The organism is Acidovorax sp. NCPPB 3576 (assembly GCF_028473605.1).
Classification (GTDB): Bacteria; Pseudomonadota; Gammaproteobacteria; order Burkholderiales; family Burkholderiaceae_C; genus Paracidovorax.
Map to the genome: position 1 here is coordinate 1,245,989 of NZ_CP097267.1, position 111,269 is coordinate 1,357,257.

General features: G+C 63.6%; 111 protein-coding genes and 1 tRNA gene (2 of these 112 running past the window's edge). 69 read left to right on the top strand and 43 right to left on the bottom strand.

What is annotated here, in order from left to right; all coding sequences use genetic code 11:
* The 10 genes from plsX to M5C98_RS05830 form a co-directional block, all read left to right on the top strand.
* Window positions 1-96, top strand: partial view of a phosphate acyltransferase PlsX gene (plsX, locus tag M5C98_RS05785; protein ID WP_272551538.1) — the end only. It extends 957 nt beyond the left edge of the window; 96 of the gene's 1,053 nt are visible here — the last part of the coding sequence; the start codon falls outside the window, past its left edge; it ends in the stop codon at window positions 94-96.
* Window positions 96-1,073 carry a beta-ketoacyl-ACP synthase III gene (locus tag M5C98_RS05790; protein ID WP_272551540.1) on the top strand — a complete coding sequence of 326 codons (978 nt, stop codon included), beginning with the start codon at window positions 96-98 and terminating at the stop codon, window positions 1,071-1,073. Before plsX ends, M5C98_RS05790 begins: the two co-directional genes overlap by 1 nt.
* Window positions 1,074-1,123: 50 nt before the next feature.
* Window positions 1,124-2,083 carry an ACP S-malonyltransferase gene (fabD, locus tag M5C98_RS05795; protein ID WP_272553172.1) on the top strand — a complete coding sequence of 320 codons (960 nt, stop codon included), beginning with the start codon at window positions 1,124-1,126 and terminating at the stop codon, window positions 2,081-2,083.
* Window positions 2,080-2,835 carry a 3-oxoacyl-ACP reductase FabG gene (fabG, locus tag M5C98_RS05800; RefSeq protein ID WP_272551541.1) on the top strand — a complete coding sequence of 252 codons (756 nt, stop codon included), beginning with the start codon at window positions 2,080-2,082 and terminating at the stop codon, window positions 2,833-2,835. The genes fabD and fabG overlap by 4 nt, the downstream gene beginning before the upstream one ends.
* 103 nt (window positions 2,836-2,938) lie before the next feature.
* On the top strand, window positions 2,939-3,178 hold the full coding sequence (gene acpP / locus M5C98_RS05805) for an acyl carrier protein (protein ID WP_003058049.1): 240 nt from the start codon (window positions 2,939-2,941) through the stop codon (window positions 3,176-3,178).
* 38 nt (window positions 3,179-3,216) lie between these two features.
* Entirely contained in the window at window positions 3,217-4,461 is a 1,245-nt protein-coding gene (gene fabF, locus M5C98_RS05810; RefSeq protein WP_272551549.1) for a beta-ketoacyl-ACP synthase II, read from the top strand.
* A gap of 63 nt (window positions 4,462-4,524) precedes the next feature.
* Complete coding sequence (locus M5C98_RS05815) at window positions 4,525-5,010, top strand: hypothetical protein (protein WP_272551550.1); 486 nt, start codon at window positions 4,525-4,527, stop codon at window positions 5,008-5,010.
* 18 nt (window positions 5,011-5,028) lie between these two features.
* Window positions 5,029-5,655, top strand: a complete 627-nt coding sequence (gene rpoE / locus M5C98_RS05820) for an RNA polymerase sigma factor RpoE (RefSeq protein WP_272551552.1) — start codon at window positions 5,029-5,031, stop codon at window positions 5,653-5,655.
* Window positions 5,656-5,710: 55 nt separating this feature from the next.
* Window positions 5,711-6,334, top strand: a complete 624-nt coding sequence (locus M5C98_RS05825) for a sigma-E factor negative regulatory protein (protein WP_272551553.1) — start codon at window positions 5,711-5,713, stop codon at window positions 6,332-6,334.
* Between the two features lie 58 nt (window positions 6,335-6,392).
* Window positions 6,393-7,448: a MucB/RseB C-terminal domain-containing protein gene (locus M5C98_RS05830; RefSeq protein WP_272551555.1), complete on the top strand. Its 1,056-nt coding sequence runs from the start codon at window positions 6,393-6,395 to the stop codon at window positions 7,446-7,448.
* A gap of 20 nt (window positions 7,449-7,468) precedes the next feature.
* Here the strand turns inward: M5C98_RS05830 and M5C98_RS05835 are convergent, their stop codons facing one another.
* Window positions 7,469-7,669: a hypothetical protein gene (locus tag M5C98_RS05835; RefSeq protein WP_272553412.1), complete on the bottom strand. Its 201-nt coding sequence runs from the start codon at window positions 7,667-7,669 to the stop codon at window positions 7,469-7,471.
* On the opposite strand from M5C98_RS05835, the gene M5C98_RS05840 reads away from it, so the two are divergent.
* The 11 genes from M5C98_RS05840 to M5C98_RS05890 all read left to right on the top strand — a co-directional run bounded on the left by M5C98_RS05840 (window position 7,584) and on the right by M5C98_RS05890 (window position 20,153).
* Complete coding sequence (locus M5C98_RS05840) at window positions 7,584-9,068, top strand: DegQ family serine endoprotease (protein ID WP_442867238.1); 1,485 nt, start codon at window positions 7,584-7,586, stop codon at window positions 9,066-9,068. The two genes, M5C98_RS05835 and M5C98_RS05840, sit on opposite strands and share 86 nt — an antisense overlap.
* Before the next feature lie 450 nt (window positions 9,069-9,518).
* Window positions 9,519-11,327 carry a translation elongation factor 4 gene (gene lepA / locus M5C98_RS05845; RefSeq protein WP_272551556.1) on the top strand — a complete coding sequence of 603 codons (1,809 nt, stop codon included), beginning with the start codon at window positions 9,519-9,521 and terminating at the stop codon, window positions 11,325-11,327.
* A gap of 1 nt (window position 11,328) precedes the next feature.
* Complete coding sequence (lepB, locus tag M5C98_RS05850; protein WP_272551557.1) at window positions 11,329-12,303, top strand: signal peptidase I; 975 nt, start codon at window positions 11,329-11,331, stop codon at window positions 12,301-12,303.
* A 54-nt stretch (window positions 12,304-12,357) separates the two neighbouring features.
* Window positions 12,358-12,723, top strand: a complete 366-nt coding sequence (locus tag M5C98_RS05855) for a DUF4845 domain-containing protein (RefSeq protein WP_272551559.1) — start codon at window positions 12,358-12,360, stop codon at window positions 12,721-12,723.
* A gap of 8 nt (window positions 12,724-12,731) precedes the next feature.
* Window positions 12,732-13,415 (top strand): ribonuclease III, encoded by a 684-nt coding sequence (rnc, locus tag M5C98_RS05860; protein ID WP_272551560.1) that lies wholly within the window; start codon window positions 12,732-12,734, stop codon window positions 13,413-13,415.
* Window positions 13,412-14,428 (top strand): GTPase Era, encoded by a 1,017-nt coding sequence (era, locus tag M5C98_RS05865; protein WP_272551561.1) that lies wholly within the window; start codon window positions 13,412-13,414, stop codon window positions 14,426-14,428. Before rnc ends, era begins: the two co-directional genes overlap by 4 nt.
* Before the next feature lie 151 nt (window positions 14,429-14,579).
* Window positions 14,580-15,359, top strand: coding sequence for a DNA repair protein RecO (recO, locus tag M5C98_RS05870; protein WP_272551562.1), 780 nt, complete (start codon window positions 14,580-14,582; stop codon window positions 15,357-15,359).
* Window positions 15,356-16,135 (top strand): pyridoxine 5'-phosphate synthase, encoded by a 780-nt coding sequence (locus tag M5C98_RS05875; protein WP_272551563.1) that lies wholly within the window; start codon window positions 15,356-15,358, stop codon window positions 16,133-16,135. The genes recO and M5C98_RS05875 overlap by 4 nt, the downstream gene beginning before the upstream one ends.
* Window positions 16,136-16,192: 57 nt before the next feature.
* The gene (gene acpS, locus M5C98_RS05880; protein ID WP_272551565.1) at window positions 16,193-16,585 is read left to right on the top strand and encodes a holo-ACP synthase; all 393 of its coding nucleotides are present in this window, start codon (window positions 16,193-16,195) and stop codon (window positions 16,583-16,585) included.
* A 60-nt stretch (window positions 16,586-16,645) separates the two neighbouring features.
* Entirely contained in the window at window positions 16,646-17,809 is a 1,164-nt protein-coding gene (gene nagZ, locus M5C98_RS05885; protein ID WP_272551566.1) for a beta-N-acetylhexosaminidase, read from the top strand.
* 367 nt (window positions 17,810-18,176) lie between these two features.
* A complete protein-coding gene (locus tag M5C98_RS05890) occupies window positions 18,177-20,153 on the top strand; it encodes a DUF3300 domain-containing protein (protein WP_272551567.1) in 1,977 nt (658 codons plus the stop codon).
* 127 nt (window positions 20,154-20,280) lie between these two features.
* On the opposite strand, the gene M5C98_RS05895 is transcribed toward M5C98_RS05890, so the two are convergent.
* The 6 genes from M5C98_RS05895 to M5C98_RS05920 all read right to left on the bottom strand — a co-directional run bounded on the left by M5C98_RS05895 (window position 20,281) and on the right by M5C98_RS05920 (window position 26,421).
* On the bottom strand, window positions 20,281-20,910 hold the full coding sequence (locus M5C98_RS05895) for a mechanosensitive ion channel family protein (RefSeq protein ID WP_272553175.1): 630 nt from the start codon (window positions 20,908-20,910) through the stop codon (window positions 20,281-20,283).
* Between the two features lie 187 nt (window positions 20,911-21,097).
* Window positions 21,098-22,636: a lysine--tRNA ligase gene (gene lysS / locus M5C98_RS05900; RefSeq protein WP_272551568.1), complete on the bottom strand. Its 1,539-nt coding sequence runs from the start codon at window positions 22,634-22,636 to the stop codon at window positions 21,098-21,100.
* A gap of 75 nt (window positions 22,637-22,711) precedes the next feature.
* Window positions 22,712-23,503 (bottom strand): glycosyltransferase family 2 protein, encoded by a 792-nt coding sequence (locus M5C98_RS05905; RefSeq protein ID WP_272551569.1) that lies wholly within the window; start codon window positions 23,501-23,503, stop codon window positions 22,712-22,714.
* The gene (locus M5C98_RS05910) at window positions 23,500-24,357 is read right to left on the bottom strand and encodes a hypothetical protein (RefSeq protein WP_272551570.1); all 858 of its coding nucleotides are present in this window, start codon (window positions 24,355-24,357) and stop codon (window positions 23,500-23,502) included. The genes M5C98_RS05905 and M5C98_RS05910 overlap by 4 nt, the downstream gene beginning before the upstream one ends.
* Entirely contained in the window at window positions 24,354-25,154 is an 801-nt protein-coding gene (locus tag M5C98_RS05915; RefSeq protein WP_272551571.1) for a DUF268 domain-containing protein, read from the bottom strand. Before M5C98_RS05915 ends, M5C98_RS05910 begins: the two co-directional genes overlap by 4 nt.
* Window positions 25,144-26,421, bottom strand: a complete 1,278-nt coding sequence (locus M5C98_RS05920; RefSeq protein ID WP_272551572.1) for a lipopolysaccharide biosynthesis protein — start codon at window positions 26,419-26,421, stop codon at window positions 25,144-25,146. The genes M5C98_RS05915 and M5C98_RS05920 overlap by 11 nt, the downstream gene beginning before the upstream one ends.
* Before the next feature lie 47 nt (window positions 26,422-26,468).
* On the opposite strand from M5C98_RS05920, the gene gmd reads away from it, so the two are divergent.
* Window positions 26,469-27,554 (top strand): GDP-mannose 4,6-dehydratase, encoded by a 1,086-nt coding sequence (gene gmd / locus M5C98_RS05925; RefSeq protein WP_272551573.1) that lies wholly within the window; start codon window positions 26,469-26,471, stop codon window positions 27,552-27,554.
* A 23-nt stretch (window positions 27,555-27,577) separates the two neighbouring features.
* Window positions 27,578-28,519, top strand: coding sequence for a GDP-L-fucose synthase family protein (locus tag M5C98_RS05930; protein WP_272551574.1), 942 nt, complete (start codon window positions 27,578-27,580; stop codon window positions 28,517-28,519).
* A 55-nt stretch (window positions 28,520-28,574) separates the two neighbouring features.
* On the opposite strand, the gene M5C98_RS05935 is transcribed toward M5C98_RS05930, so the two are convergent.
* The 3 genes from M5C98_RS05935 to M5C98_RS05945 are packed head-to-tail and all read right to left on the bottom strand — an operon-like array spanning window position 28,575 to window position 31,711.
* Entirely contained in the window at window positions 28,575-29,879 is a 1,305-nt protein-coding gene (locus M5C98_RS05935) for a sugar transferase (protein WP_272551575.1), read from the bottom strand.
* Window positions 29,880-29,886: 7 nt separating this feature from the next.
* Window positions 29,887-31,017, bottom strand: coding sequence for a glycosyltransferase (locus M5C98_RS05940; RefSeq protein ID WP_272551576.1), 1,131 nt, complete (start codon window positions 31,015-31,017; stop codon window positions 29,887-29,889).
* 25 nt (window positions 31,018-31,042) lie between these two features.
* On the bottom strand, window positions 31,043-31,711 hold the full coding sequence (locus M5C98_RS05945; RefSeq protein WP_272551577.1) for an LON peptidase substrate-binding domain-containing protein: 669 nt from the start codon (window positions 31,709-31,711) through the stop codon (window positions 31,043-31,045).
* An 84-nt stretch (window positions 31,712-31,795) separates the two neighbouring features.
* On the opposite strand from M5C98_RS05945, the gene M5C98_RS05950 reads away from it, so the two are divergent.
* On the top strand, window positions 31,796-32,344 hold the full coding sequence (locus tag M5C98_RS05950) for a YggT family protein (protein WP_272551578.1): 549 nt from the start codon (window positions 31,796-31,798) through the stop codon (window positions 32,342-32,344).
* 105 nt (window positions 32,345-32,449) lie between these two features.
* On the opposite strand, the gene accD is transcribed toward M5C98_RS05950, so the two are convergent.
* The 16 genes from accD to grpE form a co-directional block, all read right to left on the bottom strand.
* Complete coding sequence (gene accD, locus M5C98_RS05955; protein ID WP_272551579.1) at window positions 32,450-33,322, bottom strand: acetyl-CoA carboxylase, carboxyltransferase subunit beta; 873 nt, start codon at window positions 33,320-33,322, stop codon at window positions 32,450-32,452.
* Window positions 33,323-33,390: 68 nt separating this feature from the next.
* Window positions 33,391-34,212, bottom strand: coding sequence for a tryptophan synthase subunit alpha (gene trpA, locus M5C98_RS05960; protein ID WP_272551580.1), 822 nt, complete (start codon window positions 34,210-34,212; stop codon window positions 33,391-33,393).
* Window positions 34,209-35,477: a tryptophan synthase subunit beta gene (trpB, locus tag M5C98_RS05965; protein ID WP_272551581.1), complete on the bottom strand. Its 1,269-nt coding sequence runs from the start codon at window positions 35,475-35,477 to the stop codon at window positions 34,209-34,211. The genes trpA and trpB overlap by 4 nt, the downstream gene beginning before the upstream one ends.
* Window positions 35,477-36,223 carry a phosphoribosylanthranilate isomerase gene (locus M5C98_RS05970; RefSeq protein WP_272551582.1) on the bottom strand — a complete coding sequence of 249 codons (747 nt, stop codon included), beginning with the start codon at window positions 36,221-36,223 and terminating at the stop codon, window positions 35,477-35,479. Before M5C98_RS05970 ends, trpB begins: the two co-directional genes overlap by 1 nt.
* Window positions 36,220-37,059, bottom strand: coding sequence for a tRNA pseudouridine(38-40) synthase TruA (gene truA, locus M5C98_RS05975; protein WP_272551584.1), 840 nt, complete (start codon window positions 37,057-37,059; stop codon window positions 36,220-36,222). The genes M5C98_RS05970 and truA overlap by 4 nt, the downstream gene beginning before the upstream one ends.
* A 49-nt stretch (window positions 37,060-37,108) precedes the next feature.
* Window positions 37,109-39,817: a FimV/HubP family polar landmark protein gene (locus M5C98_RS05980; protein ID WP_272551585.1), complete on the bottom strand. Its 2,709-nt coding sequence runs from the start codon at window positions 39,815-39,817 to the stop codon at window positions 37,109-37,111.
* A gap of 262 nt (window positions 39,818-40,079) precedes the next feature.
* Entirely contained in the window at window positions 40,080-41,210 is a 1,131-nt protein-coding gene (gene asd, locus M5C98_RS05985) for an aspartate-semialdehyde dehydrogenase (RefSeq protein ID WP_272551586.1), read from the bottom strand.
* A 520-nt stretch (window positions 41,211-41,730) separates the two neighbouring features.
* A complete protein-coding gene (leuB, locus tag M5C98_RS05990; protein ID WP_272551587.1) occupies window positions 41,731-42,801 on the bottom strand; it encodes a 3-isopropylmalate dehydrogenase in 1,071 nt (356 codons plus the stop codon).
* Between the two features lie 91 nt (window positions 42,802-42,892).
* A complete protein-coding gene (gene leuD / locus M5C98_RS05995) occupies window positions 42,893-43,558 on the bottom strand; it encodes a 3-isopropylmalate dehydratase small subunit (RefSeq protein WP_272551588.1) in 666 nt (221 codons plus the stop codon).
* Between the two features lie 38 nt (window positions 43,559-43,596).
* Window positions 43,597-44,001: a hypothetical protein gene (locus M5C98_RS06000; protein ID WP_272551589.1), complete on the bottom strand. Its 405-nt coding sequence runs from the start codon at window positions 43,999-44,001 to the stop codon at window positions 43,597-43,599.
* Window positions 44,002-44,041: 40 nt separating this feature from the next.
* Window positions 44,042-44,140 carry an entericidin A/B family lipoprotein gene (locus M5C98_RS06005; RefSeq protein WP_442867273.1) on the bottom strand — a complete coding sequence of 33 codons (99 nt, stop codon included), beginning with the start codon at window positions 44,138-44,140 and terminating at the stop codon, window positions 44,042-44,044.
* Between the two features lie 70 nt (window positions 44,141-44,210).
* Window positions 44,211-45,632 carry a 3-isopropylmalate dehydratase large subunit gene (gene leuC / locus M5C98_RS06010; protein ID WP_272551591.1) on the bottom strand — a complete coding sequence of 474 codons (1,422 nt, stop codon included), beginning with the start codon at window positions 45,630-45,632 and terminating at the stop codon, window positions 44,211-44,213.
* Window positions 45,633-45,671: 39 nt separating this feature from the next.
* Entirely contained in the window at window positions 45,672-46,607 is a 936-nt protein-coding gene (locus tag M5C98_RS06015) for a LysR family transcriptional regulator (protein ID WP_272551592.1), read from the bottom strand.
* Window positions 46,608-46,762: 155 nt separating this feature from the next.
* Window positions 46,763-47,908, bottom strand: coding sequence for a molecular chaperone DnaJ (dnaJ, locus tag M5C98_RS06020; protein WP_272551593.1), 1,146 nt, complete (start codon window positions 47,906-47,908; stop codon window positions 46,763-46,765).
* An 88-nt stretch (window positions 47,909-47,996) separates the two neighbouring features.
* Window positions 47,997-49,955, bottom strand: coding sequence for a molecular chaperone DnaK (dnaK, locus tag M5C98_RS06025; RefSeq protein WP_272551594.1), 1,959 nt, complete (start codon window positions 49,953-49,955; stop codon window positions 47,997-47,999).
* 104 nt (window positions 49,956-50,059) lie between these two features.
* Window positions 50,060-50,620 (bottom strand): nucleotide exchange factor GrpE, encoded by a 561-nt coding sequence (grpE, locus tag M5C98_RS06030; RefSeq protein WP_272551596.1) that lies wholly within the window; start codon window positions 50,618-50,620, stop codon window positions 50,060-50,062.
* A gap of 219 nt (window positions 50,621-50,839) precedes the next feature.
* On the opposite strand from grpE, the gene rpsF reads away from it, so the two are divergent.
* The 5 genes from rpsF (at window position 50,840) to dnaB (ending at window position 53,887) form a co-directional block, all read left to right on the top strand.
* Window positions 50,840-51,217 (top strand): 30S ribosomal protein S6, encoded by a 378-nt coding sequence (rpsF, locus tag M5C98_RS06035; protein WP_272551597.1) that lies wholly within the window; start codon window positions 50,840-50,842, stop codon window positions 51,215-51,217.
* 16 nt (window positions 51,218-51,233) lie between these two features.
* Window positions 51,234-51,524, top strand: coding sequence for a primosomal replication protein N (gene priB, locus M5C98_RS06040; RefSeq protein ID WP_272551598.1), 291 nt, complete (start codon window positions 51,234-51,236; stop codon window positions 51,522-51,524).
* 18 nt (window positions 51,525-51,542) lie between these two features.
* Window positions 51,543-51,824 (top strand): 30S ribosomal protein S18, encoded by a 282-nt coding sequence (gene rpsR / locus M5C98_RS06045; protein ID WP_011794373.1) that lies wholly within the window; start codon window positions 51,543-51,545, stop codon window positions 51,822-51,824.
* Window positions 51,825-51,836: 12 nt separating this feature from the next.
* On the top strand, window positions 51,837-52,289 hold the full coding sequence (gene rplI, locus M5C98_RS06050) for a 50S ribosomal protein L9 (protein ID WP_272551600.1): 453 nt from the start codon (window positions 51,837-51,839) through the stop codon (window positions 52,287-52,289).
* Window positions 52,290-52,474: 185 nt separating this feature from the next.
* Window positions 52,475-53,887 (top strand): replicative DNA helicase, encoded by a 1,413-nt coding sequence (gene dnaB / locus M5C98_RS06055; protein WP_272551601.1) that lies wholly within the window; start codon window positions 52,475-52,477, stop codon window positions 53,885-53,887.
* 94 nt (window positions 53,888-53,981) lie between these two features.
* Here dnaB and M5C98_RS06060 read toward each other — a convergent pair whose 3' ends face one another.
* From M5C98_RS06060 to M5C98_RS06075, 4 genes are all read right to left on the bottom strand, one after another.
* Complete coding sequence (locus M5C98_RS06060; protein WP_272551602.1) at window positions 53,982-54,350, bottom strand: hypothetical protein; 369 nt, start codon at window positions 54,348-54,350, stop codon at window positions 53,982-53,984.
* Between the two features lie 16 nt (window positions 54,351-54,366).
* Entirely contained in the window at window positions 54,367-56,184 is a 1,818-nt protein-coding gene (locus M5C98_RS06065; RefSeq protein WP_272551604.1) for a PhoH family protein, read from the bottom strand.
* 153 nt (window positions 56,185-56,337) lie between these two features.
* Window positions 56,338-56,823: a peroxiredoxin gene (locus tag M5C98_RS06070; RefSeq protein WP_272551605.1), complete on the bottom strand. Its 486-nt coding sequence runs from the start codon at window positions 56,821-56,823 to the stop codon at window positions 56,338-56,340.
* Window positions 56,824-56,986: 163 nt separating this feature from the next.
* Complete coding sequence (locus M5C98_RS06075; protein WP_272551606.1) at window positions 56,987-57,361, bottom strand: Mth938-like domain-containing protein; 375 nt, start codon at window positions 57,359-57,361, stop codon at window positions 56,987-56,989.
* A 169-nt stretch (window positions 57,362-57,530) separates the two neighbouring features.
* Here M5C98_RS06075 and M5C98_RS06080 point away from each other — a divergent pair, with 169 nt between their 5' ends.
* From M5C98_RS06080 to M5C98_RS06110, 7 genes are all read left to right on the top strand, one after another.
* Window positions 57,531-58,760: a pyridoxal phosphate-dependent aminotransferase gene (locus M5C98_RS06080; protein ID WP_272551607.1), complete on the top strand. Its 1,230-nt coding sequence runs from the start codon at window positions 57,531-57,533 to the stop codon at window positions 58,758-58,760.
* 76 nt (window positions 58,761-58,836) lie between these two features.
* On the top strand, window positions 58,837-60,195 hold the full coding sequence (locus M5C98_RS06085) for a homoserine dehydrogenase (protein ID WP_272551608.1): 1,359 nt from the start codon (window positions 58,837-58,839) through the stop codon (window positions 60,193-60,195).
* A complete protein-coding gene (gene thrC / locus M5C98_RS06090) occupies window positions 60,195-61,622 on the top strand; it encodes a threonine synthase (protein WP_272551609.1) in 1,428 nt (475 codons plus the stop codon). The genes M5C98_RS06085 and thrC overlap by 1 nt, the downstream gene beginning before the upstream one ends.
* A gap of 96 nt (window positions 61,623-61,718) precedes the next feature.
* The gene (gene mobB / locus M5C98_RS06095) at window positions 61,719-62,276 is read left to right on the top strand and encodes a molybdopterin-guanine dinucleotide biosynthesis protein B (protein WP_272551611.1); all 558 of its coding nucleotides are present in this window, start codon (window positions 61,719-61,721) and stop codon (window positions 62,274-62,276) included.
* The gene (locus M5C98_RS06100) at window positions 62,277-63,521 is read left to right on the top strand and encodes a molybdopterin molybdotransferase MoeA (RefSeq protein WP_272551612.1); all 1,245 of its coding nucleotides are present in this window, start codon (window positions 62,277-62,279) and stop codon (window positions 63,519-63,521) included. It begins immediately after the preceding gene.
* Entirely contained in the window at window positions 63,518-63,775 is a 258-nt protein-coding gene (gene moaD, locus M5C98_RS06105) for a molybdopterin converting factor subunit 1 (RefSeq protein ID WP_272551613.1), read from the top strand. The genes M5C98_RS06100 and moaD overlap by 4 nt, the downstream gene beginning before the upstream one ends.
* A gap of 37 nt (window positions 63,776-63,812) precedes the next feature.
* The gene (locus M5C98_RS06110; protein WP_272551614.1) at window positions 63,813-64,265 is read left to right on the top strand and encodes a nuclear transport factor 2 family protein; all 453 of its coding nucleotides are present in this window, start codon (window positions 63,813-63,815) and stop codon (window positions 64,263-64,265) included.
* 39 nt (window positions 64,266-64,304) lie between these two features.
* Here M5C98_RS06110 and M5C98_RS06115 read toward each other — a convergent pair whose 3' ends face one another.
* From M5C98_RS06115 to M5C98_RS06130, 4 genes are all read right to left on the bottom strand, one after another.
* Window positions 64,305-65,270: a dihydrodipicolinate synthase family protein gene (locus M5C98_RS06115; RefSeq protein WP_442867239.1), complete on the bottom strand. Its 966-nt coding sequence runs from the start codon at window positions 65,268-65,270 to the stop codon at window positions 64,305-64,307.
* 301 nt (window positions 65,271-65,571) lie between these two features.
* A complete protein-coding gene (locus tag M5C98_RS06120) occupies window positions 65,572-66,096 on the bottom strand; it encodes a hypothetical protein (RefSeq protein WP_272551616.1) in 525 nt (174 codons plus the stop codon).
* Window positions 66,097-66,261: 165 nt separating this feature from the next.
* A complete protein-coding gene (locus M5C98_RS06125; RefSeq protein ID WP_272551617.1) occupies window positions 66,262-66,588 on the bottom strand; it encodes a hypothetical protein in 327 nt (108 codons plus the stop codon).
* Window positions 66,589-66,600: 12 nt separating this feature from the next.
* Window positions 66,601-66,855, bottom strand: coding sequence for a hypothetical protein (locus M5C98_RS06130; protein ID WP_272551618.1), 255 nt, complete (start codon window positions 66,853-66,855; stop codon window positions 66,601-66,603).
* A 178-nt stretch (window positions 66,856-67,033) separates the two neighbouring features.
* On the opposite strand from M5C98_RS06130, the gene M5C98_RS06135 reads away from it, so the two are divergent.
* The 7 genes from M5C98_RS06135 (at window position 67,034) to M5C98_RS06165 (ending at window position 74,491) form a co-directional block, all read left to right on the top strand.
* On the top strand, window positions 67,034-67,273 hold the full coding sequence (locus M5C98_RS06135; protein ID WP_272551619.1) for a hypothetical protein: 240 nt from the start codon (window positions 67,034-67,036) through the stop codon (window positions 67,271-67,273).
* A 34-nt stretch (window positions 67,274-67,307) separates the two neighbouring features.
* Entirely contained in the window at window positions 67,308-67,829 is a 522-nt protein-coding gene (gene moaE, locus M5C98_RS06140; protein ID WP_272551620.1) for a molybdopterin synthase catalytic subunit MoaE, read from the top strand.
* Between the two features lie 175 nt (window positions 67,830-68,004).
* Window positions 68,005-70,614, top strand: coding sequence for an ATP-dependent chaperone ClpB (clpB, locus tag M5C98_RS06145; protein WP_272551621.1), 2,610 nt, complete (start codon window positions 68,005-68,007; stop codon window positions 70,612-70,614).
* 28 nt (window positions 70,615-70,642) lie between these two features.
* Complete coding sequence (locus M5C98_RS06150) at window positions 70,643-70,990, top strand: hypothetical protein (RefSeq protein WP_272551623.1); 348 nt, start codon at window positions 70,643-70,645, stop codon at window positions 70,988-70,990.
* A 218-nt stretch (window positions 70,991-71,208) separates the two neighbouring features.
* Window positions 71,209-72,645: a coniferyl aldehyde dehydrogenase gene (locus M5C98_RS06155; RefSeq protein WP_272551624.1), complete on the top strand. Its 1,437-nt coding sequence runs from the start codon at window positions 71,209-71,211 to the stop codon at window positions 72,643-72,645.
* A 119-nt stretch (window positions 72,646-72,764) separates the two neighbouring features.
* Window positions 72,765-73,286 (top strand): GNAT family N-acetyltransferase, encoded by a 522-nt coding sequence (locus M5C98_RS06160; protein ID WP_092744242.1) that lies wholly within the window; start codon window positions 72,765-72,767, stop codon window positions 73,284-73,286.
* Between the two features lie 35 nt (window positions 73,287-73,321).
* Window positions 73,322-74,491 (top strand): class I SAM-dependent methyltransferase, encoded by a 1,170-nt coding sequence (locus M5C98_RS06165; protein WP_272551625.1) that lies wholly within the window; start codon window positions 73,322-73,324, stop codon window positions 74,489-74,491.
* Between the two features lie 32 nt (window positions 74,492-74,523).
* Here the strand turns inward: M5C98_RS06165 and M5C98_RS06170 are convergent, their stop codons facing one another.
* Window positions 74,524-75,009, bottom strand: coding sequence for a hypothetical protein (locus M5C98_RS06170; protein WP_272551627.1), 486 nt, complete (start codon window positions 75,007-75,009; stop codon window positions 74,524-74,526).
* 112 nt (window positions 75,010-75,121) lie between these two features.
* Here M5C98_RS06170 and M5C98_RS06175 point away from each other — a divergent pair, with 112 nt between their 5' ends.
* Both M5C98_RS06175 and M5C98_RS06180 read left to right on the top strand, forming a co-directional pair.
* The gene (locus tag M5C98_RS06175) at window positions 75,122-76,705 is read left to right on the top strand and encodes a YdgA family protein (protein WP_272551629.1); all 1,584 of its coding nucleotides are present in this window, start codon (window positions 75,122-75,124) and stop codon (window positions 76,703-76,705) included.
* Between the two features lie 93 nt (window positions 76,706-76,798).
* On the top strand, window positions 76,799-77,764 hold the full coding sequence (locus tag M5C98_RS06180) for a tRNA dihydrouridine synthase (protein WP_272551631.1): 966 nt from the start codon (window positions 76,799-76,801) through the stop codon (window positions 77,762-77,764).
* A gap of 72 nt (window positions 77,765-77,836) precedes the next feature.
* Here M5C98_RS06180 and M5C98_RS06185 read toward each other — a convergent pair whose 3' ends face one another.
* Genes M5C98_RS06185 through pilV form a run of 7 tightly spaced genes read right to left on the bottom strand, consistent with a single transcriptional unit; the run spans window position 77,837 to window position 87,500 of the window.
* Window positions 77,837-79,669 carry a phospholipase D family protein gene (locus M5C98_RS06185; protein WP_442867240.1) on the bottom strand — a complete coding sequence of 611 codons (1,833 nt, stop codon included), beginning with the start codon at window positions 79,667-79,669 and terminating at the stop codon, window positions 77,837-77,839.
* A 51-nt stretch (window positions 79,670-79,720) separates the two neighbouring features.
* Window positions 79,721-80,299, bottom strand: coding sequence for a GspH/FimT family pseudopilin (locus M5C98_RS06190; RefSeq protein ID WP_272551632.1), 579 nt, complete (start codon window positions 80,297-80,299; stop codon window positions 79,721-79,723).
* A complete protein-coding gene (locus M5C98_RS06195) occupies window positions 80,296-80,805 on the bottom strand; it encodes a type IV pilin protein (RefSeq protein ID WP_272551633.1) in 510 nt (169 codons plus the stop codon). The genes M5C98_RS06190 and M5C98_RS06195 overlap by 4 nt, the downstream gene beginning before the upstream one ends.
* A 10-nt stretch (window positions 80,806-80,815) precedes the next feature.
* Entirely contained in the window at window positions 80,816-85,237 is a 4,422-nt protein-coding gene (locus M5C98_RS06200) for a pilus assembly protein (protein WP_272551634.1), read from the bottom strand.
* A gap of 10 nt (window positions 85,238-85,247) precedes the next feature.
* A complete protein-coding gene (locus M5C98_RS06205) occupies window positions 85,248-85,883 on the bottom strand; it encodes a pilus assembly PilX family protein (protein ID WP_272551635.1) in 636 nt (211 codons plus the stop codon).
* 1 nt (window position 85,884) lies between these two features.
* A complete protein-coding gene (locus tag M5C98_RS06210; RefSeq protein WP_272551636.1) occupies window positions 85,885-86,916 on the bottom strand; it encodes a PilW family protein in 1,032 nt (343 codons plus the stop codon).
* Window positions 86,913-87,500 carry a type IV pilus modification protein PilV gene (gene pilV, locus M5C98_RS06215; RefSeq protein ID WP_272551638.1) on the bottom strand — a complete coding sequence of 196 codons (588 nt, stop codon included), beginning with the start codon at window positions 87,498-87,500 and terminating at the stop codon, window positions 86,913-86,915. The genes M5C98_RS06210 and pilV overlap by 4 nt, the downstream gene beginning before the upstream one ends.
* A gap of 227 nt (window positions 87,501-87,727) precedes the next feature.
* Here pilV and ribD point away from each other — a divergent pair, with 227 nt between their 5' ends.
* The 24 genes from ribD (at window position 87,728) to M5C98_RS06335 (ending at window position 111,166) form a co-directional block, all read left to right on the top strand.
* Entirely contained in the window at window positions 87,728-88,840 is a 1,113-nt protein-coding gene (gene ribD, locus M5C98_RS06220) for a bifunctional diaminohydroxyphosphoribosylaminopyrimidine deaminase/5-amino-6-(5-phosphoribosylamino)uracil reductase RibD (protein WP_272551639.1), read from the top strand.
* Window positions 88,841-89,239: 399 nt separating this feature from the next.
* Window positions 89,240-90,397: a pyridoxal phosphate-dependent aminotransferase gene (locus M5C98_RS06225; protein ID WP_272553181.1), complete on the top strand. Its 1,158-nt coding sequence runs from the start codon at window positions 89,240-89,242 to the stop codon at window positions 90,395-90,397.
* 121 nt (window positions 90,398-90,518) lie between these two features.
* Window positions 90,519-90,785 (top strand): 30S ribosomal protein S15, encoded by a 267-nt coding sequence (rpsO, locus tag M5C98_RS06230; protein WP_272551640.1) that lies wholly within the window; start codon window positions 90,519-90,521, stop codon window positions 90,783-90,785.
* A 206-nt stretch (window positions 90,786-90,991) separates the two neighbouring features.
* Window positions 90,992-93,235, top strand: coding sequence for a polyribonucleotide nucleotidyltransferase (gene pnp / locus M5C98_RS06235; protein WP_272551641.1), 2,244 nt, complete (start codon window positions 90,992-90,994; stop codon window positions 93,233-93,235).
* 91 nt (window positions 93,236-93,326) lie between these two features.
* Window positions 93,327-94,319: an NAD(P)H-quinone oxidoreductase gene (locus tag M5C98_RS06240; RefSeq protein WP_272553182.1), complete on the top strand. Its 993-nt coding sequence runs from the start codon at window positions 93,327-93,329 to the stop codon at window positions 94,317-94,319.
* Window positions 94,316-95,062 carry a triose-phosphate isomerase gene (gene tpiA / locus M5C98_RS06245; protein ID WP_272551642.1) on the top strand — a complete coding sequence of 249 codons (747 nt, stop codon included), beginning with the start codon at window positions 94,316-94,318 and terminating at the stop codon, window positions 95,060-95,062. The genes M5C98_RS06240 and tpiA overlap by 4 nt, the downstream gene beginning before the upstream one ends.
* Before the next feature lie 41 nt (window positions 95,063-95,103).
* Complete coding sequence (gene secG / locus M5C98_RS06250) at window positions 95,104-95,478, top strand: preprotein translocase subunit SecG (protein ID WP_272551643.1); 375 nt, start codon at window positions 95,104-95,106, stop codon at window positions 95,476-95,478.
* Window positions 95,479-95,600: 122 nt separating this feature from the next.
* A tRNA-Leu gene (locus M5C98_RS06255) sits at window positions 95,601-95,685 on the top strand.
* A 72-nt stretch (window positions 95,686-95,757) separates the two neighbouring features.
* A complete protein-coding gene (locus tag M5C98_RS06260; RefSeq protein ID WP_092744429.1) occupies window positions 95,758-96,117 on the top strand; it encodes an NADH-quinone oxidoreductase subunit A in 360 nt (119 codons plus the stop codon).
* Between the two features lie 24 nt (window positions 96,118-96,141).
* A complete protein-coding gene (locus M5C98_RS06265; RefSeq protein WP_007849129.1) occupies window positions 96,142-96,621 on the top strand; it encodes a NuoB/complex I 20 kDa subunit family protein in 480 nt (159 codons plus the stop codon).
* Window positions 96,622-96,631: 10 nt separating this feature from the next.
* Window positions 96,632-97,240, top strand: coding sequence for an NADH-quinone oxidoreductase subunit C (locus M5C98_RS06270; RefSeq protein WP_272551646.1), 609 nt, complete (start codon window positions 96,632-96,634; stop codon window positions 97,238-97,240).
* A gap of 27 nt (window positions 97,241-97,267) precedes the next feature.
* Complete coding sequence (locus M5C98_RS06275) at window positions 97,268-98,521, top strand: NADH-quinone oxidoreductase subunit D (RefSeq protein ID WP_272551647.1); 1,254 nt, start codon at window positions 97,268-97,270, stop codon at window positions 98,519-98,521.
* Window positions 98,518-99,075 carry an NADH-quinone oxidoreductase subunit NuoE gene (nuoE, locus tag M5C98_RS06280; protein ID WP_272551648.1) on the top strand — a complete coding sequence of 186 codons (558 nt, stop codon included), beginning with the start codon at window positions 98,518-98,520 and terminating at the stop codon, window positions 99,073-99,075. The genes M5C98_RS06275 and nuoE overlap by 4 nt, the downstream gene beginning before the upstream one ends.
* On the top strand, window positions 99,072-100,427 hold the full coding sequence (nuoF, locus tag M5C98_RS06285) for an NADH-quinone oxidoreductase subunit NuoF (RefSeq protein ID WP_272551649.1): 1,356 nt from the start codon (window positions 99,072-99,074) through the stop codon (window positions 100,425-100,427). Before nuoE ends, nuoF begins: the two co-directional genes overlap by 4 nt.
* Window positions 100,428-100,442: 15 nt before the next feature.
* Window positions 100,443-102,581, top strand: a complete 2,139-nt coding sequence (gene nuoG, locus M5C98_RS06290; RefSeq protein WP_272551651.1) for an NADH-quinone oxidoreductase subunit NuoG — start codon at window positions 100,443-100,445, stop codon at window positions 102,579-102,581.
* Window positions 102,578-103,654 (top strand): NADH-quinone oxidoreductase subunit NuoH, encoded by a 1,077-nt coding sequence (nuoH, locus tag M5C98_RS06295; RefSeq protein ID WP_272551653.1) that lies wholly within the window; start codon window positions 102,578-102,580, stop codon window positions 103,652-103,654. The genes nuoG and nuoH overlap by 4 nt, the downstream gene beginning before the upstream one ends.
* A gap of 12 nt (window positions 103,655-103,666) precedes the next feature.
* On the top strand, window positions 103,667-104,179 hold the full coding sequence (gene nuoI / locus M5C98_RS06300) for an NADH-quinone oxidoreductase subunit NuoI (RefSeq protein ID WP_272551654.1): 513 nt from the start codon (window positions 103,667-103,669) through the stop codon (window positions 104,177-104,179).
* Between the two features lie 34 nt (window positions 104,180-104,213).
* Window positions 104,214-104,882 (top strand): NADH-quinone oxidoreductase subunit J, encoded by a 669-nt coding sequence (locus M5C98_RS06305; protein WP_272551655.1) that lies wholly within the window; start codon window positions 104,214-104,216, stop codon window positions 104,880-104,882.
* Window positions 104,879-105,187 carry an NADH-quinone oxidoreductase subunit NuoK gene (nuoK, locus tag M5C98_RS06310; protein ID WP_005793248.1) on the top strand — a complete coding sequence of 103 codons (309 nt, stop codon included), beginning with the start codon at window positions 104,879-104,881 and terminating at the stop codon, window positions 105,185-105,187. Before M5C98_RS06305 ends, nuoK begins: the two co-directional genes overlap by 4 nt.
* Before the next feature lie 28 nt (window positions 105,188-105,215).
* Window positions 105,216-107,249: an NADH-quinone oxidoreductase subunit L gene (gene nuoL, locus M5C98_RS06315; protein ID WP_272551657.1), complete on the top strand. Its 2,034-nt coding sequence runs from the start codon at window positions 105,216-105,218 to the stop codon at window positions 107,247-107,249.
* A gap of 13 nt (window positions 107,250-107,262) precedes the next feature.
* Complete coding sequence (locus tag M5C98_RS06320) at window positions 107,263-108,738, top strand: NADH-quinone oxidoreductase subunit M (protein ID WP_272551659.1); 1,476 nt, start codon at window positions 107,263-107,265, stop codon at window positions 108,736-108,738.
* 24 nt (window positions 108,739-108,762) lie between these two features.
* Window positions 108,763-110,256 carry an NADH-quinone oxidoreductase subunit NuoN gene (gene nuoN / locus M5C98_RS06325; protein ID WP_272551660.1) on the top strand — a complete coding sequence of 498 codons (1,494 nt, stop codon included), beginning with the start codon at window positions 108,763-108,765 and terminating at the stop codon, window positions 110,254-110,256.
* A 42-nt stretch (window positions 110,257-110,298) separates the two neighbouring features.
* Window positions 110,299-110,604 (top strand): DUF2818 family protein, encoded by a 306-nt coding sequence (locus M5C98_RS06330; RefSeq protein ID WP_272551662.1) that lies wholly within the window; start codon window positions 110,299-110,301, stop codon window positions 110,602-110,604.
* 73 nt (window positions 110,605-110,677) lie between these two features.
* Window positions 110,678-111,166 (top strand): DUF1178 family protein, encoded by a 489-nt coding sequence (locus M5C98_RS06335; protein ID WP_272551663.1) that lies wholly within the window; start codon window positions 110,678-110,680, stop codon window positions 111,164-111,166.
* Window positions 111,167-111,214: 48 nt separating this feature from the next.
* On the opposite strand, the gene M5C98_RS06340 is transcribed toward M5C98_RS06335, so the two are convergent.
* Window positions 111,215-111,269: the 3' portion of an ABC transporter transmembrane domain-containing protein gene (locus tag M5C98_RS06340; protein ID WP_272551664.1), read on the bottom strand. Its footprint extends 1,745 nt past the window's final position; 55 of the gene's 1,800 nt are visible here — the last part of the coding sequence; its start codon lies off the right edge, out of view; the stop codon is at window positions 111,215-111,217.

Here is a 111,269-nt window from a genome sequence, read left to right on the forward strand (position 1 = left end):
CTCGACCGCGTCCGGACGCGGGTGGCGCATGCTGCGCCCTTGTTGGCGCCACTGGATGCCCAGCCTGTCAGAACCGCCGTCGGGTCCCCATATTGATGAGACGCTACTCCCGCATCACAGGCACTGGCAGCAGCCTTCCTCCTCGTCGTCTGACTAATGCCGACCTCGTGGCCGAACTGGCCCAGCGGGGCGTGGAAACCTCTGACGAGTGGATCGTCGAGCGGACAGGCATTCGGGCACGCCATTTTGCAGAGCGCGATGTTTGCAGCAGTGACCTGGGAGTGGAAGCCTGTCGCAATGCGCTGGAAGCGGCAGGAGTCCAGCCCCAAGACATCGATCTGATCATCGTCGCCACGTCCACGCCGGACATGGTCTTCCCCTCGACGGCCTGCATTTTGCAAAACAAGCTGGGGGCCAATGGCTGTCCGGCTTTTGATGTTCAGGCCGTGTGCAGTGGTTTCGTCTATGCGTTGACCGTGGCAGGCGCCATGATCCAGTCCGGCAGTGCCCGTCGGGCGCTCGTTGTGGGGGCTGAAGTGTTCAGCCGCATTCTCGACTTTAACGATCGGACCACCTGTGTCTTGTTTGGCGACGGTGCCGGTGCAGTGGTGCTGGAGGCGTCGGAAACTCCGGGTATTCTCTCGAGCGATCTGCATGCCGATGGCCGTCATGTAGGCATTCTGTGCGTGCCAGGCAATGTTTATGGCGGGCAGATTCTGGGCGATCCGCTCCTCAAAATGGATGGTCAAGCCGTTTTCAAGCTTGCAGTGGGTGTGTTGGAAAAGGCGGCACGTGCTGCGTTGGAAAAGGCAGGCCTGACCGATGCGGATGTGGACTGGCTGATTCCACACCAGGCCAACATTCGCATCATGCAAAGCACTGCGAAGAAGCTGGGCCTGTCGATGGACAAGGTAGTCGTTACCGTGGACCAGCATGGCAACACCTCTGCGGCTTCCATTCCTCTGGCGCTTGACCATGCAGTACGCACGGGCCAAGCCAAGCCTGGACAGACGCTGCTTCTGGAAGGTGTGGGTGGCGGCTTCACTTGGGGTGCGGTGCTCCTAAAACTATAGCTTCAGACGCTCGATAAATGGGCGGTGACGGCGGTTTTGATTATTCGTTTATGACGACAAAAAAATCTTTTGCATTTGTTTTTCCTGGCCAGGGTTCCCAATCGGTTGGCATGCTGGATGCATGGGGTGACCACCCCGTGGTTGCGCAGACTCTGCGGGAGGCTTCCGACGCTCTGGGCGAAGACATCGCCCGATTGATTCATGAAGGGCCAAAAGAAGCGCTGTCACTGACAACCAATACCCAGCCGGTCATGCTCGTGGCTGGCGTGGCTGCATGGCGTGTGTGGATTTCCGAGGGTCGGAATGCTCCGGTGGCCCTGGCTGGCCACTCGCTGGGTGAATATTCCGCACTGGTTGCTGCAGGCGTTTTGACGCTGGCACAGGCGGCGCCGCTGGTTCGGCTGCGTGCTGCGGCCATGCAAGAGGCGGTTCCCGTCGGCGTAGGGGCGATGGCGGCCATTTTGGGCATGGAGGCCCACAAAGTGATCGAAGGCTGCGCATCCGCAGCGGCGTCTTTCGGTGCGGCCAGTGGTGAGGTAGTGGAAGCCGTGAATTTCAACGACCCCATCCAGACCGTGATTGCTGGCACGAAAGCCGGTGTCGACAAAGCGTGTGAGCTGCTGAAAGCCTCAGGCGCCAAGCGGGCATTGCCGTTGCCCGTGTCCGCCCCTTTCCACTCCAGCTTGATGAAGCCGGCGGCCGAAAAATTGCGTGAGGCCCTATCGGTGCTGACGTTGGCAGCCCCGCAGATTCCCGTTGTCAATAACGTGGACGTCATGGTCCAGCAAGAAGCGGATGGCATCCGTGATGCGCTGTATCGCCAGGCCTTTGGCCCGGTTCGCTGGGTGGAGTGCGTGCAAGCGCTCAAAGCCCAGGGCGTAACGCATCTGGTGGAATGCGGTCCGGGCAAAGTGCTGGCGGGCCTCACGAAACGCATCGACCCCGAGTTGGTTGCGTCTTCTATCTATGACCCGGCCTCGCTGGCCGAAACACGAGCATTGTTGGCATGAGCGATACCCCTGCATTGAATGAGAAGCCCCAGGTGGCGCTGGTCACGGGCGCATCGCGCGGCATTGGCGCAGCCATCGCGGCGGTGTTGTCGGCCCGTGGCTACCTGGTAATCGGAACTGCGACAACAGACGAGGGGGCTCAGCGGATCTCTCAAGCTCTGTCGTCCAATGCCGGTAGCCATGGCGTCAATCTGAACGTCACGGATGTGGCCGCGGTCGATGCGTTGATCGACACCATCGTGAAGCAGCACGGCGGCTTGCATGTGCTGGTGAACAATGCGGGAATCACCCGCGACACCTTGTCCATGCGCATGAAGGACGATGATTGGGACGCCGTCATCGACACCAATCTGAAGGCCGTGTTCCAGGTCAGCCGCGCAGTCATCCGTCCGATGATGAAGCAGCGTTTTGGCCGCATCATCAACATCACTAGCGTGGTGGGTTCCGCTGGCAATCCGGGCCAAGCCAACTATGTGGCTGCGAAGGCTGGCGTTGCCGGCATGGCGCGTGCCCTTGCCCGTGAACTCGCCAGCCGGGGCATCACCGTGAACTGCATCGCCCCTGGCTTTATCGCCACGGACATGACAGCGCAACTTCCGGCGGAGCAGCAGCAATCGCTCCAATCCCAGATCCCGATGGGCCACATGGGCCGTCCGGAGGACATCGCCCATGCAGTAGCCTATCTCGCATCGGCAGAGGCGGGTTATGTCACGGGGCAGGAGTTGCATGTCAATGGCGGCATGTACATGTAATTGAGCAAAGTTAGCGCCGATTCATCGCGACGGCGGGCTGGTGGGGGACTGATCCCGAAGCAGCTAGAATCGCGGATTCATTCACAACCCTCAAAGGGAAACCATGAGCGATATCGAAGCACGTGTCAAAAAGATCATTGCCGAGCAACTCGGCGTTGAAGAGTCGCAAGTCACCAACGAAAAGGCTTTCGTGGCCGATCTCGGTGCAGACTCTCTGGACACGGTGGAGCTGGTGATGGCGCTGGAAGACGAGTTCGGCATCGAGATCCCTGACGAAGACGCAGAGAAGATCACCACGGTGCAAAACGCCATCGACTACGCCAACACCCATCAGAAGGCCTGAGCCTTCAGTTCAGACAGATCCGTAGAAAGTCTTAGCGCATGAGCCGTCGTCGCGTCGTCGTGACCGGCCTGGGTTGCATCACCCCCGTCGGAAACACGGTGGCAGATGCCTGGGCCAACATCCTCGCCGGTAAATCCGGCATTGACCTCATCACCAAGTTCGACGCTTCGAACTTTGCCTGCAAGATTGCGGGTGAGGTCAAGGGATTCGATCTTGGCGCCTATATGAGCGCCAAGGATGCGCGCACGATGGATACCTTCATCCATTACGGCATCGCTGCGGCGGACGAAGCAGTGCGGGATGCGGGGCTTCCGACAGGCGAGGCGTTGGACGAAGAGTTGGCGACGCGCATCGGTTGCATCATCGGATCTGGGATCGGCGGGCTGCCCCTGATCGAAAACACCCACGCGGAACTGGAAAGCCGGGGGCCTCGCAGGATCACGCCTTTTTTCGTTCCGGCGTCCATCATCAACATGGTGGCGGGGCACGTATCGATGCGATTCGGATTCAAAGGCCCCAACCTTTCCGTCGTGACGGCGTGCACGACGGGGTTGCATTGCATCGGAGAGGCTGCGCGAAAGATCGAATACGGCGATGCCGATGTGGTGGTCGCTGGCGGCACGGAGGCCACGGTTTCGCCTTTGGGTGTCGGTGGCTTTGCTGCCATGCGTGCCTTGTCCACGCGCAACGATGATCCTCAGACCGCTTCTCGGCCTTGGGACAAAGGCCGTGATGGCTTCGTATTGGGCGAAGGGGCGGGGGTGCTGGTGCTGGAAGAGTACGAGCATGCCAAGGCCCGTGGCGCCAAGATCTATGCGGAACTGTCTGGCTATGGCATGAGTGCCGATGCGGGGCATATGACAGCGCCCAACATGGATGGGCCTCGTCGCGCCATGCAGGCTGCGTTGCGCAATGCCGGCATCAACCCTGAAGACGTGGATTACCTGAATGCCCATGGCACCTCCACCCCGCTGGGCGACCTGAACGAAACCCACGCGATCAAGGCCGCTTTGGGCGAGCATGCCAAAAAGACGGTGATCAGCTCGACGAAGTCGATGACCGGCCACTTGCTGGGCGGTGCGGGTGGCATCGAGAGCGTGTTCACCGTGATGGCGCTGCGTGACCAGAAAGCGCCCCCCACCATCAACATGTTCGAGCAAGACCCGGAATGCGACCTGGATTACTGCGCCAATGTCGCTCGTGACATGAAGATCGATATTGCGGTAAAGAACAACTTTGGTTTTGGCGGCACCAACGGCACGCTGGTTTTCAAGCGCGTTTGACTGGGTGGATGGACAGCCGCGCTGCCCCACTCGGCCGTCTGTGATTCTCTTGCGGGAGTGGCGATGACCCGCTTGGCCAAATCCCTTCATGCGCCCGCGACCCGTCATGTGGTGTCAAGGAGCCGATGGCTGGGCTGTTTCATTGCAGCCGCCTTGCTTGCTGGACTTTGCGGCTTTGCAGCTTGGGTGATGGGTTCTGCAGGCAGTCCTCTGGTTCGAAGCGTTGTGTTCGTCGCTTTGTGGGGCTCTGCTGCTGGACTGGCTTGGCGCTTTTGGTTCCGTCTGCCGCAAGGCACCCTGGATTGGGATGGTTTGCATTGGTCCTTGATTCAAGGTTCAGGCATGCCTGTCGCGGGCGAGTTGGTCGTCCACACAGACTTTCAATCGTTCCTCTTGGTGCAACTGCATGCGATCGATGGCCGGACCGCCTGGTTGTGCCTTGAGCGCATGGGGCGAGAGGACGGCTGGGCGGCCCTGCGCCGTGCGGTATATTCGCGCCCCAAGCCAGAGCCCAGGGCCGACGGCATGTTTCTCTGTCCGGCGCGGTGACGCGTGAGCCTTTTTTCCATGACTGCTTCCATGCACCCGCCTTCTGCCGACAGTGACCTTCAGCTTGTGGAGCGCACGGTTGCGGGTGACCAGAAGGCCTACGAATTGCTGGTGATCAAATACCAGCGGCGCATCGAACGGCTCATCGGCCGCATGGTCCGTGACTCGGACCTCGTGCAGGACATTGCCCAGGAAACGTTCATCCGGGCCTATCGCGCGCTGCACCAGTTCCGGGGGGAGGCCCAGTTCTACACCTGGCTTTACCGGATTGCGGTCAATACCGCCAAGAAGGCGCTCGTCGACATGAAGCGCAATCCCGTCATCTCGGAAAATGCCTTGCGAGGAAGTGATGACGACGATGAAACTTCCCGACTGGGGCATGAACTAACCACCGACGAAACGCCCGAGACCGTGCTCGCCGCCCAGGAAATCGCTGTGGCTGTGAACGCGGCGATGGATGCGCTGCCTGAAGACCTGCGCCAGGCCGTGACACTGCGTGAGATCGAAGGGTTGACTTATGAAGAGATTGCGGCTGCCATGGATTGCCCTATCGGCACCGTCCGGTCCCGTATTTTTCGGGCGCGGGAAGCCATATCAGCCCGCGTCCGCCCATTGCTGGACAAGCAGTCGGGCAAGCGCTGGTAGCGCGGCGTGAATGGCAGGGCACAGTGAAGCAAAACGTGATGGCTGGGGAACGACCATGAATGACGATCTGAAAATGCGTGAACATTTGTCTGCCCTGGCGGATGGGCAGTTGCGAGGCCGAGAGTTCGACCAAGCTGTGGACTACGCCAGCAGCAACGCGGACGGTGCTGAAACGTGGCAGATGTACCACTTGATCGGCGATGTTCTCCGTTCTTCCGAACTGGCACGTCCTGTGGGCTCCTCTCTGGTGGAGCGACTTCGCAGCCAGATCGAAGAAGAGCGCATTGAGCGTCCTCCACTGGTTGCAACGGTGGCCCAGGGCGCTGTGACCCAGTTGGAGCAGCCCGCTGTGGCCGCCAATGCATCCGTGTTCCGCTGGAAGATGGCTGCGGGCTTCGCTTCGCTGGCCGCCGTCGGGGCAATCGGCTGGACGGCCCTGACCGGAATTCAGGCGGGTGGCGAGGGTGCGCAGATGGCCGTTGCCGCGCCAGTGACCGCAGCCTCTGCGGCGGTGGCGATGGCTGACGGGTCCGAAGGCAGCAACTCGCCGCAGGTCATGATCCGCGACCCGCGGCTTGACGAGTTGTTGGCGGCGCACAAGCAGTTCGGAAACACATCGGCGCTGCAAATGCCGGCTGGTTTCTTGCGCAATGCCACGTTCGAGGCTCCGGCGCGCTGAGATCGTGAAGACAGGCCAGGAAGGCCCTTTGCCAGTGCGGCCTCGTGCGAGCCATGCTGTGGCCGGCTATCTGCAAAGCGCCGCTTCGATGCGCCGTGCCTTGGTGTGGATGCTGATGGCAGCAGGCTCAGGCCAGGCGCTCGCCGGGCCTGAGCCTGCTGTTGCTGCTGTTGCATCCAGCGTGGTCGCTCCCGGCGAGGTGCGCTCCATTTCCGGATGGCTGGAGCGCATCCATCGCGCCTCCCGTGAGCACAGTTACAACGGGACCTTCGTGGTGTTGTCGGCATCGGGTGCCATGGTCAGTTCTCGCATATGGCATGCGGCCAATGGAAATGACCAGATCGAGCGCATCGAAGCATTGAGCGGTGTACCCCGCGTGGTCTATCGTCGTGAGGGACTTGTACGCACTTTCCTGCCCCAGGCGCGGATCGTGCGTGAGGACCGGCGCGACATGCCCAGTTTGTTTCCTCGGCTGCCCGAAACCGCGGATCGCGGACTGGATGCGTACTACACGGTTCAAACCCTGGGACGTGAGCGCATCGCGGGCCATGAAAGCGAAGTGGCTTGGCTTCGGCCCAAGGATGGCCTGCGTTTCGGTTACCGCATGTGGGTGGCCGAAGCCTCGGGCTTGATCTTGAAGCTGCAGACTCTGGACCTGCGGGGGCGCGTGCTTGAGCAGGCCGCGTTTTCTCAATTGGAACTGGACAATGCGGTGCCATTTGCGCGTTTGGCCGGCATGATGGATGACGTGCGTGATTTCCGCCTGGTCACAGTTGCCATGCGAAAGACGACGGCGCAAGCCGAGGGCTGGCGTCTGCGGGCGCCGGTGGGGGGATTCATTCCTGGGGACTGCTATAAGCAAGAGGATCCCGCCTCCCCGCCGCAGTCGGGCCTTCCGCTGCATTGTCTGCTCTCCGATGGGTTGGCGACCGTGTCTCTTTTTCTGGAGCGGTATGACGCCTCCCGCCATCCTGCTGGCCCCAGCGCTGGCAGCATGGGCGCGACACAGACTCTGGCGCAGCGTGTTTCAGGCAACATGTGGCTCACGGCGGTGGGCGAAGTACCGCAAGAAACCTTGCGGCTGGTGGCCGAGCAGCTGGAATACGCCCGTTGAGCGGCGCCGCTGCCGCTGTGTCAGGGGATGGGTGTTCTGGCCACGGCCTGCTGTCTTTCGGGAACCAAATGTGAACCTTGCAATACGAAGTTCCTTTGCTGCTCCCCGATGTCTTCTCTGAATTTAGAAAGAACGATGATGCCGATGACGACGAACTGGAAAAATCTGCAATCGTGCGCCGTGGCCGTCGCGATGGCATTGACCGCTGCCTCTGCAGCCATGCCGGCCAACGTGTTGGCGCAAACGCCTGCGCCCACCGTGCGGGGCCTACCGGATTTCACGGATTTGGTGGATCAGGTGGGGCCGTCGGTGGTCAACATCCGTACGCTGGAGAAGGCAACGGAGCGTGCCGGCCCGAACGCCATGGACGAGGAGATGCTCGAATTCTTCCGCCGTTTTGGCGTGCCTGTGCCGCCCAATGCACAACGCCAGCAGCGCCCTCGGGCGCAGCCCGAAGAAGAGCAGCCGCGCGGCGTGGGCTCTGGCTTCATCCTCACGCAAGACGGCTATGTGATGACCAACGCGCACGTGGTGGAGGGCGCGGACGAAGTCATCGTCACGTTGACCGACAAGCGCGAATTCAAGGCCAAGATCGTGGGCGCCGACAAGCGCACCGACGTGGCAGTGGTCAAGATCGAGGCCACCGGGTTGCCGGCCGTGAAGGTGGGCGACCTCAACCGCCTGCGGGTCGGTGAATGGGTCATGGCGATCGGCTCGCCCTTCGGGCTTGAAAATTCGGTGACCGCAGGCATCGTCAGCGCCAAGCAGCGCGACACGGGCGACTACCTGCCTTTCATTCAGACGGACGTGGCGATCAACCCAGGCAACTCCGGCGGTCCGCTGATCAACATGCGTGGCGAGGTGGTGGGCATCAACAGCCAGATCTATTCGCGCTCGGGCGGCTTCATGGGGATTTCCTTTGCCATCCCGATGGATGAGGCCATCCGTGTCAGCGATCAGTTGCGTGCCACCGGGCGTGTGACGCGCGGGCGCATTGGCGTTCAGATCGGGCCAGTCACCAAGGATGTGGCCGAGTCGATCGGCCTGGGCAAGCCACAGGGCGCGCTCGTGAGCGGGGTGGAGGCAGGATCGCCCGCTGACAAGGCCGGCGTGGAGGCGGGCGACATCATCACGAAATTCGATGGCAAAACCATTGAAAAAACTGCCGACCTGCCGCGTCTGGTGGGCAATACCAAGCCCGGCAACAAGAGCACGGTGACGGTGTTCCGCCGCGGTACTACCAAGGATCTGTCCATCACCGTGGCCGAGATCGAGCCGGATGACAAGCCGGTGGCAAGCAAAGGCGGGGAGCGTGAAAGCGCGAAACCCAAGCCATCGCCTGCGGCCCAGCAACTGGGCCTGTCGGTCGCCGATCTGACCGACGCGCAGAAGAAGGAGCTGAAGCTCAAAGGCGGGATCCGCGTCAATGCAGCCACCGAAGCAGCCGCGCGTGCAGGCCTTCGCGAAGGGGATGTGATTCTTTCCATCGCTAACATCGAGGTGGCCAACCTCAAGGACTTCGAGGCAGCCCTGGCCAAAGCGGACAAGAGCAAGCCCATCAATGTGCTGTTCCGCCGTGGTGAGTGGGCCCAATACGCGTTGATCCGGCCGGCACGCTAGACGGTTCGGGCAAAGCCCCACCCCAAACTGGGGATTGGGGCTTTTGCGCAGTCAATCGGACGTGCGATGAGGTGTTTTTGCGCGCCATTTCCATTGATCGTTTTCGATAGAATGGCAGCTGTTTTTTCAGCTTAAAGGCATATCGAAGGGGGCGGTATTCACCATGTGGGATGGTATTAAGCCATGCACAGGTGATCCACAGTTCGCCCACAAGTTATTCCAGAAGTTGAATGCGTTTTGTGAATAAGCTGTGTATAAAATACCCGTTGCAAGGCGGCAACGACCTTTGAGCCTTGTCGGGCAGACTTTTCCTCTCGGCCTTTTTGCCTACAATGAAGTTCCAACCATCGCAGTTGCCAAATGATTGTTGGTTCAGGGCGCGTCACCATTTGACGCGCCCTTTTTTCTTGTGCGGTCCGTTTTAATTCAATCACTTGTCGCTTTCCCTTGATGAACCACATCAGAAATTTTTCCATCATTGCGCACATCGACCACGGCAAATCGACCTTGGCGGATCGCTTGATTCAGCGCTGCGGCGGGCTTGCCGAGCGTGAAATGGAAGCCCAGGTGCTCGACTCGATGGACATCGAAAAAGAGCGTGGGATAACCATCAAGGCACAGACGGCGGCACTGCAGTACAAGGCGCTCGATGGTCAGATCTACAACCTCAATCTGATCGACACGCCCGGCCACGTGGACTTCTCGTATGAAGTCTCGCGTTCGCTGTCGGCCTGCGAAGGCGCTCTGCTGGTGGTCGATGCATCGCAAGGCGTGGAGGCCCAGACCGTCGCCAACTGCTACACCGCGCTGGACCTCGGCGTGGAAGTGTTGCCTGTGCTGAACAAGATGGATCTGCCAAACGCCGATCCCGATAACGCGAAGGCCGAAGTCGAGGACGTGATCGGCATCGACGCGACCGATGCGATTCCATGTTCCGCCAAGACGGGCCTGGGCATCGACGAGATTCTCGAAGCCATCGTAGCCAAGGTGCCTGCGCCGCGTGGCCAGCCCAGCGGCCCGCTGCGCGCGATGATCATCGACAGCTGGTTCGATTCTTACGTCGGTGTCGTGATGCTGGTGCGCGTGGTCGATGGCCGCCTGCTCAAGGGCGAGCGCTTCAAGATGATGGCCAGCGGCGCCGTGTACAACGCCGACAACTTGGGTGTTTTCACTCCCGCCAACGAATCGCGCAATTCGCTCGATGCCGGCCAGGTGGGCTACATCATTGCCGGCATCAAAGAGCTGCAGGCCGCCAAGGTGGGCGACACCATCACGCTGGAAAAGAAGCTGCCCAACAATGCGGGCCCGGCCACCGAAGCGCTGCCGGGCTTCAAGGAAATCCAGCCTCAGGTGTTCGCGGGCCTGTACCCGACCGAAGCGAGCGAATACGACTCGCTGCGCGATGCGCTGGAAAAGCTCAAGCTCAACGACGCATCGCTGCACTACGAGCCCGAAGTCAGCCAGGCGCTGGGCTTCGGCTTTCGCTGTGGCTTCCTGGGCCTGCTGCACATGGAGATCGTGCAGGAACGCCTGGAGCGCGAGTTCGACCAGGACCTGATCACGACCGCGCCCAGCGTGGTCTATCAGGTGGTCAAGGCCGATGGCGAAGTGGTGATGGTCGAGAACCCTTCCAAGATGCCCGACCAGGGCCGCCTGGAAGAGGTGCGCGAGCCCATCGTGACGGTGCATCTCTACATGCCGCAGGACTACGTCGGCCCGGTGATGACGCTGGCCAACCAGAAGCGCGGCGTGCAGATGAATATGGCCTACCACGGCCGACAGGTCATGCTGACCTATGAGATGCCGCTGGGCGAGATCGTGCTGGACTTCTTCGACAAGCTCAAGTCGGTGTCGCGCGGCTATGCGTCGATGGACTACGAATTCAAAGAGTACCGCGCCTCCGACGTGGTGAAGGTGGACATCCTGCTCAACGGCGAGAAGGTCGATGCGCTGTCCATCATCGTGCACCGTTCGCAGTCCCAGTACCGCGGCCGGGCCGTGGTGGCCAAGATGCGCGAGATCATCAGCCGCCAGATGTACGACGTGGCCATTCAGGCGGCGATCGGCGCGAACATCATCGCGCGCGAAACCATCAAGGCGCTGCGCAAGAACGTGCTGGCAAAATGCTACGGCGGCGACGTCAGCCGCAAGCGCAAGCTTCTCGAAAAACAAAAAGCAGGCAAAAAACGCATGAAGCAGATCGGTTCGGTGGAAGTGCCCCAGGAAGCGTTCCTGGCGATTTTGCAGGTGGAAGACTGACATGCAAGCCATGCAATACGTGACCTCCCTGATCCTTGCCGCTTTCGTGGCCTATGTCGGTGCGTGGTACTTGGGTGCCATCGAAGGCAACTTCGCGTTGCTGCTGTTCCTGGCCACCTTGGTGACGGGCGCCTACTGGCTGGCCGAGCGGCTGGTCTTTTTGCCGCGCCGCCGCAGGGCCGCGCAGGCGATCGAAAACGCCGCGGTACAGCGCCGCGCCGAGCTGGACCGCATGGGCATCCAGAAGGTCGATGGCGACGTGCAAGAGGCCAAGGACCGCATCCTGATGCAGCCGTGGTGGCTGGACTGGACCGCCGGCCTGTTCCCGGTGATCGCCGTGGTGTTCTTTTTGCGCTCCTTCCTGTTCGAGCCGTTCAAGATTCCTTCGGGCTCGATGATTCCCACGCTGCTGGTGGGCGACCTGATCCTGGTGAACAAGTTCACCTATGGCATTCGCCTGCCGGTGGTCAACACCAAGCTCACGCAGGGCAATGCGCCCCAGCGCGGCGACGTGATGGTGTTCCGCTACCCGCCGCAGCCCAGCATGGACTACATCAAGCGCGTGGTGGGCGTGCCCGGCGACGAGATCGCCTACCTGAACAAGCGCCTGACGGTGAACGGCCAGCCGGTGGAAACCACCGCCGTGCCCGACTTCTTCGACGAAGACACGATGCGCTACTTCAAGCAGTTCGAAGAGCAGTTGGGCGACCACCGCCACCGCATCATCAACAACGCCGACGTGCCGGCTTTCGTGCAGGGCGCCAGCGATTTCGCAAACCGCCAGAACTGCCGCTACAGCGTCGAGGGGGTGGTGTGCAAGGTGCCCGAGGGCCACTATTTCATGATGGGCGACAACCGGGACAACTCGCTGGATTCGCGCTACTGGGGTTTTGTGCCGGACGCCAACATCGTGGGCAAGGCCTTCTTCGTCTGGATGAATTTCAGCAGCCCCAAGCGCATCGGCCCGTTCCGTTGAGCCCCCGGCCTCGCACGTTTCACCATCGCCCATACCTAAGAGGGATAGATCACCATGGCATTGCACCGCACCGCGAGCCGCGCACACCAGCGCGGCCTGTCGTTCATCGGACTGATTTTTGTCGGCCTGCTGGCAGTGGCCGCGTTCGCCATCGGTGGGCAGTCGGTGCCGATCTTCCTGGAGTACCAGGCGATCAACAAGGCGGCGAACAAGGCTGCGCGAGAGGGCAGTTCGGTGCCCGAAGTGCGCGCCATCTTCGACCGTGCCGGCGCGATCGACAACATCAGTTCGATCCAGGGCAAGGACCTCGAAGTGACCAAGCGCAACGACAAGATCGTCGTGTCGTTCAGCTACTCGCGCGAGATCGCCCTGGCCGGCCCGGCCTATCTCGTGTACCGATTCCAAGAACAGACCAAGTAATCAAATAGGTGCAGCCCAGTCTTTCCGCACTGCAGGACCGCCTGCAGCATGCCTTCTCCGATCCTTCGCTGCTGCAGCGCGCCATCACGCACCGCAGCTTTTCCGCCGACCACAACGAACGCCTGGAGTTTCTCGGCGATTCCGTCCTCAGCCTGGCGGTGTCCAGCCTGCTGTACCAGCGCCTGCGCGACTTGCCCGAAGGCGATCTGTCCCGCGTGCGGGCCAATCTGGTCCGGCAGGAAACCCTGCACGAACTGGCGTTGCGGCTGAAGCTGCCCGATGTGCTGCGCCTGGGCGAGGGCGAGGCCAAATCGGGCGGAAAGCTGCGGCCGTCCATCCTGGCAGATGCGCTGGAGGCCCTCATCGGTGCGGTGTATCTCGATGCCGGCTACCTGCAGGCCGAGGCCCTGGTGCACCGGCTCTTCCAGAATGTGGAGATCAATCCCCAGATGGAGGCGGCCGCGAAAGACCCCAAAACCGCGTTGCAGGAGTGGCTGCAGGGTCGCAAAATGAAGGTGCCGCAGTACCGGGTCGTCGGTACGGTGGGGGCTGCGCACCGCCAGACCTTCGATGTGGAGTGCGAAATCTCCGAAATGGGACTGACCGAACGCGGTATCGGCGGCTCGCGCCGCGCGGGTGAGCAGGCTGCGGCAGCAGCCATGCTGGCCCTATTGAAAGCAAAGAATCCATGAATGAAGACGCTACAAAAAATGTAGCTGGCGGCGCAGATTTATCCAGCGCTGGCGGCCAAAATGACCTGGAGGCCATGCTGGCTGCCGCCAAGCCGGCGAGTGCGCCGGTGGATGCCACGGGCCAGCGCTGCGGCCTGATCGCGATCGTGGGAAAACCCAACGTGGGCAAGTCCACGCTGCTCAACGCCCTGGTGGGGCAGAAGATCAGCATCACCTCGCGCAAGGCGCAGACCACGCGCCACCGGATCACCGGCATCCGCACGATGGAGCAGACGCAGTTCGTGTTTGTCGACACGCCCGGTTTCCAGACCAAGCACAGCACGGCGCTCAACAAGTCGCTCAACAAGACGGTGATGGGCGCTATCGGCGATGTGGACCTGATTCTGTTCGTGGTCGAGGCCGGCAGCTTCACCTTGGCTGACGCCAAGGTGCTGTCTCTGTTCAAGCCGGGCATCCCCACGCTGCTGATCGCCAACAAGCTCGACACGGTGCATCGCCGCGCTGAAATCGCGCCTTGGCTCAAAAGCATGCAGGAGCGCCATCCCTTCGCCGAGTTCGTGCCCATGTCGGCCAAGAACAAGGGCGACATCGAGCGCCTGTTCGGCATCTGCGCCAAGTACCTGCCCGAGCAGGCGTGGTGGTATGCCCAGGACGAACTCACCGACCGCAGCGAAAAATTCCTGGCCTCGGAGACCGTGCGCGAGAAGCTGTTCCGCTTCACGGGGGACGAGTTGCCCTACACCTCGACCGTCATCATCGACAAGTTCGAGGAAGAAAAGGGCAAGACCAAGAGCCGCATGATCCGCATCGCCGCCACCATCGTGGTGGAACGCGACGGTCACAAGGCCATGGTGATCGGTGAGAAGGGCGAGCGCCTCAAGCGCATCGGCACCGAGGCGCGGCAGGAGCTGGAAAAGCTCATGGACGCCAAGGTGTTCATCGAGATCTGGGTCAAGGTGCGCTCCGGCTGGGCCGACGACGAAGCGCGCGTGCGCTCGTTCGGGTATGAGTGAAAGTGAATTCGCCCTGGGCCGCTCCGGTGGACAAGGCGCAGCTTCCGGGCAATGGGGCCGGCATACGTGTGTTCCGGCGGCCTGATCTGAAGAAACCCCCCTCCAGCGCATATCCATCAAGCGCTGGTTGCTATTGAAAGAATAGCAATTCATGGCTGCCCGCCGCATTGCCGACGAACCCGCCTATGTGCTGCATCGGTACGACTGGAGCGAATCCAGCCTGATCCTGGATGTGTTCACGCGGCACTACGGCCGGGTCGCGCTGGTGGCCAAGGGTGCCAAGAAGCCCACCTCCAACTTCCGTCCCGTGCTGCTGCCGCTGCAGCCTCTGCGGGTCACCTACACCCTGTCGGGCGATGGGCAGGGCGAGATCCATGCGCTCAAGGGTGCGGAGTGGGTGGGCGGGCACGTCATGCCCACGGGCGATGCGCTGCTGTCTGGCCTGTACCTCAACGAACTGCTGATGCGCCTGATGGCCCGCGAGGATGCCCATGCGCCCTTGTTCGATGCCTATGCCGGCGTGGTGCGGGTGCTGGGCAGCGAGCACGGCGATGCGCTCGAGCCCGTGCTGCGCAGCTTCGAGCTGCTGCTGCTGCGCGAGATCGGGCTGCTGCCCACCCTGGGGGCCGAAACGGTCACGCTGGCGCTTCTGCAGCCGACCACCCGATATACGTTGGTGGCCGAGGCCGGGCTGCGTGCCGCCACGGCCACCGACCGCGCCACGCTGGCCGGCACGCAGTGGCTTGCGCTGCAGCACGCGCTGGAAGCAGGCGAGGGCGCCAGCTACACCGCCACGCTGCGCGTGATCGCCCAGGCGGGCACGCCGATGTCGGCCGAACTCAAACCCCAGCTGCGCACGCTGCTGCAATACCATTGCGGCAGCCCGGTGCTGCGCACGCGCCAGCTCATGATGGACCTGCAATCGCTATGACCCGTTCTTTTGCCGATCACACCCGCACCGCCCTGTCGGTCAACGTCAACAAGGTGGCCCTGGTGCGCAATACGCGCCATCTGGGCATTCCCAGCGTCACGCGCGCCGCGCTGCTGTGCCTGGAGGCGGGCGCCCAGGGCATCACAGTGCACCCCCGCCCCGACGAGCGCCACATCCGCGCGGGCGACGTGCACGACCTGGCCGCGCTGCTGAAAGCCTGGCCCGGCCGCGAATTCAACATCGAGGGCAATCCGTCGCAGAACCTGATGGATTTCATCCGCGAGGTGCGCCCCCAGCAGGCCACGTTCGTGCCCGACAGCGAAGACCAGTTCACCAGCGACCACGGCTGGAGCTTTCCGCAGGATGCCGAGCGGCTGGCGCCGCTGATCGCCGAATGCCGGCAGCTGGGCGTGCGCGTGAGCCTGTTCATGGACCCGCTCGCCGGGCAGATGGCCGCCGCCCGCGCGGCAGGCGCCGATCGCGTGGAGCTGTACACCGAGCCCTACGCCGCCGCCTGGGGCACCGACCGGCAGGCGGCGGAACTGGAGCGCTACCGTGCGGCCGCCCAGGCCGCCCTGGATGCCGGCCTGGGCGTGAACGCCGGGCATGACCTGAACCGCGACAACCTGGCCGCCTTCGTGCAGGGTGTGCCGGGGCTGCTGGAGGTGTCCATCGGCCACGCGCTGATCGCCGACTCGCTGGAGCTGGGCTACGCCGCCACGGTGCAGGCCTACCAGCGCTGCATCGACGAAGGCATGGCAGCAAGATGCTCCTGATTTGATAGCAATATGCCGGCGATTTTCATGCCCTGGAGGCAGATTGGACCCTGAACCATGATCTACGGCATCGGCACCGACATCTGCGATATTCGCCGCATCCGCGCCAGCCTGGAGCGCCATGGCGACCGCTTCGCCGAGAAGGTGCTGGCCGAGGGCGAGCTGGCCACCTGGCGCGAGCGCGGGGCGCGCTGGCCCGAACGCGGCGTGCGCTACCTCGCCACCCGGTTCTCGGCCAAGGAGGCCTTCAGCAAGGCCATCGGCATGGGCATGCGCATGCCGATGACCTGGCGGCACTGCGAAGTGGCCAAGCTGCCCAGCGGGCAGCCAGTGATCGTGCTGCACGGCGCGCTCAAGGAATGGTTTGAGGCCCAGGGCCTGCAGTGCCACCTGAGCGTGACCGACGAATCCGACTACGCGGCGAGTTTTTGCGTGGTCGAAAAGAAATAAGGCACCACCGCAATGCGGTATTGCTTTGATTGCTATTAAAAAGTGAGTGAACCCCTGGCCATGACTTTCGAACACGCCCCCCTCATCCTCGACGTTGCCGGCACTGAGCTCACTGCGGCGGACCGCCGCCGCCTGGCGCACCCGCTCACGGGCGGCGTGATCCTGTTCACGCGCAACTGGCAGGATCGGGCGCAGCTACTGGCGCTCACCAGCGCCATCAAGGCCGTGCGGGACGATCTGCTGATCTGCGTGGACCACGAAGGCGGCCGCGTGCAGCGCTTTCGCAGCGATGGCTTCACGCAGTTGCCGCCCATGCGGGCGTTCGGCGATCTGTGGATGCAGGGCGACGGACGGGGGGCCAAGGCCTTGCCGGGCAGCGGCGCGCTGCGCGCCACCAATGCCGCGACAGCGGCCGGCTACGTGCTGGGCAGCGAGCTGCGGTCGTGCGGCGTGGACTTCAGCTTCACGCCGGTGCTGGACCTCGACTGGTCCGATGAGGCGCCCCGAGGCACCGCGGGACGCGTGGAGCGGCCCGGTGCCTCCCGCAGCAGCGTGATCGGCGACCGGGCCTTCCACCGCGATCCGCGCGTGGTGGCCCTGCTGGCCAAGAGCCTCATGCACGGCCTGCTGCAGGCGGGCATGGCCAACTGCGGCAAGCATTTTCCGGGGCATGGCTTCGTGCGGGCCGATTCCCACACCGACATCCCCGTGGACCCCCGTAGCCTGAAAGCCCTGCTGGCCGACGACGCGGCGCCTTACCCCTGGCTGTCGAGCACGCTCACCAGCGTGATGCCCGCCCATGTGATCTATCCCAAGGTGGACAGCCGGCCAGCGGGCTTTTCGCGGCGCTGGCTGCAGGACATCCTGCGCCAGCAACTGCGTTTCGACGGCGCGGTCTTCAGCGACGACCTGAGCATGGAAGGCGCGCGCCGCATCGACGGCCAGACGGTGAGCTATACCGATGCGGCCGTGGCGGCGCTCGATGCCGGCTGCGATCTGGTGCTGCTGTGCAACCAGAGCCTGGTGGGCGAAGGCGCCCGCCAAGGCGAGGCGCTGGATGAGCTGCTGGAGGGATTGCAGCAAGCCCGCACCGATGGCCTCTGGCACGCCAGCCCAGACAGCGAGTCCCGCCGCGTGGCGCTGCTGCCGCAGACGCTGCCCCAGCCGTGGGACGAACTGATGCTGCAGCCCGCGTATCTGCAGGCGCTTGAACTGCTGCCTTGAATTCGCTGGCCTGAATTTGCTGGTTTTCGGTGCGCATTGGTAACCAACCGTTGTGCGGTCGGCATGGCAGGCCGTGGCCATGGATGTCGGCTTCAGGTTGGAAAAAGCGCTTTGCGCGTCGCCGGCCCGGTGAAACACGGCGTTAACGCCGTCGCAACGGGTTTCGACCGGGGCCACTGCCGACAGCGTGCGGCGAACATTGGCCTACAACTGAAGGTCAACGCCAGGACTAACGTGCCGTTCTGAAGAGACCATTTGCCGATGCCGTGCCAAAGCGACACCGGGACGGGTTTTGAGCACCCACCCTGGATCGCAAAGGCACCGGAGGATCGACCTCCCACGGTGGATGGCTCTCAGGAGAAAAACCATGGCGCCCCTTGCAGACCCCCGTGCTTCCGACCCCCGCGTCGCTTTTCCTTTTGTCCCTGCCGCATTCCGGCTTTCCCGCACCCCGAATCTGCTTGCCGCATCGCGGGGCATGGCGCTGTCGCTCATCGCCGCTTGCACGCTGACCGCATGCAATCGCCAGAACTCGTCTCCATCGGTGCCGCCGCCCGCGCCATCCGCAGCCACGGCTCCCGCTGCAGCTCCGGCTCCGGAAGCCGCACCCGTCGCAGTGCGCTACACGCCGCCCAGCGCGGATGCGCTCTATCAGATGGTGGCACCCATCGCGCTGTATCCGGACAAGCTGGTGGCGCAGGTGCTGGCCGGTGCGACCTACCCCGACCAGGTCACGGCCGCGGAAACCTGGCTGGGACAGAACCCGTCGCTGAAAGCCGCCGCGCTGACGGATGCGGTGGACCAGCAGCCGTGGGACCCGAGCATCAAGTCGCTGACGGCCTTTCCGAACGTGCTGGAGCAGATGGCCTCCAACCTGCCCTGGACGGTGGCGCTGGGCAAGGCCTATTACAACGACCCGACCGACGTGATGAACGCCATCCAGGTGATGCGCTCGCGCGCCACCAAGGCGGGCACGCTCAAAAGCTCGCCGCACCTTCGCGTGGCGACTGTCACGGCCGCACCGCCGAGCCCACCGCCGCCGGCGGATCTGCAGCAGCCCGTGGTCATGTACAGCGGGCCCGCGGTCGTAGTGCCCCCACCCGCCTACATTTCCATCGAGCCCGCCGACGTCCAGGCGGTGTACGTGCCGCGCTATGACCCGCAGGTGGTCTATGGCACGCCGGTGCCCCTTTACTCCAGCTATCGCTGGGCCACGCCCGCGCCGGTCTATTCGTCGGGGGGGGTTGTGGGGGCCGATCCCGTGGCCGTGGGCGCGCTGGCCTTCGGTGCGGGCGTGCTGGTGGGCGCGGTCGCATCGCACCACCACCACTGGGGCTGGGATGCGTGGGGCGTCAACTGGGGGCGGCCACCGGAGCGCGCGGCCTGGGTTCAGGGCGCGCCCTTGCCGCCGCCCGTGGTGCGGCCCGCGGTGGTGTACCGGGGCAACACCTACATCTCGCAGTCCCGCACGGTGGTGGAGAACATTCACAACCGCGTGACCGTGAACAACATCTACGAGCGGACGCCGGAGGGCGGTCGCCCTCCAGCCGTAGCCGCTGCGATGCCGGTGGCCCCAGCGGCTGCCATGGCCGCGATGAACCCGATGGCGTCGCCCATTCCGCGGGACCGGGATCCCCGTGCGATGGCGCAGGCGGCCATGCCGCATGGGCCAGGCCAAGACCGCCATGCCGTGTCGCCGGGACAGGCGGGCCAAACGGGCCAGTCGGGCATGCAGCCATCACCGCAGTCGCAGGCCCTGGCCATGCAGCCACAGGCTCTCCATGGGGCGCATGAACCCCAGCCGGCAGCGCGGGCGGACGAGCGCTCGCAGGCCCAGCGAGCCGCCATGCAGCGTGCGCAGCCCAGCCATCCTGGGTTGCCAGCACAGGCTGCAGATCACAAGCCAGCGCCTGGGGCAGCGCCGATGCACCGCTTGGCGGCAGCACCCTCCAACAGGCCGGAAGTGCCAGAACCCCATGCAGTGCAGGCCGCACAGGTTCCGGGTACTTCAGGCCAGGCGCTCCACCATGGGAATCCGCATCCACCCGTGATCGCCGGCCCCGGGGCACAGGCACAGGCACAGGCACAGCGGGCCATGTCGAGGCCCGAGCACGTATCGCACATGGCTCCACAAGGGCCGGCCCAGGGCGCAGCGGAGCATGCCCAGATGCGAACGCCGCCGCCCGCCATGCCGCGGCCCGCGCCGGCCGTGCCGCCCCAGGAGCGGGCGGCGCCCCGTCCTGCAGTGCAGCCGCCGCCCCATGCAGTGCCCGCGCCGGCGCAGCATGGACATGGCGCAGAGCCTGCGCATCGCCCAGAGGGACACCGGCACGGCGAAACCTGAGACCGGTGCGTGCCGTCAGGCTTTCAAGCCGCAGGACCGCAGTGGCTTGTCCGGCATGGCGCCGCTTTGTGCTTCTTGGCGCCATTGACGCCATTGCCGGCTTCGAGCTGGCAGGGGCATGCCGAGGTCAAACGGTTTCCAGGCTGGCAGATGTTTCGTCCGTGGTGGCCTCATCGGGCGCAGCATCCGGCTTTCGCGGCGGGGCACCCTTCCACCGCCGCACCACGCGCTGAAAGATCAGGGTATTGGGAATCTGCAGCAGTGCGCCGTCCGGCCCGCTGTCGAAGTCTTCCAGCGTGGTGTAGAGCAGGTTGATGTCGATCACGCGCCCCTTCGCTCCCGGCTTTTCCGCCGTGTCCAGCACCTCGATGTAGTCCCCCAGGCGGAACGGTCCCACGGTGAAGATGAGCAGCGCGCAGAACAGGTTGGACAGCACGCTCCATGCGGCAAAGAAGGCCACGGCGCCCACGGTGGCAAAGCCGGTGAAGGCGGTCCACAGCACGGTGGCGGAGACGCCCAGGCGCTCCAGTACCAAGAGCAGGGCGCTGCCCATGATGATCCAGCGCAGCAGGCCGTTGATCGGCACCATCATCTCGATGGGCCATTGGTAATGTTGGCCGGCGCGCCCCACCAGTCGGCGCAGCGTGCGCTGCAGCACCACGGCGATGACCAGGATCAGAAGGATCTGCAAGCCCGGCACGATGATGTCGAGCCAGTCCCGAATCCAGTCGGGAAGGTAGGGCTGCAGGCGCAGCATGAAGGTCCAGTCTTTCGGCAAAGGGTCTCCTGTCAGCCGCGCACTGGCGCGGCGGCGTCCATGTGCATCTGGAGGCTAAAAAAGGACGCGGCTCTGGGCCTTGGCGGCAGGGAGCGCCTGGCCCGCGCGCATCGCATGAGGAGGCAGGCGCGGGCCTTTCGGCCCTCGGAGTCGCACCCCCAGCCGATCAATGTTCGCGGCGCAGGGCGGGAAACAGGATCACGTCGCGGATGCTGGGGCTGTCGGTGAGCAGCATCATCAACCGGTCGATGCCGATACCGCAACCCCCCGTGGGCGGCATGCCGTATTCGAGCGCACGCACGAAGTCGTGGTCGAAGAACATGGCTTCGTCGTCGCCGCCGTCCTTGGCTGCGACCTGGGCCTGGAAGCGCGCAGCTTGGTCTTCGGCATCGTTCAGTTCGGAAAACCCGTTGCCGAACTCGCGGCCGGTGATGTACAGCTCGAAGCGCTCGGTCACTTCGGGGCGCGTGTCGTTGGCCCGGGCCAGCGGGCTGATCTCGGTCGGGTGTTCCATGATGAAGGTGGGTTGCCAGAGCTTGTCTTCCACCGTCTCTTCGAAGTACAGCACCTGCAGGCTGGCCAGCGTGCGCTTGGACAGCTGATTCTTCTCCTCGCTCAGGCCCAGCTTCTTGAGGGCGCTGACGAGCCAGGCGGCATCGTCCACGTGGGCGCCGGCTTCGGTGTACTGGAAGATCGCTTCGCGGATGGTCAGCCGCTGGAATGGCTGGGAAAGGTCCACCTCGCGGCCGCCATAGGTCAGCTGCAGCGTGCCAGCCGCCTTCATGGCCGCATCGCGCACCAGTTGTTCGGTGAAGTCCATCAGGTCGCGGTAGTTCCAGTAGGCCGCGTAGAACTCCATCATGGTGAACTCGGGGTTGTGGCGCACCGAGATGCCTTCGTTGCGGAAGTTGCGGTTGATCTCGAACACCCGCTCGAAGCCGCCCACCACCAGGCGCTTCAAGTAAAGCTCGGGCGCGATGCGCAGGTACATCTCCTGCTCCAGCGCGTTGTGGTGCGTGACGAACGGCTTGGCGTTCGCGCCGCCGGGAATCGGGTGCAGCATGGGCGTTTCCACTTCCAGGAAGCCGTGCTGGACCATGAACTCGCGCAGGCCGCTCACCGCCTTGCTGCGGGCGATGAAACGGCTGCGGGCGGTTTCATCGGTCATCAGGTCCACGTAGCGCTGGCGGTATTTCACCTCCTGGTCGGCCACGCCATGGAACTTGTCCGGCATGGGCCGCAGGCTCTTGGTGAGCAGCCGCAGCGTGGTGACCTTGATCGACAGCTCGCCGGTCTTGGTCTTCATGAGCGTGCCCTCGGCACCCACGATGTCTCCCAGGTCCCAGTGCTTGAAGGCGGCATACAGCTCTTCACCCAGCGCATCGCGCGTGACATAGAGCTGCAGACGGCCCCCCGTCGTGCCCAGCGAGCCGTCCTGCACGGTGGCGAAACTGGCCTTGCCCATCACGCGCTTGAGCATCATCCGGCCGGCAACGCTCACGGTGACAGGGGCGGTCTCCAGCGCCTCGGCATCGCTCCCGGCGTATTGCGCCTGCAGGTCTGCCACATGGTGGGCGGGCTTGAAATCGTTGGGAAACGCCACGCCCTTGCCCGCTGCCTGGACCTCCCGCAGGGCCTTGAGTTTTTCGCGGCGCTCGGCGATGAGCTGGTTGTGGTCAATGGCAGGGGTGGGAGTGTCGGACATAGATTGAAATGATGGCGAAGAGAGGCGTCGCGCGACGAAACCGGCCATTTTAAGAGCCAAGTCAAACCAGCGGCCTTAGCGTAGCCAAGTGCGCAACAGCCTGACGCCGAACTTCAAGCACGAGACCGGCAGCGCCAGTGCCAGCGCGCCCCGGTGCCTGCGTTGGCCGACGGCGCCGAGCGCAGCCAGCTCACCGCGCTGCATGCGCCACAGCTGTGCGCTCAGGCCGGAGCTGCCGAAGGCAGGCTTGTACATGAACGACAGCTGCTGGGAGTGGTGTGCACAGCGCCAGCCGGCCGCGATCAGCTGCAGCCAGAGTGCGTAGTCTTCGCTGAGTTGGCCATTGTCGGGAAAACGCACGCGCGCATCGCGCCGCACCAGCACGGAGGACGTGTGAAACGGATTCGACAGCATGGCAGGGAGCAGGCCGACAACGCGGGTATTCAGCGGTTGGGACGCACTGTCCAGCACGAAGTCCGGCATTTTCTGTGCGAGCACCCCGGAGTAGCCCCCGATCAGGTCCAGGCCTTGGTGGCGCATGGCCTCCAACTGGCGCCCGAGTTTGTCGGGCGACCAGATGTCGTCCGCGTCCAGAAAGGCGACCACCTCGCCGGCAGCCAGGTCCAGGCCGCGGTTGCGCGCGGCTGCGGCGCCTGCGTTGCACGGCTGCTTCACCACACGCAGCAAGAAGGCGCCTGCGGCGTCATAGCGCTCCGCCACGGACACGGAGCCATCGCGCGAGCCGTCATCCACGCAGATCACCTCGAATGGCGGCAAGGTCTGGTTGCGGATCGAGTCCAGAGCGCGCTGCAAGGTCGCTTCGGCGTTGTAGACGGGGATGACGACGGAAACGCGCGGCAGGCTCATGGTTCCATGGCGAAGTCAGCGTCGAGTCGATGCCACAGGGGCAATGAAGGGTCGGTCGCGGTGAGTGCGGGGCCGCGGAACCATGGCGTGGGCGCGAACACGGTGTGAGCGTGGCCCACATAGCCAGCCAGCGCACTGAACGAACTGTTGGCACAAGCCAGCACGTCGGCGTTGATCAAGGCCTGCAACGCCTGGTCGGCCGTTTCCTTGCCGCCGAGGTGGGTGTCGAGGAACAGGCAGCGGTCCGGGGCCACCAACGGCGAAAGCATGGCCCGCGCATGGGCATAGTCGTCGGAAATGACGAGCCACTGCAGTTCAGGCCAGTTGCGCTCCAGTGCCTGCAGCACGCCGCGGTAGTAGCCTTCGCCGAGCGGTCCGATTTGTTCGCGGTTGTAACGCGAGGCAGCGTAATCGCCCCCTCGCACGTGCAGGGCTGCATAGCGTGACAGGCCCGGGGGGGCGGCGCGAAACGCCGGGCGTAGCAGTTCGCGTGCCTGTCGCAGCGCGCGTTCGCTGTGGTGGCGCGGATGCTGGTAGTAGCCGTAGTGATAGCGTGCACGCCAATCGCCGTGGGCAGGGGTTGCATCGTTGTGCAGTTGGCCCAGCAGCCGGGCTGCACGCACGAGCACCGGCTCGGCACGCCACAGCCCTTCAGTGCGGCGAGTCGGCAATCGCAGGTCAGTGAACACCTTGGCCAATTCCAGCGCGCCGATGGCCTGGTTGCCTGGTACTTTGCGCAGGAAGCTGGTGTCGAGTGCAACATCGGCTCCCGACTCGGCCAGCGTCAGCGCGTGCAGCCATTCGAAGAACTGATTGCCGAGTCCGCCGCGCAGAAAAACGCGTGTGGTCGTCATATGGGCTCGCCGGTGTGGGGGGGCATGCGCTCGAAGGTGAAGATGCCGAGGGCGTAGTCCTGCTGCTCGATTCGGTCCAGTTCGGCTTCCCACTGCGGATAGTCGATCACGCGCCGTTCGGCACCGACCGCCGCGAACTGGCGCAGCGAAAGGCCTTCCGCTTCGGCCATTCGGACGATGCTGCGCGGCGAGAAAACGCGGTGGGCATTGAACAGCACGCGTTCGATGCCGATGGGCACCGAAAGATATAACCGGCCACCCGGCCGCACGATGTGGGCCATGTTTCGCAGGCCTGTGGCGCTGCCTGCGGGATCGAGCACATCGCCGTAGCGGCCAAGTCCAAAATGCTCTAGGGCATGCAGGCAGGACAGCGAGTCGCAGTAGCTCGCCAGTTCCGGTGCTGGGTTCATCAGATCGGCCTGCTTGAAGCGGATGCTCGGCAGCTCCGTGGTGATGGCGCGGATATCGAAGACTTCGATGTCACGAAAGCTGGCGACATGCGCCACGAAGCCATCGACACGGGACCCGATGTCGACATGGCGCTCCGGCCCATGCCGGTAGATCTGCTGCGCCACGTGCAGATCCTGCAGGAAATACTCGCTTTTGGTCGTACCGCCCTCTTCGTACCAGTCATGGAGGCAGGGCATGAGCTCGAGCCGTCCTTGGTACTGGCGTCGGAAGCGCCAAAGGTCGCGCAGGTAGCGCGGCGTGCCGCGCAGCGAGCGCAACAGTCGCCGCGGGTCGATGCCGAACTGCTCCGAGAGGAGCCAGTAGAACTTCTTCAGCTTAGCGTTCATGGTCGGTCTTGAGGAGCCCGGGCAGGCTGGCGATAAAGCCGATGAAATTGATGATGAGCCAACCCGATGTCGCGCCAACCATGCCGAAACGCGACACCATGGGAGGAATGACCAGCAGACACAGCACCCCGGCCAGCAGGTTGACTTGCAGGATGCGCTGGATTCTTCCACGCACGAGCCAATGGGCGTAGCCCACGTTGTAGAACGCGTTGATGATGGCACCGAACAACAGCCAGCCGAGCAGCGGGTAGACCACGGAAACGGCATGTATGTCCTTCAGCCACCACCCTAATAGTCGTTCGCCTCCGGCGGCATAGACGGCGATGCCGATGGCTGCAGCCAATGCAATCAGTCCGAAGAGCCGTCCGTACAGATGGCGCAGGGCGGTTGGGTCGTCCTTGAGGCGAAGTGCGCGGGGCAGGACTGCCTGCATCAGCGGGTACACCAACTGCAGCACGCCCGCCGCTGCGGAAGAGGCGATCACGTAGTAGCCAAAGTCCGCGATCGGTATCAGGTTGCTGAGCAGCACCTTGTCCAGCTGCATCGTGAGTGCGCCTAGGCCCGAAGCTGCCGCAAGACCGGCGATCGCCGGCCAGGCTTGGCGGACCACATCGCTTTGCCATCGTGCGTCGCCGCGATGCGTTCCGGTTGCAGACCAGGCAACGCGGGCACGCAAAGTGGTTTCGAACAGGCCGGCCGCAACGTGCCAGGCCAGGTAGGTGGTCAGCGATGGCCAGGTTGTCACGGCGAGCACGGCGCCTCCGTGGCGGAGCAGTGTGGCGACGAACAGGATCTTGTTCAGTGCCACCTGATGCTCCATCCCGACAAGGAGGCTGCGGTAAAGCGATCCCGGGAACATCGTTGCGAAGATGGCAGCCGCTCCGATCACCGCGATATGGGCGCTGGCCTGATCGGCTTCATCCAGATGGAGCCAGTGGCTTGCGATGGGCGCTGCGAGCAGAACCAGCCCGAGGCCGATCAGCAGTGCAAGCGCCCAGTAAATGCGCTCGAAGCCGTACAACAGTGCGGCTGTGCGCGGCTTGGCCGCACCTTCGCCAGCGGCACGCAACGAGATCTCGCGTACCAAGGCTTGGCTCATGCCTGCGTCGAGCAGGTTGAGTACGGCCTGCAGCGTTGTGACCAAGCCCACGAAGCCGAACTGCAGGGGGCCGAGGGCAGCGAGATACCAGGGCAGGGCGAAGATGGGCGCGAGCGCGACCGCTCCCGAACCGACGTAGTTCGCCAGAATGTTGCGCTTAAGGGACATGAAGGAGCGTAGCGCCTATGATTGGGTCGTCTTCCTGACCTCTATACATGCAAAAAGTCGCGCTTATCACCGGCATCACAGGCCAGGATGGGGCCTATTTGGCCGAGTTCCTGCTGGGCAAGGGTTACATCGTGCACGGCATAAAACGCCGGGCATCGTTGTTCAATACCGACCGCATCGACCATCTCTATCAAGATCCCCACATTACTGACCGCCATTTGATCCTGCATTATGGTGATCTGGCCGATAGCACGAACCTGATTCGCATCATCCAGCAATCCCAGCCCGATGAAATCTACAACCTCGCGGCCATGAGCCACGTGGCTGTCAGCTTCGAGACGCCCGAATACACAGCCAATGTCGACGGCATTGGCACGCTGCGCATACTGGAAGCGATCCGCATTCTTGGCATGGAGCGCAAGACCCGCTTCTACCAGGCCAGCACTTCCGAACTCTACGGACTGGTGCAGGAAGTACCGCAGAAGGAAAGCACGCCGTTCTATCCCCGCAGCCCCTATGCGGTGGCCAAGCTTTATGCCTACTGGATCACGGTCAACTACCGGGAGGCTTACGGCATGTATGCCTGCAACGGCATCCTGTTCAACCACGAGAGTCCCCTGCGCGGCGAAACCTTCGTGACGCGCAAGATCACGCGCGCCATGGCCCGCATTCACCTGGGCCTGCAGGATTGCCTGTACCTTGGAAATCTCGATGCGCTGCGCGATTGGGGCCATGCGAAAGACTACGTGGAAATGCAGTGGCTCATGATGCAGCAGGATGAGGCCGAAGACTTCGTCATCGCGACGGGCGCGCAGCATAGCGTGCGGGACTTCGTTTTGGCGGCGGCGCATGAACTCGGCATTCAGATCGAATGGTCTGGCCATGGCGTGGACGAGGTCGGTCGGAATGCCCAGGGCCGTGCCATTGTCAAGGTGGATCCGCGATACTTCCGACCGACGGAGGTCGAGTCGTTGCTCGGCGATCCCACCAAGGCGCGCGAGAAGCTCGGCTGGACGCCCCGCATTGGATTTGGCGAACTCGTTGCCGAAATGGTGCGCGAGGATCTGAAAAGCGCCCAGCGCGACGAACTGGTCAAGAAGTACGGTTTTTCTGCCTACGACTACAACGAATGACGGCAACGTTGAGGAGGGTGGAAATGGACAGGAGCGCCAAGATTTACGTAGCAGGCCACCGTGGCATGGTGGGCTCGGCCCTGGTGCGCAAGCTGGTCGAGCGTGGTTACGAAAACCTGCTGACGCGCACCCATGCCGAACTGGACCTGCTGGATCAGTCCGCGGTGCATGCCTTCATGGCGAAAGAAAAGCCTGACTACCTGTTCCTTGCAGCGGCTAAGGTGGGTGGCATACAGGCCAACAACGTGTCGCGGGCAGACTTCATCTACCAGAACCTCATGATCCAGGCCAACGTGATCCATGCCGCGCATGCCGCCGATGTGCAGCGGATGCTGTTCCTGGGATCTAGTTGCATTTACCCGCGCGACTGCCCGCAGCCTATCAAGGAAGAGTACTTGCTGACGGGGCCGCTCGAGCCCACCAACGAACCCTACGCCATTGCCAAGATCGCGGGCATCAAGCTCTGCGAGAGTTTCAACCGTCAATATGGCCGGCATTACGTGAGCGCGATGCCGACGAACCTCTACGGTCCTAACGACAACTACGACCTCAACACCTCACATGTGCTGCCTGCATTACTACGCAAGGCGCATGAGGCGAAACGGCGCGGCGACCCTGTACTGAAGCTATGGGGCTCGGGGCGACCGCGCCGTGAGTTCATGCATGTCGACGACATGGCGGACGCCTGTGTGTTCCTGATGGAGCAACTCGACATCACGGACAGCTTGTTCAATGTGGGCACGGGAACTGATGTGACGATTGAAGAGCTGGCCCGCCGGATCATGTGCGTGATCGGTTTTGAGGGCACGCTGGCTTTCGACCCGAGCAAGCCCGATGGCACGCCGCGTAAACTGCTGGACGTGGGCATGTTGCGGCGCCGTGGCTGGAGTGCGAGCATTCCGCTGGAGGCCGGTATTGCCCAGACCTATCGGTCTTTCCTCGAAACTCCCGAAGCGCGGGGATGAAAGGGACAGGCCGGCAGCCTTGTCCGCGCCCTGGCCCTGTCAGCGCCGAACGAACCTAGCGCGAACCGAATCCGCCTGCCACGATGCGCAGCGTCTTGTACGCAATCAGCAAGTCCAGCGCCACGGAGTAGTGCGCCACGTAGTAGAGGTCGTAGCTCAGCTTGATGGCGGTTTGTTCCTCGCTGTCGGCGTAGCCTTGCTGGACCTGCGCCCAGCCCGTCAGCCCCGGGCGCACGAGGTGGCGGTAGGGATATGCGGGAATTCGGTCGGCGAACACGCGCACGAACTCCGTTTGCTCCGGCCTCGGGCCGATCAGGCTCATGTCGCCTTTCAGCACGTTCCATAGCTGAGGCAGTTCGTCCAGGCGCGTGCGGCGGATGAACCGGCCCACGGGGGTCACCCGGTCGTCGTTGGGTTGGGCAAAGCGCGCCGTGCGTTCGTCGCCGGCATGGCGCATGCTGCGCAGCTTCCAGATCCGGAACTCACGGCCGTTTCGGCCGACGCGAATCTGGGAAAAAAGCATGGGTCCCGGCGAATCGAGTTTCACCGCCAAGCCGGCCACCATGCACAGTGCAAGCCATACCGGCAGTCCTGCCAGCGTGAGAAGCAAGTCGGTCAATCGCTTGAAGGTGTCATAGGCCGGATTGCCGTCCAGCGTCCACAGGTCCTGGGTCTGTTGGTTGGGCAGTATTTTCCGGCCGCTCAGCAGTTCGGCCACGGCTTCCACGCTGTAGAGCCGCACATGCTGCAGGCGCAAATCGGTGATCCAGCGCTCGCGCACGGCATTCGAGGGGGCATGCCGGTCCAGCACCACGCCCGCCCACTGGGACGCGGCATCGGCTTCCTGATGGGGTGTCCAGGGCAACAGCGCGATATGCCGCTGGCTGGCCTGGGCGGCGTCGCCCAGCAGTTCGTTGAGGCGCAGGGGCACAGTCTCGTCGAGATAAGCCAGGGACAGTACCTGTTGCCCCCGGTCGCGCCAATGGCCGAACAGGAACCACGCTGACGAAAGCAGGTAAACGAGGAGAACGGCCCCACGGGAGTAGGGCTGCTGCAGCAAGGCGAAACCCAGCGGCGCGGCGAGATAGGGCGCCGCGGTCGCGACGAAGAGAAAGCGGCGTCCTTCGAACTGCGGCAGATAGGCGCCGTTGTAGAGCCAGTGGGCCGCCATCGCATACGGGATGGCGCACCACAGAACCGTCTGAGGAAACTGGTAGGTGACCCAGCCGTGTTGCTCCAGGGCCAGTCCTGCCAGATAGCTCACCAAAAGGATCAAGGTGCCGCCCAGCGCCCAGCGCAGCACGGCACCCTGGCGGTGCGCCGTGGAAGAGCCGAGTTCGCGGCGCGGGATGCTGTTCATGGAATCGTCAGGGGTGTGAGATGGCTGCGGCGTAGACGGACTTCACGGCCGTTGCCATGCGTTGTGCCGTGTAGTGCTGTTCGTAGCGTTGCCGTGCGGCAGCGCCCAGGCGGGCACGCAGCGTTGGCGACTCTATCAGTTGCCGCAGCGCTGCATCCAACGCCACCGCATCGGGTGGCACCAGCCGCGCATGCGCTCCATCCGGCAGCAGTTCGCGGATGCCCGGCAAATCACTGGCCACGATGGCCATTCCTGCGCGCATGGCTTCGATCAGGGAAATGGGCAGGCCTTCGTGATCGGACATCAGCACGAAGATGGTGTGGTGCGCCAGCTGGGCCTCAATGTCGCCCACATCGCCTGAGAAGCGGGCGGACTTCAGGCCCAACCGATGGGCCAACGCCCGGTGGGCGGAAAGGTCGGGGCCACCTCCGAAAAAGGTGGCGGGCACTTCATGGCCCAACGCGTCGCGCATTCGGGCGAGGGCGTGCAGCAGCAAATCCGGGCGTTTGGGCGCCGCCATCCGGGCGATCATTGCGATGCTCGGTGGCGCCTTCGTGGCAGACATCCCGCCTTTGCCTGGGATGTTCACCTCTTCGACCCCGTTGTGAATGACGGACACCCGCGGCGAAGGCAGCGGCAATCGGAGCGCGAGCCGACGCTCATGCTCCGAGACGCAAATCATGCGCCGGGTCAGCGGTGCCAGCAGCCACTCCATGGCAAAGGCCACTGCACGGCGGCGCCAGGGGCTTCCGGCTTTGAAAGCGAAGCCATGTACGGTATAGACCACGGGCGTGCCGGTGAGCCCGCCGGCCAACCGGGCCACCACGCCGGCCATCGCACTGTGGGCATGGAGCAGATCCGGAGATTGTTCTCGCACGATGCCTTGCAGTGCGTGAACGGCGCACACCACTTGCACCGGGTTCAATGCATTGCTCAGTGCGGGAATGCGATGCACCGAAAGGCGCGATGCCTTCAGTTCGCGCGCCAGTGGCGGATGCGGGTCGGCACCGCCGATGGCCACCTGAACATCGACGCCCTGGCGGGCGAGTTCCCGGCAAAGGGTGAGTACATGGCTTTGCGCTCCCCCGACTTCGCCCTTGGTGATGATCTGCAGCACCTTCACGGCGTCTGCGTGCAAGGCTGGGCCACTGCAGCGGCTGTGTTCACGGCGCGATGCCCGTGCGCTCCAGCACGTCTCCCACGAGTTCCAGGCGCAGCAAGGGGCTGTCGAGTTGCATGAGCTGCTGCTTCAAATCCAGCGGCACGGGAAGCAGTTCGCACCACCGATTGGCGACCCAGCCGCAGTCGTCCAACTGCTCGGGAGTGGGCTCGGTAAGGCCCGCGGCATCGTCCATGCCGCGGTTGCGCAGGCGCGCCAGCACCTGGTCCAGCGCGGCCGCCGTGTTGCGCAGGTCTTCAGGGACGGGCATGGGAATATCCGGTGGCATCTGCTCGATGTCGGCCACCCACAGTCCGTGCGGCAGCAGGTGGCGGCGCACGATGCGAAAACGGGCCGACCCTTCGGCGCGCAGAACGATAAGTCCAGGGTGCGAGGTATCGATTTCGGCGATGTTCGCCAGCGTCCCCGCGTCATGGAACTGCTCGGGCGCCGCGCCCGCCTGGCGCACTTCCTGGCCGCTGGTGAGTGCGACGACGCCGAAAGGTGCGCCCGCCTGCTGGCATTTGCGCACCATGTCGAGATAGCGCACCTCGAAGACGCGAAGGGAGAGCGTCCCGCCCGGGAATAGCACGGTGCCCAGCGGAAAGAGCGGCAGGGACGTGAGCGTGAGCGGTGGCAATGACGGCTCGGAGGGTGGGGGCACGAAGGTCATGGGCAGGCGGGGTGGCCCCGCTATCATCCCACGGCGGAACCGTCCGCACCATCGCGCCACCGGTTCTCCACATCACGAGGTTTCATGCTTTACCAGATCGCTTCTTTTCTGCTGGACGTGGTGGGTGGCCTGCTTGCCGGGGCTTGCCTGCTGCGGCTTTACATGCAACTGCAGCGCGTGCCGTTCGGCAACCCCATCGGGCAGTTGGTGTTTGCGCTGAGCAACTGGCTGGTGCTGCCCCTGCGCAGGGTCGTGCCCGCCACGGGGCGGTGGGACTGGGCCAGCCTGGTCGGGGCGATGTTGATCCAGCTGGTGCAATACCTGTTGCTGTGGCTGCTGCTGGGCGCGGGGCCGGGCCTGGTGCTGCTGCTCTGGCTGGCAGTTTTCGGCCTGGTGCGCGCGGCGATCTACGGGCTGATCGGGCTTTTGATCGTCTATGCCGTGCTGTCTTGGGTGCAGACGCGCTCACCCCTGGCTGACGTGATTGCCCGCTTGTGCGAGCCTTTGCTGCGCCCCGTGCGGCGCGTGATGCCGCTCATCGGCGGGGTGGATCTGTCGCCCCTCGTCGTGCTGGTGCTGCTGCAGGTGTGCTTGATCGTGCTGGGCAATCTGCAGGGTTGGGTGCTGCGGTGATCGGTCGGAAGCGGTATCGGACATCACCATAAAAAATAGCTGCCACCGCTTATTCATTAAGCGGTGGCAGCTATTGTTTTTGTAGCAATCGATTGGCGCAGGCGATCAGGCCACCGAATCCGCTGGAAGGCGCTGCAGCATCGCCAGGCTCTTGGCCACCGTTCCACGCAGTTCGCGGCGGTCGCAGATGAAGTCCACGGCGCCCTTGGTCTGCAGGAATTCGGCACGCTGGAAGCCTTCTGGCAGCGTCACGCGCACGGTCGATTCGATCACCCGCGGTCCGGCAAAGCCGATCAGTGCCTTGGGCTCGGCGATCACGATGTCGCCCATGAAAGCAAAGCCGGCCGAGACGCCGCCCATGGTCGGGTCGGTCAGCACGCTGATGTAGGGCAGACCCTTCTTGGCCAGCCGGGTGAGGGCGGCATTGGTCTTGGCCATCTGCATCAGCGAAAGCAGACCTTCCTGCATGCGTGCGCCGCCCGTGGCGGTGAAGCACAGGAAGGGCACCTTCTGCTCGATGGCGGTTTCCACGCCGCGCACGAAGCGCTCGCCCACCACGCTGCCCATGCTGCCGCCCATGAAGTCGAACTCGAAGCAGGCCACCACGATGTTGATGCTCCGCACCGAGCCGCCCATCACGATGAGCGCATCGGTCTCCCCGGTGTTCTCCAGGGCTTCCTTCAAGCGGTCGGGGTATTTGCGGCTGTCCTTGAACTTCAGCGCATCCACCGGCAGCACTTCCTGCCCGATCTCGTAGCGGCCTTCGGCGTCCAAAAACGCATTCAGGCGGGGACGGGCATTGATGCGGTGGTGGTGGCTGCAGTGCGGACAGACGTTCTGGTTTTGCTCCAGATCGGTCTTGTAGAGCACCGTCTCGCAGCTCGGGCACTTGATCCAGAGGCCTTCGGGCACCTGATGGCGCTCGGTCGGGTCGGTCTGCTGGATTTTGGAGGGCAGGAGTTTTTCGAGCCAGGACATATCGGTTTCCTCTTCGCTTCGCTTCAAGTCTCAGCCGACGCGCCCCGGACCGGGCGCGCGGGCTGCAATTATGCGTCCAGCGCCTTGCGCACTCCACGCAGGAAGTCGATGGTGACAGGCACCACCTTTTCGTGCGGCTGGTCTTCCAGGAGCTGGATGATGCGGCTGCCGATGACCACGGCATCGGCCACGCGGCCGATCGCCTGGGCAGTGGCCGCATCGCGGATGCCAAAGCCCACCCCGACCGGAATGTGCACATGGCGGCGGATGACCGGCAGCATGGCCTCGACGGCGGTCGTATCGAGCGCGCCCGATCCGGTCACGCCCTTGAGCGACACGTAGTACACGTAGCCGCTGGCCACGCGCGCGACCTGTTGCATGCGCTCCTCGGTGCTGGTGGGCGCCAGCAGAAAGATCAGGTCCATGCCCCGCTCGCGCAGGCTGGCGGCGAACGCTTCGCTTTCCTCGGGCGGGTAGTCGACGATGAGCACGCCGTCCACGCCCGCCTCGGCGGCATCGCGAACGAAGGCGCCTGCGCCATGCACCTGGTCGTAGCGTTCCACCGGGTTGGCATAGCCCATCAGCACCACGGGCGTCTTGTCGTTGCGCTGGCGGAAATCACGCACATGGCCCAGGACCTGCACCATGCCCACGCCCAGCGAAAGTGCTTTTTCTCCGGCCTTTTGGATCACCGGGCCGTCGGCCATCGGGTCGGAGAAGGGCACCCCCAGTTCGATCACATCGGCCCCGGCCTCGACCATGCCGTGCATGAGCGCCGGCGTGATGTCGGCGAACGGAAAGCCGGCGGTCACATAAGGAATGAGCGCCTTGCGCCCCTTGGCCTGCAGGTCTGCGAACGTGTTCGCTATGCGGTTGCGCGGCAAGCTCATGCGGCAGGCCCTCCCTTGACCCCGAGGCCCCGCATGGATGGCCGGTCGTACACATCGGCGCCCGACAGGTCGGCGACCGTGCCGATGTCCTTGTCGCCGCGCCCTGACAGGTTCACCAGAATGGACTGGTCGGCCGGCATGGTCTTGGCCAGTTTCATGGCGTAGGCCACGGCATGGCTGGATTCGAGCGCCGGAATGATGCCTTCGGTGCGGCACAGGTAATGGAAGGCGGCCAGCGCCTCCGCATCGGTGATGCCGACGTACTCGGCACGGCCGATTTCCTGCAGCCACGCATGCTCGGGCCCGACGCCTGGATAGTCCAGGCCCGCGCTGATGCTGTGCGTTTCGGTGATCTGGCCGTTCTCGTCCTGCAGGATGAACGTGCGATTGCCGTGCAGCACGCCCGAACTGCCGCGCTGCAGCGAGGCGGAGTGCTTGCCGCTGTCCAGCCCCTCGCCGGCGGCCTCCACGCCGATCAGGCGCGTTTTCTCATACGGAATGTAGGGGTGGAAGATGCCCATGGCATTGCTGCCGCCGCCCACGCAGGCGACCACCGCATCGGGCTGCTGGGTGCTGGCCTTCTGCTCGGCCAGCATGGCCGGCATCTGCTCCAGGCACTCGGTGCCGATCACGCTCTGGAAGTCGCGCACCATCATCGGGTAGGGGTGCGGGCCCGCCACGGTGCCGATGATGTAGAAAGTGTCGTCCACATGGGCCACCCAGTCGCGCATGGCCTCGTTGAGCGCGTCCTTGAGCGTCCTGCTGCCGGAATCGACGGGCACGACCGTCGCGCCCAGCAGCTTCATGCGATACACGTTGGGGCTCTGGCGCTTGACGTCCTCCGAGCCCATGTACACCACGCATTCGAGGCCATAGCGCGCGCAGATGGTGGCCGTGGCGACGCCGTGCTGGCCTGCGCCTGTCTCGGCGATGATGCGCGGCTTGCCCATGCGCCGGGCGAGCATCGCTTGGCCGATCACGTTGTTGATCTTGTGGGCGCCGGTGTGGTTGAGGTCTTCGCGCTTGAGGTAGATCTGCGCGCCGCCCATCTCGCGGCTCATGCGCGCCGCGTGATAGACGGGGGAAGGGCGCCCCACGAAGTGCTTCAGTTCCGAATGGAATTCGGCCAGGAACTCCGGATCGTGCTGGTAGCGGGCATAGGCTTCGCGCAGCTCGGTGAGGGCATGGGTGAGCGTTTCGCTGGCGAAACTGCCGCCGTAGGGGCCGAAATGGCCGGCGGCGTCGGGTTGTTGGTAGGAGAGCATCAATCTATCTTTGCAAATTGCGCATCGGCCGCCTGCACGGCGGCGATGAAGCGTTGGATCTTGCCGGCGTCTTTGATACCCCGCAGCGGCCTGCCGTCGGGGCCATCGGCTTCCACGCCGGAACTGACGTCAACCGCGAGCGACAGGCCGCGCGGCCGCACCTGCAAGATGCCATCGGTCACGTTTGCAGGCGTGAGTCCACCAGACAAAACGAGGTGAGAGCCGACGCTTGGAGGTAGAAGTGACCAATTGAATGCCTTGCCGCCACCGCCATAACCTTCGACATGGGCGTCGAGCAGGATGGCCTGGGCGCGGGAGTGGATTGCCGCGAATTGTACGAGGTCGAACCGCGCCGCACCGTCGCCAAGGGGAATGCGTGCCGCCCGCAGGAACGGCCGCGCGCCATCCGCAGTTGCTGCCCAGCAGTCTTGGGGCGATTCATCTCCATGGAACTGCACCGTTGCCGACGGAATCATTGCACATGCTGCTATCACTTCTGTAGCGGGTGCATTCACGAACAGCAGCACGGGTGTGACGAACGGGGGCAGCCTGCGGGCCAGGACGGCGGCGCGCTTCGGCGTGATGCCGCGCGGGCTGGCGGCGTACAGCACGAAGCCGACCGCATCGGCCCCGGCCGCCACGGCTGCATCCACGTCTTCTTCGCGCGTCAAACCGCAAATCTTGACGCGGGTGCGGTGGAGCCGGATAGGAATCTGGGAGGGGCTGGCGGGCTGGGAACGGCTCATGGAAGCCAATCATACGCAGCGGTGCGCAGGGGCAGGCCCCACGCGGCGTCGTAGAGCGGCCCTTGAAAGTAAAGCCCATCGGGCGAAAAAGTGGGGGCAGCCGCGTCGCGCGAGCGGGCCAGCAACACCTCGTGCATCCAGCCGGCAGGCTGGTTGCCCTGGCCGATCGCGACCAGGCAGCCCATGATGTTGCGGATCATGTGGTGCAGGAACGCATTGCCCTCGAACTCGAATCGCCAGTAGCAGGGCTGCCAGTCGTGCGGCGGCGCGTTGGCCGGTGGGCCGGCGTCGCCTTCGGCAGCGCCCCGCCGCGTGATCGTGATGTGCTGCAATGTCTTGATGGGCGATTTGGCTTGGCATGCCGATGCCCGGAACGAGGTGAAGTCGTGCTCGCCGAGCAGATGGGCGGCTGCCTCGCGCATGGCGTTGCCGTCCAGCGGGTGGAAGACCCAGCCCACGCGCCCGCTGTCCACGCTGGGGCGCACGGGCGATTGCAGCAGCACATAGGCGTAGCGCCGGGACGTGGCGCAAAACCGCGCATGGAATGCATCCGGCACCGGGTGCGCCCATTGCACGGCAATGTCGGAGGGCAGGAAGGTGTTGGTGCCGCGCACCCATGAAGACGGCGTGCGGTCGAGCGGCGTATCGAAATGGACCACTTGCATGAGCCCGTGCACGCCCGCATCGGTGCGGCCGGCGCAGACCGTGGACACGGGTTGCGTGGCAAAGCGGCCAAGGGCCGCTTCCAGGTGGTCTTGAATGGTCCGTCCGGAGGACTGGCTTTGCCAGCCGTTGTACCCATGCCCGTTGTAACTGACACCGAGCGCCATCCTCATGGATGGCGTCCCGGCACGGCAGGGAGCGTCGCGGCGCTGGTGCCGTGCATCAGCCCAGTTCGGACAGCAGGCGTTGTGCCCGTGTCTTGAGCGCGCCGGACGATTCGGCGATGACTTCTTCGATCAGGGTGCGTGCGCCTTCGCTGTCGCCGATGGCGTTGAATTCTTCCGCCAGGGCGAGCTTGGTTGCCAGTGGATCGTCGGGCAGGGCCGGCGTCGCTTGCGGCAGGTCCTGCGCGGCAGGGCCGGCGGATGGGCTTGGATTGCCGGGCGTGTCCAGGTCCAGCGACAGGGCACCCAGGTCGAATTCGAGCGGTGCCGGTCCCGAAGGAGCGGCTTCCGTCGCCGACAACGGGGCCGGTGCGGAATCCATCAGGCGCAGGTCGGTCGGGAATTCCAGGTCGGCGCTGGCCGGGGTGGGCGACAGCGGGGCGGCAGCCGTGGTCACCGGCTTGTCCCATGACGGATCGGGCAAGTCCAGGGCGCTCATGTCGAATGCGGGTGGCTCCGAGACGGCAGGCGTTGCCGGCGTGGGGGCTGGCGTCGGAGCGGGTGCCCAGGCCGGTGCGGCGGCCATGGCTCCGGCGGATGCCGCAGCGGCGGCAAATGCACCCGGTGCGGCAGGGGGAGCCGGTGGCGCCTCCGTCAGGGCGTCGTCCGCCAGATCGAGATCGAGGTCCAGATCGGGTGGCAGGGCCGCGCTGGTGGCGCCGGCCATCTGCGGGCGGCCGTCCGTGAAGGTGCTGGCAAAGCCATTGCCAGCATTGGGGCCGTCGTCGTCCAGAACGACGCCTGGGCGGCCGCCGGGTTGGTACAGCGGGTTTTCGGGGTCGAGCTCGCGGCCCAGCTCGGCCACGCGGCCCCAATCGGGGCCTTGGCCATCCGTCAGCCGGAAGACATCCTGGGCCACGGCTTCCAGTGCCTTGCGGTCTTGGCGCTTGGCATAGATTTCGCCCAGCTTCACGTGTACCGAGGTGCGGTCCGGGTTGTGGCGCACGGCTTCCTTGAGGATCTCCTCGGCCTGCAGGTCGCGGCCATAGGCCAGATACACATCGGCTTCGGCCACGGGATCGACATCGCCGCCCGCATCGAGCTGGCTGGGCGAATAGGCCATCGAAGACCCGGTGCTCAATTGGCTGCTGGCCGTGTCCACGCGCTGGCCACCGCTGGCGCCGAAGAACGAATCCGGTTGCAGCTTGCTTTCCATGAACGAGCTGTCCACGCCATGCTGGTTGCGGCGGTTCTGCACCGTGCGATAGACGCCATAACCCAGCAGCAATGCCAGCAAGGCGCCGCCTGCCAGGGGCAGCATCGGGTCGTCGAACAGGTTGGAGAGGAAACCTGGCTCTTCTTGGGCGGGCGCTGGGGCCGGCACTGCCACGGGAGCTGGTGCCGGTGCGGACGCAGGGGCTGCGGCCACGGGTGCGGCCGCTTCGGCGCTGGCAACGTTCGACGCCGGGGCTGCCGGTGCACTGGCCGGAGCCACTGCAGCAGGGGCGGAAGGGGCACTGGCCACGCTGGCAGGCACCTGCGGGGCAGGCGCTGCCGCGGGCGGAACCACCGCGCCCGTGGCAACGGCGGCACCCGTGGCGGCGCTGGCAGCGGCGGCAGGCGCGCCAGAGCCGGCAGACACCGGTGCGGAAGCGGTTCCGAGTTTGTTCAGATCGGAGATGTTCTTCGACAGTTCGGCCATGCGGGCCGAAGCGGCGCTGGCCTGCTTGTCCTTCGCCACCTGTTCTTCGGCGGCCTTCTGTCCTTGCACGGCACCTTTTGACAGTGTGAGCTTGTCGGGGGCCGCTGTGGCGGGCTTGCGGTCTTCGACCTGGGTCTGGACCTTGCCGCTGGCAGAGCGCTCTGCCGCGGCCACTTCGGCGGACGGAGCGGCGCCGGCCAAGCGGCGGCGGAAGTCGTTGAAGTCGCGGCTTTGCGCGGCGATGATCTGGCGGGCCTCGCCGGGCGGTGTGGCCCGTGCCTGGGTTTCATCGGGCAATTGCAGCACCGCGCCCGATTTCAGCCGGTTCACATTGCCGCGAATGAAGGCATCGGGGTTGGACCGCATCATCGCGACGAGCATCTGGTCAAGCGACACGCCAGCCGGGCGGTTGGCCGCGGCCAGGCGGCCAGCGGTGTCGCCTGCCTGAACGGTGACCGAGCCTGCAGCGCCGGCAGGGGCGGGTGCCGCGGCAGGGCGTGGCGCGGGCGTTGCGGCCGGACGCGGCGTGGCTGCGGTGGTGGATGCCTGGGACGGTGCGGATTCAGCAGCCCGCGGTGTGCGGGGTGCAGGCACCGCCGCGGGGGCCTGCGGCGCAGTGATCTGGGGCGATGCGGTCACGGTGGCCGGCGCCCGGCGCAGGGCCGGCGGGTCGAACAGCATGGTGTAGCTGCGCACGATCTGGCCGGAGTTCCAGGTGGCATCCAGCACCAGATCGACGAAGGGGTCGTTGATGGGGCGATCGCTGGTGAGCTGCAGCACCATCGAGCCATCGCTGCGGCGCTGCAGCTGCACGCGCAGGCTGTTCAGCGCAGGGGAGACTTCCATCCCCTGGGAGCGGAACACCTGGGGCGACGCGGGGGCCGCTCGCAGCGAATCCGCTTCGGCGGCAGTGATCTGGGGCAGCTCGATCTCGGCGCGCAGAGGCTCGCCAAGGGCGGACTGCACGGTGAGGCGGCCCAGGGCGAGAGCATTCGCATCGGTGGCATACAGGCCGGCCGACATGACGGCCGCGGCGGCCAGGATTGAGAGTTTCCAACGATGCATGTGGGCCATCAACAAAAGAGGATTGTGCGGTCTGACAGGGCGCCAGATCAGGCAGTTTTGGTTCCGCGCCTAAGCGTGAAAATGTGTAAAAAGCACAATAGCATCAATGTTTTGCACTGACAAGCCGAGCCAAGGCGCAACCTTTGGGCGCCTTCCAGAAGGGCAATGTGCACTGCAGCAATGTTGTCAAAGGACAACGAGCAGTAACAAAACGTTGGTGTTTCGAGGCGCTGGCACCGGTTGGGTGTCAGCGCCCGCCGCGTCATGCGGCCAGCAAGATGCGCAGCATGCGGCGCAGCGGCTCGGCGGCGCCCCACAGCAGTTGGTCGCCGATGGTGAACGCGCCGATGTATTCCGGTCCCATCGCCATCTGGCGGATGCGGCCCACGGGGATGGTCATGGTGCCGGTGACGGCCACGGGCGTCAGATCCTTCAAGGTGGCTTCGCGCGTGTTGGGCACGACCTTCACCCACTCGTTGTCGGCGGCGATCATGGCCTCGATGTCGGCCACCGGCACGTGCTTCTTCAGCTTGAAGGTCAGGGCCTGGCTGTGGCAGCGCATGGCGCCCACCCGCACGCAGAAGCCGTCCACCGGCACCGCGGGCGTGCCGAAGCCTTCGCCCTGGCCCATGATCTTGTTCGTCTCGGCCATGCCCTTCCACTCTTCCTTGGACATGCCGTTGCCCAGGTCCTTGTCGATCCAGGGGATCAGGCTGCCGCCCAGGGGCACGCCGAAGTTGGCGGTTTCCGCGTCCGACAGGCTTCGCTGCTTGGCGATGACCTTGCGGTCGATTTCCAGGATGGCGCTCTTGGGATCGTCCAGCAGCGAGCGCACTTCCGCGTTCAGCGTGCCGTACTGCGTGAGCAACTCGCGCATGTGCTGGGCGCCGCCACCGCTGGCCGCCTGATAGGTCTGCGTGCTCATCCACTCGACCAGGCCCGCCTTGTACAGCGCGCCCACGCCCATCAGCATGCAGCTCACGGTGCAGTTGCCGCCGATCCAGTTCTTGCCGCCGTTGGCGAGCGCATCCTGAATGACGGGCAAGTTGACCGGGTCCAGCACGATGACCGCGTCTTCCTTCATGCGCAGGGTGGAAGCGGCGTCGATCCAGTGGCCGTTCCAGCCCGCATCGCGCAGCTTGGGAAACACTTCGGTCGTGTAGTCGCCGCCCTGGGCGGTCAGAATGATGTCGCAGCGCTTGAGGGCGTTGATGTCGAAGGCGTCCTGGAGCGTGGTCTCGTTCTTTGCCTGTGCCGGCGCTTTGCCGCCAGCGTTCGAAGTGGAGAAGAACACGGGCTCGATGAGACCGAAATCGCCTTCGGCCTGCATGCGGTCCATCAATACGGAGCCGACCATGCCCCGCCAGCCGACCAAACCTACCAACTTGCTCATTTCAACGCCCCTATTCAGTTTAAGAAACAGTACCCGACCGGGACTTTTCGCCTGGCTCGTCTGGCCAGGAAGGGCGCACGACGAACCAGGCTGGGTCAGCCCTTAATGGTCGTGGTTTTGGTGGTGGTTGCGCGCTCGGCCCCACCGGCCAGGGCGGCGGGTGCGGTGTTCAGGGCGAACGGGCGGGCGGCAAACATAGGCGGCGATTGTAGCGGAAGGCCCTTTGCCAACGATGCTGTTTTTTGAGGGCGCGGCGGGGAGGCGCAGTCCCTGGCCGCCACCCATCGCTTTTCCCTGGAGGGCAAAGGGCCGGGGCACTACCTGTTCCTCGCGCTCGCGATCGGCATCCCGCTCATCCTCACCATCTCCGCGCCGTTGGGGGGCTGGCCTTCTGGGTGCGCCGCCGGTCCTTCGTTGGCGCGGCATCGACGACGCCGCAGGCCGCGCCCGACGCGCTCTGATACCAGCGATCACCCACCCTTGTTTGCAGGAAAACGGCGCGCGAGCCGGCGTGCAGCGGTCAGCCCAGGGCCCTCACCACCGCGTCGCCCATCTGCGCCGTGCCCACCTTCGTGGTGCCTTCGCTCCAGATGTCCGGCGTGCGCAGGCCTTCGGCCAGCACCTTCTGCACGGCCACTTCGATGCGCTGTGCGGCCGCTTCCTGGTTCAGGCTGAAGCGCAGCATCATCGCGGCGCTGAGGATGGTGGCCAACGGATTGGCCACGCCCTTGCCGGCGATGTCGGGCGCGCTGCCATGGCTGGGCTCGTACAGGCCCTGGTTCTTGCTGTTGAGGCTGGCCGAGGGCAGCATGCCGATGGAGCCGGTGAGCATGGATGCCTCGTCCGACAGGATGTCGCCGAACATGTTGCCGGTGACCACCACGTCGAAAGCCTTGGGCGCCTTCACCAGCTGCATGGCCGCGTTGTCCACGTACATGTGCTGCAGTTCCACGTCGGGGTACTGCTGGCCCACTTCGGTGACCACGTCCTTCCAGAACTGGAAGGTTTCCAGCACGTTGGCCTTGTCCACGCTGGTGACCTTCTTGCTGCGCTTGCGGGCCGCCTGGAACGCCACGTGAGCGATGCGTTCGATCTCCGGCTTGGAGTAGCGCATGGTGTCGAAGGCTTCCTCGGCGCCGGGAAAATGGCCGTCCACGGCCGTGCGCCGGCCGCGCGGCTGGCCGAAATAGATGTCGCCCGTCAGCTCGCGGATGATGAGGATGTCGAGGCCCGAGATCAGCTCGGGCTTGAGGCTCGATGCGCCCACCAGCTGCTCGTAGCAGATGGCCGGGCGGAAGTTGGCGAACAGCCCCAGGTGCTTGCGCAGGCCCAGGATGGCCTGCTCGGGGCGCAGGGGGCGGTCGAGCTTGTCGTACTTCCAGTCGCCCACGGCGCCGAACAGCACGGCGTCGGCATCCTGCGCCAGCTTCAGCGTGGCTTCGGGCAGCGGGTGGCCATGGGCCTCGTACGCGGCGCCGCCGACCAGGGCGGACTCCATCTCGAACGGAAGGCCCAGCACATCCAGCACCTTGACGGCCTCTGCCACGATTTCCGTGCCGATGCCGTCACCCGGCAAAACTGCAATTTTCATGTCTTTGCTTCTCTTTTGATAGCGATATGCCCTAGTGCTTATTGCGCTGAGGGCCGATTGGATGCTTGATGTTGAGCGGCTGCCTGGCAGGTCAGCCCGCCATGGTGTGGGCCAGCCAGGGCTTGGTGGTCAGGCGCTGGGCCTCGAACGCCTTGATCTTGTCGGACTGCCGCAGGGTCAGGCCGATGTCGTCGAACCCGTTGAGCAGGCAATATTTGCGGAAGGCGTTCACCTCGAACGGAATCTCTTCGCCCACGGCCTCGTCGCGGTTCTGGCGCACGATCACCTGGCGCTCCAGATCGATGGTGAGCTGGTAGCCGGGAAAGGCGTGCACCTCGTCGAACAGCCGTGCCACGGTGGCCTCGGGCAGCACGATGGGCAGCAGGCCGTTCTTGAAGCAGTTGTTGAAGAAGATGTCCGCGAAGCTGGGCGCGATCACGGCGCGAAAGCCGTATTGGTCCAGCGCCCAGGGCGCATGCTCGCGGCTCGATCCGCAGCCGAAATTCTTGCGCGCCAGCAGGATGGACGCGCCGGCGTAGCGGGGCTGGTTGAGCACGAAGTCGGGGTTGGGCTTGCGGCTTTCGGGGTCCTGGCCCGGCTCGCCGTGGTCCAGGTAGCGCCACTCGTCGAACAGGTTCACACCGAAGCCGGTCTTCTTGATCGACTTGAGGAACTGCTTCGGAATGATGGCGTCGGTATCGACGTTCTCGCGGTCCATGGGGGCCACGAGGCCTTGGTGGAGAGTGAATTTCTGCATGGTGTATTTCCGGGAAAGGGCTCGGAGACAGCGGTGCGTTACTGCCCGTTGCTCCAGGTGCCGCCCTTGATGGCGGCGGTCGATGTTTCGCAGGCCTTGCGCTTTTCCTGCAAGGCTTCCGGCGGCAGGTGGTAGTAGTAGGCGTCCAGCGGCTGGCCCATCAGCCCCTTGCACGCGCCGCTGGCGGGCCGGGGACACTGGGCGAGGAAGGTCACCTTGCCCGCCTTGCCGCCCAACTGGGCCGAGGTCTGTGCCAGCCCGTTGCAGCTGGCCTTGAGTTGCTCGGCGGGAATGGCGGTAGTGAACTCCATGCAATCCTTGACCGCCAGCGCCTTTCCACCGACGGGGACGTTGCCTTCGATCACGCAGGCGCGATCGGCCGCAAAGACCGCGGCGGAACTGCCCATGAGGCAAACGGCAATGAGAGGCCATGCGGATTTCATGCGGTTTCCTTTCTGGGAGTCCGTGAAGCTGCGCGGCCGGTCATTTGGCGGCCCGTTCGATGGCATTGCCGGCGCGTTGCACGTCCTGGCCCATGCCCTTGACGGTGTTGCAGCCAGCCAGCAGGCAGGCCAGCGCCAGGGTAAGAAGGGTGGCGGTCTTGTTCACGGCAAGTGTCCCTGGGGTGAATGGAGGGTTGGAGCCATGGCGTTCAGGCGAACTGGCGCACGTCCACGAAGTGCCCATACACAGCGGCGGCAGCGGCCATGGCCGGCGAGACCAAGTGCGTGCGCCCGCCTGCGCCCTGGCGGCCTTCGAAGTTGCGGTTGCTGGTGCTGGCGCAACGCTCGCCGGGCTCCAGGCGGTCGGCGTTCATGGCCAGGCACATCGAGCAGCCGGGCTCGCGCCATTCGAAGCCTGCGGCCTTGAAGATCTCGTGCAGGCCTTCGCGCTCGGCCTGCTCCTTCACCAGGCCGGAGCCGGGCACCACCATGGCCAGCTTGATGTTCTTGGCGACCTTCTGGCCCAGCTTCTTGACCACGGCGGCGGCCTCGCGCATGTCTTCGATGCGGCTGTTGGTGCACGAGCCGATGAACACCTTGTCCACGAAGATGTCGTTCAGCGCCTTGCCGGGCGCCAGGTTCATGTAGGTGAGCGCGCGCTCCATCGCGCCGCGCTTGTTGGCGTCCTTTTCCTTGTCGGGATCGGGCACGCGGGCATCCACGCCCAGCACCATCTCGGGCGAGGTGCCCCAGGTGATCTGCGGCACGATGTCCGCGGCGTTCAGCGTGACCACCGTGTCGAAGTGCGCGTCGGCATCCGACTGCAGCGTCTTCCAGTAGGCCACGGCATGGTCCCACTCCACGCCTGTGGGCGACAGCGGCCGGCCCTTCACGTAGTCGATAGTCTTGTCGTCCACCGCCACCAGGCCGGCGCGCGCGCCCGCCTCGATGGCCATGTTGCAGACCGTCATGCGGCCTTCGATGCTGAGGGCTCGGATCGCCGGGCCGCCGAACTCGATGGTGTAGCCCGTGCCGCCGGCCGTGCCGATCTTGCCGATGATGGCCAGCACGATGTCCTTGGCCGTCACGCCGGGCGCGACCTGGCCGTCCACGCGGATGAGCATGTTCTTGGCCTTCTTGGCCAGCAGGGTCTGTGTGGCCATCACATGCTCGACCTCGCTGGTGCCGATGCCGTGCGCCAGCGCGCCGAAGGCGCCGTGCGTGCTGGTGTGGCTGTCGCCGCACACCACCGTCATGCCGGGCAGCGTGGCGCCGTTCTCGGGGCCGATCACGTGGACGATGCCCTGGCGCTTGCTCATGAACGGAAAGAACGCCGCCGCGCCGACCTCGGCGATGTTCTTGTCGAGCGTGGTGATCTGCTCCTTGCTGATGGGGTCGGTGATGCCGTCGTAGCCCAGTTCCCAGCCGGTGGTGGGCGTGTTGTGGTCCGCCGTGGCGACGATGGAGCTGACGCGCCAGACCTTGCGGCCGGCCTGGCGCAGGCCCTCGAACGCCTGCGGGCTGGTCACTTCGTGCACCAGGTGGCGGTCGATGTAGAGGATGGCGGTGCCGTCCTCTTCGGTGTGGACGACGTGCTCGTCCCAGATCTTGTCGTACAGGGTGCGTCCCATGGCGGTCTCTTTGGTGGGTTTCAGGTGGGGTGGATGATTTTAGGAAGGCTCGGGCAGGGCAGGTGGCACCAAGTGTTCGACCAGCAGCCGGGCCGTGACCGGCAGGGTGTCGAAGTCGCGGGCCACCAGGCGCAGCTCGCGCTGGCCCCAAGGCTCGTCGAGCGCGACGGATTGCAGCCGGCCCACGCCGCGCATCAGCGCGAAGGCCCGGTCCGGCAGCAGGCCCACGCCCAGGCCGTTGTCGATCATGCGGCACATGGCGTCCAGCCCGGTGACCTGGATGCGCTGGCGCAGCGGGCGCCCGGCCTGCGCGGCCGCCTGGTGCATGGCCAGGCTGATGCTGCTGTTGGCCTGCAGGCCCACGATGTCGCAGTCGAGGATTGCTTCAAATTTGATAGCAGCATGCCGGGACAATACATGCCCTTGAGGCACGACGAGCACCAAACGGTCGCTGCGGTAGGGGCGGCTTTGCAGGCCCTCGGGTTCGGCGGCGGCGCCGGTGTGGCACAGCCCCAGGTCGGCCGCGCCTTCGCGCACGGCCTGCAGCACGTCGGGGCTCAGGTGTTCCTGCAGGTCGATCTTGACCTGGCTGTGCGCGCGAGCAAAAGCCCCGAGGTCCTCGGGCAGGAACTGCACGATGGCCGAGATATTGGCGTGCATGCGCACATGGCCGCGCACCCCGTCGGCGTATTCGCTCAGTTCGCCCTGCATGCGCTCCAGGCCGAACAGCACGGTGCGGGCGTGGTGCAGCAGGCTTTCGCCGGCGGGCGTGAGGGTGACGCCGCGGCTGTGCCGGTAGAGCAGGGCGGTGTCCACCGCGGTTTCCAGGTCGGACAGGCGTTTGCTGACGGCGGAGGCAGCGATGAATTCCCGCTCCGCCGCACGGCCGATGCTTCCCAGCTCGCAAACGGCCACGAAGAGCTGCAGCGAGGTGAGATCGATTCGGCGCGCAAAACTGCGCTCGGAGCTTTTCATCGTGGTTGGAGAATTCTCTGAATCAGAGAGTTGCCGTATTTTCTCGCATGAAAATGCTCCGAGCCATCGTGGTATGCGATGGCTTTGCTGCCCATTCGCGCAAAAAAACGGCGCCCGAAGGCGCCGTTGGCGGTCAAGGCCTAGCCTGGCGGCGATCAGCTGAACAGGTTCTTCAGCCGGTCGGTCCAGCTTTCGCCGCTGGGCGAGTGCTTGGCGCCGCCCTTCTTGAGCGACTCTTCCAGCTCGCGCAGCAGCTTGCGCTGGTGCTCGGTCAGCTTGACCGGCGTTTCCACCGCGATATGGCAGTACAGATCGCCGGGATAGCTGGCCCGCACGCCCTTGACGCCCTTGCCGCGCAGGCGGAACTGCTTGCCGGCCTGGGTGCCTTCGGGAATGTCGATGGCCGCCTTGCCCTGCAGCGTGGGCACTTCGATCTCGCCGCCCAGCGCGGCCGTGATGAAGCTCACGGGCACCTGGCAATGCAGGTCGTCGCCGTCGCGCTCGAAGATGTCGTGCTTCTTCAGGCGGATCTCGATGTACAGGTCCCCCGGCGGGCCGCCGTTGGTGCCCGGCTCGCCGTTGCCGGTGCTGCGGATGCGCATGCCGTCGTCGATGCCGGCGGGGATCTTCACTTCCAGCGTCTTCTGCTTCTTGACCTTGCCCTGGCCGTGACAGGTGGTGCAGGGCTCGGGAATGATCTTGCCCGTGCCGCGGCAATGCGGGCAGGTCTGCTGCACGCTGAAGAAGCCCTGGCGCATCTGCACCGTGCCGGCGCCGGCACAGGTGGTGCAGGTCTTGGCGCTGGTGCCCGGTTTTGCGCCGCTGCCGTGGCAGGTCTCGCACGATTCCCAGGAGGGAATGCGGATCTGCGCGTCCTTGCCCTTGGCCGCCTCTTCGAGGGTGACCTCCATCGCGTAGCTCAGGTCGCTGCCGCGATAGACCTGGCGCCCGCCCTGGCCGCGCCCGCGCGCGCCGCCCTGGCCGAACATGTCGCCGAAGATGTCCCCGAAGGCCTCGGCAAAGCCACCGAAGCCTTCCGCACCCGCGCCGCCGGGGCCGCGCATGTTCGGGTCCACGCCCGCGTGGCCGTACTGGTCGTAGGCGGCCCGCTTCTGCGGATCGGAGAGCATTTCATAAGCCTCTTTGGCTTCCTTGAACCGCTCTTCGGCAGGCTTGGCCGCGTCACCCTGATTGCGGTCAGGGTGGTGCTTCATCGCGAGCTTGCGATAAGCCTTCTTGATCTCTTCGTCCGAGGCGTTCTTTGGAACGCCCAGAACTTCGTAAAAGTCTCTCTTGGACATGGTCTTTCCGAGCTCGGTTGGAACAGGAACGCCGCGCTGGCCCTTGTGCAGGGCCTGGCGCGGCGGCTAGTCGGGCACGCGAGCGCGCTCAGCCTTTCTTCACTTCCTTCACTTCAGCGTCCACCACGTTGTCGTCGTGCGGCGCTGCGCCTGCGGACGATGACGACGCGCCTCCCTGCGGTGCTGCACCTTCCGTGCCACCCTGGGCCGCAGCCTGGGCGGCCTGCGCATCGGCGTACATCTTCTCGCCGAGCTTCTGGCTGGCCGTCATCAGCGCGGTCGTCTTCTCGTCGATGGCCGCCTTGTCTTCGCCCTTGAGCACGTCTTCCAGGGCCTTCACGGCGGACTCGATCTGCTCTTTCTCGGCCGCATCGAGCTTGTCGCCGTGTTCGGCCAGGCTCTTGGTCACGCTGTGCACGGCGGCTTCGCCCTGGTTGCGCGCCTGGACCAGTTCCAGCTTCTTCTTGTCGTCGGCCGCGTTCAGCTCGGCGTCCTTCACCATCTTCTGGATCTCGTCCTCGGACAGGCCCGAGTTCGCCTTGATGGTGATCTTGTTTTCCTTGCCCGTGCCCTTGTCCTTGGCACCCACGTGCAGGATGCCGTTGGCATCGATGTCGAAGCTCACCTCGATCTGCGGCACGCCGCGGCCGGCCGGCGGAATGCCTTCCAGGTTGAACTCGCCCAGCAGCTTGTTGGCGCTGGCCAGTTCGCGTTCGCCCTGGAACACCTTGATCGTCACGGCCGGCTGGTTGTCATCGGCGGTCGAGAAGGTCTGCGCGAACTTCGTCGGGATCGTGGTGTTCTTGCTGATCATCTTGGTCATCACGCCGCCCAGCGTCTCGATGCCCAGCGACAACGGCGTCACGTCCAGCAGCAGCACGTCCTTGCGGTCGCCCGACAGCACCTGGCCCTGGATGGCAGCGCCGACGGCCACGGCTTCATCGGGGTTCACATCCTTGCGCGGGTCCTTGCCGAAGAACTCCTTGACCTTGTCCTGCACCTTGGGCATGCGGGTCATGCCGCCGACCAGGATCACGTCATGGATGTCCGACACGCTGATGCCGGCGTCCTTGATGGCCGTGCGGCAAGGCGCGATCGTGCGTTCGATCAGCTCTTCCACCAGCGCTTCGAGCTTGGAGCGCGTGAGCTTGATGTTCAGGTGCTTCGGACCGGAGGCGTCTGCCGTGATGTAGGGCAGGTTGATGTCGGTCTGCGCGCTGTTGGACAGCTCGATCTTGGCCTTCTCGGCGGCTTCCTTCAGGCGCTGCAGGGCCAACACGTCCTTGGACAGGTCGACGCCCTGGTCCTTCTTGAACTCGGAAATGATGTAGTCGATGATGCGCTGGTCGAAGTCTTCGCCGCCCAGGAACGTGTCGCCGTTGGTGGACAGCACTTCGAACTGCTTTTCGCCATCGACGTCGGCGATCTCGATGATGGACACGTCGAACGTGCCGCCGCCCAGGTCATACACGGCGATCTTGCGGTCGCCCTTTTCCTGCTTGTCCAGGCCGAAGGCCAGGGCCGCAGCGGTGGGCTCGTTGATGATGCGCTTGACATCCAGGCCCGCGATGCGGCCGGCGTCCTTGGTGGCCTGGCGCTGGGCGTCGTTGAAGTACGCCGGCACCGTGATGACGGCTTCCGTCACTGGCTCGCCCAGGTAGTCTTCGGCCGTCTTCTTCATCTTGCGCAGGATGTCGGCGCTGACCTGCTGGGCCGAGATCTTGTTGCCGCGCACTTCGACCCACGCGTCGCCGTTGTCGGCCGCCGTGATCTTGTAGGGCATCAGGTCGATGTCCTTTTGCACTTCCTTTTCGGTGAACTTGCGGCCGATCAGGCGCTTGATGGCGTACAGCGTGTTGCGTGGGTTGGTGACCGCCTGGCGCTTGGCCGAGGCGCCGACCAGCACTTCGCCGTCTTCCTGGTAGGCCACGATGGACGGCGTGGTACGCGCGCCTTCCGAGTTCTCAATCACCCGGGTGGTGTTGCCTTCCATGATGGACACGCAGCTGTTGGTGGTGCCCAGGTCGATGCCAATGATTTTTCCCATGTTGTTCTCCGAGATTTTGAAAAAGATTTGGATGCCGATAACTTGTGGATAACTTGGCCGGCTTCAAGCCGTCGCCTGCAGTTTTTCTTTGGGTCGGCGGGCGCTTACTTGGGCGCGGACACCGTGACCAGGGCAGGGCGCAGCACGCGCTCCGCGATCACGTAGCCTTTTTGCAACACGGACACCACCGTGTTGGGCTCCTGCTCGGCGGGCACCATGCTGATGGCCTGGTGCTGGTGCGGGTCGAACTTGTCGCCCGCATTGGGATTGATGGCCAGCACCTTGTTGCGCTCCAGGGCGGAGGTGAGTTGGCGCAACGTGGCGTCCGAGCCTTCGCGCAACTGCTCGATCGTGGCGTCCTTGATGGCCAGGGCCGCTGCCAGGCTGTCGGCCACGGGGAGCATGCTTTCCGCAAAGCTCTCGATGCCGAACTTGCGGGCCTTGGAGATTTCTTCCTCGGCACGGCGGCGGGCGTTTTCCGCCTCGGCCTTGGCGCGCAGGAATTGATCGGCCAGATCGGCGCTCTTGGCCTTCAGCTCGGCCAGTTCGCCCTGCAGGCGGCCCATTTCATCGGAGGCATGCGCCGCCATCGCGGCTTCGACTTCTTCAGGGGAGGGGGACGCGTCCCCATGAGAGGTGGTGGCTGGATTGTGTTGATCGGACATGTCGATTTCTTCTGAAAGTGAACGGTACGCGCGGCAGATGGGGTGCCACTCGGCGGATTTCAAGCGAAAAGGCGACGTTTGCACGCAGATGCATCGGGCTGGCGTCGGTCTCGGCCGGCGTGAGTGTACAAGCGCGCAGCCTTGGGGCTATAATCGCCGGCTTTGCCTTGCCACACCGCTTCTAGACGCAGCGGGTGGTTTCATCCACAAGGAGTTTGCATGCGTCACTACGAAATCATTTTGTTGATCCATCCGGATCAAAGCGAACAAGTTCCAGCCATGCTGGAGCGCTACAAGGGCATGATCGTCGCCGGCGGCGGCAAGGTGCACCGCGTGGAAGACTGGGGCCGCCGTCAACTGGCGTACCTGATCAACAAGTTGGCCAAGGCCCACTACCTGTGCGTGAACATCGAAGCCGACCAGGCCGTGATGGCTGAACTGGAGCACGCCTTCAAGTTCAACGACGCCGTTCTGCGCCACCTGACGGTTCAAAAGAAGAAGGCCGATACGGGCCCTTCCTCGATGATGAAGACCGTCGAGCGCGAAGAAGCCCGCAAGGCCAGCCAGGCCGAGTTCGCCGCTTCGGGCGAGCGCTGATCCATCGACTGGAGGAGTGGAAAACCACGTTGTCCTCACCGCCTGTATCGCCGAGGCTCAAGCCCTGCGCTACACGCCTGCTGGACTGCCGGCCTTGGATCTGAAGCTCGAACACGGGTCTCAGCAGCAAGAAGCCGGTGCACAGCGCGAGGTCAAGGCGGTCGTGAAAGCCATTGCCTTTGGCACGCTTGCCGAACGATTGGCAAGACAGGCGCTCGGCAGCCTCTGGATCTTCCGGGGGTTTCTGGCGACGTCGCGCAACGGCAAAGGTCTGGTTTTCCACATCCAGGATATTCAACAAGATTAATTTTCAAGAGGTCCGAAAATGGCCACGTTCAAGAAGTTCAACAAAGACAAGCGCCCGAAGCGCAACACCCAGTCGCTGCTGTTCAAGCGCAAGCGCTTTTGCCGCTTCACCGTCGCCGGCGTCGAAGAAATCGACTACAAGGATGTCGACACGCTGCGTGATTTCATCGCCGAAAATGGCAAGATCATCCCCGCACGCCTGACCGGCACGCGCGCCATCTATCAGCGTCAGCTGAATACCGCCATCAAGCGCGCGCGCTTCCTGGCCCTGGTGCCTTACAGCGACCAGCACAAGATCTAAGGAGCAACAGTCATGCAAATCATCCTGCTCGACAAGGTTGTGAACCTCGGCAACCTCGGCGAAATCGTCAAGGTCAAAGACGGCTACGCCCGCAACTTCCTGATTCCTTCGGGCCGCGCACGCCGCGCCACCGAATCCGCCAAGGCCGAGTTCGAAGCCAAGCGCGCCGAACTCGAAAAGGCCGCCGCTGCGAAGCTGGCCGAGTCCCAGGCCCAAGGCGAGAAGCTCGGTGGCACGACCATCAAGCTGACGCAAAAGGCGGGTGTGGACGGCCGCCTGTTCGGCTCCGTGACCAACCACGACATCGCCGAAGAGCTGAACAAGCAAGGCTACAAGGTCGTGAAGTCGCAGATCCGCCTGCCCAATGGCCCGATCAAGGTCGTTGGCGACAACACGGTGAGTGTGGCCCTGCACACCGACGTGGTGGTGGACGTGACCGTTTCGGTCTACGGCGAAACCGCGTAAAGAAAAAGCGCTGCCTCTGGCATCGATCGCGAAGCCGCCCTCGGGCGGCTTTCGCGTTTCTGGCCGGCTGTTCCATGCACCGGTCACCCACCGCCTGTGAACAGCTTGTCCACAGACTTGTCATCCCAGTCTTCCCATCTGCCTGACGGTAACCCACCGCGCCCGCCGCGAGAGGACCTTTTGCCATGACCCTCGAGTCCCTTTCCATCGACGCGGACTTCGCTCCGGCGCCGGACCGCGAAGTCGCCCAGCTGCGCGTGCCGCCGCATTCCCTGGAGGCCGAGTCCAGCGTGCTGGGTGGCCTGCTGCTGGACAACATGGCCTGGGACCGCGTGGGCGATCTGCTGGTGGACAGCGATTTCTACCGCCACGAGCACCAGCTCATCTATTCGGCCATCGGCGCGATGATCAACACCAGCAAGCCCGCCGATGTGATCACCGTTTACGAGCGCCTGCAGGGACTGGGCAAGTCGGAGGAGATCGGCGGGCTGGCCTACCTCAACAGCCTGGCCCAGTACGTGCCGAGCGCGAGCAACATCCGGCGCTACGCCGAGATCGTGCGCGAGCGCTCGATCCTGCGCAAGCTGGTCACGGCCAGCGACGAGATCGCCACGAACGCCTTCAACCCCAAGGGCAAGCCGGTCGAGCGTATCCTGGATGAGGCCGAGCAGAAGATCTTCGCCATCGGCGAAGAGGGCTCCCGCATGAAGCAGGGCTTCCAGTCGTTGGACACGCTGGTGGTGGATCTGCTGGACCGTGTCCAGGAAATGGCCGACAACCCGGTGGACGTGACCGGCGTGCCCACGGGTTTCGCCGATCTGGACCGCATGACATCGGGTCTTCAAGCGGGCGACATGGTGGTGCTGGCGGCACGGCCATCCATGGGCAAGACCTCGTTCGCCGTGAATATCGCCGAGCATGTGGCGCTCAACGAAGGCCTGCCCGTGGCCATCTTCTCGATGGAAATGGGCGCGGCCCAGTTGGCGGTGCGGATCGTGGGCTCCATCGGCCGCGTGAACCAGGGCAACCTGCGCACCGGCAAGCTGACCGACGAGGAATGGCCGCGGCTGACCGAGGCCATCGAACGCCTGCGCACTGTGTCGCTGCACATCGACGAAACACCGGGCTTGACGCCTGGCGAGTTGCGCGCCAATGCGCGCCGGCTGGCGCGCCAGTGCGGCAAGCTCGGGCTGATCGTGGTCGATTACCTGCAGCTCATGAGCGGCTCGGGCTCGTCCAGCTCGGACAATCGCGCCACCGAGCTGGGCGAAATCTCCCGGGGCCTCAAGATGCTCGCCAAGGAGTTGCAGTGCCCGGTAATCGCGTTGTCGCAGCTCAACCGCTCGGTGGAGCAGCGCACCGACAAGCGGCCCATGATGTCCGATCTGCGCGAATCCGGCGCCATCGAGCAGGATGCCGACATCATCATGTTCATCTACCGCGACGACTACTACAACAAGGACAGCAAGGAGCCGAACGTGGCTGAGGTCATCATCGGCAAGCAACGGAACGGCCCCACCGGCACGGTGAAGCTGTTCTTCCAGAAGAACCAGACGCGCTTCGAAAACCTCGCCATGGGCTCCGGCGACGACTTCTAGGCGTCTGGGATCAAAAAGGCCTCCAGCGCATATTTTTCTAGGGCATGTTGCTATAAATTAAATAGCAAACGACCAGAATGCGGTGCAGGCCCTGTCAGTTGCCGCCCAGTGCCCAGGCCAGCAGCCCCGCCGTCGCAACGCCGATCAGTGCCACCGCGATCGTCAGGCGCTGGCTGCGCACGCGCAGCGCATCCACCGCGCGCACGAGCTGGGCGTTCTGCTCGGCCAGCGAGCCGATCAGCACGGCCGACGCCTGCTGCTCCGCCTCCAGCGCCTGCACCCGCTGGCGCAGCGCGGCCAGGCCGTCCTCCGTGCCGTCGGGCAGGGGCGCGGCGGCGGTGGCTGCCGGCCCTTTCTGCGTCTGGCCCAGCAGCCGCCGGGCGGCCTGCAGGATCTGGGGCGTCGCTTCGATCACGTCGCCCCAGGGCACCAGCTTCAGCGCGGTCATCCATCCCACGGCCATTACCGGATGCTCCTGTTCACAGCACTTCGCTGGCGAAGTCCGCCAGGCGTGAGCGCTCGCCGCGCGCCAGGGTGATGTGGCCGCTGTGCGGCCAGCCCTTGAAGCGGTCCACCGCATAGGTCAGGCCGGAGGAGCCTTCGGTGAGGTAGGGCGTGTCGATCTGCGCCAGGTTGCCCATGCAGATGATCTTGGTGCCCGGGCCCGCCCGCGTGATGAGCGTCTTCATCTGCTTGGGCGTGAGGTTCTGCGCCTCGTCGATGATCACGTACTTGTTCAGGAAAGTGCGCCCGCGCATGAAGTTCATGCTCTTGATCTTGATGCGGCTGCGGATCAGCTCGTTGGTGGCTGCGCGGCCCCATTCGCCGGCGTTGCCGCCGTCGCCCTTGGCCAGGAATTCGAGGTTGTCGTCCAGCGCGCCCATCCACGGGCCCATCTTTTCCTCTTCGGTGCCGGGCAGGAAGCCGATGTCCTCGCCCACGCTCACCGTGGCGCGGGTCATGATGATCTCAGTGTAGCGGCGCTCGTCCAGCACCTGCGTGAGGCCGGCGGCCAGCGCCATCAGCGTCTTGCCGGTGCCGGCCGTACCGGTGAGGGTGACGAAGTCCACCTCGGGGTCCATGAGCAGATTCATGGCGAAGTTCTGCTCGCGGTTGCGGGTGTTCACGCCCCAGATGGCGTTCTTGGCCGAGCCGTAGTCCTTGAGTGTCTGCAGCACCGCCGTGCGGTCGCGGATCTCGGTCACGCGGGCGAACAGGCTGGGCTCGCCGGGGGCCTCGAAGTAAACGAACTGGTTGATCATCAGCTGCGGCACGATCGGCCCGCCGATGCGGTAGTACGTGTGCACGCCGCTCTGCCAGCTTTCTACGTTCTTGCCGGTCTTGATCCAGAAGTCGGCCGGCAGCGCCAGCAGGCCCGAGTACAGCAGGTCGCCGTCTTCGAGCGTCTTGTCGTTCTGGTAGTCCTCGGCGTTCAGGCCGAGCGCGCGCGCCTTGACGCGCATGTTGATGTCCTTGGACACCAGCACGACTTCGCGCGGGGCATGCAGCTTGCGCAGCGCCTCGACGACGCCCAGGATCTGGTTGTCGGCTTTGCCCTGGGGCAGGCTGGTGGGCAGGCTGTAGTCGAGCGGCGCCGTCTGGAAATACAGGCATCCGCCGGCCGCGCGCTGGCCGGTGGAGTCGAGCTTGAGCCCGCGCGCGATGTCGGCGCCCTTCGCGGCGGCCAGGGCGTCGAGCGTGCGGCTGGCCTGGCGTCCGTTGCGGGCGACCTCGGTCATGCCTTTCTTGTGGCCGTCGAGTTCCTCGAGCACGATCATCGGCAGGAAGATGTCGTGTTCCTCGAATCGGAAGAGGCTGGTCGGATCGTGCAGCAGCACGTTGGTGTCCAGCACGAACATCTTCTTGGGGCCATTGCCGCGCACCTTGCGGCTGCGGGCACCGGCCGCTGCGACAGGGGCGGATACCGTCGGCTCGGGTGCGGCAACGGCGCGTGCCTGCACGGGCTCCGCCATCGCAGGTTCGCGGGCCTGCGCAGGTGCGGGGGCTGGCGAGCTGCGGCGGCGCGAAGGCGCGCGCTGCTCTTGTGGCGCCGCCGTGTCCTTGGCGACGGGCGCCGGAGCGCGTGCCGCGGGGCTTTCGACACGCGGGCTGGACTCGCGGGCGGCCTGCGCCGTGCGCGCTGGCTTGCGGGTGGAGCGGGGGGCGGGGAGGCTGGAAGGTTCGACGGCTTGGATCGATTCGTCCGCCGTATTCAGGTCGGCGCGTGCCGCTGCCTGGTGGTAAGCATCGGGAGAGAGCAGCGCGGCGCGCCGGGTGGGAGCGGGGGGCAGGGGCATGGTGCAATGGCCTCGATGGGATGTTCAGAAAGCAAAAAGCCGCCTGGAGGCCGAGGCGGCTTTTGGGTGAGGGAAGGGCGTTGCGTTTCTCAGCAGCATCGACCCATTATGCATGCTCACCATGACGGGCCACGGCGCAATGCCGCAGCCTTTTCAGGCGGCTTTCTTGAGGGCCTTGATGGACTTCACGGCCTTGAGCACTTCGTCCACATGGCCCGGCACCTTGAGGCCGCGCCATTCGTGGGCCAGGATGCCGTCGGGGCCGACCAGGAACGTGCTGCGCTCGATGCCCTTGACCTTCTTGCCGTACATGATCTTGTTCTTGACCACGCCGAACATGTGGCACATTTTTTCTTCGGTATCGGCGATCAGTTCGAACGGGAGTTCGAGCTTTTCCTTGAAGTCGTCGTGCGACTTCATGTTGTCGCGCGACACGCCGAAGACGGCAGCGCCGGCCTTGACGAAGTCTTTGTACTTGTCGCGGAACTGCATGGCTTCGGTGGTGCAGCCAGGGGTGTTGTCCTTGGGATAGAAGTACAGAATCAGAACCTGGCCAAGATGCGAGGTATTGGAGACCTTGATCCCCCCAGTCGCGTTGGCTTCAAATTCAGGCAGGGGTTTGTTGACAACGATCGCCATGGCACTCAATCTCTCAGGATGAAAGTCGTTGAAAAGCCGGGGGAGCGGTGTGTGTTATTGCTCTTGGAGGGCCCCCGACCGCAACCGGAGATTTTACCTTGAAACGGACTCTTTCGCACTCTTTCAGGCCCTGCAGTCTGTAACCAAAGTACACAACTCGTGGTCAAGCGGCCTCCAGCAGCAGGGCCGCCACCACATTGCGTCCCTCGCCTGCCAGGATGTTGTAGGTACGGCAGGCCGCCGGGGTGTCCATGGTTTCCAGGCCCATCCGTTTGGCCATCAGCGGCTGAAGCCAGGCAGGCGGAGGAAACCGGTTGCGCGTGCCGCTGCCGAAGAGGATGAGCTCGGCATCCAACTCGGCCAGTTGCGCGAAGTGCGCCGGCGTGAGGTCTTCGAAGCGCGCGCAGGCCCACGCCTGCCGCAGCCCGCGCGAGCCGAGAATCACGCTCGTCGTGAGCTTTTCGCCATCCACACCGATCCAGCCGGGGCCGTAGGCGCTGATGGTCTGCGTTTCGGAGCGGTCGGGTTGAAATTTCATGCGTCGCGGGGGCGGGTAGCCCTTTCGGGGAAAAGGGGCGCGGCAAGGGGCCAAAGGCCCCGGTGCGCTGCGGGAACTGTGGTCAAATTATAGGTTTCGCCACAGAGGCAATGCCTCCTGGCGGGTCATCGATCCCCGTGTCCGGCTCCGTTCCCTTTTTCGCCAGCGCATGAAGACCATCCACAAATCCGCGAAGCTCAATAACGTTCTCTACGATGTCCGGGGCCCGATCGTGGACGCGGCCAAGCAGATGGAGGACGAGGGGCAGAAGATCATCAAGCTGAACATCGGCAACCTCGCGCCGTTCGGCTTCGACGCCCCCGAAGAGATCCAGCAGGACATGATCCGCAACCTGCCCAACTCGGCGGGCTACTCGGACAGCAAGGGCATCTTCGGCGCGCGCAAGGCGGTGATGCACTACAGCCAGCAGCAGGGCGTGGCGGGCGTGACGCTCGACGACATCTACCTGGGCAACGGCGCGAGCGACCTGATCGGCATGGCCACCAATGCGCTGCTCGACGACGGCGACGAGCTGCTGGTGCCCGCGCCCGACTACCCCCTGTGGACGGCCGTCGCCAGCCTGTCGGGCGGCAAGCCCGTGCACTACCTGTGCGACGAGGCCAACGGCTGGATGCCCGACCTGGACGACATCCGCGCCAAGATCACGCCGCGGACCAAGGGCCTGGTGGTCATCAACCCCAACAACCCCACGGGTGCGATGTACTCCGACGAACTGCTCAAGGCGCTGGTGCAGGTCGCCCGCGAGCACGGCCTGGTGCTGCTGGCCGACGAGGTGTACGACAAGGTGCTGTACGACGGCGTCACGCACAGGGCGCTGGCCAGCCTGTCCACCGACGTGCTCACGCTCACCTTCAACTCGCTCTCCAAGGCCTACCGCTCGTGCGGCTACCGCGCGGGCTGGATGGTGATCTCGGGCAACAAGGAGGTGGCCCGCGATTACATCGAGGGCATCAACATGCTCGCCAACATCAAGCTGGGCTCCAACGTGCCCGGCCAGTGGGCCATCCAGACGGCGCTGGGCGGCTACCAGAGCATCAACGACCTGGTCCGGGAAGGCGGGCGCCTGCGGCGCCAGCGCGACCTGGCCTATGAGCTCATCTCGGCGATCCCGGGCGTGAGCTGCGTGAAACCCAAGGCGGCGCTCTACATGTTCCCCCGCCTGGACCCCGCGATGTACCCCATCGCCGACGACCGCCAATTCTTCATGGAGGTGCTGCGCGCCACGCGCGTGATGCTGGTGCAGGGCTCGGGCTTCAACTACCCCGACCAGCAGCACTTCCGCATCGTGTTCCTGCCGCACGAGGACGATCTGCGCGTGGCCATCGGCCGCCTGGCGGATTTCCTCTCCAAGTACCGGCAGCAGCACGGCACCGCCTGATCCTGTACTCCTATTTTCATAGCTGCCAGCGCATATCCATCTAGCGCTGCAGTGCAATTTGACTGGTAATTCGATCATGAAACCGATCCAAGTGGGCCTGCTGGGCATTGGCACCGTCGGCAGCGGCGTCTTCAACGTGCTGCAACGCAACCAGGAAGAAATCCGCCGCCGCGCCGGCCGTGGCATCGAGATCGCCATGGTGGCTGACCTCGACGCGGCCCGCGCCAAGACCGTCGTGGGTGACACCGCCCAGGTGGTGAGCGATGCGCGCGCCGTCATCGCCAACCCCGACATCGACATCGTGGTCGAGCTGATCGGCGGCTACGGCATTGCCAAGGCCCTGGTGCTGGAGGCCATCGCCGCCGGCAAGCACGTGGTCACCGCCAACAAGGCGCTGCTGGCCGTGCACGGCACCGAGATCTTCGCGGCCGCGTCGGCCAAGGGCGTGATGGTGGCTTTCGAGGCTGCCGTGGCCGGGGGCATCCCGATCATCAAGGCGCTGCGCGAAGGGCTCACCGCCAACCGCATCCAGTGGATCGCCGGCATCATCAACGGCACCACCAATTTCATCCTGTCGGAGATGCGCGACAAGGGCCTGGACTTCGACGTGGTGCTGAAAGAGGCGCAGCGTCTGGGCTATGCCGAGGCCGACCCGACCTTCGACATCGAAGGCGTGGACGCCGCGCACAAGGCCACCATCATGTCGGCCATCGCCTTCGGCATCCCGGTGCAGTTCGACAAGGCCTATGTGGAAGGCATCACCAAGCTCGGCGCGGTCGATATCCGCTATGCCGAGCAACTCGGTTACCGCATCAAGCTGCTGGGCATCGCGAAGCGCCGCCAGGGCGACGCGGCCAAGCGCCTCTCTGACGGCGTGGAGCTGCGGGTGCACCCCACGCTCGTGCCCGCGAAGCGCCTGATCGCCAACGTGGAAGGCGCGATGAACGCCGTGGTCGTGCAGGGCGATGCCGTGGGCACCACGCTGTACTACGGCAAGGGCGCCGGCAGCGAGCCCACGGCCAGCGCCGTGATCGCCGATCTGGTGGACATCACCCGGCTGGCTTCGGCCGACCCCGAGCACCGCGTGCCGCACCTGGCCTTCCAGTCGCACACGCTCGACCAGGCCATGGGCACGCTGCCCGTGCTGCCCATGAGCGAGGTCGTCACCAGCTACTACCTGCGCCTGCGCGTGGCCGACGAGGCCGGCGTGCTGGCCAAGGTCACGGGCCTGCTCGCCACGGCCGGCATCAGCATCGACGCGGTGCTGCAGCGCGAGGCCGACGAGGTGGGCGGCGAAGGTTCCACGCACACCGACCTCATCATCCTCACGCACGACACGCGCGAGGGCACGATGAACGACGCCATCGCGCAGATGCAGGCGCTGCCCACGGTGCTGGGCCCCATCACGCGCATCCGCAAGGAGGAGCTGAACTGATGCTGTACGTCTCGACACGCGGCCACGCAGACCGCAAGCATTTCTGCGACATCCTGCTGGAGGGCCTCGCGCCCGATGGGGGCCTGTACCTGCCCGAGCGCTACCCGCAGATCGACGACGCGGCGCTCACTCGCCTGCGAAAGGCCTACCACGAGCAGGGCTACGCGGAACTGGCATTCCAGATCCTGTCGCTCTACATCGACGACATTCCCGCGGCGGATCTCAAGCGCCTGTGCGAGAAGACGTACACGGCCGAAGTGTTCGGCACCGGCGAGATCGTGCCGCTGCGCCATCTGGAAAACAGCCTGTGGCTGGAAGCCCTGTCCAACGGCCCCACGCTGGCCTTCAAGGACATGGCGATGCAGCTGCTGGGCAACCTGTTCGAATACGAACTGGCGCGCCGCGGCGAAACGCTCAACATCCTGGGCGCGACCAGCGGCGACACCGGCAGCGCCGCCGAATACGCCATGAAGGGCAAGCAGGGCGTGCGCGTCTTCATGACCAGTCCGCACGGCCGCATGAGCGCGTTCCAGCAGGCGCAGATGTTCAGTCTGCAAGACGAGAACATCCACAACCTCGCCATCGAGGGCGTGTTCGACGACTGCCAGGACATCGTCAAGGCCGTGAGCAACGACCTGGCCTTCAAGCGCCAGTACAAGATCGGCACCGTCAATTCGATCAACTGGGCGCGATTGCTGGCGCAGGTGGTGTACTACTTCGCGGGCTACGTGCAGGCCACCGACACGAACGACCAGAAGGTGAGCTTTACCGTGCCGTCGGGCAACTTCGGCAACGTCTGCGCGGGCCACGTGGCCCGCATGATGGGCCTGCCGATCGACCAGTTGGTGGTGGCGACGAACGAGAACGACGTGCTGGACGAGTTCTTCCGCACGGGCGTCTATCGCGTGCGCGGCAGCGCCGACACGCACGAGACCTCCAGCCCGTCGATGGACATCAGCAAGGCGAGCAACTTCGAGCGCTTCGTGTTCGACCTGCTCGGCCGCGATGGCGCCCGCACGCAGGCGCTGTTCGGCGAAGCCCTGGCCCGGGACGGCGCGTTCGACCTGAGCGGCGATCCAGCGTTTGCCCAGGCGGCGGGGCGCTATGGCTTCGTGAGCGGCAAGAGCACGCACGCGGACCGCATCGCGACCATCCGCGACACGTTCCAGCGCTTCGCCGTGACGATCGACACCCACACCGCCGACGGCGTGAAGGTGGCGCGCGAGCACATCCGTCCCGGCGTGCCGATGCTGGTGCTGGAAACCGCGCTGCCCATCAAGTTCGCCGAGACCATCGTCGAGGCGCTGGGCCACCCGCCCGAGCGGCCGGCCAAGTTCGAGGGCATCGAGGCGCTGCCCAAGCGCGTGCAGGTCATGCCGGCCGACGTGGTGCTGGTCAAGGCCTACATCAGCCGCCACTGCGCCTGAGTCCGTCCAGGCGGGTTTTGTGCCGAATCGGGCCGATGCCCTAGTGCTTATTGTTCCTTTTGCTATTGAATTAATAGCAAAACACAGGAGTTCGCAATGAAGGTGGTGGGCTTTGCCGGGTTCTCGGGCAGCGGCAAGACCACGCTGATCGAGCGGCTCATTCCCGCGCTGGGCCGGCGCGGGCAGCGGGTGTCGGTGGTCAAGCACGCGCACCACCGGTTCGACGTCGATCACCCCGGCAAGGACACCTGGCGCCACCGCGAGGCCGGGGCGTTCGAGGTGGTGGCCGCTTCGGACCGGCGGCTGGTCCTGATGCGCGAGTTCGCCCAGCCCACCGAGCCCGGCGTGCACGGCCTGCTGGCCGAGCTGGACGACCGGGTGGACTGGGCTCTGGTGGAGGGCTTCAAGGAGTGCGATCTGCCCAAGGTGGAGGTGTGGCGCTCGCCGTCGCCCGACTACGGCGAGCGCAGCGTGCGCTACCCGCACGACCCGTTCATCGTCGCCGTGGTGACCGATGCCCCCGCCCGCCTGCCCGTGCCCACCGGCCTGCCCGTCTTCGATGGCTGGGCTGGCCCGGTCGATGCCCTGGCGGACTGGCTGATCGGCCAGGGCCCGCACTTTCACTATGTTCCGCCACCGCCTGGAGTCCGCTGAATGCCCGCTGCTGTTGCCGCTGCCGCCCGCCCCCCGATGAAACCCCTGGACGAAGCGCTGGCCGATCTGTTGGCCCTGGCCACACCGCTGGCCGGCACCGACACGGTGGACACGTTCGATGCCGATGGCCGTGTGCTGGCCGTGGCGGCCGTCTCGCCGCTGCAGGTGCCGCCCCATGACAACAGCGCCATGGACGGCTATGCCGTGCGCCGGGCCGACGTGGCCGCGCCCGGGGCGCAGCTGCCCGTGTCGCAGCGCATCGCGGCCGGCAGCGCGGGCCTGCCGCTGGCCGCGGGCACGGCGGCGCGCATCTTCACCGGCGCGCCGGTGCCGCCCGGGGCCGATGCGATCGTGATGCAGGAAGACTGCCAGGCGCTGGAGGGCGACCGCGTGCAGGTCCATGCCGTGCCCGCCGCCCACCAGTGGATTCGCCGCGCGGGCGAGGACATCGCGCTCGGGGCCGAGGTGCTGGCCGCGGGCACGCGGCTCACGCCGGCCGCGCTGGGGCTGGCCGCGAGCATCGGCCTGGCACGGCTGACCGTGGCGCGGCGCCCGCGCGTGGCGCTGTTTTCGACCGGCGACGAACTCGTCATGCCCGGCGAGGTGGACCCGGCCCGCATGCCGCCCGGCGCCATCTACAACAGCAACCGTTTCTTTCTGCGGGGGCTGCTGCGCCGGCTGGGCTGCGCGGTGACCGACCTGGGCATCGTGCCCGACCGGCGCGAGGCCACGCTGGAGGCGCTGCGCGGCGCCAGCCTGGAGCACGACCTGATCCTGACCAGCGGTGGCGTGTCGGTGGGGGAGGAAGACCACGTCAAGCCCGCCGTCGAGGCCCTGGGCCGGCTGGATCTGTGGCAGATCGCCATGAAGCCCGGCAAACCCTTCGCCCATGGCCGCATCGGCGCCGCGCACTTCATGGGGCTGCCGGGCAACCCGGTATCGAGCTTCATGACCTTCGCGCTGCTGGTACGCCCATTCCTGCTGCGGCTGCAGGGCATGCAGGCCGTCGCCCCGCAGAGCGTGGCCGCCACGGCCGACTTCGACTGGCCGCGCGCGGACCGGCGCCGGGAGTTCCTGCGCGTGCGGCGCAACGCGGCGGGCGGGCTGGACCTGTTTCCCCACCAGGGATCGGGCGTGCTCACGTCGGTCGCCTGGGGCGACGGCGTGGTGGACACCCCGGCCGGCCAGACCATCGCGCGGGGCGATACCGTGCGCTTCATTCCCTGGGCGGAGCTGCAGTCATGAGCCGCACCGTCACCGTGCGCTACTTCGCCGCGATCCGCGAGGCCGTGGGGCAGGGCAGCGAACGCCTGGCCACGCAGGCGGCCACGCTGGGCGCGCTGCGCGACGAGCTCATCGCGCGCGGCGGGCCCTGGGCGCACAGCCTGGGCCGCGGCCGCGCGGTGCGCATGGCGCTCGACCAGACGCTGAGCGACGAATCCGCGGCGCTGGCCGATGGGGCGGAAGTGGCGTTCTTTCCGCCCGTCACGGGCGGTTGAAGGCCGGCGCGCCCGTGGCCTGACGCGCCCTTTTTCGATGCCTGCTTCCGACACGCCGCTTCTGCCGTTGCTGCAGGCCCTGGAGGTCGAGCTGCACCGGCCGGCCGCGCGCGGGGACGCCGCCCGGTTGGACGCATTGCTGCACGACGACTTCCGCGAGTTCGGCCGCTCCGGCGCGGTCTACACCAAGGCCGACCTCCTGTCGCAACTGCCGGCCCAGGCGCAACATGCCGTGGTGGTCCCGGACCGCTTCGAGGTCCGGCGTCTCGGTGAATTCGCCGCGCTGCTCACGTACCGCTCGGCGCGGCGGTTGGCCGACGGAACCCTGGAGCGGTGGACGCTGCGCACCTCGGTGTGGGAGCGGTCTGCGCACGGGTGGCAGATGCGCTTTCACCAGGGAACACCTGCTGCGCCCGGCGGGTCGCCCGGCCTCGAAACACCGACGGCACCGGCTGACGGCGCTCCATCGATCGGTGCCGCCAGTGCCTGAGATCGCCTACAGGCGCTGAGGCCCTTCGCCCGCTTCGTCTCAATCTCCCATCGGTGCGGCGGACGGCTCGCCGCGCGGCAGGGCCGCCAGCGCCTGCTGCAGCCGCTGCACCAGGGCCGGGGAGGCCGACGCCATCGGGGCGCGCAGTTCGTCCGCCATCTCGCCCTGCGCGGCCAGCAGGGCCTTGATGGGCGCGGGGTTGGGCTCGGCGAAGCACATTTCCACCCACGGAACGATCGCCTGCCAGAGCCTGCGGGCCCGCTCCAGGTCCCCGGCCGCGACGGCGTCCAGGCAGTCCACCCATTCGGCCGTCTGCCAGTGCGCGCTCGCGGCGATGGCCCCGGCGCCCCCGAGCGCGACGGTGGTGAACGCCTGGGCGTCCTCGCCCGCCAGCACCTGCAGCGCACCGTCTGCGATCAGTGCCTGCGTCTTCGCCGCGCTACCGCCGCAGTCCTTCACGGCGCGGAGGTTCGGGTGCGCCGCCAGGCTGCGCAAGGTGGCCAGGTCGAGCGTAGCGCCGGTGCGGTAGGGAATGTCGTAGACGATGAGCGGGACCGCGCTGGCATCGGCGATCGCCCGGAACCACTGCTGGAGCCCCGCCTGCGACGGCCGGATGGAATGCGGCGCCGGCACCAGCAGCCCGGCGAGCGGCTGCGGGGCCAGGCTGCGCACCCGCGCCAGCACCTGGCCCATGTGGCAGCCCGACAGGCCCATCACCACCGGCAGGCCGGCTGCATGCTCGATCACCGTGGCCAGCACGGCGTCCTGCTCGAGCGCGTCCAGCGCCCCGGCCTCTGCGGTGGAGCCGCAGGCCACGAAACCCGCGATGCCCGTGCCGCGCAGCCGCTGCACGAGGGCCTTCAGGGCGGCATGGTCCACGGCGCCGTGGCGGAACGGGGTGACGAGGGGAATCCAGAGGCCGGAGAAATCGCCGCGGGCCCGCGGGGCGGGTGGGCGGGCGGCTGCATGGGAATGGGAATGGGAATGGGTGGAACGTGAACGCACGGGAACATCCTTTCAGGCAACGACCGAGGGAGCCGTCCGGGATGCGTGCGCCGACCGTGATGGCGGCAGGCGTTCAAAAAGAGAAAAAGGGGAGAGGGGCCTGCCGCGCGGTTCCGTCGCTCATCCGGACGGAACCGCAGCTCCGGTCAGATGAGCTGGGGTTTTTTGGCTTGGCCTGCGCACGCCGCCACGGACCGGAGGGTCCGCGAAGGCGAAGGGGCGTGCGAAGGCATGGCGGGCAGTATAGCCAGGGCGGCGCGGTGCCGGCTGCCATCATCGGGCGCACCGGCCGTCGCTCCCCTCATCGCCCCTCGAATTGGCTGTAGACGGACGGGTCCAGTTCGCCCGAGTTCGTCATGGTCCGGTCTTGCAGGTATTCGGTGGTGTCCAGTTCGCCCGAGTGGTGCACGACCTCGCTGTCCAAGGTCATTTCCTGCAGCCCGCTCAATTGCTCGCGAAGGCCCGTCATGCGCTGGCTGAGATTGGACGGCATGTCAGCGCCATAGACCGCTGCCGAAATCTCGCCCTGCAGCCGATGCAGATCGTTTTCGCAAACTCCCAGCGCCGCACTCGAACGGGCGGTGCGCTGCGCCTGCACGTTGTTGAGCATGTTGTTGACCTCGGCGAAGGCGCTGTCCAGGCGTTGTGCCCGGGTCTGCGGCGCAGGGGTCGCACCACCACGGCGTGTCAGTCCCGAGAGGATGCCGCCCGACGATGCCGTCGACGAAGCGCGGCGCTGGCCTGGTGCCGGTGGCTGGAGGTCAGAGGATGGTGCCCGGCGAGGCGGGCTGGAGGTGGCGCCTCCACGAATGCATGCGTTTCCCACGGTCAAACTCCTGAAAAGGAGCGGATGGTGCGTTCTGGTCCGTGAAAAGAGAGGTGAAAAGGCGAAGCAATGCCGTGTCATGCGAATGCAGTGCGGTGTGGCGATCGGCCCGTGGATCACGGGGGATCGCAGTGGCCATCCAGCGAAAGAGTCCGCCGGAAGGCGTCACGGCGGAGGCGGGGCGGACGGCAGTTCCGGGCAGCGCCAGTTCAGCAGTTCCGCCAGGCGCAGCGTGATCCAGCGCGCCTCGGGGTGCGCCACGCCGGAATCGGGCGTGGCCAGCCCGGCATGGATGCGCAGCAGGATCTCGGCCTCCGACGGGGCCTGCACGTGGTAGAGCGTCTGCGCCTGCTCCACCAGATGGCAGGCCAGGTCTTCGCATAGCTCATAGCGCTCGCGCACCACGGCGGCCGGCTCGGACAGGCGCTGGCGGGCGTCGCTGTACACCGCCATGAACGAGGGCGGGACGTGGATCTGGTTCTCGTCGTGCATGGCGGAGCGGGCTCAGTCGGGCGTGAACAGGCGCACGAACCGCTCGGCGTCCTCGGCCAGCTCGAACGTGGCGAGCTGGCCCATCTTGCCGTCCGCCAGGCGGTGGGCCGCGAACAGGCTGTAGCGGCCCCGCAGGTCATAGCTCGGCAGGTCGATCAGCGCGTAGGGGTGGGGCTGGAAGACCTCGTGTTCGAACACCACGCGGTGCTGGTTGCGCGGTGACGGAAAGAGCTTGTAGCGGTCGGTGGTGACAGTCAGGGTGGCCATGCGGAAATGAAAGCGAAAGGGACGGCGGCGCGGTGCGAGGCGCGAGGGGAGGGCGCGGCGGCACGCTGGGCCAAGCCGGCCACTTTAGCAAAGGCGCTCTTTTTTCGGCCGGCGCCGGCGGCGGGGCGGTTTCCGTGACAATCGCGGTTTGTGAACGCACGCACAAGGACAACGCCGCATGGCACGCAATTCGAGAGACAAAGACGAGTGGGCCGGCAAGGTCTTCGCCCTCATCCAGGGCGGCAACACCCAGGCGGCCATCGCGCAGGTGAAGGTCGCGCCGTCGGTGAACGACGTGGTGCGGCTGCAGGCCATGCTGGCGCGCGTGCCGGCGTCCCCCGCGCGGCGCCAGCTCGACCAGGTGATCGAGGAAGAGCGCGGGCTGCTCTCCGCCCCGCGCCTGCACCGCTCGCCATGAGCCGCACCGTCGCCAAGCCCTGTTCGCTGCGCCCATGAACCCCGTTCCCGCTCCACGCCCGATCGCCCCGCCCCGGGTGGCCGTCCAGGCGGGCGACTTCGACGTGTCCGCGGAGCTGGCGGCCCTGCGCGCGGGCGACCCGCGGGTGGGCGCGGTGTGCTGCTTCGTGGGCACCGTGCGAGACCACAACGCCGGCGATGCCGTCGCATCGATGGAGCTGGAGCATTACCCCGGCATGACCGAGAAATCCATCGAGGCCATGGTGGACGAGGCGCTGCGCCGCTTCGAGCTGTTCGGCGTCCGGGTGGTGCACCGCGTGGGGCTGCTGCAGCCGCAGGACCAGATCGTGCTGGTGGCGGTGACCTCGGCCCACCGGGGGCAGGGCTTTCAGGCTTGCGAGTTCCTCATGGACTACCTCAAGACCCAGGCGCCGTTCTGGAAGAAGGAGGCCACGCCCCAGGGCGCGCGCTGGGTCGATGCCCGGGTGAGCGACGACGCGGCGCTGGCGCGCTGGGGGATTGCCGCCGTTCCCAATGCCGCAGAAGGCTTGGGGTGAAATAGGCCTTCACCGCATATTCCACTAGGGCATATTGCTATTAATAAGTGAGCATACGGCATTCTTTGAAATGCTTGCCTGAATTTGACCCCGCGCATGCTCTGCCGTGGGGCGCGCGCTTGAAATGTGCCGCTACCTCCCCCAACTGCGTTGCAATTCGGAGGACATTTCAACCATGCGTCTCGACAAATTCACCACCAAGTTCCAGGAAGCCCTGAGCGACGCGCAGTCGCTGGCTCTGGGCAACGACAACGCCTACATCGAACCCGTGCACATGCTGGTCGCCATGCTGCGCCAGGATGACGGCCCGCGGGCGCTGCTGCAGCGCGCCGGCGCCAACGTGCCGGGGCTGCTGTCCGCGGCCGAGGCCGCCGTCAAGCGCCTGCCCCAGGTGCACGGGCAGGACCAGGTGCAGGGCGGCCCCGAGCTGGGCCGCGTGCTGCAGGCCACCGAGAAGGAGGCCATCAAGCGCGGCGACCAGTTCATCGCCAGCGAGCTGTTCCTGCTCGCGCTGGTGGACAGCAAGGGCGATGCCGCCCAGATCGCCAAGGACAACGGCCTGACCCGCAAGAGCCTGGAGGCCGCCATCGACGCCGTGCGCGGCGGCCAGAAGGTGGACAGCGCCGAGGCCGAGGGCCAGCGCGGCGCCCTCGCCAAATACTGCATGGACCTCACCGAGCGCGCCCGCATCGGCAAGCTCGACCCCGTGATCGGCCGCGACGACGAGATACGCCGCGCCATCCAGGTGCTGCAGCGCCGCACCAAGAACAACCCCGTGCTGATCGGCGAGCCCGGCGTGGGCAAGACCGCCATCGTGGAGGGCCTGGCCCAGCGCATCGTGGCCGGCGAGGTGCCGGAATCGCTCAAGGGCAAGCGCGTGCTGTCGCTGGACATGGCGGCCCTGCTGGCCGGCGCCAAGTACCGCGGCGAGTTCGAGGAGCGCCTGAAGAGCGTGCTGAACGAGCTGGCCAAGGACGAGGGCCAGACCATCGTCTTCATCGACGAGCTGCACACCATGGTCGGCGCCGGCAAGGGCGAGGGCGCCATGGATGCGGGCAACATGCTCAAGCCGGCGCTGGCGCGCGGCGAGCTGCACTGCGTGGGCGCGACCACGCTCGACGAATACCGCAAGTACATCGAGAAGGACGCGGCCCTGGAGCGGCGCTTCCAGAAGATCCTGGTGGGCGAGCCCACGGTGGAGGCCACCATCGCCATCCTGCGCGGCCTGCAGGAAAAGTACGAGGTGCACCATGGCGTGGACATCACCGACCCGGCCATCGTGGCCGCGGCCGAGCTGTCGCACCGCTACATCACCGACCGCTTCCTGCCCGACAAGGCCATCGACCTCATCGACGAGGCCGCATCCAAGATCAAGATCGAGATGGACTCCAAGCCCGAGGTCATGGACCGGCTCGACCGGCGGCTGATCCAGCTGCAGATCGAGCGCGAGGCCGTGCGCCGCGAGAAGGACGAATCCTCGCAAAAGCGCTTCGCGCTGATCGAGGAAGAGATCGGCAAGCTGCAAAAGGAAATCGCCGACTACGACGAGATCTGGCAGTCCGAAAAGGCCCAGGCGCAGGGCAGCGCGCATGTGCGCGAAGCCATCGACAAGCTCAAGTTCCAGATCGAGGAGTTCACCCGCAAGGGCGACTTCAACAAGGTGGCCGAACTGCAGTACGGCAAGCTGCCCGACCTGGAAAAGCAGCTCAAGGAAGCGCAGGCCAAGGAGGCCGGCAAGGACGGCGCAGGCAGCGCGCCGCGCCTGCTGCGCACGCAGGTGGGCGCCGAGGAGATCGCCGAGGTGGTGAGCCGCGCCACGGGCATTCCCGTGGCCAAGATGATGCAGGGCGAGAAGGACAAGCTCCTGCAGATGGAGGACAAGCTGCACGAGCGCGTGGTGGGCCAGGACGAGGCCATTGCCGCGGTGGCCAACGCCATCCGCCGCTCGCGCTCGGGCCTGTCCGACCCGAACCGGCCCACGGGCTCGTTCCTGTTCCTGGGCCCCACGGGCGTGGGCAAGACCGAGCTGTGCAAGGCGCTGGCGGGCTTTTTGTTCGACAGCGAAGACCACCTGATCCGCATCGACATGAGCGAGTTCATGGAAAAGCACTCGGTGGCCCGCCTGATCGGCGCGCCGCCCGGCTACGTGGGCTATGAAGAAGGCGGCTACCTCACCGAGGCCGTGCGCCGCAAGCCCTACAGCGTGCTGCTGCTCGACGAGGTGGAAAAGGCCCACCCCGACGTTTTCAACGTGCTGCTGCAGGTGCTGGACGATGGCCGACTGACCGATGGCCAGGGCCGCACCGTGGACTTCAAGAACACGGTGATCGTGATGACGAGCAACATCGGCTCGCACCTCATTCAGGCGATGGTGGGGCAGGATTCGGACGACATTAAGGAAGCGGTGTGGGGGGAACTCAAGAACCATTTCCGACCCGAATTCCTGAACCGCATCGACGAGACGGTGGTGTTCCACGCACTGGATGCGAAGAACATCGAAGCGATTGCACGCATCCAGTTGCAGTTGCTCGAAGCGCGTTTGGCGAAAATGGACCTGCACCTGCAGGTGTCCGAGACGGCGCTGGCCGAGCTGGCGAAGGTCGGTTTCGACCCCGTGTTCGGTGCGCGGCCGCTCAAGCGGGCGATCCAGCAGCGGCTGGAGAATCCGCTGTCGAAGCTGCTGCTGGAAGGCCGGTTCGCGCCCAAGAGCGTGATTCCGGTCGATGTGGACCCGGTACTCGATCCGGGCGTGTTCCGGTTCGGCGATGCCCTGACGCAGGGTTGAGCCGGGCCTTCTCAGGAAAGGATTGGGTTTGAACGATTTTGCAGCCGGGGTGATCCGGTGGATATTGCGCCTGGCCGTGGTGGTGGTCGGCGTGGTCTTTTTCCTGAGCCTGCTGGCCGTGGCTGCCCTGCTGGCGGTGGTCTGGGGCGCCCGTGCCCTGTGGGCGCGCCTGACCGGCCGTCCGGTCACGCCCTGGGCCATGCGCATGGACCCGCGCACTGGCTGGAGCACGGTGTACCGCAGCACCGCGCGCTGGTCGGCCGCGCCGGGCGGAGCCCGCCCGGTGGCGGATGGCCCGGCCGAGCCGGTGGTGCGCTCGCGTGAGCTGCCCGGGGCCCGCGACGTGACCGACGTGCAGGCCCGCGACGTGTCCTGAGCGGCGCGCCAGCGCAGGCGCCGGCAAGAAGAGTCCGCATCCGATCGTTCGGATATGACCGCCGACGGGGTCGTCACGCGCGGCGCCTTGCTCGCTTCGATGCGGCACTGCGTGCCTGGGCCGCCGCATGCCGGCCTCCCTTGACTGTTTCAGCGAATGAGGCACTTGGAGACCTGGGTTTACAGGCCGTTGCAAGGGCGCTGCCTATGATGCGTGGAATGACCCCTGCCGATATCCGCCACCAGTTCGAAACCCAGCGGCGTGCCAGCCGGGATCACGCCGACGTGCCTTTGCTGGTGCGCCGCGAGCGCCTTTTGCGCGTGCGAAAGATGCTGGACGAACACGGTCCGGTGCTCGCTGCGGCCGTGCAGGCCGATTTCGGCATGCGGTCGCCGCGCCTGACCGAAGTGGCCGATCTGTTCGTGCTGCGTGCGCAGCTGTCGCACACGCTGCGGCACCTGGCCCGCTGGGCCAAGCCACGCAAGGTCTTCACCCCGATGTTCCTGCAGCCGGCGCATGCCTGGGTGCAGCGGCAGCCGCTCGGCGTGGTGGGCGTGATCGCGCCATGGAACTATCCCGTGCAGTTGGCGCTGGCACCGGCCATCGGCGCCCTCGCGGCAGGCAACCGCGTGATGCTCAAGCCCAGCGAACTCACGCCGCACACGTCTGCACAACTGGCGTTGTTGGTCTCGCAATTCTTTTCGCCCGACGAGTTCTGCGTGGTGCAGGGCGATGCGGCCGTGGCGGCGCTCGTCGCTTCGTTGCCGTTCGACCACCTCGTCTTCACGGGCTCCACGGCGGTGGGGCGCAAGGTGGCCCAGGCCGCCGCGGTGCACCTCACGCCCACCACGCTGGAACTGGGCGGCAAGTCGCCTTGCATCCTCGATGCCGACTGCGACCTGCAGGATGCCGCGCTCAAGATCGCGCACGGCAAGCTGCTCAACGCCGGGCAGACCTGTATCGCGCCCGACTACGTGCTGCTGCCGCGCGGGCGCGAAGCCGCGTTCGGCGAGGCCTATCGCGCGGCCGTGGCACGGCTCTTTCCGTATTTCGAGGGCAACCCGGACTACGCCTCCGTCATCAACCCCCGGCAGCTGGCGCGCCTGCGCACCATGCTGCAGCAGGCGCAGACGCAAGGCGCCGACGTGCAGGTGCTGGAGCCCGTGCCCGGCTCGCCGCCGCCGCCCGCGCAAGGTATCGGCGATGGGGTGGGCCGGCAGATGCCGCCGGTGCTGGTCTTCAACGCCAGCCTGAACATGCAGGTGATGCAGGAAGAGATCTTCGGTCCCGTGCTGCCCGTGCTGGGCTACGAGCGGCTGGACGATGCCATCGCGCACATCAACGCCGGGCCGCGGCCGCTGGCGTTGTACTGGTTCGGCCGCAACGAATCGGTGCGCGACGACGTGCTGCGCCGCACGGTCAGCGGCGGCGTCACGGTGAACGACACGCTCATGCACATCACGCACGACAACCTGCCGTTCGGCGGCGTGGGTGACAGCGGCTGGGGCGCCTACCACGGCGAGGCGGGCTTTCTGCGCTTTTGCCACCAGAAGTCGGTGCTGGTGCAATCGCGCTGGTCGCTGGGCTCTGCGCTCTACCCGCCTTACGGAGCGCGTTTCGACCGTGTCATGGGGCTGCTGCGCCGCTGGCTTTAGCCGCCAGGAGGCCTTGGCACAGGGCCATGGACACCCGAGGGCTGGAGTGGAAAAACCATTTGCGGCGACAATGCCGCTCCTTTCGTTTTTTCATCCCCTGTTTTCGCCCCGTTTTTCCAATGTCCAGTATCCAGGTCCGTCCCGCCACGCTTCGCGATGCCAAAGCCATTGCACAGATCCATACCGTCTCCGCAGCCGAGGTATACCGTGGCTTGTTGCCTGACGATCAATTGAAATCCCTGTCCTCGGTCGAGAAGCGCCAAGCCTATTGGCGCGAGGCCATCGAGTATTGCGAGCCCCAGGTCCAGGTGGCCGTGGACGGCGACAAGATCGTCGGCTTCGTCGGCTTCGACCGTTCACGCGATGAGAAATCCCGCCCCACCACCGGCGAAATCTGGGCCATCTACGCCGCCCCTACGCATTGGAGCCAGGGCGTTGGCGTGGCCCTCTGGGACGCCGCACGCGACGGCCTGCAGGAAGAGGGCTGCACCAATGTCACCGCCTGGGTGCCGCTGCGCAACGAACGCGCGCTGCGCTTTCATGAGCTGGCCGGCTTCAAGCGAGAAATGTCCACCGCCAAGACCGCCGTTGTCGGTGGTGTGAAGATCGAGGAAGTGCGCCTCAAGCGCCCCTTGAACTGATCCCTGTCACCTCTGAACCCCCGCACACACACTTCATGATCCATTGGACCGAGCACGGCGAGGAGCGCTCTGCGCCCTGGCGCAGCGAAAGCGGCACCGCCGCCCCCCGGCGCGTGGTGCTGGCCGACGACACGCTCGCGGCCGACACCGCGTACCGCCTGGCGTGTGCCGGCACCGGTCTGCTGTGGCGCGGCGACTTCCAGAACGCTCGGCACTTGCTGCAGGCGCTCATGCGCCGCGCGGACAAACCCCCCAAAGCCAAGGGCGCCAAGGCAGGCCGCAAGGCCCAGGCCACGGCAACCGCTGGGAGCGCGATCCCTGCGCAGGCATTCCATCTGCACCGGCAGGCCCAGGCGCAGCGTGCACGCACGCTGGGCATGCTGCTCGTGCCGGTGCAGGGCGACCACACCATCGCGCTGCGCCGCGCGCCCGATTTGCGCGAGGCGTTTGCCGAGGCCTGGGGGCCGGCCGACGGCACCGCCTGCGTGGTGTCGCTGCGCGAAGTGCTGGGCTTGGTCGGCGCACACGAATGGCGCAAGAAGGGCGTGGAGATTCCCGCCCTGGGCACTGAACAGGCCCCGCGCCGCATCCATCCGCATTACGGCGTGTTCTCGCCCGTGCGCGGGGAATACGTGGACCTGGTGGCCCAGGCGCCGTTGCCTGCCAACGGGCTGGCCTTCGACATCGGCACCGGAACCGGCGTGCTGGCGGCGGTACTTGCCCGGCGAGGCGTACAGCGCGTCGTCGCCACTGACCAGGACCCACGGGCCTTGGCCTGCGCACGCGACAACGTGCAGCGGCTGGGCCTGTCGGCCAAGGTCGAAGTGGTGCAGGCCGATCTTTTTCCCGCAGGCCAGGCGCCGCTCGTGGTGTGCAATCCGCCGTGGTTGCCAGGGCGTGCCAGCTCGTCCATCGAGCATGCGGTGTACGACGAAGACAGCCGCATGCTGCGCGGCTTTCTGTCGGGCCTCGCGGCGCATCTGTCGCCGGGTGGCGAAGGCTGGCTCATCCTGTCCGATCTGGCGGAACACCTGGGCCTGCGGTCGCGCGAACAACTGCTCGAATGGGTGGCCGGCGCAGGTCTGCGGGTGGTGGACCGGCACGAAGTGCAGCCCCGCCACGCCAAGGCCGCGGACGCCTCCGACCCGCTGCATGCGGCGCGCTCGGCCGAGCGCACCTCGCTTTGGCGGCTGGCTGCGCTGTAGGCCGCCGCACTGGTTTTCTTCTTTCTTTCTTATCACGCGGGCAGCAGTTGCTCCATGCGCTCGCGCACCGCAGCGGCGCGTTCGGGGCCGGCCAGCAGCGTGATCTCATCCAGCAGCGCCTCGCTCACGTCCAGCATGCTGTCGCGGTCGCGCGCACCGCGCAGCGCTTCATGGAAATTGCGCGCCAGATCCGCATTGCGACGCGCGAACATGCGCTCGCAAATGTCGAACAGGTACATGCGGGTGCCTGCCAGTGAACGCAGGGCATTCGACGGTGCGGGGGCGTCGTTCGTGGCCGTCGGTGCAGCGGGCGGCACGGTTGCCGCGGCAGGGCTGGCCAGGTAGCCCTGGCGCATCAACTGCTCGACGATCTGGGCGCCGATGCCGTTGTACATGGCCTGCAGGTCCTTCATCGGCCGGCCATCGGCCAGCAGCAGCAGCGAGCGTTCTCGCAGGCTCAGTGTGCGCACGCCGGGAGACAGTTCCAGGCGGGCCTTGTCGGTTCTCAGGAGCAGCATGGAAAGGGCAAAGATCAGGCGGGAGCCTGATTGCAGCGCACTCCCGTGACGTGGCGATGACGGAAGGGCGGCCTGCCGCTGGCGGTCGTGCCCCAAACGCCGAGTCCCCCTCATGAAAGGCGTATTGCCAAGCCGCCCGGGGGCTGGCGGTAGTCCACGGATCTTGCAGCGGGTGCGGCGTTGCCAGCAGAGGCCGGTGGTATTCTCGCGGCCTTCGCCCAGGGGGGAGAAGCATGTTTACGGAAACTCAATGAACAAGAAAACACTGGTGGGCGTCGCCGTGGCGATCGCTGTCGTGGCTTATGGTGGTGCTACCTGGTATCTGGGCCAACGGGCTCAGTCGAGCTATGAGGAAGCGCTGGTCGATCTGCGCAAAGCCGTAGGACCGGATGCGGTCGTTTCCGAGGAATACCACAAGGGATTCTTCTCGTCGCAGGCCAAGCTGGTGCTGCAGTGGACCCCGCCCCGAACGGCCGCGCAGGCCGAAGCCAACTTGCCGCCATCGCCTCCGTTGCGTCTGGCCGTGAACAGCACCGTTCACCACGGCCCGTGGGCCGGTCGCCGCCTGGCTGCGGCCGTGGTGGACTCCCGCTTTGCCCTGGAAGGTCTGGATGCCCAGGCCACCAAGGATCTGGCCAAGGTGACCGCACCCACGCTGACCACCGTGCACCACCTGACGGGTCGCCACGACCTGCATTTCGTGCTGCCTGCGGGTGAAGTCGGCAACGAAGAAATGACTTTGCGTTGGCAGGAGATGGCTACCGAGATGACCCTGAGCGGGGATCGCAAGCGGGTCAAGGGCAGCTTCCAATGGCCTGAATTCGCGATGGTCGGATTGCCAGGCGGTACAGCCGGTGATGAAGACGAGGGCGAAGAAGTCAAACCCGCTACTCGCATCACCATGGCCCTGAAGGGCATGGATGGCCAGTTCGAGAACGAGGTCATCGACGGCATGTGGCTCTTCGGGCCCGGCACCGGCACGGTGCGGCTCGCGCAGATGGATGCCAGCAGCACACCGGCAGCCGGTGGTGCGGCGACTTCTCTCGTCGCTCTCAAAGAAGTGACTGGATCGTCCACGATCGAGAGCACCGGCACCACGATCAGCATTGCCACCTCGCTCAATGGCAAGGGCAGCATGGGCCCTCTGAATTTCGAATCGGTGGGTTTCGAGGAAAAGTTCCAGCGCATCGACCTGGAGACGATCAAGCGCTTTCAGCAAGCGCTGATCGAAACCTATCGCACGAATGGCTTGGCAGATGCTTCGTCCAAAACGGAGGAACGTTTGCTGGCTTTGTTCGAAGAGAACGCGCCGCGCCTGGTCGCGGCCCTTCCTGCCTATTCGATGAAGCTGTTGGCCACCTATCAGGGCCAGCAGGGCCAACTCGAATACGGTGGCGAAGTGCAGCGTGCGCCCACGACCGAAGAAGTGGCGCAGACGGGCTGGAAGGCTTCGTTGATCAAAGGCTCGATGCTGAATGCCAGTGTCCGTGTGCCCAAGGCGTGGCTTCCTCCCATCGCCGAAGCCGTCGGCAAGAAAGACATGAAGAGCGAAGACATGGACGCCATGATCGGCATGGCCCAGGCGGCCGGGTTTTTGCGGCAGGAGGGCGACAGCCTCACCAGCGTGGTGAAGATGGAAGCCGGCCAGGTCAAGCTCAACGGCAAGGCCATCGACCTGCCCAAGGGCACTTTCTAAAATAGCGCTCGGCCAAGGCCTCCTGCGCGGCGGGGTGTGCTGGCTTGTTCGGCCCACCGCTTTGCCAGTCGCCCGCAGAATGTTCACACTGTCATGACCTTGCTGCTCGCGCCCATGGAAGGGCTACTGGACTTCGTGCTGCGCGACGTTCTCACCCGCGTGGGGGGCGTGGACCGCTGCGTGTCGGAGTTCATCCGCATCACCGGCACGCTGCTGCCCGATAAGGTTTTTCTGCGCTATATCCCGGAGCTGCGCCATGGCGGCAAGACGCTGGCGGGTGTGCCGGTGCGGGCGCAGTTGCTGGGGTCCGACCCGGTCAGCATGGCCGAGAATGCGGCGCGCCTGGCTGCATTGGGGCCCGAAGGCATCGACCTGAACTTCGGGTGCCCAGCCAATGTGGTCAACCGCCACGGGGGCGGGGCAGCGTTGCTGAAAGAGCCCGAACGCATCGCGGCGGTGGTGGAGGCCGTGCGCCGTGCCGTGCCGCCCCACCTGCCGGTGTCCGCCAAGATGCGGTTGGGATACCACGACGCATCCCTGGCCCGCGAATGCGCCCAGGCCATGCAGGCCGGCGGCGCATGCGAACTGGTGGTGCACGCGCGGACCAAGGCCGACGGCTACCGTCCTCCGGCCTATTGGGAGCAAATCCCTGCCGTGCGTGATGCCGTCACCATTCCGGTCGTGGCCAATGGCGAGATCTGGAGCGTGGCCGACGCGCAGCGCTGCCGCGAGGTTTCGGGATGCAGCGCGTTGATGCTGGGGCGGGGCATGGTGGCCGATCCCGGCTTGGCCCTTGCCATCCGTTCCGCGGACGCTGGAGATACCGAGGCAACTGCATTGCCATGGTCGGCGTTGCAGCCGCACCTGGCCGACTTCTGGCGCCTGGTCTGCGAAGACCTGGAGCCACGCCAGCGCGCGGGGCGGCTCAAGCAATGGCTCAACCTTCTGCGCCGGAGGTTTCCGGAAGGCGAAGCCGCCTACCAACAGGTGCGCACCATGACGGATCTACGGGAAATCACGGAATGGCTGCAACGCCAGCAACGGGCTGGTCCAGCCTGATGCCAAAGTCACCCCACAGCACCGCCGGCGGCACCTTGATGCCTCGGCTTGAAAACCGATCCCAATGACGCGCTACAGAAGGTGATCCGGTGCGAGTGGTCCCAGCAGCTTGAGCAGCAGACGCAATCCCAGGCCGGTATCGGGGTCCGTGGTGGCGTCCTTCAAGCCGCTGCCTTGAGGGGCGTGCCAGACCAGTCCCTGGTCGGTCTTTTCCAGGCGCCAGGCGCCTTCGCGCATCGCTGTTTCGATCTGTTCCGACGCCATGCGGGAAAGGGCCCGGCTCTGGATCAGCAGGGCGATCTCGGTGTTCTGCAGTTGCGAGCGCAAGTCGAGATTCATCGATCCCACCACCAGCAGCCGGCCGTCGAGCACCAGCACCTTGGAGTGCAGCATGGACCGGGACTCGCCCGTGGCGGTTGCGCCGGATGAGCCGAAAGTCGATTTGAGGCCGGCCTGCTCGCTGCGCAGTTCATACAACTGCACGCCCATGGCCAGCAGTTCATCGCGGTGCCGGGCGTAGCCCACGTGGGCAACCGGGGCATCGTTGGAAGCCAGCGAATTGGTCAGCACACGCACGCGGACACCCCGCGCCACCGCATCGGCAAACGCCTTCTTCATGTCTTCGCCAGGCACGAAGTAGGGCGAAATGATGAGCAGGTCCTGCCGCGCCTGGGCCAGCAATTGGAGCAGGCCGTCCACCACCGTCTCCCCTTGCGCTGCGTGTTCTGCAGAGGCCTGCAGTGCCTGCGTGCGTGGGGTGGCGGAGGAGGGTGCCCTGCCTTCGGACTGCAGTCCGGGCTTGCTCACTTCGACGGCCGACCCTGGTTTCGTTTCGGCCACGGGAAGGTTCGCCTCTCCTTCGGCCAGAATCTTTGCCGGCTTGTCCGCCAGCATGACCGCCGGCGCCCAGACGAACGCGGCCGCGCGCAGGTCCATGGGCTGCTCGTTCCAGACACGGTCACGCTGTGCCTGCGTGGGCCCATCGCGAGAAGGCCGGGGCTCGCCGTCCGGAGGCTTGGGACCATCGCGCCGCTCGGAGGCTCCGGCGCGCGCCCCGGGTTGCGATGCATTGTTGTCGTTGTTGTCGTTGTCGCCATCACCCTGGTGAGGCTGCGCTGAAACTGCCGTTTTGGCCGTCTGCTCGCGCAACCGTGCCAACTCCGATTGGGTGATGAGCGACTGCACGGGGTACGCGCGCTGGTTGTTCCAATAGCTGTCGAAGCTGCGGGACAGATCCTGCACGATGGGGCCGACGGCCAGCACATCCAGATCCACGAAATTGCCCGATTCGGCATTGCCGAAATAGGCATCACCCAAATTGCGCCCGCCCGTCACGCCCATCACGTTGTCCGCGATGAACAGTTTGTTGTGCATGCGCTGCTGTACCCTGGAAAAGTCGGCCACTGAGCCCCACAAGCGCCCCAGCATCGAGCCGCGCGGCCCCGCGACCGGGTTGAACATGCGCATCTCCACATTGGGCAGGAACGCCATCCCCATCACCAACGCGTTGCGCCCCGTGCTGTGAAAGTCGTCCAGAAGAATCCGGACGCGCACCCCCCGTCGCGCTGCCGCCGCAATGCCACGCAGTAGCCGCTCGCTGCTGGCATCGGCGTGGATGGCGTAGTACTGCAGGTCCAGTGTTTTCTGAGCGTTTTCTACCAGGGCGAGGCGGCTGCCATAGGCCTCTTGCGGGCCGCTCAGGAGGAGGAAGCCGGAGTCGTGGCGTGCTTGGGCAGCACGGCGGTGAGCGTCCACGACCTTGTACAAAACCGCATTGCCTGAAGGTGACTCCGCTTGTGAGACAGGGCGTTCAACTCTCTCAGGCAACCCGGCACAACCTGAAATGAAGAGCAAGGCGAGGAGCGCTGAAATACCGCGGTGACTATATAAACTGGAATGTCTCACTCGTAAAAATATTTTGTATGGGACGGATTGGTGAGCTGATCGGACGATTATTTAATTTGAAGCGGTGGCCGTACAGTTTGAGTCAGTGGATGGCTTGCAAGATCGTGCTCTCCCTGTCTTCGAAATAATGATTCTTCGCATCTCTTCATTTTGTGTGGCGGCGGATACGTCATTTCTTTTGATGGAGAGAGTGAGATTTTCTGAGGAACTCCCATCTTTTTTTCTAGAAAATCCAGAACTATCAAACGTCAAATAAGGGTCGGCGCCGCTGGAAGTGCCGTTTCCCGAGATGGTGAAGTAGCTTGCCGGGGCTTCTTGCTTTATCACAGTCACATCCCCGCTTTCGCTATAGCTCTGGTTGCGATCTTTGTCAACGAATACGATCCATCCACTTCCCCAATCGGCACCGCTGGCAGGAATGACATATGCACTGGCATTTTGCTTCATGGCCTCTGCCTTTGCGGTATTTATGGCTACCAGCAAAGAATTGGCCAGCGAAGATAGTTGGGAATTACGTTGAAAGGACTGGAAGCCTGGTACAGCCACCAAAAGCAATATCGCAGCGATGGCCAGCGTTATCACCAGTTCAATCAGCGTAAAGCCAAACTGTGGCTTTGATTTTTTACTCATGGCCAGCACAGCCTAGGATTGCTTGTATTGCCACTGCATTTCTTCATGCCATTGCTCATCAACTCCAAATTGCCGACGACTGGATCTGATTTCACTGGAGTTGCGATCACCCTGACGCATTGTGAAATGGGCAAGGTCCCACTGCCAGTTGCAGGGCATGTACTGGCTGACAGCAGATAAGCCGCAGCAGGCAAACCTCCGTCGCCAGAAAATGTCTTAAAGGGAACTGTTGAAGCCGTGACCCCCCCGCACGCTGTGGATGGCGAGGGTGCGAGGGCAGTGGCGGTGCCGCCACTATTGCTGAATGCCAAATAGCAATTATTTTGGGTCATGTATCGCTCCTGTTGCTGCAGAAGCTCTGCCAAGGCAGCTCGCCCCTGCGCTCGGCGCCCTTTCAGGATGGAGTCGTTGTAAGCAGGATAAGCAACTGCTGCCAGAATGCCTATCACCGCCACCACAATCATGAGTTCTATCAGAGTGAAACCCCGGTTTGCTTGAGCTTTCATGGCGTTGAATTCACTTGTTTTTCATGTCTTGGTAATTATTGATCTGGCGCCAGCTCAGTCGGCCGACGGCCTCCGTGATACTGACGACCTGCGTGCTCGTACTCACACCGGATTGTCCAATGGTCGTGCTCCTCAACGTCGTGGTTCTCCAGCCTCGACCGGTGCTGTCAAGTGGAGTCGGCGGGGTTTCGGATTCATTCACAAAGAACATGCTCGGCCCCAGCAAGCCTACGGTCGATAGGTTGTATTTTCCTGAACCATCGCCAATATTGACCACATAGGCATTGCTGGTCCCAGGCGTGTTGGTGCAAGTTCCGGTAGCGCCGGTGGCACCAGGAATGATCGTATTGAAAGTTGCATAGAGACTGCCTTGGTCGCCAATGGCACTGACCAGTTTTTCTCCAGAAACCGGCATATCAAAATACCAACCAGAACGTTGTGTCGCATCGGTGTCCGACATGGCCCGGCCCCATTTGAATGCGCCAACCGTGATAACCCTCGTGCCGGTATTGATGGCGCCTTGTTTCAGCCGCGCCCGTCCACTAATGACGCTTGCCGCCGCAGGGGAGCTGTCCGCAGCCGTGTTGCCATTGTCGTAAACAGCATAGAAGCTGTTGGTTGCGGTCGATGTGTTGTCCGCGGTTTCCAGATATTTCCCCGTACCGAAGGTCACATAGAAGGTTTCCAGACCGGATACCGCCGGTCCTGAGAATATGGCCGGTGCTGCAGTAATGGGTTGGATGGTATTGTTCGAATCTTTGGCAATATACAAGGGGTAGGGTACAGGCGACCCTGCAGTGCCCTTGTTGAATGCCGTCAATTTATTCATATTCCAATCACTGGTAGGCTGGTTTTTCGAAAAATCCAGTTTCCAGAGGTTGCCGTGAAAGTCGCCCATGTAGATTTGCGTGACCTCGCCAGCGTTGCCCCAGAGCGGCTGAAAGTTGGCAAGCCCCGTCGCGTTCGCTGCACTCAGCGTACTATCAATGGGCAAAGAGATCTTGAAATAGTTGGTTCCCAAGGTCCAGGAGGTTCCAGGCTGCTTGTCTAGTGCCAGCAAGAAAAGGGCAGGCTGTCCCGTCGCACTGAAGACCCCATTGACGTCTGGCACATAGTTATTTGCCCCGCTCGCCACCACTGCAAACCACCGATAGGTGCTGGTGCTGGAGCTTCCGCTGGTTTTCAGTTTCAGAATCTGCGGCTTTCCGATCACTTGGCCCATGTCGGCATCATCGGAACGCTTGAATTCCCACATGACGTTGGAGGCGGCAAAGTTGGAGGGGTCAGACACGTCCAGTGCAAAAACCCCGGAGCCTCCACCCCCTGTTCCTGAAACCAGAACGGTTTTCCAATCGGATGCCGTGCCATTGAACGCCACTTGCGCCTCTCCCACGACCGGCGACGCATCGACATAGCTTTGGTGGTTGGTCACATAGCTGGTGTTTGTCAATGCTGAGAGTTTAGGCCCCAGCCAACTGGGAATATAGGCAAACAACTCGTCGCCAGTTCCTGCGTTGAATGAATGCAGCATACCGTCATTTGCGCCAACAAAAACGGCTGGTGTGCGGGCGTTATAGTTATTCCTGAATGCGGCATAACCGGCGCCGGAATAGGCTGTAGTAGGTGCGCCTGAATACACGACGCTGGAATTGACAATATCTCCAAGCAATGAGCTTCGCACCCGGAAAGGGTTTCCTTCCTTGGTTCGATCCCCTCTCAAAAAGCTGACACGTGCCGAACCTTGCCCATCTGAAGACGCGGTAGGTTCTGCTTTATTGAGATAGCCTTGCAAAGCGCCTTCAATCGTTGCCCAAGTAAATGACGCCGCCACTGGATTGGCATTTCCAGCGGCATTGCCTACAAAAATCTTGCGATTGGCAGCAGGCGAAGCCATTACCGACAGGCGATCAGCGGCGCTCCAGTTCTGGGAGCCTAAGCTGAGACTTGTACCAGAAACAGTCAGAGGTTCAGCGACGACATCCCCGCTCCAGTTGCTGGTATCAAACTTGGAAGAGTACACGACGCTTCCCGACGTGCTGCTGATGGTCGTGGAAGAGGCTGAGCTGCCTGCAATGCTTCTGGCTTGGGTCGACGCCCTGCTGAAAATATCGTCGAAGGCCGAAAGGACACCACGTGCACTACTTTGAAGGTAGTAGGTGCCAGCCTCGCCAGGATCATTTTGCTTTTGCCAGACATTGTTGTCGTTGGTGCCGTCTTGGCGCTTGAAAGGATTGCCATAGGTGTTGTACGGCCTGGCTGCAGCGTTGCTGGGATCCGATTCGAAGCCGCCATACTTTGATGCCATGAAAAACTGATTGGCAAAACGGCGTGTGGATACGTTGTTTTGCGCACCATATTCGTTCACGTCGAAAAGAAAGGTCTTGACTCTGAGTCCTGGACGCTGTTTTGCGGTGTTTGCGGTCCAATCTGTCCCACGGATATCGTGCGTGTGAGACCAATACGCCGACCCCATGATCTGACTGGTTTGGGTGCCAGTCGGCACGCTACCGTTCGCGCCGTTGGGGTTGCCCGTGGTCCTGGCCACATTCTGACCATCTTGGTAGCTCGTCGTTTGGTTCCGCTCAAAAGATTGAACCGTAGTGCGCCAAGCATTGATATCCGGAATATTGTTCGCCACATTAGGCGTGGGCAGCCTGTTTCCGTCATGGGTATTAATGTCTCCAATGACGACTACATTGCTTTTCAGGCACGAATAATCCGAAGCGTTGCTTCTGTTATCGTATGGGTCTGTCCAGGTTGTATAAACCGGATAACCATCGTACATATCTGATGCAATGTTGTTGGTCGCGGCAGCGCTCGGCTGCAATCCCTGCAAATATCTGATCGTCTCGTAATGGAGTTCACCGACGGGATCATATATTTTGTAGCGACCAGGCACAGGGCCGGTTCTACCAAACTTGTTCAGATAATTGATCACACCGCTAATATTCGGAGATTGGCTGGTGTCGTTATCCGGATTGGAAAGAAATACCCCATTGTTCGCATTCCACTCGGCGTTGGGATTCCCTCCGCTTGGAGTGTTGTCTTGGCCCGTGGTGCTGAAAGTCTTGCTGCCAACATATTTCATTGGCGCACGAAGAACGCCACCATAACGGCCGTTGTTGTAGCTAGCCGTTTGGTCCATGAGATAACCGAAAGCGGCCAATCGCATCTGGTCGCTGTATTTTTGAATAACGCCAGTGGGCTTGTAGTTTCCGTTAGGATATTGCCTGCACAAATTGTATGCAGCACGCACATCCTGCAAAACGCCAGAGGTGGTATTGCAGACTTGGACGCGGGCATAGAAAAAGCCATCGCTGTTCAAGTTTGCATTCACAGGTGGTGTCCACGATCCGCTATAGTTTCTGTAATAACATTGCTTTGGAGTGCCGCTCTTTGGGTCGCCAAAAATATCATTGGTACAAGCCACACCATTCGAAGCGGGAGCCACCTTCCAGTAATTGACGATACCGACTCTAACTCCGTACCAAACCTCTTTCGTTCCGGTAAAGCTGCAGGTGTTATTTTCAGTGGCGCACTGGGTAATACCACTGGGCAGGCTGGCCGACGAATCGCTCACTGGTCCCACGGATGAATTGGTCGTTGGCGCACCCAATTTATATGATGCGGGGCCTGTAGAGCAGTTTCCAGTGTTGGAGGTGCCAAAATAAATTCGATTCAGGGTATTCGCTACCCATATATCGTTTCCATTGGCAGCTGTGATCATCGCTGTGGGGACGGCTCCCCAATACGTTCCTGCACTTCCGCCATCTTTTTGAAGTTGTTTGGCCGGAAAGTTACTGGTATTCCACATGCAGACAGGATCCCCATTGGGAATGACTGCGCGTTGAAGTATGGTCAGGGAAGAGTTGGTAGTAGCTGTATCAATGTATCTATCGCCGCCTGACAATGCCAAGCGGAGCATATCAATGGCTGAACTGCTGGCCCAATTTAAAAAATTGCCGCTGAAGGCATTGGTGCACTTTCTTGCGGTTGCGGCGCCGCTGCGATCAAACCGCTTATAGTCTGCTGCAGTCAAGCCGCTGGCAGGCGTTTCTGTTGGAGAGTCGTTATATGTATAACAACTTTCTGCATCGTAATATCCCAAATATTCTTGTAAATTGGAATAGGTATTGTCTGTGGTGCTTCCCGATGGGTATTGTGAACCCACTGTTGGATATTCAACCGACAACGCCAGCGCCAAAGTGGGCTTATCCACCGCAGCTGCTGCATACAAAGGATCTGCGGAAATATTGATTGCAGGTATGGCAGGTGCAGTGCCTGCGCTGAATGCAACAAATGAGATGGTTGCCATGATAGGTACGGCTGCCAACGCAATCCACTTCGCAGAAGACGAGTTTTTAATGCTCTCTTTGCAGGCTGCAATGATTTTTATTGCCGTCGCAGGCCTGAAGGAAACAGAGTTATTCATATAGGCCTCTTCAATTTCTAAAAATTACTTGCGATACGGTCTGAGTATCCGCATTTGGGCCAAAGCCCATGGCAGTAATTCTGTAAATATATTTGACGTCTTTTGGATCTTTTGTGCGAGACATCGAGGGATCAGGAATGGGCTCTATGACATAGCGGGGAGGTTGAGCGGGCTGAATTCCTGCATTTCCTGAGGGAAATGTCCGTCCTGTATATTTCCCGAATACAGTCGTTGGGGCGTTGTTTGCTGTAATCGTGAAGTCCACAGCCAACCAAGCCGGCTTGCCCGTGGCATTGAGAGCGCACAGGCCGATCGTGTTGCCAGATGTCCCGCAGTCCTGAACAAATTTAGCAATATCTGTGCTCCCTCGTTTGAAGATACTGTTTCTTTTAGTCGATGAACTTGTTGGTTGTCCCAGAATGTCGAATTCCGCGTCCATCAAGGCAGCTTCAGTGGATTGCCAAGCGATTTGAGTATCTCGATCATTGCGAGTGCCGCGCTCAGCCATCATCGAAATCTGCACTCCTGATATTCCCAATATGGAAACAATCACCAGTAGCAACATCACTACAATTAATGATGCTCCTCGTTCTTTTGAAGATTGTAGAACTGCAAATTTCACAGATAAATCTTGTAATTTCAGCATGCTAATTGTCTTGTTGATAATTGCGCAGGTGCACGGTAAACGTCACTGTTTGCCGCAATCTCCCATCGGATGACGTGAACACGGTGCCTGGATCATTGGTCGCGTCTGCCATTCCGCTGCCTATCGCGCCAGAACTGGAACCTTTGGCGATACCCAGCGGATAGAGTGTTTGAGAGCTCTTATCAATAGCCGAACCGCTGGGGCCTCTGATAACCATGCCGATGCGCAGGCTCCTGACGCGCCGCCAATTGGAATAGCTGACGGCCGCATTTGAAGTGTTGGTAATCTGGTCGGCCCTTAAGTAACGCTCAGGCCCGTTTTCTGGCGAACTTGCTGCACTGGCCGGCAAAGTGGCATTGTTCGGACCGATGCCATCAACCCCGTAAAGCACTTGAAAGTTTTCCACTCCCCTGATCAAAGGCTCCGCTTCCAGAGAACCGGTTGAACCGATATGGGTGCACATGAGAGAAGGTTCACCGTCTTGTCCGACACCAACGTGCAAAATACTTAATATGCGGTCGTATCGATCAACGGGTACCGCTGACGGTGCCAAACCCATGCAGTCAATCATGGTTTGATCAGAGGTGGTTGCTGTTGGAACCAGCTGACTGGTTTGATTTCTCAGCACCAAAATATCGCTGCCTGCCCCTACAGCCGAACCCCAGTTGGAGCTTTCATCCCAAGCGTTGGTTTCGCTGCGTTTTTGATTGTTGATGCCATAAATGTTTGGTGGTGGATTCGATTCAATTCCAGCAGTGCTATTTGGTGCGGGAGTAGCCGCATCTCTCACATCCTTGTAGCCCGCCTGGACTCCCAGGCGCTGAATAAGATCAACGGCAAATCTGCTGTTGTCTCGAAGTTGTGACGCTGCATCCACACTGCTGAAGCCCTGCCTCGAAACGACCAATGCGGCCACTGCGACCAGCACAATCAGCAAGCTGATGACCATTGCCACCATCAACTCGATAAGGGTTAAGCCCCTTTGCTGACGCTTGGCTGCAAGGTAATGCTGCATGGAATCGTTGTTTTTCATATTGCACTGGCGTTGCCACTGGTCACTGGGAAAATGATGTAAGGAACGCTTCCTGAACTGCTGGCCTGTTCAAGCACATCGTTTCCAGTTTTACTTCTATCGGTGGAATTGCGAGTCCATCCAATTTTTATAACTGCAATCTCATTCGCAGTTGCTCCGGATGGAGCGCAGTCCCACTGGGGTATGCCGTTGCTGTTGTATGGAGCGCTGTCAAAACAGATAGCTACCCGAGCCCCCGGCAGGGTGTTGTCTACCCTGGCGAGCCAATCCGTCATCTCGGCATTGGCAATATCAGTCGCTGATGTGCAGCCTGTGGAAGCATTGCCCACGCTCAGGCAATACGATGGAGTGGCTGGGGCCATGGACCCGCTCGATAGTGAAACAATATATGGGTTATCAGCGGGTGTCGTCTTTACGCCGACTTCTTTATTGCCCCGCATCATTTCTGCTAGCTCTCTTGCCAACATGGCGGCTTGTGCTTGCAACCGAGCCTCTCTGTTCGACTGCAGCGCAAAAGCCTGCATGCCAACCAAGCCCAGCATGCCGAAAGACAGCACCATGATCGCTACCAGGACCTCAACCAAGGTGAAGCCCAGGGATTGGCTGGTGGGTCGTGAGCAGGAAGGGATTCTGGCGACCAACCTGGGCTTTGGTAACAGGGCATGGGATGTCATGTTTGAATGTTACGGGGATATTTTCCAGTTCACCCATCCATCCCGTGCCGTTGGCGCCATAAGGCGCACCGTTTGGCGGCAGAATGGGATGCTTGCACGCCGGCCGTGGCGCCCGAGACAGCTTTTCCTTAAGTCGTATGAACAAGTTCGCAGAGCCAAACTTCATGGGGAGGGCATTGGAGTTGGCGCAGCAAGGCCTCTTTCGTACCTCTCCCAATCCACGTGTCGGCTGCGTGATCGTCGATGCCTTCGGTAAGGTACTGGGTGAGGGGTCCACGCAACCTGCTGGGCAGGATCACGCGGAAATCATGGCACTGCGCGATGCCCGGGAGCGTGGGCTTTCGGTGGAAGGAGCCACTGCCTTTGTCACCTTGGAGCCTTGCTCCCATCATGGGAGGACGGGTCCGTGCTGCGATGCTTTGGCTGACGCTGGATTGAGCAAGGTGTTTGCCTCCATCGCCGATCCCAATCCCATGGTGGCTGGGCGGGGCGTGAGCAAATTGCGCGAGCGTGGCATGGAAGTGAGCGTTGGCCTTGAAGCGCAGGCATCACGCGAGCTGAACATCGGCTTTTTCAGCCGCATGATTAGGCGCCGCCCGTGGGTTCGTATGAAGGCCGCTGCTTCTCTGGATGGTTTGACCGCGTTATTTGGGGGTGAGAGCCAGTGGATCACGTCCCCTCCTGCACGCGCGGATGGCCATGCGTGGCGAGCGCGGGCTTGTACGTTGCTTACAGGCATCGGCACCGTGTTGGCAGACGATCCCAGATTAGATGTCCGAGAGGTGGATACTCCCCGGCAACCTGATCTGGCATTGGTGGATAGTCAGTTAATGGTGCCGTTGCATGCATCCATTTTCAAGGCGAAGCGCCGAATCTTCATCTATACCGCGATTCAAAACCCAGAAAAGGAAGCGTTGCTGGTTTCACGCGGCGTCACGGTCGTGCATTTGCCCAATTCTGAGGGGCGCGTGGATCTCGCTGCCATGTTGTCTGATCTCGGCCGCCTGCAAATGAACGAAGTGCATGTAGAGGCTGGCAGTCGATTGAATGGTGCCTTGCTGCAAGCGGGTTTGGTGGATGATGTGTTGCTTTATTTGGCGCCTAAATTGTTAGGCCCTGGAATTGGCATCGCTCAGCTCAACGCATTGCCGAAGCTGTCTGAAGGAGCCCAGATGGCTTTTCAATCGGTGGACATGATTGGTCCGGACTTGCGTGTGGTCGCGAGAATGGCCGGTCATGCCGACTTTTAATGCGCATTTTTGACGGCGCAAGGTTTCTTCATGGCTTGGCATATCCAAGACACGCTCCGGCGTTGGGGCGTCCCTTGCATTCCCTGTAGAGCCTGCGATCCCGCTCTGCTGCGGACTCTTCAGAAGCACTTCGTTGAGTACCGGTCTTGATCTTGACGGTAGTCTTTTTCTTTGGGCTTTGTCCTGTATGCGATGCATGGGACGCAGTGGCATGCGCTTGGAAACTGGCTGTTCCAAGCGAAAGTCCGGTACAGATTAAAAAAGCAAATCCAGTAATGCGCTGGGCGGTTCGAACGGGCACGGTCTCTCCCTTGAATTGAGTTTGATGGGTATTGTCGCGCAAGAGGTTCGGGTTGAAGCCGCTACCATGCGGACTGAACTGTTGTCATGGACGTTTCGATGCGCGCTACTGTTGTCAATCTTGGAGAATCCAAAATCCGTGAAGTCGCAAACGCGGGTATGGCTCGTAGCGATGTGCTTGCGTTCTGGTTTGGTGAGAGCGATGAGGTCACTCCCGAGTACCTGCGTCAATCCGCAGTAGAGTCTCTCCAGCGCGGAGAGACTTTCTACTCCCATAACCTGGGGTTGCCCGAATTGCGAGGCGCTATTGCCTCTTACATGAGCGCTTTGCACGGGCCGATCGCTGCGGATCGTGTCGCCGTTACCGCTGGCGGGGTGAGCGGGCTCATGCTGTCCATGCAAGCTTTGCTTGATCCTGGCGACAAGGTGGTAGCCGTGACGCCTGTGTGGCCGAACCTGACGGCGCAGCCCCAGATCATGGGCGCTCAGCTGCGGCGTGTGGCATTGCGCCCCCGGCCAGGAGGGGAGTGGGCTTTGGATCTGGATGAGCTTTTGGCTGCCATCACTCCGTCCACCCGGCTATTGGTTGTGAATGCGCCCAACAATCCTACGGGGTGGACACTCACGCGTGAAGAGCAGATCCAAATCATGCGGCACTGCCGTGCCATGGGAACGTGGATATTGGCAGATGAGGTTTATGAACGGCTGTATTACGAACCCTCGACATCGAGCTGTGCCCCCAGCTTTCTTGATGTTGCAGAAGCTGCTGACCGATTGATCGTGGTGCAAAGTTTTTCCAAGAGCTTCCTGATGACGGGATGGCGTTTGGGCTGGCTGGTCATGCCTGCCGACATGACTCATCACATGGGCAAACTCATTGAGTTCAACACTTCCTGCACCAGTGTGTTCACCCAGCGGGCAGGGGTTGCTGCTCTGCAGCATGCGTCCGAAATCACCCCCGGGGTGGTGTCTCATCTTCATCGGTGCAGGGACATCTTGGTTCCATTGCTGCAGTCGCTGCCACAGGTGGAAGTCGCTTGCCCGCGCGGCGGCATGTATGCGTTCTTTCGGATGGCCGGTCGGGGTGATTCGCTGGACTTGGCCAAGCGGTTGGTGCTGGAGGCCGGCTTGGGGCTGGCGCCGGGCAGCGCCTTCGGCCTGGAGGCGGAGGGGTGGTTGCGTTGGTGCTTCGCTTCCCGCGATCCCGAACGGCTGGTGCTGGGAGTGAAACGGCTCAAAACATGGCTCGGGGTATAATCGCAGAGTTTTGCATGGTGCAAGACGCACGCTTGTGGCCATTCCAGCCGCTTGCGCAAGTAAGACAGGGGCAGGGCAGCCACGCGCTGCAACCACCGGCCCCGCAATTCAAGGAAAACCAATGATCGCATCCTCTATCAAGGCCGAAGTCGTCAAGGCCAACGCCCGTGCTGCTAACGATACCGGTAGCCCGGAAGTTCAAGTGGCCCTTCTGACGGCCCGTATCAACGAACTGACCCCTCACTTCAAGACCCATGCCAAGGATCACCACGGTCGCCGCGGCCTGCTGCGCATGGTGAGTCGCCGCCGCAAGCTGCTGGACTATCTGAAGACGAAGGACGCTGAGCGTTATACGGCATTGATCGCCAAGCTGGGTCTGCGCAAGTAAGCGCATTTGCATGCCGAAACGCCTGGGTTAGCACGCTAGCTCAGGCGTTTTTTACTTCGGAGCGGCAAAACAGATCGAAGCTGTGTCATTCCAATGGCCTTGTCCCACGGGCAAAAAATGAAGGGTCACTGGAATGGCATCGTGTTCTGAATTGCACTCCTTTGCATGCTGGCTCTTTGTAGCCAGCTATTAAAAATGGAGCAAAAATGAGCATTTTCAATAAAGTCACCAAGTCTTTCCAATGGGGCGACAAGACGGTCGTCATGGAAACGGGCGAAATCGCCCGCCAAGCGTCCGGCGCCGTGCTGGTCAACATCGATGACACGGTCGTTCTGGCCACGGTGGTGGGCTCCAAGACAGCCAAGGCCGGGCAGGACTTCTTCCCCTTGACGGTCGATTACATCGAGAAGACGTATGCTGCTGGCAAGATCCCGGGCAGTTTCTTCAAGCGTGAAGCCAAGCCCAGCGAGCATGAGACGCTCACGAGCCGCCTGATCGACCGCCCGATCCGCCCGCTGTTCCCCGAAGGCTTCTTCAACGAAGTACATGTGGTCATCCATACGGTTTCGCTGAACCCGGAGGTGGATGCGGACATTGCGGCCCTGATCGCTGTGAGTGCTGCGCTCTCCATCTCCGGCATCCCATTCAATGGCCCCATTGGTGCGGCGCGCGTGGGCTACATCAACGGCGAATATGTGCTGAACCCTGGCCAGACGGCCCGCAAAAATTCCCAGATGGACCTCGTAGTGGCCGGCACCGAAGCGGCCGTGCTGATGGTCGAGTCGGAGGCTCAACAGCTGTCTGAAGAGATCATGCTGGGTGCCGTGGTCTTTGGCCATGAGCAAGGCAACATTGCCATCAATGCGATCCATGAATTGGTACGCGACGCTGGCAAGGCCGTCTGGGATTGGCAGCCACCTGCCAAGGACGAGTCCTTCATCGGCAAGGTCAATGCCCTGGCGGAAGAAAAGCTGCGCGCTGCCTATCAGATCCGCAGCAAGCAGGCACGCACACAGGCCTTGCGTGAAGCCACTGCCTCGGTGCTGGCGGCTTTGAAGGCTGAGGGCGTGGAGTTTGATGCCGTCAAAGTCGAAGGCTTGCTGTTCGACATCGAAGCCAAGATCGTTCGAAGCCAGATTCTGGCGGGCGAGCCCCGCATTGACGGTCGCGATACCCGCACGGTACGTCCTATCGAAATCCGCAATGGCGTGCTGCCCCGCACCCACGGTTCCGCCTTGTTCACGCGTGGTGAGACCCAGGCGCTGGTGGTGTCCACGCTGGGCACCGAACGGGATGCTCAGCGCATCGATGCGCTGGCCGGCGAGTACGAAGACCGGTTCATGATGCACTACAACATGCCTCCCTTCGCCACGGGTGAAGTGGGACGCATGGGCTCGACCAAGCGCCGCGAAATCGGTCACGGCCGTCTTGCCAAGCGCGCGCTGATCGCCGTGCTGCCGACCAAGGAAGAGTTTCCCTACACGATGCGTGTGGTGTCTGAAATCACCGAGTCCAACGGCTCCTCTTCGATGGCTTCGGTGTGTGGCGGCTGCTTGTCGCTGATGGACGCTGGCGTGCCTATGAAGGCGCACGTGGCGGGTATCGCCATGGGCCTGATCAAGGACGACAACCGTTTTGCCGTGCTGACCGACATCCTGGGCGATGAAGATCACCTGGGCGACATGGACTTCAAGGTCGCGGGTACCACTGGCGGTATCACCGCGCTGCAGATGGACATCAAGATCCAGGGCATCACCAAGGAAATCATGCAAGTTGCGCTGGCGCAAGCCAAGGAGGCGCGCCTGCATATCCTGGGCAAGATGCAGGAAGCCATGGGCGAGGCCAAGACGGAAGTGAGTAACTTCGCGCCGAAGCTGTTCACCATGAAGATCAATCCTGAAAAGATCCGTGACGTGATCGGCAAGGGCGGTGCGGTGATCCGCGCCCTGACGGAGGAAACCGGCACGCAGATCAACATCGACGAAGACGGCACGATCACGATCGCATCGACTGACAGCGCCAAGGCGGACGAAGCCAAGCGCCGCATCGAGCAGATCACGGCAGAAGTCGAAATCGGCAAAATCTACGAAGGCCCCATCGTCAAGATCCTGGATTTCGGCGCACTGATCAATCTGCTGCCCGGCAAGGATGGCTTGCTGCACATCAGCCAGATCGCTCATGAGCGCGTCGAGAAGGTCACCGACTACCTGACCGAAGGCCAGATTGTCAAGGTCAAGGTGCTGGAGACTGACGAAAAGGGGCGCGTCAAACTGTCGATGAAGGCGCTGGCTGATCGTCCAATGGGTGACAGCGGTGGCCGTCCGGCACCTGCCGAGCGCGGAGAGCGCTCCGACCGTGGCGAGCGCCGTGAGCGCCGTGATGGTGCCGACCAGCAGCAGCAACAGCAGTCCCTGACGTCCGGTGAGTCGTCGGGTCAGATGGATGCCTGAACTGAATTGCTATTGAAATGATAGCTGCCGGCGCACATTTTGCCTGCGCTGGCGCTGTATTCATCTCAACTTTTTTGGCAAGGTAATGGCTATGCGAGTGGTTGAAATCGAGGGCCCTGGTGGCCCTGAGGTTCTGCGCTTGGGAGAGCGCTCGGTGCCAGAACCGGCGCAGGGCGAGTTGCTGATCCGTGTCGCAGCCAGTGGCATCAACCGGCCCGACGTTTTGCAGAGAAAAGGCCACTATGCGCCTCCGCCGGGTGCGTCGGAATTGCCAGGCCTCGAGGTGGCTGGTGTGATCGAGCGGGGCGACCAGGCTGCGATGGACAAGGCAGGCCTCAAGGTGGGTGACCGCGTTTGTGCACTGGTTGCTGGTGGCGGTTATGCGGAGTATTGCGTGGCGCCGGTGATGCAATGCTTGCCGGTGCCCGAAGGTTTCAGCGATATCGAGGCGGCCTCGCTGCCGGAGACGTTTTTCACCGTATGGAGCAACGTGTTTGATCGCGGACGCCTTCAGTCCGGTGAAACTTTGCTGGTGCAGGGCGGCAGCAGCGGGATCGGCGTGACTGCCATCCAGTTGGCCCGTGCATTCGGCGCCATGGTCATCGTCACGGCCGGTAGCGATGAAAAGTGTGCCGCCTGCCTGGAGATCGGTGCCCATCACGCCATCAACTACAAAACCCAGGATTTTGTTGCAGAGATCGATCGCATCACTGGCGGCAAAGGGGTGGACGTGATTCTGGACATGGTTGCAGGCGACTATGTGGCCCGCGAGATCGAATGCTTGGCCGAAGATGGGCGCTTGGTGATCATCGCGGTTCAAGGGGGCGTCAAGGCTGAATTGAATGCGGGTCTTGTGCTGCGCCGGCGCCTCACTGTCACCGGCTCCACGCTGCGGCCTCGTTCCGTGGCTTTCAAGGGCGCCATTGCCAATGCCTTGCGTGAGCGTGTGTGGCCGCTGCTGTCGTCCCGGAAAGTTCGTCCGATCGTGCACAGCACGTTCGTCGCGGCTGAGGCTTCCAGGGCCCATGCGCTGATGGAGTCCAGCCAGCACGCCGGGAAAATTGTTTTGACGTGGACCGCATGAAAAAAAAGAAACTGATTGCCGGTAACTGGAAGATGAACGGCAGCTTGGCTGCCAACCAGGCCTTATTGAATGCATTGCGTGAAGGTGCAGAGCCATCCGGCTGTGACATCGCGGTGGCAGTGCCTGCGCCTTATCTGGCGCAAGTGCAGTCGCTTGCCGAGGGCTCCGCTGTCGCGGTCGCTGCGCAGGATGTTTCGGCGCATGAGTCCGGTGCCTACACCGGCGAGGTCTGTGCCGCCATGCTGCTGGAATTCGGGGTTCGCTACGTGCTGGTCGGGCATTCCGAGCGGCGCCAGTATCACGCGGAAACCGATGAGGTGGTGGCTGCCAAGGCGCAGCGTGCTCTGGCGGCAGGTATCACACCCATCGTGTGTGTCGGAGAAACCCTGGAAGAGCGTGAGGCCGGGCAAACGCAGACGGTGGTCAAGCGCCAGTTGGCTGCAGTGATCCATGCGAACGGGCACTGCATCAGTGAGATTGTGGTGGCCTATGAGCCCGTCTGGGCAATCGGTACAGGCCGCACCGCTACGCCCGAACAGGCGCAAGAGGTTCATGCGGTGCTCCGTGCCCAGTTGGCGGCGGCGAGTCCTCAGGCCGAACGCATCCGATTGCTGTACGGCGGAAGCATGAATGCCGCAAATGCTTCCCAATTGCTGGCCCAGCCGGACATCGATGGGGGGTTGGTCGGCGGAGCATCGCTCAAGGCCCACGACTTTATGCAAATCATTGCTTCGGCGCAATAAAGACGCTGGCACATAGCTATCAAATTAGGAGTAAATAGAGAATGAATGCGCTTGTGAACGTGATTTTGGCGGTGCAAATTCTGGCCGCATTGGTGATGATCGGTCTGATCCTCATTCAGCATGGCAAGGGTGCCGACATGGGGGCCGCTTTCGGTAGCGGGAGTTCGGGCAGCCTGTTTGGTGCCAGTGGCAGTGCCAATTTCCTGTCGCGTAGCACCGCGGTGCTGGCTGGTGTGTTCTTTGTTGCAACGCTGGCGCTGGCCTACTTTGGCAACGTTCGGCCTGCAGGTGTTGGCAGCGTGCTGGAAGTTCCCGGCGCTGTGGCGCCTGTGCAACCCGCTTCCGGCTCAGCGTCGGAGGTGCCTTCGGCGCCCGTGGTGCCTGCCTCTGGTGCTGGACAGATTCCAACCAAGTAAGAAGAAAAGCGCAAAATTCAAACCTGCCCATCGGAGCAGGGTTTTTCCGGAGTAGAATCCCGGATTGTCTGGAAAGCCAAAAAACCCAACGGGTTCCTCATGCCATCCAGATGCATAAATCAGCCGTCGTGGTGAAATTGGTAGACACGCTATCTTGAGGGGGTAGTGGCGAAAGCTGTGCGAGTTCGAGTCTCGCCGACGGCACCAAAACAAAAGCCCATCCAATACGCCCAATGTGGGGTGTCTGGGTGCGGCTTCAGCGGTGAGCACATCCTCCAGATGAACCTCGATCAGTACCTCCCCGTTCTCTTGTTCATCTTGGTCGGCATCGGTGTCGGCGTCGTGCCTCTGGTGCTGGGCTATGTCCTTGGCCCCAATCGCCCGGATGCGGCCAAAAATTCCCCCTATGAATGCGGCTTCGAAGCTTTCGAAGATGCGCGCATGAAGTTCGATGTGCGCTATTACCTGGTCGCCATCCTCTTCATTCTTTTTGATCTGGAAATCGCTTTCCTGTTTCCGTGGGCGGTTTCGCTCCACGAGGTGGGTTTGACGGGTTTCATTGCCGTTGTCATCTTCCTGGCCATTCTGGTCGTGGGCTTTGCCTACGAGTGGAAAAAGGGTGCCCTGGATTGGGAATGACTGGTCTTCATAAGGAATGACACGATGATTGAAGGCGTGATGAAGGAAGGCTTCATCACCACCAGTTACGACTCGGTGGTGAATTGGGCCAAGACCGGCTCGCTGTGGCCCATGACCTTTGGTCTGGCCTGCTGCGCGGTGGAGATGATGCACGCAGCGGCGGCGCGCTACGACATCGGTCGCTTCGGCGCCGAGGTGTTCCGCGCCAGTCCGCGCCAGTCCGATCTGATGATCGTGGCCGGCACGTTGTGCAACAAGATGGCGCCAGCCCTGCGCAAGGTGTACGACCAGATGTCCGAGCCACGCTGGGTACTCTCCATGGGGTCGTGCGCCAACGGTGGCGGCTACTACCACTACAGCTATTCGGTGGTGCGGGGCTGTGATCGCATCGTTCCGGTGGATGTGTACGTGCCGGGTTGCCCGCCCACTGCCGAGGCATTGATCTACGGGATCATCCAGTTGCAGCAGAAGATCCGCCGCACCAACACCATCGCTCGCGTCTGAAGGGTTGACGATGACTGCCTTTGCTATTCGACCCGAGGCACTTCGGGACGCGATCGCCGCTGCGCTCGGCGACAAGGTGCGCCAGCTTTCGGTGGCGCTGGATGAAGTGACCCTGGTGGTCTCTGCCGCCGACTATCTTGCGGCCATGCAGTTGCTGCGCGATGCGCCGGGCTGCCGTTTCGAACAGTTGGTCGACCTGTGCGGCGTGGACTACTCGTCGTATGGCGACGTCGGTGTGGAAGGTCCGCGCTACTGCGTGGTCTCGCACCTGCTGTCGGTCAGCATGAATCAGCGCGTGCGTGTGAAGGTGTTCTGCCCGGATGACGATTTTCCGGTCGTGCCTTCGGTTTCGGACCTCTGGAATTCTGCCAACTGGTACGAGCGCGAGGCCTTCGACCTGTACGGCATCGTGTTCGACGGGCACAGCGATCTGCGCCGCATCCTCACCGACTATGGCTTCATCGGGCACCCCTTCCGCAAGGATTTTCCATTGTCCGGACACGTGGAAATGCGTTACGACGCCGAGCAGCGCCGCGTCGTGTACGAGCCGGTCACGATCGAGCCGCGCGAGATCACGCCTCGCATCATCCGCGAAGAAAAGTACGGAGGCCTGCACTGAGGCGTTCGCGCCGAAAAGTGATCCACCATGGCTGAAATCAAGAACTATTCCCTGAACTTCGGGCCGCAGCATCCAGCCGCACACGGTGTGCTGCGCCTCGTGCTCGAGCTGGACGGCGAAGTCGTGCAGCGTGCCGACCCCCACATCGGCCTGCTGCACCGCGCCACCGAAAAGCTGGCCGAGCACAAGACCTTCATCCAGTCGCTGCCCTACATGGACCGGCTGGACTATGTCTCGATGATGTGCAACGAGCACGCCTACTGCCTGGCCATCGAGAAGCTGCTGGGCCTGGACGTGCCTGTGCGCGCGCAGTACATCCGCGTGATGTTCTCCGAGATCACGCGCCTGCTAAACCACCTGATGTGGCTGGGTTCGCACGGCAACGACTGCGGCAGCTCCACGATCCTGATCTATACCTTCCGCGAGCGGGAAGACCTGTTCGACATGTATGAGGCGGTCTCAGGTGCGCGCATGCACGCGGCGTACTTCCGTCCCGGTGGCGTGTACCGCGATCTGCCGGATTCGATGCCGCAGTACAAGGTCAACAAGATCCGCAACGCCAAGGCCATCGCGGCGCTGAACCAAAACCGCAGCGGTTCCCTGCTGGACTTCATCGACGACTTCACGCAGCGGTTCCCGAAGTGCGTGGACGAATACGAAACGCTGCTCACCGACAACCGCATCTGGAAGCAGCGCACGGTCGGCATCGGCGTAGTGACGCCGGAGCGTGCCCTCAATCTGGGCATGACCGGCCCGATGATCCGCGGCTCGGGCATTGCATGGGATCTGCGCAAGACGCAGCCCTACGATGTCTATGACCGCATGGACTTCGACGTGCCGGTGGGCAAGACGGGCGACTGCTACGACCGCTATCTGGTGCGTGTGCAGGAAATGCGCCAATCCAACCGCATCATCAAGCAGTGCGTGGACTGGCTGCGCGCCAACCCCGGCCCGGTGATCACGGACAACCACAAGGTGGCACCGCCCTCGCGCGAATCCATGAAGTCGAACATGGAGGAATTGATCCACCATTTCAAGCTCTTCACCGAAGGTTTCCGCGTGCCCGAAGGCGAAGCGTATGCGGCCGTGGAGCATCCCAAGGGCGAGTTCGGCATCTACTTGGTGAGCGACGGTGCCAACAAGCCCTACCGCCTGAAAATCCGCGCGCCTGGTTTTGCCCACTTGGCCACCTTGGACGAAATGGCCCGTGGCCACATGATTGCCGATGCCGTGGCCATCATTGGCACGATGGATATCGTGTTCGGGGAGATTGACCGATGAATACCGAAGCGAAGAGTGTGGTGACGGGCGCGTCTCAAATCACTGAGGCGACGCTGGCGCGTTTTGCGCGCGAAGTGGCGAAGTACCCCGCTGAGCAAAAGCAGTCGGCCGTCATGGCCTGCCTGTCCATCGTCCAGCAGGAGCTGGGCTGGGTCAGCACCGAGAACGAGGCCGTGATCGCCAGCTACCTGGGCATGCCCCAGATCGCGGTGCATGAAGTCACCACGTTCTACAACATGTACAACCAGCAGCCGACGGGCAAGTACAAGCTCAACGTCTGTACCAACCTGCCGTGCCAGCTGCGCGATGGCCAGAAGGCGCTGCATCACCTGGAAAAGAAACTGGGCGTTGCGATGGGCGAGACCACGGCCGATGGCCTGTTCACGCTGCAACAGTGCGAATGCCTCGGCGCCTGCGCCGATGCGCCCGTGTTGCTGGTCAATGACCGCACCATGTGCAGTTTCATGGACAACGACAAGCTCGATCAGCTCGTGGATGGCCTGCGCCAAGCCGAAGGCGTGGCATCCCCGGCCCGGGCGGAAGGGCAAGCATGACGACCGCTGCACAGATTCTGTCGCAATTCCAGGCGACGGGCGTTCAAACCTGCTTCCACGATCGCCACATCGATCCGCAGATCTATGCGGGTCTGGATGGCACCAACTGGAGCCTCAAGGACTACGAGGCGCGCGGTGGCTATGCCGCCTTGCGCAAGATCCTCGAGCAGGGCGAAGGCGTTGGTCTCACCCAGGACCAGGTCATTGCGACCGTCAAGGAATCGGGCCTGCGTGGCCGTGGCGGTGCGGGTTTTCCCACCGGCCTCAAGTGGAGCTTCATGCCCCGCTCGTTCCCTGGTCAGAAGTATCTCGTCTGCAATTCCGACGAAGGCGAGCCGGGCACCTGCAAGGACCGCGACATCCTGCAGTTCAACCCGCACATCGTCATCGAGGGCATGATCATCGCGGCTTATGCGATGGGCATTTCCGTGGGCTACAACTACATCCACGGCGAAATCTTCCAGACCTACGACCGCTTCGAAGAGGCGCTCGAAGAGGCGCGTGCTGCGGGCTACCTGGGCGACAAGATTCTGGGCAGCAATTTCAGCTTCCAGCTGCATGCCGCCCATGGGTTCGGCGCCTACATCTGCGGCGAGGAAACGGCACTGCTGGAGTCGCTCGAAGGCAAGAAGGGTCAGCCGCGCTTCAAGCCGCCATTCCCTGCGAGCTTCGGCCTCTACGGCAAGCCCACCACGATCAACAACACCGAGACGTTTGCCGCGGTGCCCTGGATCATCCGCAACGGCGGCGCGGCCTACCTGGCCTGCGGCAAGCCCAATAACGGCGGCACCAAGATCTTCTCGGTTTCCGGCGACGTCGAAAAGCCCGGCAACTACGAGGTGCCCATGGGCACGCCGTTCGCCAAGCTGCTGGAACTGGCAGGTGGCGTGCGCAAGGGCCGCCAGCTCAAGGCCGTGATTCCCGGTGGATCGTCCGCTCCGGTGCTGCCGGCGTCCGTCATCATGGAATGCACGATGGACTACGATTCGATCGCCAAGGCCGGCTCGATGCTCGGCTCTGGCGCCGTGATCGTGATGGACGATTCGCGCAGCATGGTGGAGAGCCTGTTGCGCCTGTCCTATTTCTATTCGCATGAATCGTGCGGACAGTGCACACCGTGCCGCGAAGGCACCGGCTGGATGTGGCGCGTGATTGACCGCATCCAGCACGGCGAAGGCCGCGACGGCGATCTGGAGCTGCTCAATTCGGTGGCCGACAACATCCAGGGCCGCACCATCTGCGCTTTGGGCGATGCCGCCGCCATGCCGGTGCGCGCCATGATCAAGCACTTCCGCCCGGAATTCGAAGCGCTGATCCGCAACAAGACCCCTCAGGCTTCTGCCTCTGCCTGATCGCGAGAAACGCATATGGTTGAAATCGAACTGGACGGACAGAAGGTAGAAGTCGCCGAGGGCTGCATGGTGATGCATGCGGCCGAGAAGGCGGGCACCTACATTCCCCATTTCTGCTATCACAAGAAGCTTTCCATCGCCGCCAATTGCCGCATGTGCCTGGTGGATGTGGAGAAGGCGCCCAAGCCGATGCCGGCCTGCGCCACGCCCGTGACGCAAGGCATGATCGTGCGCACCAAGAGCGACAAGGCCATCAAGGCCCAGCAGTCGGTCATGGAGTTCCTGCTCATCAATCACCCGCTGGACTGCCCGATCTGCGATCAGGGCGGCGAGTGCCAGCTGCAGGATCTGGCGGTGGGCTATGGTGGCTCTTCTTCGCGCTACGAAGAGGAAAAGCGCGTCGTCTTCCACAAGGACGTCGGTCCGCTGATCTCCATGGAGGAGATGACCCGCTGCATCCATTGCACCCGCTGCGTGCGCTTCGGCCAGGAAGTGGCCGGCGTGATGGAACTGGGCATGATCCATCGTGGCGAGCATTCCGAGATCACCACGGTGCTGGGCGATACGATCGATTCCGAGCTGTCGGGCAACATGATCGACATCTGCCCCGTGGGCGCGCTGACCAGCAAGCCTTTCCGCTACAGCGCCCGGACCTGGGAACTGTCGCGCCGCAAGTCGGTGAGCCCACACGATTCCACCGGTGCCAATCTCATCGTCCAGGTGAAGAACCACAAGGTGATGCGCGTCGTTCCCTTTGAGAACGAAGACGTCAACGAGTGCTGGATTGCCGATCGTGACCGCTTCTCCTACGAGGCTCTCAACGGAGACGAGCGTCTGACGCGCCCGATGCTCAAGCAGGGCGGCCAGTGGAAGGAAGTGGACTGGCAGACCGCGCTGGAATACGTGGCCAATGGCCTGCAGGGCATCCGCACCGACCATGGTGCCCAGAGCATCGGTGCGCTGGTGAGCCCGCACAGCACGCTGGAGGAGCTGTTCCTGGCCGGTTCGCTGGTGCGCGGCATCGGCAGCGACAACATCGACCACCGCCTGCGCCACGCCGAGTTCACCGAGGCCGATGGCATCCATTGGCTGGGCACGAGTATCGCTTCGCTGTCCTCGCTGCAGTCGGTGCTGGTCGTGGGCTCGAACCTGCGCAAGGACCACCCGCTGTTCGCGCAGCGCATCCGCCAGGCTGCGCGCAAGGGCTGTACCGTGAGCGCCCTCAACGACGCGGCCTGCGACTGGGCCATGCCGGTGGCGCAGTCCATCGTTGCGCCAGCCCAGGATTGGGCTGCGGCCCTGGCCGATGTGGCCGCCGCCTTGGCGCAGGACCGCGGTGTGGCTGCCCCTGTGGCCAGCGGCCGCGTGACCGACGTCTCTGCCGGCATGGCCCGTGCATTGGCTTCGGGCGAAGGCAGGGCCATCTTGCTGGGCAACGCCGCTGCGCACCACGCCCAGGCCTCGAGCCTGCTGGCGCTGGCCCAGTGGATCGGTGCCCAGACGGGGGCGGTGGTGGGCTACCTCACCGAAGCCGCCAACACGGTGGGCGCGCAGTTCGTCGGCGCACAACCCCAGAAGGGTGGCCTGAACGCCGGCCAGATGCTGGCGGGCGGCCTCAAGGCGGCACTGCTGCTGAACATCGAACCCGTCCATGACTCCGCTGCAGGTGCACAGGCAGCGGCTGCGCTGTCGGGTGCCGAGATGGTCGTGACGCTGAGCCCTTTCAAGGCCAACATGGAATTCAGCGATGTGCTGCTGCCCATCGCGCCGTTCACCGAAACCTCGGGCACTTTCGTCAATGCCGAAGGCCGCCTGCAAAGCTTTCACGCCGTGGTCAAGCCGCTGGGCGATGCCCGCCCCGCGTGGAAGGTATTGCGGGTGCTCGGCAACCTGCTGGGCGTGCAGGGCCTCGACTTCGAGACTTCGCAGGACGTGCTGGCGAAAGCCACGGGTGCGACGGTGGCCGCTCCGCTGGCGCAGCTGCCTGCCGACCGCCTGAGCAACAGCACGCGCGCTGCCATCGCCGTGCCCTCCGGTGCGGGTACCGCTCCGGTCGTGGCCAGCATCTACCAGCTCGACGGGCTGGTGCGCCGTGCGCCGTCGCTGCAGTTGACGGCCGATGCACGCCGCGCCGCTGAAGGAGTTGCCGCATGATCGACGCGCTGTACAACGGCGGCCTGCACCTGTTTGCCCAGTCCTGGTGGACGGCAGCGGTGTGGCCGGTGATCTGGAACCTGATCAAGATCGTGGCCATCGTGGCTCCCCTGATGGGCGCCGTGGCCTACCTCACGCTGTGGGAGCGCAAGCTGCTCGGCTTCATGCAAGTGCGCCATGGTCCCAACCGGGTCGGCCCGTTCGGGCTGCTGCAGCCACTGGCCGACGGCCTCAAGCTGCTGACCAAGGAAATCATCCAGCCAACGGCGGCCAGCAAGGGCCTGTTCGTGCTCGGCCCGGTCATGGCCATCATGCCTGCGCTGGCGGCCTGGGTGGCGATTCCGTTCGGTCCGGACGTGGCCCTGGCCAACGTGAATGCCGGTCTGCTGCTGGTGATGGCCATCACCTCGATCGAGGTGTACGGCGTGATCATCGCCGGCTGGGCATCCAACTCCAAGTACGCCTTCCTGGGTGCGTTGCGCGCTTCTGCCCAGATGGTGAGCTATGAAATCGCGATGGGCTTCTGTTTCCTCGTTGTCATCATGGTGTCGGGCAGCATGAACCTGACCGAAGTGGTAATGGGGCAGGGCGCCGGCATGGCCGCTGCCAAGGGACTTGGCTTCCTGTCGTGGAACTGGCTGCCGCTGCTGCCGATCTTCATCGTCTACCTGATCTCGGGCGTGGCTGAAACCAACCGCCACCCCTTCGACGTGGTCGAGGGCGAGGCCGAGATCGTGGCGGGCCACATGGTCGAATATTCGGGCATGGGTTTCGCGGTGTTCTTCCTGGCCGAATACGCCAGCATGTGGCTCGTGTCGATCCTGGCCGTGCTCATGTTCCTGGGGGGCTGGCTGTCGCCCGTGGCGGCACTGGACTTCATCCCGGGATGGATCTGGCTGGGCCTCAAGACCTTCGTCGTGGTGTCCATGTTCATCTGGATCCGCGCGACCTTCCCGCGCTTTCGCTATGACCAGATCATGCGTCTGGGTTGGAAGATCTTCATTCCGGTCACGCTGGTGTGGCTGCTTATCGTTGGCGCGTGGCTGCACTCGCCATGGAACATCTGGAATTGAGCGGGGACACCGATGACTGCTGTTGCTGCTACTGCATCCTTTTCGATCAAGGATTTTTTCAAGAGCTTCATGTTGGTGGAGCTGGTCAAGGGCATGGCCCTGACGGGTCGCTATGCGTTTCGACGCAAGGTGACCGTTCAGTTCCCTGAAGAGAAGACGCCTTTGTCACCTCGCTTTCGCGGCCTGCACGCGCTGCGCCGCTACGAAAACGGCGAGGAGCGCTGCATCGCCTGCAAGCTGTGCGAAGCCGTGTGCCCGGCGCTGGCGATCACCATCGAGTCCGATGTGCGTGCGGATGGTTCGCGCCGCACCACGCGCTATGACATCGACCTGACCAAATGCATCTTCTGCGGCTTCTGCGAAGAAAGCTGCCCGGTGGACTCGATCGTGGAGACGCAGATCCTGGAATACCACGGCGAAAAGCGCGGCGACCTGTATTTCACCAAGGACATGCTCCTGGCCGTCGGGGACCGTTACGAGACCGAGATCGCTGCAGCCAAGGCGGCCGACGCCAAGTACCGCTGAGCGCGGCTCCTGAACCCCTACAAAGACCCGATTCATGGACGCCAAGACTGGTTTCTTCTATCTGTTCTCGGTCGTGCTGCTGTTTGCAGCCTTCCGGGTCATCACCGCACGCAACCCCGTGCATGCGGTGCTGTATCTCATCCTCGCGTTTTCCCAGGCCGCTGCCATCTGGCTGCTGCTGAAGGCGGAGTTCCTCGCCATCGCCCTGGTGCTGGTGTACCTCGGCGCGGTGATGGTGCTCTTCCTGTTCGTGGTGATGATGCTGGACATCCACATCGATTCCATCCGGCAGGGCTTCTGGCGGCACTTTCCGCTGGCCGCATTCATCGGCGCGCTGATCGCCCTGGAAATGGCGGCCGTGCTGATGGGCGGCTTCCGTGGAATGGACGAGCCCAAGGCGGTTGCGGCCGTGGTCGATGCGGCGGGCCATGTGCTGCCTTACTCGAACACCAAGGCGCTGGGCAAGCTGCTCTACACCGAGTACCTGTACCCCGTCGAGATCGCAGCGGTCATCCTGCTGGTGGCGATGATCGCGGCCATCGCGCTCACCTTGCGCCAGCGCAAGGACAGCAAGGCGATCAATCCATCGCAGCAGATCCGTGTGCGCGCCAGCGATCGGGTGGCGCTGGTGAAGGTCGCCGCGACGCAAAAGCCTGCAGAGGAGGCCGCGGCGATGCCCGCGGCCGAGGAGAAGAAGGCATGACATTGACCCTGGGCCATTTCCTGTCGCTGGGCGCGATGCTGTTCGCTCTCGCTGTCATCGGCATCTTCCTGAATCGCAAGAACCTGATCGTGTTGCTGATGGCGATCGAGTTGATGCTGTTGGCCGTGAACATGAATTTCGTCGCGTTCTCGCACTATCTGGGCGACATGCACGGACAGGTGTTCGTGTTCTTCATCCTGACGGTCGCCGCGGCAGAGTCGGCCATCGGCCTCGCGATCCTGGTGCTGCTGTTCCGCAACAAATCCAGTATCAACGCGGAAGATCTCAACACCCTCAAGGGTTGAGTCGCCGGTACATGCAAGGTCCTCAAGAATGAGCCAAACCCTTTCTGCTTCGACACTGCTCGCGGTGCCCATGGCACCGCTGGTGGGATCCGCCCTGGCGGGTATCTTCGGCACCGCATTCGGCGGCAACCGGATCGGCCGGCGGCTGAGCCACACGCTGACCATCCTCGGCGTGCTGGTGGCCTTCGTGCTCTCGGCCATGACGCTCAAGAGCGTGGCCATGGACGGCGCGCGCTTCAATGAAACGCTCTACACCTGGATGGTGGTCGGCGGCCTCAAGATGGAAGTCGGCTTCCTCGTGGACAGCCTCACGGCCATGATGATGTGCGTGGTGACCTTCGTGTCGCTGATGGTGCACATGTACACGATCGGCTACATGGAAGAGGACGACGGCTACAACCGTTTCTTCGCCTACATCTCGCTGTTCACCTTCTCGATGCTGATGCTCGTCATGAGCAACAACCTGCTGCAGCTGTTCTTCGGTTGGGAGGCGGTGGGGCTGGTGTCGTACCTGCTGATCGGCTTCTGGTTCAACAAGCCGACGGCGATCTTCGCCAACATGAAGGCGTTCCTGGTGAACCGCGTGGGCGACTTCGGCTTCATCCTGGGCATCGGCCTGATCGCGGCGTACACCAACACGCTGAACTACGGCGAGATCTTCGGCAAGGCCAGCGAGCTGGGCGCGCTGTCGTTCCCGGGCACCAGCTGGATGCTGATCACCGTGATCTGCATCTGCCTGTTCATCGGTGCGATGGGCAAGAGCGCGCAGTTTCCGCTGCACGTCTGGCTGCCGGACTCGATGGAAGGCCCCACGCCCATTTCCGCCCTGATCCACGCTGCCACCATGGTGACGGCTGGCATCTTCATGGTGTCGCGGATGTCGCCGCTGTTCGAACTGTCGGACACCGCGCTCAACTTCATTCTCGTGATCGGTGCGATCACGGCGCTGTTCATGGGCTTTCTGGGCATCATCCAGAACGATATCAAGCGCGTGGTGGCCTATTCCACGCTGTCCCAGCTGGGCTATATGACGGTGGCGCTCGGTGCCTCCGCCTACTCGGTGGCGGTGTTCCACTTGATGACGCACGCGTTCTTCAAGGCGCTGCTGTTCCTCGGCGCGGGCTCGGTCATCATGGGCATGCACCACAATCAGGACATCCGCTGGATGGGCGCCGTGCGCAAGTACATGCCCATCACCTGGATCACTTCGCTGCTGGGTTCGCTGGCACTGATCGGCACGCCGCTGTTCTCGGGCTTCTATTCGAAGGACAGCATCATCGAAGCCGTGCATGCCAGCACGCTGCCGGCGGCGGGTTTTGCCCACTTCGCCGTGCTGGCGGGCGTGTTCGTCACCGCGTTCTATTCGTTCCGCATGTACTTCCTGGTCTTTCACGGCAAGGAACGCTACGACCAGAACCCCGACGCACACCACGGTGATCACCATGCCCATGACGACCACCACGGCCATGGACACGATGCCAAGCCGCACGAGTCGCCCTGGGTCGTCACCGTGCCGCTGATCCTGCTGGCCATTCCTTCGGTGGTCATCGGCTTCCTGTTCATTCAGCCCATGCTGTTCGGCGACTTCTTCAAGGACGTGATCTTCGTCGATGCCGCCAAGCACCCTGCCATGGCCGAATTGGCAGAAATCTTCCATGGCCCTGTGGGCATGGCGCTGCACGGCTTGCAGACCGCGCCGTTCTGGCTGGCGCTGGCGGGTGTGGCCGCTTCCTACTACATGTACATGATCAATCCGGCCCTGCCGGCAGCTATCAAGCGCATCTTCCATCCGATCTATGTGCTCTTCGAGAACAAGTACTACCTCGACTGGATCAACGAGAACATCATCGCGCGGGGCGCGCGTGCACTGGGCATGGGTTTGTGGAAGGGCGGCGACCAAGCCGTGATCGACGGCGTGCTGGTCAACGGCTCCTGGAAGCTCGTGGGCCGCGTGGCGGGTGTCGTGCGCTGGTTCCAGACGGGCTACATCTACCACTACGCTCTGGTCATGATCCTGGGCATCTTCGCGCTCATGACGTACTTCGTGTGGCTCAACAAGTAGAGGAAAAATAAAAATGGGTTTGTTGAGTCTTGCCATCTGGGTGCCGATCGCGTTCGGCGTCCTGCTGCTGGCCTTCGGGCGCGACGAGCACGCACGCGCCGTGCGCTGGCTGGCCCTCATCGGTGCGCTGGTGGGGCTGGCCGTCACGGTGCCGCTGTATGGCGGCTTCGAAGCCACGTCCGCCGCAGCGCAGTTCGTCGAGAAGGCGCAGTGGATCGAGCGCTTCAACGTGCACTACCACCTGGGCGTGGACGGCATCTCGTTCTGGTTCGTGCCGCTCACGGCGTTCATCACGGTGATCGTGGTGATCGCGTCGTGGGAGTCGATCACCGAGCGCGTGAACCAGTACATGGGCGCGTTCCTGATCCTCTCGGGCCTGATGATCGGCGTGTTCAGCGCGCTCGATGGCCTGTTGTTCTACGTGTTCTTCGAAGCCACGCTGATCCCGATGTACCTCATCATCGGCATCTGGGGCGGCCCCAACAAGATCTACGCAGCGTTCAAGTTCTTCCTGTACACGCTGCTCGGCTCGCTGCTGATGCTGATCGCGCTGATCTATCTGTACAACCAGTCCGGCGGCAGCTTCGACATCGCGACATGGCACCAGCTGCCCCTGTCTGCGCGTTCGCAGACCCTGCTGTTCTTCGCTTTCTTCGCCGCCTTCGCGGTGAAGGTGCCGATGTGGCCGGTGCACACCTGGCTGCCCGACGTGCACGTGGAAGCCCCCACCGGCGGCTCCGCCGTGCTGGCGGCCATCATGCTGAAGCTGGGCGCCTATGGCTTCCTGCGCTTTTCCATGCCTATCGCCCCCGACGCGGCGCGCGAATGGGCCTGGCTGATGATCGCGCTGTCGCTGGTGGCCGTGATCTACGTGGGCCTGGTGGCAATGGTGCAAAAGGACATGAAGAAGCTGGTCGCGTATTCGTCCGTGGCGCACATGGGCTTCGTGACGCTGGGCTTCTTCATCTTCAACGACCTGGGCGTGTCGGGCGGTCTGGTGCAGATGATTGCCCACGGCTTCGTGTCGGGCGCCATGTTCCTGTCGATCGGCGTGCTGTACGACCGGGTGCATTCCCGTGAGATCGCTGCCTATGGCGGCGTGGTCAATACCATGCCCAAGTTCGCCGCCTTCGCGCTGCTGTTCGCCATGGCCAATTGCGGCCTGCCGGGCACCGCTGGTTTCGTGGGCGAATGGATGGTGATCCTGGGCGCGGTCAAGGCCAATTTCTGGATCGGCCTGGCTGCTGCCACGGCGCTGATCTTCGGCGCGGCCTACACGCTGTGGATGTACAAGCGCGTGTACCTCGGCCCCGTCGCCAACGACCACGTGAGGGACCTCAAGGACATCGATGCCCGCGAGTTCCTGGTGATGGCCGTGCTTGCCATCGCCGTGCTTTACATGGGCCTGTACCCACGTCCTTTCACCGACGTGATGGACGCTTCGGTGGCGCAGCTGCTCAAGCACGTGGCGCTGTCCAAGCTCAACTGACCAGACTGAAACGAGAGACTCGAGATGATTGACAACATCAGCTGGCTGGCGGTGTATCCGGAGATCGTGCTCCTGGTCATGGCCTGCGTGATCGCGCTCGTGGACCTGGGCGTGACCAGCCCACGGCGCACGGGCACCTACGTGCTCACCATGCTCACCCTGACAGTGGTGGCCGTGCTGCAGGCCCTGTATGCCAACACCGGCAACACCTTCTACGGCTTCGGCAACATGGTGGTGAGCGACGCCATGGGCAACTGGCTCAAGTGCTTCGCCACCGTGGCCATGATGGTCACGCTGGTCTATGGCCGTCCTTACGCAGGGGACCGCGACATGCTGCGCGGCGGCGAGTTCTTCACGCTGTCGATGTTCGCGCTGCTGGGCATGTTCATCATGATCTCGGGCAACAACTTCCTGGTGATCTACCTGGGCCTGGAATTGCTCACGCTGTCCAGCTACGCGCTGGTGGCCCTGCGCCGCGACCATGCGACCTCGACCGAAGCCGCAATGAAGTATTTCGTGCTGGGCGCGATGGCCAGCGGCTTCCTGCTGTACGGCCTGTCGATGATCTACGGCGCGACCGGCTCGCTCGACATCGGCCAGGTGTTCAAGGCGGTCAATTCCGGCCAGATCCGGCACCAGGTGCTGGTGTTCGGCTTGGTGTTCGTGGTGGCGGGCCTCGCGTTCAAACTGGGTGTGGTGCCTTTCCACATGTGGATTCCCGACGTGTACCAGGGCGCTCCGACGGCGGTGACGCTGATCATCGGCGGCGCGCCGAAGCTGGCGGCCTTCGCCATCACCATCCGCTTGCTGGTGGACGGGTTGTTGCCGCTGGCCATCGATTGGCAGCAGATGCTCGCCGTGCTGGCCATCGGCTCGCTGCTGGTGGGCAATCTGGCGGCCATCGCCCAGACCAACCTGAAGCGCATGCTGGCGTACTCCACCATCTCGCAGATGGGCTTCGTGCTGCTGGGCCTGCTGTCGGGCGTGGTCAACGGCAATGTGGATGCCAACGCGGTCGAGAACGCCTACAGCTCCTCCATGTTCTACGTGGTGAGTTATGTGCTGACCACGCTGGCGAGCTTCGGTGTGATCCTGCTGCTGGCCCGCGAAGGCTTCGAAAGCGAAGAAATCTCCGACCTGGCGGGCCTTAACCAGCGCAGCCCGCTGTATGCCGGCGTGATGGCGGTGTGCCTGTTCTCGCTGGCTGGCCTGCCGCCGCTGGTGGGCTTCTACGCCAAGCTGTCGGTGCTGCAGGCCCTGGTGGCTTCGGGCCAGACGCTGTACATCGCCCTGGCCGTTTTCGCTGTAGTGATGTCGCTGATCGGCGCCTTCTACTACCTGCGCGTCGTGAAGGTGATGTACTTCGATGCGCCGCTCACCGCCGCGAACGTGTCGGCCCCGCTGGACGTGCGCATGGTGCTCACGCTCAACGGCGCGCTGGTGCTGGTGCTGGGCCTGCTGCCCGGCGGCCTGATGGCGCTGTGCGCCGACGCCGTCGTGCGTGCGCTGGCGACCTGAGCGCGCTCGGGTTTCTTTCTTCGCAAGGCCGTTGCCCCTCCCGTGTCCGCCACCGCGTCCATCTGGCTGGTGATCGTGCTGGCGGCCATCGGGGCCAACCTGCCATTCCTCAGCCAGCGCTGGCTGCTGGTGGGCCCGAAGGCGGCGCCCACCAAGCCCATGGCGGCGCGCCTGGGCGAGATGGTCCTGCTTTACTTTCTGGTCGGTGGCATCTCGCTGCTGCTGGAGCGCCGCGTGGGTCAGATCGCGCCCCAGCAGTGGGAGTTCTACGCGATCACCGCCACGCTGTTCATCACGCTGGCGTTTCCCGGGTTCATCTACCGCTACCTGGTGCGGCGCAAGGCCTGACGGCCCGGGCCACACCTGTCGGCTGCAGCGCTCCCCCTTTCCCCTTTCCCTTCCTCGTTGCTTTCCCCTCGCCATGAAAGTGCTGGATCTCCATTGCGCACAGGGCCATGCCTTCGAGGGCTGGTTCGGGTCCGAGGCCGACTTTCAAAGCCAACTGGCACGCGATCTCGTGCAGTGTCCTTTGTGCGGCAGCAGCGAGATTCGCAAGGGCCTGAGTGCGCCCCGCCTGAATCTGGGGGCCTCTCCGAGTCCGGCCGCTGCCGCGGCTCGCGCCAGCGAAGCAGACGCGGCTGGCACTGCGGTGGCAGCCCCGCCGTCTATGCCCATGGGCGATGCGGCCTTGCATGCCGCCTGGCTGCGGATGGCCCGGCACATCGTGGCCAACACCGAGGATGTGGGCCCGCGCTTTGCGCAGGAGGCGCGCCGCATGCACCACGGCGAAGCCGAAGAGCGCGGCATCCGTGGCCAGGCCAGCGCCCAGGAGGCCGCCCAGCTGCTGGAAGAGGGCATCGCCGTGCTGCCCTTGGCGCTGCCAGACGCGGCCAAGAAAACGCTGCAATAGCCGGCGGACGGCCACCGCCTCCCGGGCGCAGGCATTACATCGGCGCCGTCACTGCGTGAACTGCAGTGCTGCCAGCCGGGCATACACGCCGCCCTGCCGCACC

What these genes read in the sequence shown, in the direction of transcription:
- M5C98_RS05790 (WP_272551540.1), top strand. Translation starts at nt 96, where the DNA reads ATGAGACGCTACTCCCGCATCACAGGCACTGGCAGCAGCCTTCCTCCT.
- fabD (WP_272553172.1), top strand. Translation starts at nt 1,124, where the DNA reads ATGACGACAAAAAAATCTTTTGCATTTGTTTTTCCTGGCCAGGGTTCC.
- fabG (WP_272551541.1), top strand. Translation starts at nt 2,080, where the DNA reads ATGAGCGATACCCCTGCATTGAATGAGAAGCCCCAGGTGGCGCTGGTC.
- acpP (WP_003058049.1), top strand. Translation starts at nt 2,939, where the DNA reads ATGAGCGATATCGAAGCACGTGTCAAAAAGATCATTGCCGAGCAACTC.
- fabF (WP_272551549.1), top strand. Translation starts at nt 3,217, where the DNA reads ATGAGCCGTCGTCGCGTCGTCGTGACCGGCCTGGGTTGCATCACCCCC.
- M5C98_RS05815 (WP_272551550.1), top strand. Translation starts at nt 4,525, where the DNA reads ATGACCCGCTTGGCCAAATCCCTTCATGCGCCCGCGACCCGTCATGTG.
- rpoE (WP_272551552.1), top strand. Translation starts at nt 5,029, where the DNA reads ATGACTGCTTCCATGCACCCGCCTTCTGCCGACAGTGACCTTCAGCTT.
- M5C98_RS05825 (WP_272551553.1), top strand. Translation starts at nt 5,711, where the DNA reads ATGAATGACGATCTGAAAATGCGTGAACATTTGTCTGCCCTGGCGGAT.
- M5C98_RS05840 (WP_442867238.1), top strand. Translation starts at nt 7,584, where the DNA reads ATGATGCCGATGACGACGAACTGGAAAAATCTGCAATCGTGCGCCGTG.
- M5C98_RS05835 (WP_272553412.1), bottom strand. Translation starts at nt 7,669, where the DNA reads ATGGCTGCAGAGGCAGCGGTCAATGCCATCGCGACGGCCACGGCGCAC.
- lepA (WP_272551556.1), top strand. Translation starts at nt 9,519, where the DNA reads ATGAACCACATCAGAAATTTTTCCATCATTGCGCACATCGACCACGGC.
- lepB (WP_272551557.1), top strand. Translation starts at nt 11,329, where the DNA reads ATGCAAGCCATGCAATACGTGACCTCCCTGATCCTTGCCGCTTTCGTG.
- M5C98_RS05855 (WP_272551559.1), top strand. Translation starts at nt 12,358, where the DNA reads ATGGCATTGCACCGCACCGCGAGCCGCGCACACCAGCGCGGCCTGTCG.
- era (WP_272551561.1), top strand. Translation starts at nt 13,412, where the DNA reads ATGAATGAAGACGCTACAAAAAATGTAGCTGGCGGCGCAGATTTATCC.
- recO (WP_272551562.1), top strand. Translation starts at nt 14,580, where the DNA reads ATGGCTGCCCGCCGCATTGCCGACGAACCCGCCTATGTGCTGCATCGG.
- M5C98_RS05875 (WP_272551563.1), top strand. Translation starts at nt 15,356, where the DNA reads ATGACCCGTTCTTTTGCCGATCACACCCGCACCGCCCTGTCGGTCAAC.
- acpS (WP_272551565.1), top strand. Translation starts at nt 16,193, where the DNA reads ATGATCTACGGCATCGGCACCGACATCTGCGATATTCGCCGCATCCGC.
- nagZ (WP_272551566.1), top strand. Translation starts at nt 16,646, where the DNA reads ATGACTTTCGAACACGCCCCCCTCATCCTCGACGTTGCCGGCACTGAG.
- M5C98_RS05890 (WP_272551567.1), top strand. Translation starts at nt 18,177, where the DNA reads ATGGCGCCCCTTGCAGACCCCCGTGCTTCCGACCCCCGCGTCGCTTTT.
- M5C98_RS05895 (WP_272553175.1), bottom strand. Translation starts at nt 20,910, where the DNA reads ATGCTGCGCCTGCAGCCCTACCTTCCCGACTGGATTCGGGACTGGCTC.
- lysS (WP_272551568.1), bottom strand. Translation starts at nt 22,636, where the DNA reads ATGTCCGACACTCCCACCCCTGCCATTGACCACAACCAGCTCATCGCC.
- M5C98_RS05905 (WP_272551569.1), bottom strand. Translation starts at nt 23,503, where the DNA reads ATGAGCCTGCCGCGCGTTTCCGTCGTCATCCCCGTCTACAACGCCGAA.
- M5C98_RS05910 (WP_272551570.1), bottom strand. Translation starts at nt 24,357, where the DNA reads ATGACGACCACACGCGTTTTTCTGCGCGGCGGACTCGGCAATCAGTTC.
- M5C98_RS05915 (WP_272551571.1), bottom strand. Translation starts at nt 25,154, where the DNA reads ATGAACGCTAAGCTGAAGAAGTTCTACTGGCTCCTCTCGGAGCAGTTC.
- M5C98_RS05920 (WP_272551572.1), bottom strand. Translation starts at nt 26,421, where the DNA reads ATGTCCCTTAAGCGCAACATTCTGGCGAACTACGTCGGTTCGGGAGCG.
- gmd (WP_272551573.1), top strand. Translation starts at nt 26,469, where the DNA reads ATGCAAAAAGTCGCGCTTATCACCGGCATCACAGGCCAGGATGGGGCC.
- M5C98_RS05930 (WP_272551574.1), top strand. Translation starts at nt 27,578, where the DNA reads ATGGACAGGAGCGCCAAGATTTACGTAGCAGGCCACCGTGGCATGGTG.
- M5C98_RS05935 (WP_272551575.1), bottom strand. Translation starts at nt 29,879, where the DNA reads ATGAACAGCATCCCGCGCCGCGAACTCGGCTCTTCCACGGCGCACCGC.
- M5C98_RS05945 (WP_272551577.1), bottom strand. Translation starts at nt 31,711, where the DNA reads ATGACCTTCGTGCCCCCACCCTCCGAGCCGTCATTGCCACCGCTCACG.
- M5C98_RS05950 (WP_272551578.1), top strand. Translation starts at nt 31,796, where the DNA reads ATGCTTTACCAGATCGCTTCTTTTCTGCTGGACGTGGTGGGTGGCCTG.
- accD (WP_272551579.1), bottom strand. Translation starts at nt 33,322, where the DNA reads ATGTCCTGGCTCGAAAAACTCCTGCCCTCCAAAATCCAGCAGACCGAC.
- trpA (WP_272551580.1), bottom strand. Translation starts at nt 34,212, where the DNA reads ATGAGCTTGCCGCGCAACCGCATAGCGAACACGTTCGCAGACCTGCAG.
- trpB (WP_272551581.1), bottom strand. Translation starts at nt 35,477, where the DNA reads ATGCTCTCCTACCAACAACCCGACGCCGCCGGCCATTTCGGCCCCTAC.
- M5C98_RS05970 (WP_272551582.1), bottom strand. Translation starts at nt 36,223, where the DNA reads ATGAGCCGTTCCCAGCCCGCCAGCCCCTCCCAGATTCCTATCCGGCTC.
- truA (WP_272551584.1), bottom strand. Translation starts at nt 37,059, where the DNA reads ATGAGGATGGCGCTCGGTGTCAGTTACAACGGGCATGGGTACAACGGC.
- M5C98_RS05980 (WP_272551585.1), bottom strand. Translation starts at nt 39,817, where the DNA reads ATGCATCGTTGGAAACTCTCAATCCTGGCCGCCGCGGCCGTCATGTCG.
- asd (WP_272551586.1), bottom strand. Translation starts at nt 41,210, where the DNA reads ATGAGCAAGTTGGTAGGTTTGGTCGGCTGGCGGGGCATGGTCGGCTCC.
- leuB (WP_272551587.1), bottom strand. Translation starts at nt 42,801, where the DNA reads ATGAAAATTGCAGTTTTGCCGGGTGACGGCATCGGCACGGAAATCGTG.
- leuD (WP_272551588.1), bottom strand. Translation starts at nt 43,558, where the DNA reads ATGCAGAAATTCACTCTCCACCAAGGCCTCGTGGCCCCCATGGACCGC.
- M5C98_RS06000 (WP_272551589.1), bottom strand. Translation starts at nt 44,001, where the DNA reads ATGAAATCCGCATGGCCTCTCATTGCCGTTTGCCTCATGGGCAGTTCC.
- leuC (WP_272551591.1), bottom strand. Translation starts at nt 45,632, where the DNA reads ATGGGACGCACCCTGTACGACAAGATCTGGGACGAGCACGTCGTCCAC.
- M5C98_RS06015 (WP_272551592.1), bottom strand. Translation starts at nt 46,607, where the DNA reads ATGAAAAGCTCCGAGCGCAGTTTTGCGCGCCGAATCGATCTCACCTCG.
- dnaJ (WP_272551593.1), bottom strand. Translation starts at nt 47,908, where the DNA reads ATGTCCAAGAGAGACTTTTACGAAGTTCTGGGCGTTCCAAAGAACGCC.
- dnaK (WP_272551594.1), bottom strand. Translation starts at nt 49,955, where the DNA reads ATGGGAAAAATCATTGGCATCGACCTGGGCACCACCAACAGCTGCGTG.
- grpE (WP_272551596.1), bottom strand. Translation starts at nt 50,620, where the DNA reads ATGTCCGATCAACACAATCCAGCCACCACCTCTCATGGGGACGCGTCC.
- rpsF (WP_272551597.1), top strand. Translation starts at nt 50,840, where the DNA reads ATGCGTCACTACGAAATCATTTTGTTGATCCATCCGGATCAAAGCGAA.
- rpsR (WP_011794373.1), top strand. Translation starts at nt 51,543, where the DNA reads ATGGCCACGTTCAAGAAGTTCAACAAAGACAAGCGCCCGAAGCGCAAC.
- rplI (WP_272551600.1), top strand. Translation starts at nt 51,837, where the DNA reads ATGCAAATCATCCTGCTCGACAAGGTTGTGAACCTCGGCAACCTCGGC.
- dnaB (WP_272551601.1), top strand. Translation starts at nt 52,475, where the DNA reads ATGACCCTCGAGTCCCTTTCCATCGACGCGGACTTCGCTCCGGCGCCG.
- M5C98_RS06060 (WP_272551602.1), bottom strand. Translation starts at nt 54,350, where the DNA reads ATGGCCGTGGGATGGATGACCGCGCTGAAGCTGGTGCCCTGGGGCGAC.
- M5C98_RS06065 (WP_272551604.1), bottom strand. Translation starts at nt 56,184, where the DNA reads ATGCCCCTGCCCCCCGCTCCCACCCGGCGCGCCGCGCTGCTCTCTCCC.
- M5C98_RS06070 (WP_272551605.1), bottom strand. Translation starts at nt 56,823, where the DNA reads ATGGCGATCGTTGTCAACAAACCCCTGCCTGAATTTGAAGCCAACGCG.
- M5C98_RS06075 (WP_272551606.1), bottom strand. Translation starts at nt 57,361, where the DNA reads ATGAAATTTCAACCCGACCGCTCCGAAACGCAGACCATCAGCGCCTAC.
- M5C98_RS06080 (WP_272551607.1), top strand. Translation starts at nt 57,531, where the DNA reads ATGAAGACCATCCACAAATCCGCGAAGCTCAATAACGTTCTCTACGAT.
- M5C98_RS06085 (WP_272551608.1), top strand. Translation starts at nt 58,837, where the DNA reads ATGAAACCGATCCAAGTGGGCCTGCTGGGCATTGGCACCGTCGGCAGC.
- thrC (WP_272551609.1), top strand. Translation starts at nt 60,195, where the DNA reads ATGCTGTACGTCTCGACACGCGGCCACGCAGACCGCAAGCATTTCTGC.
- mobB (WP_272551611.1), top strand. Translation starts at nt 61,719, where the DNA reads ATGAAGGTGGTGGGCTTTGCCGGGTTCTCGGGCAGCGGCAAGACCACG.
- M5C98_RS06100 (WP_272551612.1), top strand. Translation starts at nt 62,277, where the DNA reads ATGCCCGCTGCTGTTGCCGCTGCCGCCCGCCCCCCGATGAAACCCCTG.
- moaD (WP_272551613.1), top strand. Translation starts at nt 63,518, where the DNA reads ATGAGCCGCACCGTCACCGTGCGCTACTTCGCCGCGATCCGCGAGGCC.
- M5C98_RS06110 (WP_272551614.1), top strand. Translation starts at nt 63,813, where the DNA reads ATGCCTGCTTCCGACACGCCGCTTCTGCCGTTGCTGCAGGCCCTGGAG.
- M5C98_RS06125 (WP_272551617.1), bottom strand. Translation starts at nt 66,588, where the DNA reads ATGCACGACGAGAACCAGATCCACGTCCCGCCCTCGTTCATGGCGGTG.
- M5C98_RS06130 (WP_272551618.1), bottom strand. Translation starts at nt 66,855, where the DNA reads ATGGCCACCCTGACTGTCACCACCGACCGCTACAAGCTCTTTCCGTCA.
- M5C98_RS06135 (WP_272551619.1), top strand. Translation starts at nt 67,034, where the DNA reads ATGGCACGCAATTCGAGAGACAAAGACGAGTGGGCCGGCAAGGTCTTC.
- moaE (WP_272551620.1), top strand. Translation starts at nt 67,308, where the DNA reads ATGAACCCCGTTCCCGCTCCACGCCCGATCGCCCCGCCCCGGGTGGCC.
- clpB (WP_272551621.1), top strand. Translation starts at nt 68,005, where the DNA reads ATGCGTCTCGACAAATTCACCACCAAGTTCCAGGAAGCCCTGAGCGAC.
- M5C98_RS06155 (WP_272551624.1), top strand. Translation starts at nt 71,209, where the DNA reads ATGACCCCTGCCGATATCCGCCACCAGTTCGAAACCCAGCGGCGTGCC.
- M5C98_RS06160 (WP_092744242.1), top strand. Translation starts at nt 72,765, where the DNA reads ATGTCCAGTATCCAGGTCCGTCCCGCCACGCTTCGCGATGCCAAAGCC.
- M5C98_RS06165 (WP_272551625.1), top strand. Translation starts at nt 73,322, where the DNA reads ATGATCCATTGGACCGAGCACGGCGAGGAGCGCTCTGCGCCCTGGCGC.
- M5C98_RS06170 (WP_272551627.1), bottom strand. Translation starts at nt 75,009, where the DNA reads ATGCTGCTCCTGAGAACCGACAAGGCCCGCCTGGAACTGTCTCCCGGC.
- M5C98_RS06175 (WP_272551629.1), top strand. Translation starts at nt 75,122, where the DNA reads ATGAAAGGCGTATTGCCAAGCCGCCCGGGGGCTGGCGGTAGTCCACGG.
- M5C98_RS06180 (WP_272551631.1), top strand. Translation starts at nt 76,799, where the DNA reads ATGACCTTGCTGCTCGCGCCCATGGAAGGGCTACTGGACTTCGTGCTG.
- M5C98_RS06190 (WP_272551632.1), bottom strand. Translation starts at nt 80,299, where the DNA reads ATGAGTAAAAAATCAAAGCCACAGTTTGGCTTTACGCTGATTGAACTG.
- M5C98_RS06195 (WP_272551633.1), bottom strand. Translation starts at nt 80,805, where the DNA reads ATGAAAGCTCAAGCAAACCGGGGTTTCACTCTGATAGAACTCATGATT.
- M5C98_RS06200 (WP_272551634.1), bottom strand. Translation starts at nt 85,237, where the DNA reads ATGAATAACTCTGTTTCCTTCAGGCCTGCGACGGCAATAAAAATCATT.
- M5C98_RS06205 (WP_272551635.1), bottom strand. Translation starts at nt 85,883, where the DNA reads ATGCTGAAATTACAAGATTTATCTGTGAAATTTGCAGTTCTACAATCT.
- M5C98_RS06210 (WP_272551636.1), bottom strand. Translation starts at nt 86,916, where the DNA reads ATGAAAAACAACGATTCCATGCAGCATTACCTTGCAGCCAAGCGTCAG.
- ribD (WP_272551639.1), top strand. Translation starts at nt 87,728, where the DNA reads ATGAACAAGTTCGCAGAGCCAAACTTCATGGGGAGGGCATTGGAGTTG.
- M5C98_RS06225 (WP_272553181.1), top strand. Translation starts at nt 89,240, where the DNA reads ATGCGCGCTACTGTTGTCAATCTTGGAGAATCCAAAATCCGTGAAGTC.
- rpsO (WP_272551640.1), top strand. Translation starts at nt 90,519, where the DNA reads ATGATCGCATCCTCTATCAAGGCCGAAGTCGTCAAGGCCAACGCCCGT.
- pnp (WP_272551641.1), top strand. Translation starts at nt 90,992, where the DNA reads ATGAGCATTTTCAATAAAGTCACCAAGTCTTTCCAATGGGGCGACAAG.
- M5C98_RS06240 (WP_272553182.1), top strand. Translation starts at nt 93,327, where the DNA reads ATGCGAGTGGTTGAAATCGAGGGCCCTGGTGGCCCTGAGGTTCTGCGC.
- tpiA (WP_272551642.1), top strand. Translation starts at nt 94,316, where the DNA reads ATGAAAAAAAAGAAACTGATTGCCGGTAACTGGAAGATGAACGGCAGC.
- secG (WP_272551643.1), top strand. Translation starts at nt 95,104, where the DNA reads ATGAATGCGCTTGTGAACGTGATTTTGGCGGTGCAAATTCTGGCCGCA.
- M5C98_RS06260 (WP_092744429.1), top strand. Translation starts at nt 95,758, where the DNA reads ATGAACCTCGATCAGTACCTCCCCGTTCTCTTGTTCATCTTGGTCGGC.
- M5C98_RS06265 (WP_007849129.1), top strand. Translation starts at nt 96,142, where the DNA reads ATGATTGAAGGCGTGATGAAGGAAGGCTTCATCACCACCAGTTACGAC.
- M5C98_RS06270 (WP_272551646.1), top strand. Translation starts at nt 96,632, where the DNA reads ATGACTGCCTTTGCTATTCGACCCGAGGCACTTCGGGACGCGATCGCC.
- M5C98_RS06275 (WP_272551647.1), top strand. Translation starts at nt 97,268, where the DNA reads ATGGCTGAAATCAAGAACTATTCCCTGAACTTCGGGCCGCAGCATCCA.
- nuoE (WP_272551648.1), top strand. Translation starts at nt 98,518, where the DNA reads ATGAATACCGAAGCGAAGAGTGTGGTGACGGGCGCGTCTCAAATCACT.
- nuoF (WP_272551649.1), top strand. Translation starts at nt 99,072, where the DNA reads ATGACGACCGCTGCACAGATTCTGTCGCAATTCCAGGCGACGGGCGTT.
- nuoG (WP_272551651.1), top strand. Translation starts at nt 100,443, where the DNA reads ATGGTTGAAATCGAACTGGACGGACAGAAGGTAGAAGTCGCCGAGGGC.
- nuoH (WP_272551653.1), top strand. Translation starts at nt 102,578, where the DNA reads ATGATCGACGCGCTGTACAACGGCGGCCTGCACCTGTTTGCCCAGTCC.
- nuoI (WP_272551654.1), top strand. Translation starts at nt 103,667, where the DNA reads ATGACTGCTGTTGCTGCTACTGCATCCTTTTCGATCAAGGATTTTTTC.
- M5C98_RS06305 (WP_272551655.1), top strand. Translation starts at nt 104,214, where the DNA reads ATGGACGCCAAGACTGGTTTCTTCTATCTGTTCTCGGTCGTGCTGCTG.
- nuoK (WP_005793248.1), top strand. Translation starts at nt 104,879, where the DNA reads ATGACATTGACCCTGGGCCATTTCCTGTCGCTGGGCGCGATGCTGTTC.
- nuoL (WP_272551657.1), top strand. Translation starts at nt 105,216, where the DNA reads ATGAGCCAAACCCTTTCTGCTTCGACACTGCTCGCGGTGCCCATGGCA.
- M5C98_RS06320 (WP_272551659.1), top strand. Translation starts at nt 107,263, where the DNA reads ATGGGTTTGTTGAGTCTTGCCATCTGGGTGCCGATCGCGTTCGGCGTC.
- nuoN (WP_272551660.1), top strand. Translation starts at nt 108,763, where the DNA reads ATGATTGACAACATCAGCTGGCTGGCGGTGTATCCGGAGATCGTGCTC.
- M5C98_RS06335 (WP_272551663.1), top strand. Translation starts at nt 110,678, where the DNA reads ATGAAAGTGCTGGATCTCCATTGCGCACAGGGCCATGCCTTCGAGGGC.